80 protein-coding genes and 2 pseudogenes (1 of these 82 only partly in view) are annotated in these 88,761 nt (G+C 71.2%); 31 read left to right on the forward strand and 51 right to left on the reverse strand.

From position 1 onward, the window contains the following. The 4 genes from ASF18_RS11500 to crcB all read right to left on the reverse strand — a co-directional run. Positions 1 to 18, reverse strand: partial view of a hypothetical protein gene (locus ASF18_RS11500; RefSeq protein WP_056352740.1) — the 5' end (the start) only. It extends 309 nt beyond the left edge of the window; 18 of the gene's 327 nt are visible here — the first part of the coding sequence; it begins with the start codon at positions 16 to 18; its stop codon lies off the left edge, out of view. A gap of 17 nt (positions 19 to 35) precedes the next feature. Continuing rightward, positions 36 to 230 (reverse strand): hypothetical protein, encoded by a 195-nt coding sequence (locus tag ASF18_RS11505; RefSeq protein ID WP_056218269.1) that lies wholly within the window; start codon positions 228 to 230, stop codon positions 36 to 38. Between the two features lie 210 nt (positions 231 to 440). After that, the gene (locus ASF18_RS11510; protein ID WP_056219378.1) at positions 441 to 878 is read right to left on the reverse strand and encodes an EamA family transporter; all 438 of its coding nucleotides are present in this window, start codon (positions 876 to 878) and stop codon (positions 441 to 443) included. Between the two features lie 22 nt (positions 879 to 900). Further along, positions 901 to 1,269, reverse strand: a complete 369-nt coding sequence (gene crcB, locus ASF18_RS11515; RefSeq protein ID WP_056218272.1) for a fluoride efflux transporter CrcB — start codon at positions 1,267 to 1,269, stop codon at positions 901 to 903. Positions 1,270 to 1,671: 402 nt separating this feature from the next. Between crcB and ASF18_RS11520 the strand changes: the two genes are divergently transcribed. Beyond that, a complete protein-coding gene (locus ASF18_RS11520; protein WP_056351717.1) occupies positions 1,672 to 2,769 on the forward strand; it encodes a DUF2778 domain-containing protein in 1,098 nt (365 codons plus the stop codon). 60 nt (positions 2,770 to 2,829) lie between these two features. Here ASF18_RS11520 and ASF18_RS11525 read toward each other — a convergent pair whose 3' ends face one another. From ASF18_RS11525 to ASF18_RS11535, 3 genes are read right to left on the reverse strand one after another with little or no spacing between them, the layout of a single operon-like run. Then, positions 2,830 to 5,082, reverse strand: a complete 2,253-nt coding sequence (locus ASF18_RS11525; protein WP_056351719.1) for a xanthine dehydrogenase family protein molybdopterin-binding subunit — start codon at positions 5,080 to 5,082, stop codon at positions 2,830 to 2,832. A gap of 10 nt (positions 5,083 to 5,092) precedes the next feature. Beyond that, positions 5,093 to 6,106, reverse strand: a complete 1,014-nt coding sequence (locus ASF18_RS11530; RefSeq protein ID WP_056351722.1) for a xanthine dehydrogenase family protein subunit M — start codon at positions 6,104 to 6,106, stop codon at positions 5,093 to 5,095. Then, positions 6,103 to 6,609, reverse strand: coding sequence for a (2Fe-2S)-binding protein (locus tag ASF18_RS11535; protein ID WP_056218281.1), 507 nt, complete (start codon positions 6,607 to 6,609; stop codon positions 6,103 to 6,105). Before ASF18_RS11535 ends, ASF18_RS11530 begins: the two co-directional genes overlap by 4 nt. A 340-nt stretch (positions 6,610 to 6,949) precedes the next feature. Here ASF18_RS11535 and ASF18_RS11540 point away from each other — a divergent pair, with 340 nt between their 5' ends. The 5 genes from ASF18_RS11540 (at position 6,950) to ASF18_RS11560 (ending at position 14,180) form a co-directional block, all read left to right on the forward strand. Then, complete coding sequence (locus tag ASF18_RS11540) at positions 6,950 to 8,344, forward strand: M20/M25/M40 family metallo-hydrolase (RefSeq protein ID WP_056276526.1); 1,395 nt, start codon at positions 6,950 to 6,952, stop codon at positions 8,342 to 8,344. A gap of 325 nt (positions 8,345 to 8,669) precedes the next feature. Beyond that, on the forward strand, positions 8,670 to 9,377 hold the full coding sequence (locus ASF18_RS11545) for a hypothetical protein (protein ID WP_056351724.1): 708 nt from the start codon (positions 8,670 to 8,672) through the stop codon (positions 9,375 to 9,377). Continuing rightward, entirely contained in the window at positions 9,374 to 11,278 is a 1,905-nt protein-coding gene (locus ASF18_RS11550; protein ID WP_056351728.1) for a glycosyltransferase, read from the forward strand. Before ASF18_RS11545 ends, ASF18_RS11550 begins: the two co-directional genes overlap by 4 nt. Next, positions 11,275 to 13,329 carry a glycosyltransferase gene (locus ASF18_RS11555; RefSeq protein WP_056351731.1) on the forward strand — a complete coding sequence of 685 codons (2,055 nt, stop codon included), beginning with the start codon at positions 11,275 to 11,277 and terminating at the stop codon, positions 13,327 to 13,329. The genes ASF18_RS11550 and ASF18_RS11555 overlap by 4 nt, the downstream gene beginning before the upstream one ends. After that, positions 13,326 to 14,180, forward strand: a complete 855-nt coding sequence (locus tag ASF18_RS11560) for a hypothetical protein (RefSeq protein WP_056351734.1) — start codon at positions 13,326 to 13,328, stop codon at positions 14,178 to 14,180. Before ASF18_RS11555 ends, ASF18_RS11560 begins: the two co-directional genes overlap by 4 nt. Positions 14,181 to 14,208: 28 nt before the next feature. On the opposite strand, the gene bioD is transcribed toward ASF18_RS11560, so the two are convergent. The 9 genes from bioD to ileS form a co-directional block, all read right to left on the reverse strand. Beyond that, entirely contained in the window at positions 14,209 to 14,907 is a 699-nt protein-coding gene (bioD, locus tag ASF18_RS11565; RefSeq protein WP_056351737.1) for a dethiobiotin synthase, read from the reverse strand. Further along, positions 14,904 to 15,677 carry a ferredoxin--NADP reductase gene (locus ASF18_RS11570; protein WP_056176712.1) on the reverse strand — a complete coding sequence of 258 codons (774 nt, stop codon included), beginning with the start codon at positions 15,675 to 15,677 and terminating at the stop codon, positions 14,904 to 14,906. Before ASF18_RS11570 ends, bioD begins: the two co-directional genes overlap by 4 nt. A gap of 146 nt (positions 15,678 to 15,823) precedes the next feature. Continuing rightward, positions 15,824 to 16,759 (reverse strand): ring-cleaving dioxygenase, encoded by a 936-nt coding sequence (locus ASF18_RS11575; protein WP_056351739.1) that lies wholly within the window; start codon positions 16,757 to 16,759, stop codon positions 15,824 to 15,826. Positions 16,760 to 16,862: 103 nt separating this feature from the next. Continuing rightward, positions 16,863 to 17,468 (reverse strand): HupE/UreJ family protein, encoded by a 606-nt coding sequence (locus tag ASF18_RS11580; RefSeq protein WP_056351742.1) that lies wholly within the window; start codon positions 17,466 to 17,468, stop codon positions 16,863 to 16,865. Between the two features lie 162 nt (positions 17,469 to 17,630). Then, a complete protein-coding gene (locus ASF18_RS11585; RefSeq protein WP_056276504.1) occupies positions 17,631 to 18,929 on the reverse strand; it encodes a pitrilysin family protein in 1,299 nt (432 codons plus the stop codon). Positions 18,930 to 19,015: 86 nt separating this feature from the next. Further along, positions 19,016 to 20,395: a pitrilysin family protein gene (locus ASF18_RS11590; RefSeq protein ID WP_056218306.1), complete on the reverse strand. Its 1,380-nt coding sequence runs from the start codon at positions 20,393 to 20,395 to the stop codon at positions 19,016 to 19,018. A 154-nt stretch (positions 20,396 to 20,549) separates the two neighbouring features. Further along, on the reverse strand, positions 20,550 to 21,185 hold the full coding sequence (locus ASF18_RS11595) for a hypothetical protein (RefSeq protein ID WP_056218309.1): 636 nt from the start codon (positions 21,183 to 21,185) through the stop codon (positions 20,550 to 20,552). A 208-nt stretch (positions 21,186 to 21,393) separates the two neighbouring features. Next, positions 21,394 to 21,882 (reverse strand): signal peptidase II, encoded by a 489-nt coding sequence (gene lspA, locus ASF18_RS11600; RefSeq protein ID WP_056218313.1) that lies wholly within the window; start codon positions 21,880 to 21,882, stop codon positions 21,394 to 21,396. A gap of 87 nt (positions 21,883 to 21,969) precedes the next feature. Next, positions 21,970 to 24,951: an isoleucine--tRNA ligase gene (ileS, locus tag ASF18_RS11605; protein WP_056351745.1), complete on the reverse strand. Its 2,982-nt coding sequence runs from the start codon at positions 24,949 to 24,951 to the stop codon at positions 21,970 to 21,972. Between the two features lie 405 nt (positions 24,952 to 25,356). Between ileS and ASF18_RS11610 the strand changes: the two genes are divergently transcribed. Then, a complete protein-coding gene (locus ASF18_RS11610; protein WP_056218320.1) occupies positions 25,357 to 25,623 on the forward strand; it encodes a hypothetical protein in 267 nt (88 codons plus the stop codon). Here ASF18_RS11610 and ASF18_RS11615 read toward each other — a convergent pair. Then, positions 25,614 to 26,585, reverse strand: a pseudogene (locus ASF18_RS11615) (DMT family transporter). The gene ASF18_RS11610 and the pseudogene ASF18_RS11615 overlap by 10 nt on opposite strands. A gap of 252 nt (positions 26,586 to 26,837) precedes the next feature. Here ASF18_RS11615 and ASF18_RS11620 point away from each other — a divergent pair. After that, positions 26,838 to 27,107 carry a hypothetical protein gene (locus ASF18_RS11620; protein WP_056218327.1) on the forward strand — a complete coding sequence of 90 codons (270 nt, stop codon included), beginning with the start codon at positions 26,838 to 26,840 and terminating at the stop codon, positions 27,105 to 27,107. A gap of 41 nt (positions 27,108 to 27,148) precedes the next feature. Here the strand turns inward: ASF18_RS11620 and ASF18_RS11625 are convergent, their stop codons facing one another. Next, positions 27,149 to 27,685, reverse strand: coding sequence for a MarR family winged helix-turn-helix transcriptional regulator (locus tag ASF18_RS11625; RefSeq protein WP_244472673.1), 537 nt, complete (start codon positions 27,683 to 27,685; stop codon positions 27,149 to 27,151). Positions 27,686 to 28,093: 408 nt separating this feature from the next. On the opposite strand from ASF18_RS11625, the gene rfbF reads away from it, so the two are divergent. From rfbF to ASF18_RS11650, 5 genes are read left to right on the forward strand one after another with little or no spacing between them, the layout of a single operon-like run. Beyond that, positions 28,094 to 28,861 carry a glucose-1-phosphate cytidylyltransferase gene (rfbF, locus tag ASF18_RS11630; RefSeq protein ID WP_056218330.1) on the forward strand — a complete coding sequence of 256 codons (768 nt, stop codon included), beginning with the start codon at positions 28,094 to 28,096 and terminating at the stop codon, positions 28,859 to 28,861. Positions 28,862 to 28,892: 31 nt separating this feature from the next. Further along, a complete protein-coding gene (gene rfbG / locus ASF18_RS11635) occupies positions 28,893 to 29,999 on the forward strand; it encodes a CDP-glucose 4,6-dehydratase (protein WP_244472674.1) in 1,107 nt (368 codons plus the stop codon). Further along, positions 29,996 to 31,243, forward strand: a complete 1,248-nt coding sequence (locus tag ASF18_RS11640) for a class I SAM-dependent methyltransferase (RefSeq protein ID WP_056351747.1) — start codon at positions 29,996 to 29,998, stop codon at positions 31,241 to 31,243. The genes rfbG and ASF18_RS11640 overlap by 4 nt, the downstream gene beginning before the upstream one ends. A 4-nt stretch (positions 31,244 to 31,247) precedes the next feature. Next, positions 31,248 to 31,778 (forward strand): dTDP-4-dehydrorhamnose 3,5-epimerase family protein, encoded by a 531-nt coding sequence (locus tag ASF18_RS11645; RefSeq protein WP_056351751.1) that lies wholly within the window; start codon positions 31,248 to 31,250, stop codon positions 31,776 to 31,778. Then, on the forward strand, positions 31,775 to 32,680 hold the full coding sequence (locus ASF18_RS11650) for an NAD(P)-dependent oxidoreductase (protein WP_056351753.1): 906 nt from the start codon (positions 31,775 to 31,777) through the stop codon (positions 32,678 to 32,680). The genes ASF18_RS11645 and ASF18_RS11650 overlap by 4 nt, the downstream gene beginning before the upstream one ends. Before the next feature lie 12 nt (positions 32,681 to 32,692). Here the strand turns inward: ASF18_RS11650 and ASF18_RS11655 are convergent, their stop codons facing one another. Both ASF18_RS11655 and ASF18_RS11660 read right to left on the reverse strand, forming a co-directional pair. Then, the gene (locus ASF18_RS11655; RefSeq protein WP_244472675.1) at positions 32,693 to 33,079 is read right to left on the reverse strand and encodes a response regulator; all 387 of its coding nucleotides are present in this window, start codon (positions 33,077 to 33,079) and stop codon (positions 32,693 to 32,695) included. Positions 33,080 to 33,257: 178 nt separating this feature from the next. Continuing rightward, entirely contained in the window at positions 33,258 to 34,523 is a 1,266-nt protein-coding gene (locus ASF18_RS11660) for an adenosylmethionine--8-amino-7-oxononanoate transaminase (protein WP_056351756.1), read from the reverse strand. 229 nt (positions 34,524 to 34,752) lie between these two features. On the opposite strand from ASF18_RS11660, the gene ASF18_RS11665 reads away from it, so the two are divergent. From ASF18_RS11665 to ASF18_RS11675, 3 genes are all read left to right on the forward strand, one after another. Beyond that, the gene (locus ASF18_RS11665; protein WP_056351759.1) at positions 34,753 to 36,933 is read left to right on the forward strand and encodes a TonB-dependent siderophore receptor; all 2,181 of its coding nucleotides are present in this window, start codon (positions 34,753 to 34,755) and stop codon (positions 36,931 to 36,933) included. After that, positions 36,930 to 38,177, forward strand: a complete 1,248-nt coding sequence (locus ASF18_RS11670) for a PepSY-associated TM helix domain-containing protein (protein WP_244472676.1) — start codon at positions 36,930 to 36,932, stop codon at positions 38,175 to 38,177. The genes ASF18_RS11665 and ASF18_RS11670 overlap by 4 nt, the downstream gene beginning before the upstream one ends. 72 nt (positions 38,178 to 38,249) lie before the next feature. Further along, the gene (locus tag ASF18_RS11675; RefSeq protein WP_056351764.1) at positions 38,250 to 39,263 is read left to right on the forward strand and encodes a bifunctional riboflavin kinase/FAD synthetase; all 1,014 of its coding nucleotides are present in this window, start codon (positions 38,250 to 38,252) and stop codon (positions 39,261 to 39,263) included. Between the two features lie 8 nt (positions 39,264 to 39,271). On the opposite strand, the gene ASF18_RS11680 is transcribed toward ASF18_RS11675, so the two are convergent. Further along, on the reverse strand, positions 39,272 to 39,826 hold the full coding sequence (locus ASF18_RS11680; protein ID WP_082487431.1) for a YcgN family cysteine cluster protein: 555 nt from the start codon (positions 39,824 to 39,826) through the stop codon (positions 39,272 to 39,274). 302 nt (positions 39,827 to 40,128) lie between these two features. Between ASF18_RS11680 and ASF18_RS11685 the strand changes: the two genes are divergently transcribed. The 3 genes from ASF18_RS11685 (at position 40,129) to ASF18_RS11695 (ending at position 43,706) form a co-directional block, all read left to right on the forward strand. Beyond that, positions 40,129 to 42,372 (forward strand): PBP1A family penicillin-binding protein, encoded by a 2,244-nt coding sequence (locus ASF18_RS11685; protein WP_056218353.1) that lies wholly within the window; start codon positions 40,129 to 40,131, stop codon positions 42,370 to 42,372. Positions 42,373 to 42,495: 123 nt separating this feature from the next. Beyond that, on the forward strand, positions 42,496 to 43,113 hold the full coding sequence (locus tag ASF18_RS11690; protein ID WP_244472716.1) for a DUF1214 domain-containing protein: 618 nt from the start codon (positions 42,496 to 42,498) through the stop codon (positions 43,111 to 43,113). Further along, positions 43,110 to 43,706 (forward strand): hypothetical protein, encoded by a 597-nt coding sequence (locus tag ASF18_RS11695; protein WP_056218356.1) that lies wholly within the window; start codon positions 43,110 to 43,112, stop codon positions 43,704 to 43,706. The genes ASF18_RS11690 and ASF18_RS11695 overlap by 4 nt, the downstream gene beginning before the upstream one ends. Positions 43,707 to 43,714: 8 nt before the next feature. On the opposite strand, the gene ASF18_RS11700 is transcribed toward ASF18_RS11695, so the two are convergent. After that, the gene (locus ASF18_RS11700) at positions 43,715 to 44,545 is read right to left on the reverse strand and encodes a hypothetical protein (RefSeq protein ID WP_244472677.1); all 831 of its coding nucleotides are present in this window, start codon (positions 44,543 to 44,545) and stop codon (positions 43,715 to 43,717) included. A gap of 22 nt (positions 44,546 to 44,567) precedes the next feature. Then, on the reverse strand, positions 44,568 to 44,780 hold the full coding sequence (locus ASF18_RS11705) for a hypothetical protein (RefSeq protein WP_056218358.1): 213 nt from the start codon (positions 44,778 to 44,780) through the stop codon (positions 44,568 to 44,570). A gap of 518 nt (positions 44,781 to 45,298) precedes the next feature. Here ASF18_RS11705 and ASF18_RS11710 point away from each other — a divergent pair. Together ASF18_RS11710 and gshB are read left to right on the forward strand one after the other, a co-directional pair. Next, positions 45,299 to 45,592: a hypothetical protein gene (locus ASF18_RS11710; protein ID WP_056218361.1), complete on the forward strand. Its 294-nt coding sequence runs from the start codon at positions 45,299 to 45,301 to the stop codon at positions 45,590 to 45,592. A gap of 75 nt (positions 45,593 to 45,667) precedes the next feature. Continuing rightward, on the forward strand, positions 45,668 to 46,624 hold the full coding sequence (gene gshB, locus ASF18_RS11715; protein WP_056218363.1) for a glutathione synthase: 957 nt from the start codon (positions 45,668 to 45,670) through the stop codon (positions 46,622 to 46,624). Positions 46,625 to 46,696: 72 nt separating this feature from the next. On the opposite strand, the gene ASF18_RS11720 is transcribed toward gshB, so the two are convergent. The 4 genes from ASF18_RS11720 to oxlT are packed head-to-tail and all read right to left on the reverse strand — an operon-like array spanning position 46,697 to position 51,362. After that, positions 46,697 to 48,253, reverse strand: a complete 1,557-nt coding sequence (locus tag ASF18_RS11720; protein WP_056218367.1) for an acyl--CoA ligase — start codon at positions 48,251 to 48,253, stop codon at positions 46,697 to 46,699. Positions 48,254 to 48,273: 20 nt separating this feature from the next. Continuing rightward, positions 48,274 to 49,284, reverse strand: coding sequence for a 2-dehydropantoate 2-reductase (locus tag ASF18_RS11725; RefSeq protein ID WP_056351767.1), 1,011 nt, complete (start codon positions 49,282 to 49,284; stop codon positions 48,274 to 48,276). A gap of 55 nt (positions 49,285 to 49,339) precedes the next feature. Next, complete coding sequence (locus ASF18_RS11730) at positions 49,340 to 50,104, reverse strand: fumarylacetoacetate hydrolase family protein (protein ID WP_056351770.1); 765 nt, start codon at positions 50,102 to 50,104, stop codon at positions 49,340 to 49,342. A 4-nt stretch (positions 50,105 to 50,108) separates the two neighbouring features. Then, a complete protein-coding gene (gene oxlT, locus ASF18_RS11735) occupies positions 50,109 to 51,362 on the reverse strand; it encodes an oxalate/formate MFS antiporter (RefSeq protein ID WP_056218373.1) in 1,254 nt (417 codons plus the stop codon). Between the two features lie 449 nt (positions 51,363 to 51,811). Here oxlT and ASF18_RS11740 point away from each other — a divergent pair, with 449 nt between their 5' ends. The 5 genes from ASF18_RS11740 to ASF18_RS11760 all read left to right on the forward strand — a co-directional run bounded on the left by ASF18_RS11740 (position 51,812) and on the right by ASF18_RS11760 (position 54,994). Continuing rightward, positions 51,812 to 52,024 (forward strand): CsbD family protein, encoded by a 213-nt coding sequence (locus ASF18_RS11740; RefSeq protein ID WP_055946396.1) that lies wholly within the window; start codon positions 51,812 to 51,814, stop codon positions 52,022 to 52,024. A gap of 145 nt (positions 52,025 to 52,169) precedes the next feature. Then, positions 52,170 to 52,553, forward strand: coding sequence for a CsbD family protein (locus ASF18_RS11745; protein WP_056351773.1), 384 nt, complete (start codon positions 52,170 to 52,172; stop codon positions 52,551 to 52,553). Positions 52,554 to 52,711: 158 nt separating this feature from the next. Continuing rightward, complete coding sequence (locus ASF18_RS11750; protein ID WP_056351776.1) at positions 52,712 to 53,494, forward strand: creatininase family protein; 783 nt, start codon at positions 52,712 to 52,714, stop codon at positions 53,492 to 53,494. A 239-nt stretch (positions 53,495 to 53,733) separates the two neighbouring features. Beyond that, positions 53,734 to 54,342, forward strand: a complete 609-nt coding sequence (locus tag ASF18_RS11755) for a sigma-70 family RNA polymerase sigma factor (protein WP_056352752.1) — start codon at positions 53,734 to 53,736, stop codon at positions 54,340 to 54,342. Beyond that, positions 54,335 to 54,994 (forward strand): NrsF family protein, encoded by a 660-nt coding sequence (locus tag ASF18_RS11760; RefSeq protein ID WP_056351779.1) that lies wholly within the window; start codon positions 54,335 to 54,337, stop codon positions 54,992 to 54,994. Before ASF18_RS11755 ends, ASF18_RS11760 begins: the two co-directional genes overlap by 8 nt. 61 nt (positions 54,995 to 55,055) lie before the next feature. Here ASF18_RS11760 and ASF18_RS11765 read toward each other — a convergent pair whose 3' ends face one another. From ASF18_RS11765 to ASF18_RS11790, 6 genes are all read right to left on the reverse strand, one after another. Further along, entirely contained in the window at positions 55,056 to 55,931 is an 876-nt protein-coding gene (locus ASF18_RS11765) for an alpha/beta hydrolase (protein WP_156648120.1), read from the reverse strand. A 142-nt stretch (positions 55,932 to 56,073) separates the two neighbouring features. Further along, positions 56,074 to 56,928 (reverse strand): 2,3,4,5-tetrahydropyridine-2,6-dicarboxylate N-succinyltransferase, encoded by an 855-nt coding sequence (gene dapD / locus ASF18_RS11770; RefSeq protein WP_056218385.1) that lies wholly within the window; start codon positions 56,926 to 56,928, stop codon positions 56,074 to 56,076. Between the two features lie 119 nt (positions 56,929 to 57,047). Continuing rightward, positions 57,048 to 57,449, reverse strand: coding sequence for a hypothetical protein (locus ASF18_RS11775; RefSeq protein ID WP_156389744.1), 402 nt, complete (start codon positions 57,447 to 57,449; stop codon positions 57,048 to 57,050). A gap of 272 nt (positions 57,450 to 57,721) precedes the next feature. Then, positions 57,722 to 58,036, reverse strand: a complete 315-nt coding sequence (locus ASF18_RS11780; protein ID WP_056218394.1) for a hypothetical protein — start codon at positions 58,034 to 58,036, stop codon at positions 57,722 to 57,724. A 311-nt stretch (positions 58,037 to 58,347) separates the two neighbouring features. Beyond that, positions 58,348 to 58,806 (reverse strand): Crp/Fnr family transcriptional regulator, encoded by a 459-nt coding sequence (locus tag ASF18_RS11785; RefSeq protein ID WP_056276444.1) that lies wholly within the window; start codon positions 58,804 to 58,806, stop codon positions 58,348 to 58,350. Between the two features lie 164 nt (positions 58,807 to 58,970). After that, on the reverse strand, positions 58,971 to 59,657 hold the full coding sequence (locus ASF18_RS11790) for a response regulator transcription factor (RefSeq protein WP_056218401.1): 687 nt from the start codon (positions 59,655 to 59,657) through the stop codon (positions 58,971 to 58,973). Between the two features lie 345 nt (positions 59,658 to 60,002). Here ASF18_RS11790 and ASF18_RS11795 point away from each other — a divergent pair, with 345 nt between their 5' ends. Beyond that, the gene (locus ASF18_RS11795) at positions 60,003 to 60,575 is read left to right on the forward strand and encodes a L,D-transpeptidase family protein (protein WP_056218404.1); all 573 of its coding nucleotides are present in this window, start codon (positions 60,003 to 60,005) and stop codon (positions 60,573 to 60,575) included. 7 nt (positions 60,576 to 60,582) lie between these two features. Here the strand turns inward: ASF18_RS11795 and ASF18_RS11800 are convergent, their stop codons facing one another. Beyond that, on the reverse strand, positions 60,583 to 61,545 hold the full coding sequence (locus tag ASF18_RS11800) for an NAD(P)H-binding protein (RefSeq protein WP_056351782.1): 963 nt from the start codon (positions 61,543 to 61,545) through the stop codon (positions 60,583 to 60,585). Between the two features lie 93 nt (positions 61,546 to 61,638). Here ASF18_RS11800 and ASF18_RS11805 point away from each other — a divergent pair, with 93 nt between their 5' ends. Then, positions 61,639 to 62,523 (forward strand): LysR family transcriptional regulator, encoded by an 885-nt coding sequence (locus ASF18_RS11805; RefSeq protein ID WP_056351785.1) that lies wholly within the window; start codon positions 61,639 to 61,641, stop codon positions 62,521 to 62,523. A gap of 108 nt (positions 62,524 to 62,631) precedes the next feature. Here the strand turns inward: ASF18_RS11805 and ASF18_RS11810 are convergent, their stop codons facing one another. The 9 genes and pseudogenes from ASF18_RS11810 to ASF18_RS11850 all read right to left on the reverse strand — a co-directional run bounded on the left by ASF18_RS11810 (position 62,632) and on the right by ASF18_RS11850 (position 74,572). Continuing rightward, entirely contained in the window at positions 62,632 to 63,081 is a 450-nt protein-coding gene (locus tag ASF18_RS11810; protein WP_056351788.1) for a phasin family protein, read from the reverse strand. A 136-nt stretch (positions 63,082 to 63,217) separates the two neighbouring features. After that, a complete protein-coding gene (gene lpdA, locus ASF18_RS11815) occupies positions 63,218 to 65,077 on the reverse strand; it encodes a dihydrolipoyl dehydrogenase (protein ID WP_056351791.1) in 1,860 nt (619 codons plus the stop codon). A 40-nt stretch (positions 65,078 to 65,117) separates the two neighbouring features. Beyond that, positions 65,118 to 66,461 (reverse strand): annotated as a pseudogene (aceF, locus tag ASF18_RS11820) (dihydrolipoyllysine-residue acetyltransferase); the annotation flags it as partial. Positions 66,462 to 66,560: 99 nt separating this feature from the next. Further along, the gene (gene aceE / locus ASF18_RS11825) at positions 66,561 to 69,224 is read right to left on the reverse strand and encodes a pyruvate dehydrogenase (acetyl-transferring), homodimeric type (RefSeq protein ID WP_056351795.1); all 2,664 of its coding nucleotides are present in this window, start codon (positions 69,222 to 69,224) and stop codon (positions 66,561 to 66,563) included. 440 nt (positions 69,225 to 69,664) lie between these two features. Next, positions 69,665 to 70,393 (reverse strand): amino acid ABC transporter ATP-binding protein, encoded by a 729-nt coding sequence (locus ASF18_RS11830; RefSeq protein WP_056219417.1) that lies wholly within the window; start codon positions 70,391 to 70,393, stop codon positions 69,665 to 69,667. Positions 70,394 to 70,525: 132 nt separating this feature from the next. Further along, positions 70,526 to 71,218, reverse strand: coding sequence for an ABC transporter permease subunit (locus ASF18_RS11835; RefSeq protein WP_056218418.1), 693 nt, complete (start codon positions 71,216 to 71,218; stop codon positions 70,526 to 70,528). A gap of 40 nt (positions 71,219 to 71,258) precedes the next feature. Further along, positions 71,259 to 71,981 (reverse strand): amino acid ABC transporter permease, encoded by a 723-nt coding sequence (locus ASF18_RS11840; RefSeq protein WP_056218421.1) that lies wholly within the window; start codon positions 71,979 to 71,981, stop codon positions 71,259 to 71,261. A gap of 370 nt (positions 71,982 to 72,351) precedes the next feature. Further along, positions 72,352 to 73,668 (reverse strand): MFS transporter, encoded by a 1,317-nt coding sequence (locus ASF18_RS11845; RefSeq protein WP_056351798.1) that lies wholly within the window; start codon positions 73,666 to 73,668, stop codon positions 72,352 to 72,354. 160 nt (positions 73,669 to 73,828) lie between these two features. Beyond that, entirely contained in the window at positions 73,829 to 74,572 is a 744-nt protein-coding gene (locus ASF18_RS11850) for a YggS family pyridoxal phosphate-dependent enzyme (RefSeq protein WP_056351799.1), read from the reverse strand. Between the two features lie 244 nt (positions 74,573 to 74,816). Here ASF18_RS11850 and leuS point away from each other — a divergent pair, with 244 nt between their 5' ends. The 3 genes from leuS to holA all read left to right on the forward strand — a co-directional run bounded on the left by leuS (position 74,817) and on the right by holA (position 79,430). Next, positions 74,817 to 77,423, forward strand: a complete 2,607-nt coding sequence (gene leuS / locus ASF18_RS11855; protein WP_056351801.1) for a leucine--tRNA ligase — start codon at positions 74,817 to 74,819, stop codon at positions 77,421 to 77,423. A gap of 455 nt (positions 77,424 to 77,878) precedes the next feature. Further along, positions 77,879 to 78,388: an LPS assembly lipoprotein LptE gene (lptE, locus tag ASF18_RS11860; protein WP_244472718.1), complete on the forward strand. Its 510-nt coding sequence runs from the start codon at positions 77,879 to 77,881 to the stop codon at positions 78,386 to 78,388. Between the two features lie 13 nt (positions 78,389 to 78,401). Beyond that, positions 78,402 to 79,430 carry a DNA polymerase III subunit delta gene (gene holA / locus ASF18_RS11865; RefSeq protein WP_056351802.1) on the forward strand — a complete coding sequence of 343 codons (1,029 nt, stop codon included), beginning with the start codon at positions 78,402 to 78,404 and terminating at the stop codon, positions 79,428 to 79,430. A 13-nt stretch (positions 79,431 to 79,443) separates the two neighbouring features. On the opposite strand, the gene ASF18_RS11870 is transcribed toward holA, so the two are convergent. The 8 genes from ASF18_RS11870 to ASF18_RS11905 form a co-directional block, all read right to left on the reverse strand. After that, a complete protein-coding gene (locus ASF18_RS11870; RefSeq protein ID WP_056219423.1) occupies positions 79,444 to 80,343 on the reverse strand; it encodes a ParB/RepB/Spo0J family partition protein in 900 nt (299 codons plus the stop codon). Positions 80,344 to 80,415: 72 nt separating this feature from the next. Beyond that, complete coding sequence (locus ASF18_RS11875) at positions 80,416 to 81,264, reverse strand: ParA family protein (RefSeq protein ID WP_056218438.1); 849 nt, start codon at positions 81,262 to 81,264, stop codon at positions 80,416 to 80,418. Next, entirely contained in the window at positions 81,261 to 81,899 is a 639-nt protein-coding gene (gene rsmG, locus ASF18_RS11880; protein ID WP_056351803.1) for a 16S rRNA (guanine(527)-N(7))-methyltransferase RsmG, read from the reverse strand. Before rsmG ends, ASF18_RS11875 begins: the two co-directional genes overlap by 4 nt. Continuing rightward, positions 81,889 to 83,769 carry a tRNA uridine-5-carboxymethylaminomethyl(34) synthesis enzyme MnmG gene (gene mnmG / locus ASF18_RS11885; protein ID WP_056351806.1) on the reverse strand — a complete coding sequence of 627 codons (1,881 nt, stop codon included), beginning with the start codon at positions 83,767 to 83,769 and terminating at the stop codon, positions 81,889 to 81,891. Before mnmG ends, rsmG begins: the two co-directional genes overlap by 11 nt. A gap of 116 nt (positions 83,770 to 83,885) precedes the next feature. Next, on the reverse strand, positions 83,886 to 85,202 hold the full coding sequence (gene mnmE, locus ASF18_RS11890; protein ID WP_056351811.1) for a tRNA uridine-5-carboxymethylaminomethyl(34) synthesis GTPase MnmE: 1,317 nt from the start codon (positions 85,200 to 85,202) through the stop codon (positions 83,886 to 83,888). 146 nt (positions 85,203 to 85,348) lie between these two features. Continuing rightward, positions 85,349 to 86,689 carry a transcription termination factor Rho gene (gene rho / locus ASF18_RS11895; RefSeq protein ID WP_056218446.1) on the reverse strand — a complete coding sequence of 447 codons (1,341 nt, stop codon included), beginning with the start codon at positions 86,687 to 86,689 and terminating at the stop codon, positions 85,349 to 85,351. Between the two features lie 250 nt (positions 86,690 to 86,939). Beyond that, complete coding sequence (locus tag ASF18_RS11900; protein ID WP_056351814.1) at positions 86,940 to 87,620, reverse strand: Smr/MutS family protein; 681 nt, start codon at positions 87,618 to 87,620, stop codon at positions 86,940 to 86,942. After that, the coding region (locus ASF18_RS11905) for a murein transglycosylase A (RefSeq protein ID WP_244472678.1) at positions 87,617 to 88,761 on the reverse strand (1,145 nt) is incomplete at its 5' end. The genes ASF18_RS11905 and ASF18_RS11900, both read right to left, overlap by 4 nt.

Here is an 88,761-nt window from a genome sequence, read left to right on the forward strand (position 1 = left end):
GTGCGGTGGGGCATCCATCCGCTCGTCCTGCCCGCTCATGCCCGGGCTCCCGAGGTCCGGTCGGACAGGCGTTCCCGCCAGTGGGCCGGCACCAGGGCGGGATCCGTTTCCGGAGCGCCCGCCAGGGCGTCGATGAGGTCGGCGAAGCGATGCAGCCGCAGGTCGAGGGCCGAGCCGTCCCACCAGGCGATCCGCACGGTGCCGCGCAGCCAGTCCAGCGTGCGTTCCATGATTCCGCTCTCCTCTCGCGATCCGCGTTCTGGAGAGAGGTTTGAAAGCTGAGTCTCCGCTTGGCAAGCAATTCTCGAAACATTGGAATAGGTTGAATCTTGCGATCGGCGGAGGATCTACTGTCTTCGATTTGGAAGAATTCCATACGTCGGGAAAAGCAGCGTCCTGGCCGGGGCTTGATCCTGCGACAGCGCGGGGCCGGGCGGTTCTCAGCCCCGGTAGGCCACCAGAATGGCCCCGGCCGCGATCAGGACGACGCCGATCCAGTTCGGCAGGGTAAGGCTCTCGCCGAGGAGAATCACCCCGAGGATCGCGACGAGCACGACGCTGAGCTTGTCGAGGGGCGCCACCCGCGCCGCATCCCCGAGGGCGAGGGCGCGGAAGTAGCAGAGCCAGGAGGCGCCGGTGGCGAGGCCCGAGGCCACGAGGAAGCCGACGCTGCGGCCCGGGATCGCCGCGAGGCCCGGCACCTGCCCGGTGGCGAACAGGATCGCGCCGGTGAGGGCGAGGATCACCACGGTCCGCACGAAGGTCGCCACGTCGGGAGGGACGCCGGTGACGCCGACCTTCGCCAGGATGGCGGTCAGCGCGGCGAAGACGGCCGAGAGCAGGGCCCAGAACCGCCAGGAGAGCAGCAGCGCGCTCAGCATCGCGACGGCCCGGCCGGTCTCACAGGATCATCCGCATGACCATCAGGCCGAGGAGCAGGCCGGCGAGCCCGAGGACCACCGAGCCCAGGATGTAGATGATGGCCGCCGCCATCTCGCCGCGCTCCAACAGGAGGATGCCTTCGAGGGCATAGGACGAGAAGGTGGTGAAGCCCCCGAGGACGCCGGTGGCGAGGAACAGCCGCATCGGCTGGCTGCCGCTGCGCATGGCGTACCAGCCCGCCAGCACCCCCATCAGGATCGAGCCCAGGATGTTGATGCCCATCGTGCCGTAGGGAAAAGCCGTGCCGAAGCGCAGGGCGGCCAGCCCGACGCCGTGGCGGGCCATGCCGCCGAGGCCGGCCCCGAGAAAGACGATGAGAAACCCCATGGCGGGTACGATCCCCCTGCAGCCGGCCGCCGGCCCGGCCCCACGCTGAGGATACGCAGAAAATTCGCGTGGTTCGCTGTCCCGGCCCGGCTTGCCCCCGAGGTCCACAGGGTCCGGACCGGATTTCGTCGCGGGGTCGGGCCGGCCCATCGCATGCCCGCTCGCCGAAGAGCGGGGACGGAGGCTCCCGGCAGGGTGCCGAACAGCGAGGCTGAAGATTTCTCCACACAATGCGTCGCGGTTTATCTGCGATTAACCAAGTTGCGGCTGAATAGGGCGAGTTAAGGTTGATGTTTTCCTAACAGGCACCTTTCACGACCCTCCTCTTCGCTTAACCTTTTCTTGAGGTCTGCAGAGATGGGGCTGTGCCAGTTCGGAAACTGCGTATCCGAGTTCGCCCGCATGAACGACGCTGTGTACCCGTCCGGCCGCCGCCTCCGCCGTCGTCGCCGGCCCCACGGGCCGATGCTCCTGCGGACCTCCGCCGTGGCGCTCCTCTGCGCCGCCTTCCCGCACCTGACCGCGCCGGACGCGCCCGTCCCGGCCGGTCCGGGACGGCCGGTGCTGGCGACCGCATCGGCGCCGAGCGCCTCTGCCTGGATGCTCGATCCGACGCCGGCCCTCGGCCCCGCAGCCCGGGGTCTGGCCCAGGCGGCCCCGCTCAGCGCCGCCCTGGTGCCCCCCGCGGGTGCGGCCCGGACGACGCTGGCGATGGCGGCGCCGCGCCCCGCGCCCGCCCCGGCCGCCAGCCCGGTCCGGACCGCGCAGGCGCTGCCCCAGACCATCCCGCTGCCGGTGCCCCGCCCGGCCGGCCTGGTGGCCCAGGCCGAGCCGGCCCGCCTGGCGCTCCGCTCGGCCCCCGCCCTGCGCGCGCTGGCCACCCGCCGGACCCAGGTCGCCCGTGCCAGCGCCGAGGCCGCGGCCGAGCGCTCGTTCTTCGACACGGTGTTCGGGACGCGCTCCGCGCCGGAGCCCGAGGCGGCGCCGCGGACCACCCTCGCCTACGCGGCGGTGGACCCGAGCGTCGATCCCGGTCCGCGCCGGGTGATCGAGAGCAGCCCGGTGGTCGGCGCCGGCACAGCCATCTACGACATCACCGCCCGCACCGTGACCCTGCCGAGCGGCGAGCGGCTCGAGGCCCATTCCGGCCTCGGCGAGAGCATGGACAACCCGCGCCATGTCCACCGCCGGATGCGCGGCTCGACCCCGCCGGGCACCTACGACCTCACCGAGCGCGAGGCGCTGTTCCACGGCGTGCGGGCGATCCGCCTCAACCCGGTGGGCGGCAGCGCGGCGATCCACGGCCGCGACGGCATCCTGGCCCACACCTACATGCTGGGCCCCAGCGGCGCCTCGAACGGCTGCGTCTCGTTCAGGGACTACAACCGCTTCCTCCAGGCCTTCCTGCGCGGCGAGGTCCGCCGCCTCGTCGTGGTCGCCGGACGGGGCGATGCCGGCCCGACCTTCGCCGAGCGCCTGTTCGGCCGCGCCACGCGCTGAGAAAAGAGCCGCGCACCCGGGGTGCGCGGCTCTCAAGACGTCAGGACCCGCGGCGCAGGATCAGCCGATGATCTTGTCGATGGTGATCGGCAGCTCGCGGATGCGCTTGCCGGTGGCGTGGAACACCGCGTTGGCCACCGCCGCCGCCGTGCCGACGATGCCGATCTCGCCCAGGCCCTTCACGCCCATCGGGTTGGCCTTGTCCTCCTCGTCCACGAAGATCACGTCGATCTCGTGGATGTCGGCATGCACCGGCACGTGGTACTCGCCGAGGTTGTGGTTCATGAACCGGCCGATGGTGTGGTCGAGCATGGATTCCTCCTCCAGCGCCGAACCGATGCCCATGACCACGCCGCCGAGGATCTGGCTGCGGGCGGTCTTGGTGTTCAGGATCTTGCCCGCCGCGATCGCCGAGACGATCCGGGTGACGCGCACCACGCCGAGATCCTCGTCGACCTTCACCTCGGCGAAGATGGCCGAGTGCGTGTAGCCGGCAAATTCCTGGGAATGGTTGGAATCCGGGCCGGCCGAGCCGGTGGCCTCGATCTGGTCCATCCCCGCCTTCGCCATCACCTCCGTGAGGGCGATGCTGCGGGACGGATCGCCCGCCACCGAGATGCGCCCGTCCTTGAACACCGCGCGATCGAAGTCGACGTTGGCCAGGGGCGAATCGTCGAGGCCGCGGGCCAGGGTGAAGACCTGGGCGGCGATCTCGCGACAGGCCTTCATCACCGCCGTGCCGGAGGAGGCCGCCGTCCAGGAGCCGCCGGCGATCGGCGCGTCGGCGAGCTTCGAGTCGCCGAGCTTCGTCGTCACGTCCGTCATCCGCAAACCCAGCGCATCGGCGGCGATCTGGGTCAGGATCGTGTAGGTGCCCGTGCCGATGTCGCCGGTCTGGTTGCCGACCACGAGCTTGCCGTCGGCCGTCAGCGTGGCCTGGGCGCTCGACTGCTGCATCATCGACTCCCAGATGCCGGTCGCCATGCCCCAGCCGACGAGCTCGCGCCCGTCCTTCATGGATCGCGGCTCGGGGTTGCGGGCCGACCAGCCGAAACGCTCGGCTCCCTCCGCGTAGGCGGCCCGCAGGGATTTCGAGCTGAACGGCTTGTCCTGGGTGCGGTCCTTCTCGGCGTAGTTCCGCAGGCGCAGGTCGATCGGGTCCTGCCCCGTCTCGTGGGCGAGCTCGTCCATCGCGATCTCGAGGGCGAACACGCCCGTCACGGCGCCGGGTGCCCGCATGTCGGAGGGGGTGTAGGTGTCGATCTTGGCGAGCCGGTAGTCGAGGGCGACGTTCGGGCAGTCGTAGAGGATGCCCGACCAGTTCACGACGACCTCCTGGTAATCCTCGAAGCCGGAGGTGCCGGAGATCGCCTCGTGCCGGAGGGAGGTCAGCGCGCCGTCGGCCTCGGCCCCGAGGGCGATGGTCTGGCGCACGTCGGGCCGGTAGCCGAAGGTGAACATCTGGTCGCGGGTCAGGGTCACCCGCACCGAGCGCTCCAGCTCCCGCGCCGCCATGACGGCGAGGAAGAGCTGGTATTGCGGGCGCAGGCCCGAGCCGAAGCCGCCGCCGAGATAGGGATTGAGGACGTGGACGTCGTCCTTCTTCATCCCGAACACGCCGGTGATGTAGCCCAGGCTGTTCGAGACGCCCTGGATCTTGTCGTAGACCGTGAGCTTGCCGTCGCCCTCCCAGACCACGGTCGAGGCGTGGGGCTCCATCGGGTTATGGTGCTCCACGGCCATGTGGTAGTGATTGGTGAGTTGGACCGGGGCGGCCTTGTAGGCGCCGTCCGCATCGCCCCAGGGCGCCGGCGGCGGCTTGATGCCGGAGCGCTTCTTGGGCGGCACGTAGGCCGCGTCCTCCAGGGTCCGCAGGTCGGTGGTCGGCGCATCGGCCTCGTAGGCGAGCTTCACCAGCGAGGCGGCGTAGCGCGCCGTGCCGAAATCCTCCGCCACCACCAGGGCCACGGGCTGGCCGCTGTAATGGACCTTGTCGTCGTAGAGCGGCCGGAAGGGCGAGCCGGGAGGCGCGACCTGATCCTGGTAATTGTAGTCGAGCCAGGCGGTGCGCGGCCGGTTCTCGTGGGTGAAGACCTTGAGGACCCCCGGCACCGCCTCGGCGGCCGCCGTGTCGATGGACAGGATCCGGCCGCGGGCGATGCCGCTCGACACCACGTAGCCGTGGGTCAGGTCGGGGGCGGCGAACTCGCCGGCGTATTTCGCCTGGCCGGTGACCTTGGCCGGGCCGTCGACGCGGCTCTGCGCGGTGCCGACATAGGTGTCGGTGCCGGAGGTGCTGATGCTGTGGGCCATGGGGGTTCCTTCAGGCGATGCGCTTGTCGGACTGAGACTGGGGCGTGCCGGCGGCGGCCTGGGTCAGGCCGCGGATGAGGGCGCGCCGCGCGAGTTCGATCTTGAAGCCGTTCTCGGATTGGGGGTGCGCCGCGGCGACCACGATATTGGCGGCGGCGGCGAAGGTCTCGTGGGTGGCCGGCTTGCCGACCAGGAAGGCTTCCGCCTGCGCGTCACGCCAGGGCTTGTGCGCGACGCCGCCCAGGGCGAAGCGCGCGGTCTGGATGGTGTCGCCGTCGAGCTTGATCACCGCCGCCACCGAGACGAGGGCGAAGGCGTAGGAGAGCCGGTCGCGCAGCTTCAGGTAGGTGTGGTGGGCCCCGAATTCCTCGTCGGGCAGGTCGACCGAGAGCACGATCTCGTCGACCGCGAGGGTGGTGTCCCGCTCGGGCGTGTCGCCGGGCAGGCGGTGGAAGTCGGCGAAGGGGATCGTGCGCTCGCCCCCCGGGCCGGCGACCCGGACCTCGGCCTCCAGGGCGGCGAGGGCCACGCACATGTCGGAGGGGTGGGTGGCGATGCAGGACGGGCTCGTCCCGAAGATGGCGTGGATGCGGTTGACCCCGCCGATGGCGGCGCAGCCGGTGCCGGGCTCGCGCTTGTTGCAGGGCGTGGCGTCGTCGTAGAAATAATAGCAGCGGGTGCGCTGCAGGAGGTTGCCGCCGGTGGTGGCGGCGTTGCGCAGCTGACCCGAGGCGCCGGCCAGGATCGCGCTCGACAGCAGCGGATAGCGCGCCTTGACCCGGTCGTCGTAGGCCACGGTCGCGTTCGTCACCAGGGCGCCGAGGCTGAGGCCGCCGTCGCGCTCCTCGATCCGGTCGAGGGGCAGCCGGGTGATGTCGACGAGGCGCTCGGGCCGCTCGACATTGTACTTCATCAGGTCGACGAGGTTGGTTCCGCCGGCGATGAAGCGGGCCTGGGCGCCGGAGGCGATGGCGCGCACCGCCTCGTCGACGGTGGTCGGGCGGACGTAATCGAAGCGGTTCATTTCGCGGCTCCCGCGTGCATCACGTCCTCGATGGCGTCGACGATGTTGGTGTAGGCGCCGCAGCGGCAGATGTTGCCGCTCATCGCCTCCCGGATCTCGTCCCGCGACTGGGCGTGCCCCTCGGAGAGCATGCCCACGGCCGAGCAGAGCTGGCCAGGCGTGCAGTAGCCGCACTGGAAGGCATCGTGCTCGACGAAGGCCGCCTGGAGCGGGTGCAGGCCCTCGGCGCCGGCCAGGCCCTCGACCGTGGTGATGCTGGCCCCGTCCTTCATCACCGCCAGCGTCAGGCAGGAATTGATGCGCGTGCCGTTCACCAGCACCGTGCAGGCGCCGCACTGGCCGTGGTCGCAGCCCTTCTTGGTGCCGGTGAGGTCGAGGTCCTCGCGCAGGAGGTCGAGGAGGGTGGTCCAGGGGGCGACCTGAAGCGTCCGGCTCTCGCCGTTGATCGTCAGGGTGATGCCGATGGTGTTCGCAGCATGGGAGGAGCCGCTTTCGATGAGCATGGCGGTATCCGTGGCTTGCGCGGCGCGTAAGGCGCGACGCCGCTGGTGTTCGAGGAAACTCGCAGGGGCGGCGGCGGGGAAAAAACATCCGCCCCGTCCCGGTCCACTCAATAACAGTTCCAAAAAGCTGGTGTTCCCGCCGGGGATCCTTGCGCCGGGTTCACGTTTGACGAGAGCACCACTGCGCCGGTCGGTTTCAGCCGGAGACGTCTGCTGTCCGATGGCCGGCGCCGTCGCTCGGTCGAGGTTGCTCGGTCGAGGTTGCTTGGTCGAGGTTGCTTGGCCCAGCCGCCATGGGCTAACCCGGGAGCCGCCGCCCGCCTTCGCTCAAGGACGCCCGATGATCGCGCTCGCCCCCGTTCTCAACGACATCGACCGCGACCTCGACAGCGCCCTGGAGCGGCTCTTCGCCTTCCTGCGCATCCCCTCGATCTCCACCGATCCGGCCTTCGCCCCCCAGTGCCGCGAGGCCGCGACCTGGCTCGCCGGCACCCTGACGGCCCTGGGCTTCGAGACCGGCATCCACGAGACCGCCCTGCACCCGGTGGTGCTGGCCCACAAGCCGAAGCCCGGCTTCCCGCACGTGCTGTTCTACGGGCATTACGACGTGCAGCCGGTGGACCCCCTGACCCTCTGGGAGACGCCCCCCTTCGAGCCGCGCCTCGCCACCGACGCCGCCGGGAAGCGGACGATCGTCGGGCGCGGCGCCTCGGACGACAAGGGCCAGGTGATGACCTTCGTGGAGGCCTGCCGGGCCCATCTGGCGATGGCGGGCGAGCTCCCCTGCGGCGTCACCATCCTGGTCGAGGGCGCCGAGGAGAACGGCTCTCAAGGGTTGCCCGAATGGGTCGCGGCCAACCGCGACAAGCTCGGCGCCGACATCGTGCTCGTCTGCGACACCAGCATGTGGAATCCGACCACCCCGGCCATCACCACCTCCCTGCGCGGGCTGGCCTATTTCGAGGTCAAGGTGACCTGCGCCGACCGCGACCTGCATTCGGGCTTCTTCGGCGGCGCCGCGCGCAACCCGATCCACGTCCTGTCCAGGATCATCGCCGACCTGCACGACGCCGACGGAAAGGTGGCGCTGCCGGGCTTCTACGAGGGCGTGCGCGAGACGCCGCAGGCGGTGCTCGACCAGTGGCGCGGCCTCGACTTCACGGCGGACACGTTCCTCGGGCCCATCGGCCTGTCGGAGCCGGCCGGCGAGCGCGGCCGCATGCTGATCGAGCTGGTCCAGTCCCGCCCGGCCTGCGACGTCAACGGCATCATCGGCGGCTATACCGGCGAGGGCACCAAGACGGTGATCGCCGGCCAGGCCAGCGCCAAGGTCTCGTTCCGCCTCGTCGACGACCAGGACCCGGAGCAGCTCGCCCGCACCTTCGAGGCCTTCGTGCGCGAACGCATCCCGGCCGACTGCTCGGTGGAGGTGATCTGCTACAAGGGCAGCCGCGCCATCAGCCTGCCCTTCGACATGCCCGAACTCGAGACCGCCCGCGCGGCCCTGGCCGAGGAATGGGGCGTGCCCGCCGTGACCATCGGCGCCGGCGGCTCGATCCCGATCGTGGGCGACTTCAAGCGCCTCCTCGACCGCAACACGCTGCTGATCGGCTTCGGCCTCGACGACGACCGCATCCACTCGCCCAACGAGAAGTACGACCTGACCAGCTTCCACAAGGGCACCCGCTCCTGGGCCCGCATCCTGGCGGCCTTCGGCGGGCAGCGGGCCGGCTGAGCGGCCCCGTCGTCGCCCGTGGCGCGCGGCCTCGCACCCCGGAGCTCGGGTCGATCCTCGTGGGGACGCGCGTGACGCCGAGCCATCGACGACCGGGGCGAGACGCGAGGCGGCTCCCTCGCCGGGAAGGAGCGGGTTGGGGTGAGGTGTGTGCCCTTTCCGGACTGCGCACCCACCTCCCCCTGTCCCTCTCCCGACCGGCGTGGGGACCCGCGCAAACCAGGCCCCTGGCCGGCCGGCGAGCCCCCGCCGAGCGGGGAGGGTCGGGTGATCGTCGACCGTTCGAAATCCGCGGACGCACGCTCCGCTCGAATCCCCAGGCCGCATGACCGCCACCCCTGCTCCTCCCAGTCCCAGCGCGGCTCGCCTGTTCGCGGCGGGCCAGGGCGTGCTCGTCTGCCGCTACCCGGTCGCCACCGACCTGCCGATCCCCCTCGCGGTCCTGGCGCCGGCCGGCCTCGGCCTGCTCACCTGGGCCTTCACCGGCTTCGGCGGCCCCGAGCCCGATCCCGCCGGGCTCCTCGTCCTGCATGACGGGCAGGCGGCCCTGACGGAGGGCGGCACCCTGACCCTGGAGACCCATTTTCGCGATGCGGCGATCGCCTGTCCGAAACCCCGGCCCGTGGCGGAGCTGGAACGGCCCGAGCGCGCCGCCCTCGGGGAGGCGGTGCTGGCGGCCGTGATGCCGGACACCCTCGATGCCCTGGCGACGCTGTTTCCGCTGCTGGCCCCCGCCGTCGCGGAGGGTCCGATGCCCGAGACGGCGCCCCGCCTCGCCCTCGCGGGCGACGATGCGCGCCGGGCCACGCTCTCGGGCTCCACGGTGCCGAACTACCTGCTGCTGCGGGCCGGCAGCACCTGGAGCTGCGCCCGGGTGGCGACGGCCGAGCTCCACTTCGGCCCGGCCCCCGCGATCGACCTCACCCTGGCGCCGGCCTGGGGCAACCCCCGCGGGGCGACCGTCGAGACCGCGTTCCTCCTCGGCCCCGGCACCGTCACGCCCGCCCGCCTCCGCCGCGAGGCCGGACGATGAGCGGCCCCGCGATCCTCGTGGTGGCGCCGATGCCAGCGTTTCCGACCAGCGCCGGCAACCGGCGCCGGCTGCTCACCACCTGCGCCGCCCTGCAGCGCGGCGGCTACGCGGTCGACCTCGCCTATTACGCCCACGAGGACCAGATCTATCGCCGCTTCGGGCAGCACCCGCCCACCGACGAGGCCGCGGCGGCGGGCCTCTTCCGGCACATCTTCCGGATCGAGCCGCCGGCGACCATCCCGCTCACCACCCGGTCGCGGTGCTTCGCCATCGACGACTGGTGCCCCGAGGCGGTCGGCGCCTTCGTCGCCTGGTACGGACGGGCCTACCCTGAGACCCGTGCGATCCTGATGAACTACGTGTTCCTGTCGCGGGCGCTGGAGGCGGCGCCGCCGGGCGTGCTCAGGCTCATCGACACCCACGACCGCTTCGCCGACCGGCAGCGGCAATACCGTCCGTTCCGGGCCGAGCCGAACTTCTTCTACACCGACCGGGCGGGCGAGGCGGCGGGCCTCGCCCGGGCCGACATCGTGCTGGCGATCCAGTCCGAGGAAGCGGCCTATTTCCGGACGATCACCGATCGCCGGGTTCACCTGCTGCCGCCGCGCTTTCCCGCCCGCCGGCCCTTCGCGGCCCCGGCCCGGGTCAAGCGGATCGGCTTCCTCGGCCACGGCAACGATCCGAACCTGGTCTCGATCCGGCGCTTCGCCGCGGCCTGGAGCGAGGACTGGACCCCGGCCCGTCCCGAACTCGTCATCGCGGGCGAGATCAGCAACAGCCTCGGCCCGACCGCAGGGCCCGGTGTGCGGCTCGCCGGCTACCTGCCCGAGCTGGAGGACTTCTACGACGGCGTCGACCTCGTGGTGGCGCCGATCCTCATGGGCAGCGGCCTGAAGATGAAGGTCGCCGAGGCCCTGTCCTTCGGCAAGCCCGTCATCGGCACCGCCCTCGGCTTCGAGGGCTTCGATCCCGTGGCGCCGGCCCACCGCCTGCCCACCGCCGCAGCGGTGAAGGCCGAGGTGCTCGCGCTGGCCGACGACGCGGCCGGCCTCGCCGCCCTCACCCGCGCCTGCGCGGATCTCTTTGCCGGCTATAACGCCCGCGCCGAGCAGGCCGAAACCGCTTTGCTGGCAATGCTCTCTGTTTCCGATGGGAAACCATCTGAGGCTGCCGCGTCTGTCGCCCCCGCCACCGCGAACGATCCCGATCGGGTGGTCACGTTCCTCGAGGGCGGACACCTCACCCGCGAGACCTCCCTGCGGTCCGACCTGCGCGACGACCCCGAACGCGGCCTCCTGGTCGCCACCGAGCGCGTCGCCCCGCCCGGCGCCGATCCCTACACCCCCGCCCGCCGGCGCTGGTTCGCCAGGGCGGAGGAGGGCAAGACCGAGCGCAGACAGGACGAGGCCGGATCACCGGACGCCGGTTTGGCCGGGCTCCGGCTCGCCCTCTCGCCGGAATGGGTCCGCGACCGGCGCCTGCCCCCTCCCCTCCGGGCGGACCTCGCGGCGCAGTTGGCGGACGTCGCAGCGGACTGGGAAGCCCAGGCGGTCCGCGTCGGCACCGCCGGAGACGGGACGACCCTGGCCCTGACGCTGCCGCGTCACCTCGCCTTCGGCACGCATCCCCACGCCGCCTTCCGGATCGGCACGCCGACGCGCGAGCTCACGCTCGGACGTGTCACCCCTCTGAATACCAGCCGGATTCCGCTGTATTCCAGCGCGTATATCAGCGCGTATACCAGCGCCCGCGCGGACCTCCCGGGCGCGCCGGCGGCCGTGACCTTCGCGGGGCTCGGAGCAGGCCCGGAGGCCTCCACGATCCTGTTCCTGCACGACGACCTCATCGGCCGCATCACGGTCCTGCCCGACCCCGTCCCGAGCCCAGAGCCCCTTCCATGATGGCGGCCCCCGACATCCTCGACGCTCCGGCGGGCCGAAAGGCGGCCCTGGTCGAGGCCGCCCTGATCTGGAATGCGTTGTTTCTCAACGACATCCGCATCGCGTTCCGGCCGGAAGCCGCGCCCGTGATCTCGGTCGTGATCGTCTCGCGCGGGGCCCGGCACCTGGTGGCCTGGACCCTGGCGAAGCTCGCCGGGCACCAGGCCTTCGCCGGCCCCGCCTTCGAGGTGATCCTGGTCGACAACGCCTCCGATGCCGAGACCCGGACGCTCTTCGACCGGGTCGACGGCGCCCGGATCCTGCTCAATCCGGAGAACGCCGGCTTCGGCTCCGCCTGCAACCAGGGGGCCGCCGAGGCCCGCGGCCGCTACGTGCTGTTCCTGAATCCCGACATCGACCTGATGCCCGGTGCCCTGGCGGCCCTGGTCCGCACCTTCGCGGAGGCCGACGACGTCGGCATCGTCGGCGGGCGGCTGGTCTTCCCCGGGGGCATCCTGCAGGAGGCCGGGGCCGGCTTCCAGGACGACCCGCAGCTCACCCATCCGGCCGGCCGCGGCGGCCTCGATCCCTTCGCGCCGGAGGCCTCCTACGTCCGCGACGCGGGCTACGTCTCCGGGGCCCTGCTGATGATCGAGGCCCGGCTGTTCACCGAGCTCGGCGGCTTCGACGACCTGTTCGCGCCGGCCTATTTCGAGGACACCGACCTCTGCGCCCGCTGCCAGCAGGCGGGGCGGCGGGTCGTCTACCAGCCGCGTGCGATCGCGATCCACGTGGAGAGCGGCACCAGCGTCCGGCGCGCCGACGTCGAGGCGCTCCTCGACCGCAACCGGGTCCGCTTCCGCGAGCGGCACGGTGCCTGGCTCTTCGGGCAGGGGCCGCGGCGCACGGGCTTCGGGCCCCGCGACGACGCGCCCTTCGCCCTGCGCGTCCTCTACGTCGACGACCGCGCCCCCCATCAGGATCTCGGGGCCGGGCTGCCGCGGGCCAACACCATCGTCAACGCGATGGCGGATCTCGGCTACGCCGTGACGGTGTGCTCGGTCTACGGCGAGCGCGAGGAGCCGGCGACGACCTATCGGGATCTCTCGGACCGGATCGAAGTCATCGAGCCCTGCGGGCGGGAGGGCTTCCGCCGCCTCGTCACCGAGCGGGCCGGTGCCTACGACGTGCTCTGGGTCAGCCGGCCGCCGCACATCCGCATGGTGTGCGAGGTCCTGGCGGATCTGGGCCTGAGCCCGCGGGATGTGGGCCGCGCCCGCGTGGTGTTCGATTCCGAATCCCTCTACGCCCTGCGCGAGTTCGTCGTCGACGCCCTCAAAGGCCGGCCGTCGCCGGGGCCGTCCCTTGCCCGGGCGACCGCCCTGGAGCTCCGGACGATCGCGGCGGCCGACCGGGTGGTCTGCGTCTCCCCGGCCGACGCGCGCCTGCTGCGCCGGGCCGGGGTCGCCGATCCGGTGGTCCTCGGCCACGTCCAGGCGCCCCATCCGAACCCGCCCGGATTCGCCGCCCGCCGGGGTTTCGTCTTCATCGGGTCCCTCGCCCGCGAGGGGGAGCCGAACATCGATTCGCTCGACTGGTTCTTCGGGCAGGCCTGGGACTTCCTGCGGGCGCTCCTGCCGGACGCCCACGTCACCATCATCGGTGCGGTCGCGCCCTCCATCGCCGAGCGGCTGACCCGGCCCGGCGTCACCGTGCTCGGCCGCCTCGACGAGATCGGCCCGGCCCTGGATGCCGCCCGCGTCGCCCTCGCGCCGACGCGCTTCGCCGCCGGCCTTCCGCACAAGGTGCTGGAGACCGTGGCGCGCGGCCTGCCGAGCGTCGTCACCCCCGTCCTGGCCGGGCAGATGGGCTGGCCCGACGGCACCGGATACCGGGTCCACGACTGGCACGATCCCCGGGGCTTCGCCGAGACGCTGGCGCATCTCCACGCGGACGCGGCGGCGTGGACGCAGGTGCAGCGCGCCGGCCTCGCCCAGGTCGGCCGCGACGAGGACCCCGCGGCCTACCGCGCCGTCCTGCGCCAGGTGTGCGAGGCGCCGACCTTCCCATGACACGCAGCCCGACGTTCCACGCCGTCCGCCTCGCCACGCCCCTGATCCGCCGGGTCATCCTCGGCCGCGTGCCCCGCCTGTTCGATGCGGCCTATTACCGGGCGACCAACCCGGACGTGGCCCGCTCCGGCATCGACCCGTTCCTGCACTACGTCTGGCGCGGCGCCGCTCAGGACCGCGATCCCAGCGCCGATTTCGACACCGCTTTCTACAAGCGCCAGAGCGGCCCGACGCGCCTCGACCCGGTGCGGCACTACCTGCGGGCGGGGGCGAAGGCCGGCCTCGACCCGAATCCCGCCTTCAGCACCCTGATGTACGTGGCCCGCTACCCCGATGTCGGGCTGGCCGGGGTCAACCCCCTGGTGCATTACCGCCAGGACGGGCGGGCGGAGGGCCGCGTCACCGCCCCGTCCGCCTCGCAGCCGGAGGAATGGGTGCCCTTCCAGGGGGTCCGCGAGGCCCATCGCTGGACCTATCCGGCCCAAGCCTCGCCCCGCTTCGCCCTGACCCTGCGGCGTGACGTGCCGGTCTCGGCCTGCCCCAGCTTCCTGCCCCGGCTCTGCCTCGTGCTGACCCTCGACGGAAGCGAGATCGACGGCCTGGTCCAGAGCTTCGACGCCTTCCCGGGCTCGGCCGCCGACGCGTTCACCCTCGCGGTCGACACCACCCTGCGCCCCCATCCGCCCCGCCCCACCCTGGTCCTCGCCCTGGAACAGTGCTTCCACGGGCCGGGCCCCGGGGGCGCGGTGCTGCTGCGCTACGCGGAGGCGCGGATCTGGGACGTGCTGCTGGAGCGCCCGCACGTGCTGCGGCTCTGCCCGGCCGGCGCGCTCGCGCTTCGGGTGCTATGAGGCGCCCCCGGGTGCGCGGGACGGGCGTTCAGGCGGGGGAGACCGGGCGCACCAGATCGGCGAGGTCGACCGGGCAGTCCCCGTCGCGGGCGATGACGATCACCGGGAGGGCCTGGTGCCGGGCGATCGCCGCCGCCACGACCTCGGGCGGAGTCGGCGCGTCCGGGCTGGCGCAGACGACGATCCCGATCAGGGGGATGCCGTGCGCGTGCAGGGTCTCGGCCGCCGTGAGGGCATGGCTGATCGCCCCGAGATAGGAGCCGGAGACGAGGAGCGCCGGCAGGCGGAGCGCCGTGAGCCAGTCGAGGCCGGTCGCCTCCCCCGTCACCGGGCTCATGACGCCGCCGACCCCCTCGATCAGCAGGGTGCCGCCGGGCGGTGTCGCGGCGATCGCGGCCCGGCACCAGCCGACGAGGTCGTCGAGGGCCAGGGTCCGGCCCTCGCGGGCGGCGGCGAGATCGGGGCTCAGGGGGGCGACGAAGCGCCAGGGCGAGCAGGCGGCGACCGTCTCCGGCGTCACGGCCAGGCCCTGCGCCGCGAGAAGCCGTCCGGTGTCGCTCTGCGCGAAGTCCGCGGCATCGAGGGGCGGGACCCCGCTCGCCAGGGGCTTGAGGGTCCGCACGTCGCGGCCCAGGGCGCGCAGCCGCCGCGTCAGGGCGGCGGTGACGTAGGTCTTGCCGATCTCTGTCCCGGCGCCGGCGATGAAGACGGCGCGCGTGCCGCTCACTTCTCGACGAAGGCCTTCTCGATGACGTAGTGCCCGGCCTCGCCGTGGTTGCCCTCCTCGTAGCCGCCATCGGTCAGCAGCTGGCGAGTGTCACGGATCATGTCGGGCGAGCCGCAGAGCATGAAGCGGTCGTTCTCCACCGACATCGGCGGCAGGCCGATATCCTCGAACAGCTTGCCCGAGGTCATCAGGTCGGTGATGCGGCCGCGGTTGCGGAAGGGCTCGCGGGTCACGGTCGGGTAGTAGATCAGCCCGGCGCTGATCACCTCGCCGAGGAACTCGTGGTTCGGCAGGTCCTGGGTGATGGTCTCGCCGTAGGCGAGCTCCTGCACCTGCCGGCAGCCATGGACGAGGACGACCTTCTCGAAACGCTCGTAGGTCTCCGGGTCCTTGATGATCGACATGAATGGCGCAAGGCCCGTGCCGGTGCCGAGGAGGTAGAGGTTCTTGCCCGGCATCAAATTGTCGAGCACCAGGGTGCCGGTGGGCTTCTTGCCGACGATGATCGGGTCGCCGACCTTGAGGTGCTGCAGCTTCGAGGTGAGCGGGCCGTTCGGGACCTTGATCGAGAAGAATTCCAGCTCCTCCTCGTAATTGGCCGAGACGACGCTGTAGGCGCGCAGGAGGGGCCGGCCCTCGACCTCGAGGCCCATCATCACGAACTCGCCGTTGCGAAAGCGGAAAGCAGGATCGCGGGTGGTGCGGAAGGAGAACAGCGTGTCGGTCCAGTGGTGGACGCTCAGCACACGCTCCTCGTTGAACTTGCTCATCGACGGTCCGTCTCGAATTTCGCTCGAATCTCGAAGCTTTGCGTGGCGTCTTCTCGCACCTGCGGTAGGCCCGTCAAGGCGGCGCGCTTACGCAGTCGCACGTCGGCACAGTGGCTTGGAATCGTTCTTAATTCTGCCGCGGCGCGTCAGAGCGGCTTCAGGCCGGCCTCGATCTCGACGCGGCGGGGTTCGAGGAAGGGCGGCAGGGCGAGGCGCTCGCCCAGGGTCTCCATGGGCTCGTCGGTGGCGAAGCCCGGCCCGTCGGTGGCGATCTCGAACAGGATTCCGTTGGGTTCGCGGAAGTACAGGCTGCGGAAATAGTAGCGGTCCACCGGGCCGCTGGAGGGCATGCTGCGCTGTTTGAGCCGGTCGGCCCAGGCGGCGTAGTCGGTGTCCGGGATGCGGAAGGCGACGTGGTGGACGGCCCCGGCGCCCTGACGCGCAGAGGGGAGGTTCGGCTCGGCCACGAGATGGAGTTCGGCGGCGGGGCCACCCGCGCCCATGCGATAGACGCGGACCTCGCCCTCGGGAAGCTCATAGTTCCGGTCGTGATTCAGGCCGAGGATCTCGGTGAGCACGGCCTCGGTCCGCTCGATCTGCGCCACGCTGAGCCGGATCGGCCCGAGGCCGCGAATCTGGTGCTCGCCTGGCACGGGACTCCGCGCCCAGGGATGGGCCTCGCCGACGCCGCCGTCATCCACCAGCATCAGGCGCTGGCCCTCGCCATCCTCGAAATCGAGGGTCAGGCGCCCGTCGCGCTCCACCGGCACGGCGTGGTTCACGCCCTGCCGGGCGAGATGCTCGCGCCACCACCCGATCGCGTCTGCGCCGGAGACGCGCAGGCCGGTGCGGCTGATGCTGTCGGTGCCGCGTCGCTCCGGCGGCGCCGGCCAGTCGAAGAACGTGATGTCGGTGCCGGGCGAGGCGCGGCCGTCGGCGTAGAACAGGTGATAGGCCGAGACGTCGTCCTGGTTCACCGTCTTCTTCACCAATCGGAGGCCGAGGACCCGTGTGTAGAAGGCCAGATTGTCGGCCGCCTGCGCGGTGATGGCGGTGAGATGGTGGATTCCGGTGAGTTGCATCGGCGGATCCCTGAGCGGCGGGCTGACCTGTCGGATGGGGCAACCGACCCGAAAACGAAACGGCCCCCGGGAGGGGGCCGTTCGACGACGTCGGAGGGGGCGCTCAGACGGCGCCGGCGAGAAGGCCGAGGCCCGCAACCGAGAGGGCCGCACCGGTCACCCGCAGGGCGGTGAGACTCTGCACGAGCCGTCCGGCCGAGAGGCCGAGACCGAGGCCCACCGCGTGCAAGAGGGCGGTCGCCCCGAGGAAGCCGAGACCGTAGGCGAGGCCCGAGCCGGTGTCCGGCATCTCGGCGCCGTGGGCATGGCCATGGAACACCGCGAAGGCGCCCACGAGGGCCATGGCGGCGGCGAGCGGCAGGGCCGGGCGCAGGGCCAGGGCGGCGCCGAGCACCACCACCGAGAGGGCGATCCCGATCTCGACGAAGGGCAGCCCGATGCCGGCGACCCCGAGGGCGCCGCCGACGGCCATCATGCCGAGGAAGGACAGGGGGACGAGGACGCGAGCGCGTCCGCCGATGCGAGCCGCGATCAGACCCACCGCCACCATGGCGAGGACGTGGTCGAGGCCGCTGAGGGGATGGAGGAAGCCCTGCGTCAAGCCGGCGGCGGGCACGTGGCCGGGATGGGCCAGGGCCGGCGTCGCGGCGAGGCCCATCGCCGTCACAAGGGCGAGGCGGGCCGGCAGGGAGGCGAGGCGTGATGTCATCCGGACTGTCCCGAGCTTGAAAACCAGCGGTGCAGCATCGTCGCCGCCTTGGCGGAAACTAGCAACCGCCGTGCCCGCGTACAGTCCCGAGCGACCGCAGCCGGGCGCGGCGGTTCGTCCAAGGGCCCCGGAAACCCGGACGCCCCGAACGTTCGTGATCCGTTAGAAGTCCGTGGGACGGCCGGCGGCGACCACCAGCATCTTCCCGTCCGCGAAGGTACGGGCCCCGGCGCGGCGGATGTCGGCCTGGGTCACGTTGGCCACGAGATCGTTGCGACGGGCGATGTAGTCCATGCCCAGGCCCTCGAAGGCGATCTGCACGAGCTGGTGCGCGATCTTGGTCGAGGTGTCGAAGCCCAGGGCGTAGGAGCCGGTCAGGTAGTCCTTGGCCTTCTGCAGCTCCTCGTCCGAAGGGCCGTCCGTGATGAGGCGGCCGATCTCCTCGCCGATCACCGACAGGGCCTCGCCGACGCGCTCGTTCTTGGTGGCGGTGTAGCCCCAGGTCATCGAGGCGGCGCGGTGGCTGACGAGGGACGTGCCCACCGAATAGGCGAGGCCGCGCTTCTCGCGCACCTCCTGGAACAGGCGGGAGGTGAAGGAGCCGCCGCCCAGGATGTGATTCAGGACATAGGCCGGGATGAAGTCGGGATCGCACCACGGCACGCCGTTCATGCCGAAGCGGATCACGGATTGCGGCACGTCGAGATCGACCACGTGGCGCGCGCCGATGTTCTGCATCCGGGTCTGGGGCACCGCCTTGAGAGGGGCGGCCATCTCGAGCCGGCCGAACGCCCGGTCGAGGCTCTCCGCCAGGCGCGCGGCGTCGATGGCGCCCACCGCGGCGACCTTGACGGCCCCGCGGCCGATGATCTGGCGATGCATCGTCACGAGATCGTCGCGGGTGATCGCCGCGATGCTCTCGGGCGTACCGGAGGACGGACGGGCATAGGGATGCCCGGCATAGGCCTCGGCGAAGAAGCGGCGCGAGGCCATCACGCCCGGATCGTTCTGCTGATAGCGCAGGCCGGCCAGGGTCTGGGCCCGGACCCGCTCGATGGCGTCGGGATCGAGGCGGGGCTTGGCCAGGGCCAGGGCCAGGAGGTCGATCGCCTCGTCGGCGTGCTTGACCAGCATCTTGAGGGAGCCGCCCAGCGCATCGGAGCCGGCATGGAAGGAGAGCTCGATGGCCCGGGCCGCGAGGCGCTCCTGGAACGCGTCGGAGGAGAGGTCGCCGGCCCCTTCGTCGAGGAGGCGGGCGAGCATCTGGGCCACGCCGGCCTTGCCCTCGGGGTCCTGCGCCGCGCCGCCCTCGAAGGTGAAGGCGAGGGCGATCAGCGGCACCACCGGGGATTCGACGTGCCACGCCTCGATTCCGGGGGCCGCCGCGACGGGAACCGCCTGGGTCGGCGAGGTCGCGGAGCGGGTGGCGGAGTCGAGCAGGTCGGTGGTGGCCACGTTCATGGGAACCTCATGCTGTGCGCGGGGCGCGGCGGCGGGCGCCGCGGCCTCCCGAATGGTGTGGCCCGGCCGGGGGCCGGGATCGGCCTTCAGGCCGCGTCGGCCTCGCGGGCCTTGGTCAGGTAGCCGGTGACGGAGCGGGAGGGCGTCAGGTAGCGCTCGGCCACGGCCACGAGCCGCGCCTTCGTCACCCCCTCGATGTCGGAGGGCCAGCGACGGACCTCCTCGATGCTCTCACCGATGGCCAGAGCCGAGCCGTAGATGCGGGCGAGGGAAGACTGGCTGTCGGAGGAATAGACCGTCTCGGCCACGAGGCGGGTCTTGGCCCGCTCGATCGCCTCGGGCTCCAGGGCCTCGGAGGGGACGCGGCGCAGGACGCGGTCGACCTCCTCCTCCAGCTTCTCCAGACTGACGCCCTCGGCGGGGATCGCGTAGACGGAGAAGCGGGTGTCGTCGATGGCCGAGCCCATGTACCAGGCGCCGGCATTCACGGCGACACCGAGCTCCATCACCAGCTTGCGGTAGAGGTAGGAGGTGGAGCCGCCGCCCATGACTTCGGCCAGCAGTTCGAGGGCATGGCACTCGCCGTCCCGCGCGGTGATGCAGGAGGGAGCGAGGTAGAGCCGCTGCAGGGTCGGCTGCTCGACCTTGGGGTCGGCCACGGCGAGGCGGCGGAGCGCCCGGGGCTCCGGCTCCTTGGCGCGGATGCGCACGGGCCGGGCGCCCTGCGGGGTGACGCGGCCGTAGGTGTCGTCGGCCATGCGGCGGACGTCGTCCGGGGTCACGTCGCCCGCCACCACCAGGATGGCGTTCTCCGGCGTGTAGAAGCGCTTGTAGTAGTCGAGGGCGTGGGTGCGGTTCAGCTCCTCGATCTCGTGCATCCAGCCGATGATCGGCGTGCCGTAGGGGTGATGCACGAACAGGGAGGCGGCCATCGCCTCGGAGAGCTGTGCCGAGGGGTCGGTCTCGACCCGCATGCGGCGCTCCTCCAGCACCACGTCGCGCTCGGGCGCCACCACGGCGTCGTCGAGGACGAGGCCGGTCATGCGGTCGGCCTCGAACTCCATCATGGTCCGGAGGTGATCGCGGGCGACGCGCTGGAAATAGGCGGTGTAGTCGTAGGAGGTGAAGGCGTTCTCCTGGCCGCCGAGGCCCGAGACGGCCTTCGAGAAGGCGCCGATCGGGTGCCGCTCCGTGCCCTTGAACATCAGGTGCTCGAGGAAGTGGGCGATGCCCGACTGGCCGAGCGGATCATCGGCCGAGCCGTTGCGGTACCACACCATGTGGGTGACGACCGGGGCGCGGTGATCGGGCACGACCACGACGTCGAGGCCGTTGTCGAGGGCGAAGGCACTGACCTCGGGGCCGCCCGCCTCGGAGCGCCCGAAGGGCGCGGCTTCGGCCCGGCCCGCGCTGGCATGGCCGCGCGAGGGTCCGAAGAGGGGCATGTCCTTCCTGAACAGGTGCATCGAAGCTCTTCCTTCCGCGGTCGGCCGCTTGCGAGGGCCATCCGTCATGTTGGCGTTGCGCCGGCTCCGCGCCACGGGGGTGCGTCGGAGGGGCAGGAAACGGGTCCTCGTGCGGTGACCCGCCGCGCCTGCGGCACCGGGCCGGACCCGGGGTTCAGTTCGCGGAGCGCGCGCGCACGTAGGCGCCCGGATCGGACTCCTCACGCTCGCGATACGGGTTGTTCACGGGGTCGCCGTTGGTCTTGGCGACCTTGCGGGGCGGCTTGCGGTAGCCGGTGGGCGGATCGGTGAGGACGTCGCGGTCCGGCTCGACCTGCGAAGGCTCCGCGACTTCGGCGGAGCGCAGGCCGAAGGGGTTCGACCAGAAGGAGTTGCGATCGTCGTTCTCGCCCTCGGGCCGGCCCGGCTCGGTGCGCGCCTGGGCGCCGGCGCGGCGTCCGCCGCGCATCTCGTCGATGGAGAGCGTCATGTTGTTGTCGTTCATCCGGCCCTGGGCGCCGCGGACGATCGGCTTCCGGGCCTCCTCGCGCTCGCGCTCGCGCTGGACGACCTCGGGATCCTTCGGCCACTGGGCCGAGGCTTCCGGCTGGCGCGGCGGCGGCAGGGACTTGCCGTCGAGCTTGGGCGGCATCACCAGGGGGGCCCGCTCGCGGTAGGTGATCGCGGGCTTCTCGGGCTCGATCAGGCCGATGCTGCTGAGCGTGTCGCGCATGAACACGCCCTGCTGCGCCTGCGCGCTCCCGGCGGTCAGAATGCCCGCCACCACCAGCAAAGCCCGATGTCCGATCATGCTATCCCCGCTCTCCGCCCGGTTGTGGGTCCCGGTTCCCCGAGCCCGGATGATCGCCTTGTGCCACGATCCTGATCCGACCTGCTCGGCCTGATCCCGGTTTCAGGCGATCGTATGGCGCCTTGACCGCAGTGCACCAGCCTCGCCGGCACAACGATCCCGGCTGTGGTTTACGGATCACAGGTCGGGCGGAAATGACGGCGGAGCCTCAGAGCTCGGACCCGGTGCTCCGGGGGGCCGGCCGCAGGCTGTCGAGGATGAGGCCGACGACGCCGGCGACGATGGCCGCATCGGCGATGTTGAAGACGTACCAGGACCAGCTGCGCCAGTGCAGGTGCACGAAGTCGAACACCGCGCCGTAGGCCGCGCGGTCGATGGCGTTGCCGAGGGCGCCGCCCGCGACGAGCCCGAGGGCCACCGCCAGCAGGCGCGATTCCGCCCGCCGCATCCAGAGCGACAGGCCCAGCGCCGCGAGGCAGGACACGCCCACCAGCACCCAGCGGCCGAGGCCGCCCTCCTGCTGGAACATCCCGTAGGAGACGCCCCGGTTCCACACCACGAGGAACTCGGCGAAGGGCGCGATCCGCCAGGGCTGCGTCAGCACCAGGTCGGTGCCGAGATAGAGCCAGAGCTTCGAGGCCTGGTCGACGACCAGGGTGACGAGCAGCGCGACGAGGCCCAGGCGGAAGGGGGTCATGGGGGAGAGGGGGTCATCGGAGAGGACGTCACGCGGGAAGGCGGGGCCTCCCCCCGGGATGGGGGACGGCGAGGGGCGGCATCCGCGTCACGCGGCGTTCGTGCCGGCATGCGCCGCATCCCACTCGCGCAGGGCGCGGGCATCGCGGGGCGTCACGTCGGGATAGTCCGGGTCGCTGCCGACCTCGGGCGCGACCCGCCAGGAGCGGGCGCATTTGCGGCCCTCGGCCAGGGCCGGCACCACGGCGACGCCCCGCACGTCGTCGAGGCGGAACGCTTCGGCCGGGCCCTCGCCCGCCGCGATGCGGAGGGCGGAGGTGATACAGACATCGGCGAAGTCGACGCCCTCCACCACCGTCCGCAGCTCCGCATCCGCGATATGGACGGTGGGGGCCGCCTCCAGGCTCGCCCCGATGCGCTTGGCCGTCCGCTCGATCTCCAGGGCGCCGGTGACGACCCGGCGCACGCGGCGGATCGCCTGCCAACGGGCCGCGAGGGCCTCGTCCCGCCAGGCGGCCGGCGTCTCCGGCAGCGTCTGCAGGTGGACGGAGCCGGCCTCGGACGGGTAGCGGTCGAGCCAGGCTTCCTCCGCCGTGAAGGCCAGAACGGGGGCGAGCCAGATCGTGACCCGGCGGAAGGTCTCGTCGATGACCTGGAGGGCGGCGCGGCGCACGGGCGAGGAGGCCGGGTCGCAGTAGAGCACGTCCTTGCGCACGTCGAAGTAGAAGGCCGAGAGGTCGCCGGTCATGAAGCCGTTGAGGAGCGCCACCACCCGCTTGGTGTCGAAGGCGGCGTAGGCCTCGCGGATCTCGCCGTCGAGCTCGGACAGCCGGTGACGGACCAGGCGCTCGAGCTCGGGCAGCTCGGCGTGGGCGATCTCGGTGCCGGGCTCGAAATGCGCCAGCGACCCGAGCATCCAGCGGACCGAGTTGCGCAGCTTGCGGTAGGTCTCCGCGAAGGTCTTGATGATCTCCGGGCCGATGCGCAGGTCGTCCGCGTAATCGGAGGCCGCCACCCACAGGCGCAGGATGTCGGCGCCGGAATCCTTGATGACGTTCTGTGGGGCGACGACGTTGCCCTTCGACTTCGACATCTTCAGGCCCTTCGGGTCGAGGACGAACCCGTGGGTCAGGACGATGTCGTAGGGGGCGCGACCGCGGGTGCCGGCGGATTCGAGCAGGGACGACTGGAACCAGCCGCGATGCTGGTCCGATCCTTCCAGGTACATCACCGTGTCGGCGCCGCCGTCGCGCTTGCGCTTGACGCCGGACAGGCCCGGGAACTGCTCGGGATCGTCGAGCACGAAGGCGTGGGTCGAGCCGGAATCGAACCAAACGTCGAGCACGTCCGTGACCTTTTCGTAGTCCGCCGGATCGTGGTCGGGGGCGAGGAAGCGGGCGCCGTCCGCATCGGTGAACCAGGCATCCGCGCCCTCCGCCTGGAAGGCCGCCGCGATGCGGGCATTCACCGCCGCGTCGCGAAGCACCTCGTGAGTGCCGCGCTTGACGAAAACCGTGATCGGGACGCCCCACGCGCGCTGGCGCGACACCACCCAGTCGGGCCGGTTGCCGACCATGCCGTTGATCCGGTTCTTGCCCTGTGGCGGTACCCACTGGGTCTCATCGATGGACCGCAGGGCGACATCGCGCAGGGTACTGCCGTCCAAGGATTCGACCGGCTTGTCCATCGCGATGAACCATTGCGGCGTATTGCGGAAGATGACCGGTTTCTTCGAGCGCCAGGAATGCGGGTAGCTGTGCTTGAGCGTGCCGCGCGCCACCAGGGTGCCGGCCTCCATCAGGGCGGCGATGACCGCCTTGTTGGCGTCGCCCTTCTCGCCCTTGTGGTTAAGAACGAGTTTTCCCGTGAAACCGGGGGCCTCCTCGGTGAGCGCCCCGTCGGCGTCCACCGTGTAGGGGATGCGGGTCTCGATGCCGCGCTGGGCGAGCGCCCGGCCGTTGGCCATCCAGACCTCGAAATCCTCGCGGCCATGGCCCGGCGCCGTGTGGACGAAGCCGGTGCCCGCCTCGTCGGTGACGTGCTCGCCCTCGAGGAGCGGTACGGCGAAGTCGTAGCCGGGCACGTGGCCGGCCAGCGGATGGCTCAGGGTCAGGGCGGCGAGTTCGTCCGGGGCGACGTCGCGCAGGCGCTCGAAGGCCTCGACCCGGGCGCTGGCGAAGACCGAGGCGGCCAGGGCATCGGCGAGGACGTAGCGATCGCCGACCTTCGCCCAGTTGTCGTCGGCCGCCGCCGTGACCCGGTAGAGACCGTAGGCGACCTTGCGCGAATAGGCGACGGCGCGGTTGCCCGGCATGGTCCAGGGCGTCGTGGTCCAGATCACCACCCGGGCCTCGGCGAGATCCGGGCCCGCGCCCGCGATGGGCCGGAACGCGGCGAAGATCGTGTCGCTGACGTGGTCCTCGTACTCGACCTCGGCCTCGGCCAGGGCGGTCTTCTCCACCACCGACCACATCACCGGCTTCGAGCCGCGATAGAGCTGGCCCGTCATGGCGAAGGTCATGAGCTCGCGGGCGATCGCGGCCTCGGCCGGGAACGACATGGTGACGTAGGGGTGGTCCCAGTCGCCGGTGACGCCGAGGCGCTTGAACTCCCCGCGCTGCACGTCGAGCCAATGGGCGGCGAAGGTCCGGCATTCCTGGCGGAACTCGATGACCGGCACGTCGTCCTTGTTGCGGCCCTTGGCGCGGTACTGCTCCTCGATCTTCCACTCGATGGGCAGGCCGTGGCAGTCCCAGCCCGGCACGTAGTTGGCGTCGTAGCCGAGGGTGCCCTGCGCGCGGACGATGACGTCCTTCAGGATCTTGTTCAGCGCCGTGCCGATGTGGATGTTGCCGTTGGCGTAGGGGGGGCCGTCATGCAGCACGAATTTCGGCCGGCCGGCGGCCTGCGCGCGGATCTGCCCGTAGAGGTCGGTGGCGGCCCAGCGCTCCAGCAGCAGGGGCTCGCGCACCGGCAGGCCGGCCCGCATCGGGAAGTCGGTCTGGGGCAGGAACAGGGTCTTCGAGTAGTCGCGGGCGGGGGCCGCAGCGGGAGAGGTCTGGTCGCTCATGGGCTGTCTGTGAGGTCTTCGGCGCGGATCGGCGTTGAGGCGGTCGGTGGGCAGGACTGCCCCCGGGGCCGGCGGACTGGAGGCGAGGCGTCGCCCTCCCGGCCTTCGCATCGGACCGCCGCGGCGGCCCTCAGGCGCAGGCCGGGCTCATAATTCGAGGCCGGGGGGCGCTCGGCACGCCGCGCCGCCCGCGTGGATCACCATCAACGCACATTCGGCGGCTTCTAGCAGCGGTACAGGCGCGAGACCAGCGAGCTTTCCGACGCCGGCATGCCGGACCAACTTTCGTGGGGACCTTCTTTCAAGCTCGGCCGTTGTCCCTCACGCGTTCGGGCGCCGTCCGGCTTCGGCCGGGGACCAGATCCGAGGGGTGACCGAGACGCGGCGTCATTGGGAGACACGACCATGAGAAAAGCTCTGCTCGCCGCCAGCCTCGTCCTGTCCGCCTTCGCCCTGTCGGGCGCGGCCGAAGCGCAGGGCCTGCCGGGCGGCATCCGCCGTGGCGCGGCCGAGGGCGACCGGGTCGCCGGTCCGGTGGGCGGCATCGTCGGCGGCGCCGTCGGCGGCGCGGTGGGAACCGTGAACGGGGCGCTCGGCATCGATCCGGGCCGTCGCGCCTACCGCACCCGCATGAAGTCCCGCCGCCACTCCCATCACCGCCGTCACCGCTGAGGCGATGCGGGATCCCGCGGGGCGCACGCGCCGTCCGGCCGGCGCCGCCCCCGGGAGTCCAAGGCCTTGGACTCCTGGGCCAGGAGATAGAGCCCGGACCCGATCACGATGGATGCGCCGATCAGCGTCCATCGGTTCGGCACGTCGCCGAAGATCAGGTAGCCCAGCATCAACGACCAGAGCAACTGGGTGTAGATGAAGGGGGCCAGCACGTTGGCCGGCGCCCGGGCATGGGCCAGGACCAGCAGCCAATGCCCGAGGGTGCCGAACAGCCCGACCCCGATCAGCAGCGCCCAGGTGCTCCACGCCGTCGGCGTGGTCCAGATCCAGGGCAGGAGCGGGCTCATCAGCGCGAGTCCGGCCAGTCCCGAATAGAACACCGTCGTGGCCGTCGAATCGACGCTCGCGAGCTTGCGCGTGGTCAGCACGTAGAACGCGTAGCACAGCATGTTGCCGATGCTCAGGAGCACGGCGGGCTGGAAGGCGCCGACGCCCGGACGCACGATGACGAGGACGCCGAGGAAGCCGATCGCCACCGCCACCAGGCGGCGCGGCGACGACCATTCGCCCAGCACCGGCCCCGCGAGCAGCGCCACCATCAGGGGCGTCGCGAACTGGATCGACAGGGTCTCGGCGAGCTGGAGCTGGCGCAGGGCCAGGAAGTTGAGGGCCGTCGACCCGAACAGCAGCAGCGAGCGCAGGACCTAGAGCGCGAGCCGGTTCGTCCGCGCCACCCCGGGCGTCCGGACCGGATTGAGGACCACCAGCACCAGCGCGACGTTCACCGCGTAGCGCATGAAGGTCGAGAGCAGCGGATCGACGCCCAGGCCCGCCAGGGTCTTGGCCGAGGCGTCGAGGCAGGCGAAGAACGCCAGCGTGCCGCACATCAGCGCGATGCCGGCCAGGCGCCGGTTCGTGGGCGCGCCGCCCTCTGGTGGTGACCTCAACGACGTGATCCCGATCCGCGACGGCGTTTCGCCTGGTATGAACGGCGCGACCGGGGAGCTTTAAAGCAGACGCGGGGGAGCGCACACCTGCGTGGGGATCGGGTTCGCCACGGCGTTGAAGCATCGCTGGCCGACACGGCACCGCCCGGTTCGGAACCGGATGGCGACCGTCGGTTGCGGCCGCGCCGGCGAGTCGCGTCGCCTGCACCAATTCTTATCGATGTCCGTCCATCCTCGCGGCCGAACGTCTTTGGCGGAGGGCCATCCATGACGCGGACCATACCGTTGCTGGCCACGTTTGGGCTGGTCTGCCTGATGGTTCTCCCCGCTCCGGGAATCCTGGGCCTCATGATCGGCCTCGGCTGCGCGATCACCATCGTGATCTGCGCGGCGGTCTGGTTGTTCGACCGGGCCGCCACCCGCCTGGCCCTCGTCCTGGAGCGGACCGGCGAGCGCCTGTTCCGGCGCCGGCGGGCCGTGCATGCGGGCTCCGGCATGATGCGCAAGGCGAAGGCCCCGAAGGCCGGACCGCTCTAGGAGGCGGGTGCGGGGGACGCCAGGTCCGGAGGCCGCCGGCGCTACAGCGCGCCCGGGACGGCCAGGCCGTCCGCCTCGTCCTCGTCCATCTCGGAATCGCCCTCGACCTCGTGGCCGGTGACGCCCGAGACCTCCGCGAGGTTGCGGGCGGCCTTGCGCAGGAGCTTGCGCAGGCGGCGCTTCTCCTTGCCGTCGAACCCGTCGAGGAGCTCGGCCTCGACCTCGTCCCACAGCCGCTCGATGGCGGCGGCCTTGGCGAGGCCCGTCTCGGTGAGGCGCACGCGGACGATGCGGCCGTCGCCGGCCTCGGCGCGGCGCTCGACGAATCCCAGGGCCGCCAGCCGCGAGATGGTCTTGGAGGCGGTCGGCGGACGCACCCGCAGGGTCGCGGCGAGGTCGCCCATCGTCATGGTCCCGGCCGCGGCGAGCGCCTGGACCACCTGTTCCTGTCCGGCGAAGAGGTCGAGGCTGGCTAGCCGGTCGCCCACGCGGGAGCGGTGCAGGCGCGCGGCCTGGACCAGGGCCCAGCCCACGCTCTTCGCGCCCGGGGGCCGCAGGCGCTTGTCGGACTTGCTCATGCTCCGCTCGCCATCCCTGTCACCGCTCGCCCCGGGGAGCGACGCCATCACCGCGCGGGTCAGGTCCCCGTGGGGTTCGACCCTCCCGCGCTCGTCAGCCGCCCGCATCGCTCGCGCCCTTCAGCTCTCATACCCCGCGAACGATGGGCCCGCGCCGGTCAATCCGGGCACATCCACCGCCAACCGGGAACGTCCCTCCGTCCCGGGGCATGACCGGGCCGTATGAAGCTGCGATGACAGCGCCCCGCCCGGGAGCCCGAGCGGGCGGGAAAAGTCGGCTAAACGGCCCGTCCGTCCCCGCGCCTGGACGAAGGGCAACCCCTCGATTAAGCGTTGCGCGACGGGGCGCACGCGCCCGCAGCGCGGCCGTTCCCGCACCAGGACCTTCCGAAGACCGCTCAGGAATCCATGAAGGCAGTCATCCTCGCAGGCGGTCTCGGCACGCGCCTCTCGGAGGAGACGGTGATCCGCCCCAAGCCCATGCTGGAGATCGGCGGCCGGCCGATCCTCTGGCACATCATGCAGATCTTCGCCGCCCACGGGGTGCGCGAATTCGTGATCTGCCTCGGCTACAAGGGCTACGTCATCAAGGAGTTCTTCCTGAACTACCGGCTGCACCTGTCCGACGTGACCGTGGACATCGGGCGCGGCCACGTGGACTTCCACCGCAGCACCGCCGAGGACTGGCGCGTCTCGCTGATCGAGACCGGCGAGACCACGATGACGGGCGGGCGCCTGAAGCGGGTGCGGGACTATCTGGGCGACGACGACTTCTTCATGACCTACGGCGACGGCGTCGCCGACGTGGACCTGACGGCCCTGGCGGCCTTTCACCGGGCCCACGGCAAGCTCGCCACCCTCACGGCGGTGACGCCGCCGGGCCGCTTCGGGGCGCTGGAGCTGGAGGACGGCACGGTGCGGCGCTTCCGGGAGAAGCCCGCCGGGGACGGGGCGACGATCAACGGCGGCTTCTTCGTGCTCTCGCCGCGGGTGCTCGACCGGATCGCGGGCGACGCCACCGTCTGGGAGGCGGAGCCCCTGGAGGGCCTCGCCGCCGACGGGCAGCTCGCGGCCTACGTCCATGCGGGCTTCTGGCAGGCCATGGACACCCTGCGCGACAAGAACCACCTCGAAGCCCTGTGGGCGGGGGACGCGCCGCCCTGGAAGTGCTGGTAGTCTGGCGCCCCACCGGAGATCGTTTCAGAGCGTGCAGCCCTCGCCCTTCCCCCTGCCGCGCACGCGCGACCCGAATCCCGATCCCGCCTTCTGGGCCGGGCGACGGGTGCTCGTCACGGGCCATACCGGCTTCAAGGGCGGCTGGCTCTGCCTGTGGCTGGAACGCCTGGGCGCCCGGGTGAGCGGGCTGGCGCTGGCCCCCGAGACCACCCCGAGCCTGTTCGCCACGGCCGGCATCGGCCGCGGCCTCGACTCGCACCTCGCCGACATCCGCGACGCGGCGGCAGTCCGGGCGTGCCTGGCCGCCACCGCCCCCGAGATCGTCATCCACATGGCCGCCCAGGCCCTGGTGCGCGCCGCCTACCGCGATCCGCTGGCCACCTACGCCACCAACGTGATGGGCACCGCCCACGTGCTGGAGGCGGTGCGGGCGACGCCCTCCGTCCGGGCCGTGGTGGTGGTGACGAGCGACAAGGCCTACGCGAACCGTGAATGGGCCTGGGGCTACCGCGAGACGGAGGCGCTGGGCGGCCACGACCCCTACAGCAGTTCGAAGGGCTGCACCGAGCTGGTGGCGGCGGCCTACCGGGCCTCGTTCCTCAGGGAACGGGATTGCCGGGTCGCCACCGCCCGGGCGGGCAACGTCATCGGCGGCGGCGACTGGTCGGAGGACCGCCTCGTGCCCGACATCGTCCGCGCCTTCGCGCGGGGCGAGTCGGTGGAGATCCGCGCGCCCCACGCGACGCGGCCCTGGCAGCACGTGCTCGAGCCCCTGAGCGGCTATCTCCGCCTCGCCGAATGCCTGTCGGGGGCGGACGGGCCGCGCTACGCCGAGGCCTGGAACTTCGGCCCGGCCGACGAGGATTGCCGGCCGGTGGCCCATCTCGTCGACGAACTCGCCCAGGCCTGGGGCTCCGAGGCCCTGTGGCACCTGTCGGCGGCGATCCATCCGCACGAGGCGACCTTCCTCAAGGTCGATTCGGCCAAGGCCCGCGCCCATCTCGGCTGGGACCGGCGCCTGCGCCTCGACGCGGCGCTCGCCTGGACCGCGGCCTGGCACCGGGCGCAGGCCGGCGGGGCGTGCGCCCGCGACCTGACCCTGGCGCAGATCGGCGCCTACGAGGCGCTCGCCGCATGACGACTCCGACCCCGACCCCGACCCGAAGCTGCCGCGCCTGCGGGGCGCCCCTGCACCGGAGCGTGGCCGATCTCGGCCTGTCGCCCCTGGCCAACGCCTACGTGCCGGTCGAGCGCGCCGGCCGGGGGGAGATGGTCCATCCCCTCCACGCCTTCGTCTGCGAGGCCTGCTGGCTGGTGCAGCTCGAGGCCTTCGAGACGCCGGAGGCGATCTTCTCGGACTACGCCTATTTCTCCGGCTTCTCGGCCGGCTGGCTCGCCCATGCGGAGGCCTACGTCGCGGCCATGCAGGCCCGCTTCGGTCTCGGGCCGGACAGCAAGGTCGTGGAGGTGGCGAGCAACGACGGCTACCTGCTGCGCGCCGTCGTGGCCCGCGGCATCCCGGCCCTCGGCGTCGAACCGGCCGCCAACGTGGCCGCGGTGGCGCGCGAGCGCGGCATCCCCACCGAAGTGGCGTTCTTCGGGGCGGAGACCGCCCGGCGCCTGTGGGCGGAGGGCCACGCCGCCGACCTGATGGCGGCCAACAACGTGCTGGCCCACGTGCCCGACATCCACGACTTCGTGGAGGGCTTCCGAATTCTCCTGAAGCCCGAGGGCGTCGCCACCTTCGAGTTCCCACATCTCCTGCGCATGATCGCGGAGCGCCAGTTCGACACCATCTACCACGAACACTTCTCCTACCTCTCCCTCGGGGTCGTCTCGGGGATCCTGGAGGCGCACGGCCTGCGGGTCTTCGACGTGGAGGCATGGCCGACCCATGGCGGCTCCCTCCGGGTCTTCGCCTGCCACGCGGCGGCCGCGCACCCGCAGGGTCCCGCCGTGGACCGGGTGCGCGCGGAGGAGCGCGCCGGCGGCCTGTTCGATGCGGGCGGCTACGCCGCCTTCGCGGAGGACGTGGTGCGCATCAAGTGCGCCACCCTCGCCTTCCTGGCGGACCTGCGGCTGACGGGAAAGACCGTCTGCGCCTACGGGGCGGCGGCCAAGGGCAACACCTTCCTCAATTACTGCGGCATCGGCCCCGAGTTGGTGCGGGCCGTGGCGGACCGCTCGCCGCACAAGCAGGGCACCCTCCTGCCGGGCAGCCGCATCCCGGTGGTCTCCCCGGAGTCCCTGCTGGCGCAGCGGCCGGACTACGTCCTGATCCTGCCCTGGAACCTGACGGACGAGATCGCCGGCGAGATGGCCGCCATCCGGGACTGGGGCGGGCGCTTCGTCACGGCGATCCCACGGCTCTCGGTGTTCTGAGCCCATGCGCTTCGAGGCCCTGCCGCTCGCCGGCGCGTACCGGGTCGTCCCGGACCCCCAGGCCGACGCGCGCGGCTTCTTCGCCCGCACCGCCTGCGCGGAGGACTTCGCCGCGCGGGGCCTCATCGGCGCCTTCGCGCAGTCCAGCATCTCCTACAATGCCCGGCGCGGCACCGTGCGGGGCCTGCACTTCGCCGCGGAGCCCCACGCGGAAACCAAGCTCGTGCGCTGCACGGCCGGCGCGATCCACGACGTCCTCGTCGACCTGCGGCCGGATTCGGCCACCTACCTCCAGGCCTACGGGACCGAACTCAGCGCCGGGAACCGCCACGCCCTCTACATTCCCGTGGGCTTCGGCCACGGCTTCCAGGCGCTCAGCGACGACGCGGAAGTGCTCTACATGATCGACCGCCCCTACGTGGCCGGCAGCGCCCAGGGCCTGCGCTGGAACGATCCGAGCCTCGACGTCGCCTGGCCGGAGCCCGTCACGGTGATCGCCGCGCGCGATCTCGCCTACCCCGACTGGGTGCGGTGAGGGAGCGCGTCCTCGTCACGGGGGCGGCCGGCTTCGTCGGCCGCCACGCCGTGCCGGCCCTGCGGGCGCGCGGATTCGAGGTTCACGGCGTCGGTCGCAGCCCCTCGGCGGAGGCGACCTGGCACGCGGCCGACCTGCTCGTGCCCGCGGAACGGCACGCGCTGATCGCGAAGATCCGGCCGAGCCACCTCCTCCACCTCGCCTGGGATGCGGAGCCCGGCCGCTACTGGACCTCGGCGCGCAACCTCGACTGGGTCGCGGCCACCCTGGATCTCGCCCAGGCCTTCGCGGCGGCGGGGGGCCGCCGGTTCGTCGGGGCCGGCACCTGCGCCGAGTACGAATGGGGCGCGGCCCGCTTCGAGGAGGCGACGACGCCCTGCCGGCCCGCGACGCTCTACGGCGCCGCCAAGGACGGCACGCGGCGCATCCTGGAGGCCTATGCCGCCACGCAGACGCTCAGCGTCGCCTGGGGGCGGCTGTTCTATCTCTACGGCCCCGGCGAGCGCCGCGGGCGGCTCGTGTCGGACGCGATCCGGGCCCTGACGGCCGGCACGGCGTTCCCGACCTCGCACGGGCACCAGCGCCGCGACTTCCTGCACGTCGCGGATGCCGCCGCGGCCCTGGCCGCCCTGGTGGCGGGGGACGTGCCCGGGCCGGTGAACATCGGCTCCGGGGCGGCGATCCCGGTGCGCGCGCTCCTCGAAGGGCTCGCCGCCCGGATCGGGGGCGCCGAGCACCTGGATTTCGGGGCCCGTCCCTTGAGCCCGACGGAGCCGCCGGTCATCGAGGCCGGGACCCGCATCCTGACGGAGACCGTGGGGTTCCGGCCGCGCTTCGACGTAGCGCGGGGGCTCGACGACACCGTCGCGTGGTGGCGGGCCCGGGGGAAGGCTCCGGGCTGACCGCTCAGACCCTCAGCAGGGCAGCAGGCCCTTGAGCTGGGACAGGATGTCCTCGCCGGTGCAGGGCCGGGCGATGAACTTGGCGCCCTTCGGCATCCGTTCGGGATCGGGGGCCGCGCGCCCCGAGACGATGACGATCGGCAATTGCGGCCGGGCCTCGGACACCGCGGTGGCAAGCTCGAAGCCGTTGGTCTTGCCGGACAATTCGACGTCCGTGATCAGGCCGCTGATGTCGGGGCGGTCCTGGATGATGCCGAGCGCCCGTTCGGCCGAGGCGCATTGCACGGTCTCGTAGCCGCCATTCTCGAGAACGTCGCCGAGGTCCATGATCGTCAGGGCCTCGTCCTCCACCAGCAGGATCACCGGCCGGTCGTCGTTCGCCTTCGCCTCGTCCACCACGATGCACCCTCCAGCCTGTCTGGCCGCGGGCCCCGCCCGGGACCGGGATCCTCGCGTGAAGCCCGGGGGCCCGCACGGCGCGATCCGGGACACCGGAGATCCTGGACATGGGGCCAGCGCAACGTCATCCCAACGAGCGACGGGGGCGTGGGTTGCACCGGACGCAGGGTCCTCGCCGTCAGGAGGCGACCGCCGGCACCACCGTCCGCATGGCGTCGAGAAGCTCGGCCAGATCCTGCGGCGGGACGGTGAGGGCCGGCGTCAGGTAGACGATGTCGCCGAAGGGGCGGACCCAGGTGCCCCGCGCCAGGAAGCGGCGCTTCAAATCGGCCAGATCGGGGGGCCGGCGGAACTGCACCACCCCGATCGCCCCCAGGACCCGGATGTCGGCGACGTGCGGCAGCCCGCGAAGGGGTTCGAGCCCGTCCGCCAGGGCCCCCGCGAGGGCCGCGACCTGATCGAGGCGCGGTTCGCGGTCGAACAGGTCGAGGCTGGCATTGGCCGCCGCGCAGGCGAGCGGGTTGGCCATGAAGGTCGGCCCGTGCATGAGGGCGGCGGCGGGATCGTCGGCGAGGAAGCTCTCGAACACGGCCCCCGTGGCCACCGTGGCGGCCAGCGCCATCGTGCCCCCGGTGAGGGCCTTCGACAGGCACAGGATGTCCGGCACGATGCCGGCCTGCGTGCAGGCGAACAGGGTGCCGGTGCGCCCGAACCCGGTGAAGATCTCGTCGGCGATGAGCGGCAGCCCGTGGCGCCGCGCGAGCCGCGCGACGGTCGCCAGCACCTCGGGGGGGTGCATGCGCATGCCGCCGGCCCCCTGGACCAGGGGCTCGACGATCACCGCCGCCAGGGTCTCGCGCGCGGCCGCCAGGGTCGCGTCGAGGGCGGCGACCTGCGCCGCCGTCCGGGGCAGGTCGCAGAAGACCTGGGTCGGCAGGTAGGCGCCGAAGCGCCGGTGCATGCCCTCGTCGGGGTCGCAGACCGACATCGCCCCGAGGGTGTCGCCGTGATAGCCCTCGCGGAAGGCCAGGATGCGGGTGCGCCCGACCACCCCCCTGTTGATCCACATCTGCACCGCCATCTTCAGGGCGACCTCCACGGCCACCGAGCCGGAATCGGTGAAGAAGACGTGGTCGAGGTCGCCGGGCAGCAGGGCCGCGAGGCGTGCCGCCAGCCGCTCCGCCGGGGCGTGGGTGAGCCCCCCGAACATCACGTGCGGCATCGTCTCGAGCTGCGCGGCCACGGCCGCCCGGATGTGGGGATGGTTGTAGCCATGGGCCGCCGTCCACCAGGAAGCGATGCCGTCGATCAGCTCGCGCCCGTCGGCGAGGACGATGCGCGACCCGTGCGTGCGCACGGCTTCCAGCGGCGGGGCCGCCCCCTGCATCTGCGTGTAGGGGCGCCAGAGATGATGCCGTCCGGGGGATTCGCGCGGGCTCGTCATGATCGGACAGGGATGTGAGCGCGGGACCGCCGGGTCAAGCAGGCCCTTCGCTGCCGATCGCCCCCGCGACGGGACTGAACACATGAGCCTTCTTCTTATGATCGACCATGTATATCCTGTCTAAGCTATGCATGTTCATTCCTTTTAGCGGTTCTAATCTTTAAACGACATCTTGCAAATGATGTTGCAGCGCACTACGGCGAAGCTTCTGCTTCGTCCGAGAACCGATATGCCGCGCGCCGCCCGAACCTCCCGCCATCCGTCCCGGCACCGCCGGTTGGCCGGGGGCGCCCTCTGGCTGCTGTCCGCCGGTGCGAGTTCGGCGCAGGAGGCGCCGTCCACCGTCACCCTCGAGGAACTCAGCGTCGCCGGCCTCGGCAACGGACTCGCGACCGTCGGCTACCAGCCCAAACGCTCGACCTTCGGGGCGGGGTCCGACACCGCCCTCCTCGACACGCCGGCCAACATCGCCGTGGTCTCCGCCGCGGTGCTGCGCGACCAGCGCGTGATCTCCCTCGACGAGGCCCTGCGCAACGTCAGCGGCATCGCCCAGACCAACAGCGTCGGCGGCACGCAGGAGGCCGTGGTCCGGCGCGGCTTCGGCACCTTCCGCGACGACTCGATCCTGCGGGATGGCCGGCGCACCGTGCTGCAGCAGAACTTCAGCTACGCCATCGAGCGGGTGGAGGTGCTCAAGGGCCCGGCCTCGCTCCTCTACGGCATCACCGACCCGGGCGGGCTGATCAACCTCGTCTCGAAGCGGCCGGACTTCACGCAGCACGGCTCCCTCAACCTCACGGGGACGAGCTTCGACGGCGGCTTGGTCCAGGGCGACCTCACCGGCCCCATCGCGGGCACCAACCTCGCCTACCGGATGGTGGCCGACATCCAGAGCTACGCCTACTGGCGCAACTTCGGCCATCTCAGCCGCCAGGTCGTGGCCCCCTCCCTCACCTGGAAGGGCGACGACACCACCGTGACGGTGGGGTATGAATTCGGGCACTACCGCGTGCCCTACGACCGCGGCACGATCTTCGATCCCACCACCGGGCGGCCCCTGCGGGTACCGCGCGACCGGCGCTTCGACGAGCGCTCGAGCCAGCACGAGGCCACCAGCCATCTCGCCACCCTCGATGTCGACCACCGCTTCGACAACGCCTGGACGTTGCATTTCGGCTACACCTACTCCCATCTCGGCTACGACGAGGACCAGATCCGGCCGGTCACCTATCTTCCGGCCAGAGGCCTCCTCACCCGCCGGGCCGACGGCACCCGCAACGCGGACTTCAATGCGCATGTCGCCCGCCTCGACCTGACCGGCAGCTTCGACACCGCCGGTCTGCGCCACGACCTCCTGGCCGGCGTCACTTACGAGAACATCGATTACGGCCGGCCCGACATCATCCGGGGTCCGAACCGGGCGGGGTTCGACCCGTTCCGGCCGGTCTACGGCACCCTCGCGGCGGTGCCGGTGATCTCGCCCGCCGACAGCAACCTGCGCGAACGCTTAGTGAATACCAGCGTGTATTTGCAGGACTCCCTGCACCTCAGCGACCAGTGGATTCTGGTCGCCGGGGTCAGCACGCAGATCTTCGACCAATTCGGCGCCAAGGGGACGCCGGCGGTGGCCTACACCGACATCGACGGGGTGCGCGTCCTGCCGCGGGTCGGCCTCGTCTACAAGCTCGCCCCCACCCTCTCGCTCTACGGGAGCTATTCGCAGTCCTTCAAACCCAACACCTCGCTGGCCAACATCGTCGGCGCCCTGCCGCCCGAGGAGGGAGACTCCATCGAAGTCGGGGTGAAGGCGGACCTCGCCGCCGGGCTGACCGTGACGGGGGCGATGTTCGACATCGACAAGGCGAACGTGCTGGTGACGCAGGTCAACGGCCAGGGCCTCACCGTGGCGACCACCGCCGGCAAGGTGCGCTCGCGCGGGTTCGAGCTCGACGTCGCCGGCCAGATCCTGCCCGACTGGGCGGTGATCGCAAGCTACGGTTTCACCCAGGCGGAGGTGACCCAGGACCCGGTGCTGGTGGGCAAGCAGCTCCTCAACACCCCGCGGGTCACCGCCTCGGCCTTCCTCACGCATCAGTTCGGTGCCATCGCCGAGGCAACGGAGTTCGGCGCGACGCGGCTGGGCGCCGGCTTCCTGGAAGCCGGTTTCGGGGCGCGCTACGTCGGCGCCCGGCCGGGGGACGCCGCCAACAGCTTCGCCCTGCCCGACCACGTCGTCTGCGACGCGTTCCTCGCCTACAGCACCGAGGTGAACGGCTTGGCGACCACGCTCCAGCTCAACCTCAAGAACCTGTTCGACCGCACCTATTATCCCTCGTCGGGGGGCAGCAACCTGCTGGTGGCGGTGGGCGAGCCCTTCCAGGCCCTGGTGACCGCGCGGGTGGCGTGGTGAGGCACCTGCGCGCCGTCCTGTTCCAGCTGCACTGGCTGCTGGGGCTGGGGGCCGGGCTGATCCTGACCGTGGCGGGCGTCACCGGTGCGCTCCTCAGCTACGAGGACGCCATCGGCGAGGCCTTCGACGCGGACCTGATCCGGGTCGCCCGCCGGGCGGAGGATCCGCTCGCGCCGGATGCCCTCCTGGCCCGCTTCCATGCCCAGCGCTCCGACCCGGTGGCGAACCTGACGCTCTCGGCCGAGGCTGCCACCGCCGCGATGGTCCGGCTCGGGCGCGATCCCGCCACCGGCCTGCGGCCGCCCTCCCTCTATCTCGACCCCTATGACGGCACGGTGCGCGGCTCGGCCCGGACGGAGGAGGCCTTCGCGACCATCCGGCGCCTGCATCGCTGGCTGCTCCTGCCCGGCGACGGCAAGGGCTGGGGCCGGCCCCTGACCGGCGCGAGCGTCCTCGCGCTCCTCGTCCTCCTCTGCACCGGTCTCTACCTGCGCTGGCCGAAGGTGATGTCGCTGCGGATCTGGCTGAAGCCCCATCTCCGGCAATGGGGCCGGCCGACCTACTGGTCGCTGCACGCGGTGGCCGGCACCTGGGTGCTGCCGGTCTACCTCGTCATCGCCCTGAGCGGGCTGTGGTGGTCCTTCGACGGCTATCGCGAGGTCGTCACCACCCTCCTCACCCGGGGCGAGACCATCACCCGGATGGCCGATGGCAAGCCGCCGGCGACGAAGGCGAACGGGCTGCCCGCCGGCCGGAGGGACTCTGCAACGAATGGCGAGGCTGCAGGCGGGGGCAGTCGCAAGGAGGTGGGGTTGGGCAGCGCGGGGGCGCCGTCCCTCGACGCGGCCTGGGCGGCCTTCCGTACCGCACAGGACGGGCAGTTCCTCCGTGCCACCCTGCTCCTGCCCGCCGGCCCCGCCGGGCTCGTGCGCATCCGCTCCGAGAACCGGAACGGCTGGCGCGACGACATACGGATCGAGGCGACCAGCGGGCGCATCCTCATGCGCGAGATCGGCGGCGAGCGTCCGCTCGGCGCCCGCATCGCCGGCAACATGCTCGACGTGCACAGCGGGCGCATCTTCGGACTCCTCGGGCCACCGATCTTCCTCGTCGCAGCCCTGCTGATGCCGCTCTTCCTAGTTACGGGCGTGCTGCTCTACGTCGGGCGACGGGCGGCGAAGGCGCGGCGCGCGCAGGCGGGAGCGGGCCGTACCGCGACCTCCGCGCTCAGCCCGCGCGCTTGACCCCCAGACCGGTTTTCGACAGGTTCCGCCGCCACAGCACCCGTCCCCGACCGCTGCAACTCCTGAGATCCGATGTCGCCTGGCGACGAATCCGCCGTCCCGCCCGCCGCATCCGCGCACGAGCGACGCTTCACGATCTGCCGCGAGGACGAGCCGGTGCCGCCCGTGATCGCCGGAGCCATCGCGGCGATCGGCAATTTCGACGGGGTGCATCTCGGTCATCGGACCCTGATCGCCGCCGTGCGCGAGACCGCGCAGGCGGCCGGCCGCCCGGCGGTCGTCCTCACCTTCGAGCCGCATCCGCGCGCCTATTTCGCGCCACATCTCCCCATGTTCCGTCTCACCGACGCGGAAGCCAAGGAGGTCGTCTTCGCCCATCTCGGCCTCGACGGACTCATCGTGCGCCGCTTCGACGCAACCCTGGCGGGAACCGGCGCGCGCGACTTCGTCGAGGGGCTGCTGGTGCGCGACCTCGGGGTGGCGGGCGTCGTCATCGGCCACGATTTCCATTTCGGCCGGGGCCGCGAGGGCACGCCGATGGTCCTCGCCGATCTCTGCACGCAGGCGGGCCTGAGTTGCCGGATCATCCCCCCTGTCGCCCTGAGCACGGGGGCGGAGCCGGTCTCGTCGAGCGCGATCCGGGCTGCCCTCACCGAGGGTGCGGTGACGCGGGCCAACGCGCTCCTTGGCTACCGTTGGTTCGTCTCCGGCGAGGTCCGCCACGGCGACAAGCGTGGACGTACCCTCGGCTATCCCACCGCCAACGTGGCGCTGCCCGCCTGCAACCTCGCCCACGGCATCTACGCGGTGCGAGCGCGCCTGCCCGACGGTCGGGTGAAAAACGGGGTCGCCAGCTACGGCCGGCGCCCGACCTTCGACGACGGCGCCCCGCTCCTCGAGGTCAACCTGTTCGATTTCTCCGGCGACCTTTATGGCCAGACGATCGCGGTGGAGTTCCTGGACTATCTCCGCGGCGAGGTCCGCTTCGACGGAGCGGAGGCCCTGATCGCCCAGATGCATCGCGACGCGGCCGAGGCCCGCCGGATCATCGCCGAGAATGCCGTCCCCTCAATGCTCGACGCCTGAGGCCACGCCTATTCTGCGTCGTCCTCGGTCTCCGGCGTGCGATTGGGCCAGGTCACGATCCGATCGAGGAGTTCGTCGGCTGTGAACTCCTCCTCGTTGCCGGAGACGCGGCCGCGCACGGAGATGCCGGCCTCGTGCACGCTGGCGGCGCGGCCCGAGACCAGCGGATGCCAGGCGTAGAGATCGTGGCCCTCGCGGATCAGTCGATAGGCGCAGGTCGGTGGCAGCCACGGGATCGTGCGCACCGCCTCGGGCGTCAGGCGCACGCAATCGGGCACGCGCTTCTGGCGCCGCGCATAGTCGCGGCAGCGGCAGCCATGGCCGTCGAGGAGGGTGCAGCCGACATCGGTGTGATAGACTTCCGCCGTATCCTCGTCCTCGAGCTTGAGGAGGCAGCAGCGGCCGCATCCGTCGCACAGGCTCTCCCACTCGGCCGGCGACATCGCCTCCAGGCTCTTCGTCCGCCAGAACGGCTCCACGGTCGGAGCGGTCTGGGGATCGGAACGGATGGTTTCGGGGAAGGCCTGCGGCGTCGGGGAACGCGCGGCCGAGCGGTCCCGCATGGGGAACACCTTGGGCTGGGAGCGGCGAGGATCCGGATGATCTGCCCCTGTGCCGCAACGCGGCCCCGGGAGCAAGCGTTGCCGGCGCACGGCATGACGCCGCGCCGTGTTCGGAGGCGCCGCGCCACCGCGCCGCCCCATTCCGGCATCAAGGTTAAGAACAGGTTATGGCCTGCGGCGGCGGGACGCTTGCCCTTGTCGGGCGTTCCCATGAACGAAGCCTCGCGGCCGGGCGCGGGTGTTGGTAGGATCGCGCGGACCGGCGTCGTGCCGGAACCGGGTGCGGAAGGACTGGAACTCAGGTGCGCCTGCCCAAAGCGACCTCCCTCACGACACGGATCAAGCACGCCGCCCTCGCCTTCGACGCCTGGGTGAACGCGAGCCTGTACGACGGCGGCCGCACGGCGGGAGAGACCTACGAGCGCTTCCAGGAGCGCATGAACGTCTTCTCGGTACGAGGCTGGAAACGCTTCGCCCTCGACCTGACCAGCGAGGGGGTGACCCTCGGTACGGGTGGCGCGGTCCTGATGCTTGCCCTGGCGCAGCCGGCCTTCAACCTGACCAGCGACAACTGGCTCAAGGCCCAGGACCTCGCCGTGACGTTCCTCGACCGCTACGGCACCGAGGTCGGACGGCGCGGCATCAAGCACGACGACTCGCTGAGGCTCGACGATTTTCCCGACATCATGATCAAGGCTCTGGTCTCCACCGAGGACCGGCGCTTCTACGAGCATTGGGGCATCGACCCCATCGGCACCGCCCGCGCGCTGGTGTCGAACTCGCGCGGCGGCGGCAACACCCAGGGCGGTTCGTCGATCACGCAGCAGCTCGCCAAGAACCTGTTCCTCACGAACGAGCGCTCCCTTGAGCGCAAGATCAACGAGGCCTTCCTGGCGCTCTGGCTGGAGAGCCACCTCTCCAAGAACGAGATTCTGAAGCTCTACCTCGACCGGGCCTACATGGGCGGCGGCACTTTCGGCGCCGTGGCGGCGGCGGATTATTATTTCGGCAAGCCGCTGAAGGACATCTCCCTGGCCGAGGCCGCGATGCTCGCCGGCCTGTTCAAAGCGCCGACCAAGTACGCCCCCCACGTGAACCTGCCGGCGGCCCGTGCCCGCGCCGGCGACGTGTTGCACAACATGGTCGAGGCCGGCTTCCTCACCGAGGGCCAGATCCAGACCGCCCTGCGCAACCCCGCAACACCGGTGACTCGGACCCGCGACATCACGGCGGACTACTATCTCGACTGGGCCTTCGGCGAGATCAAGCAGATGGCCGATGCGGGCCGCTTCCGCAGCGACCGCGTCCTCACCGTGAAGACGCCCCTCGACCTGACCATCCAGCGCCGGGCCGACGAGGTGGTGCAGAATACCCTGCGCCGATTCGGCGACCAGTACGAGGTTGACGAGGCCGCCATGGTGATCCTCGATCCGGACGGGGCCCTTCGGGCGATGGTCGGTGGTGCCGATTATGGCGAGAGCCAGTTCAACCGCGCCACCGACGCCCTTCGCCAGCCCGGCTCGTCGTTCAAGCCCTATGTCTACGCCGCCGGCCTCGCCTCGGGCCTGTATCGGCCGGACACGCGCGTCGTCGATCGGCCCGTCTGCATCGGCAACTGGTGCCCGCAGAACTACGGGCGCTCGTTCTCGGGCGCCACGACGCTCACTGTCGCGGTGGCGAAATCCATCAACACCATCCCGATTCAAGTCTCGATCGCCCTGGGCAAGGCGATGGGCATCTCCCATGAAGCCAGGGCCGCCGCCGCCGGGCGCAAGAAGATCATCGAGACCGCCCACGCCATGGGCATCACCACGCAGCTGACCGATTCCGTCTCCCTGCCGATCGGCTCGGCGGAGGTGAACGTCATCGACCAGGCCGCCGGCTACGCGGTGTTCGCCAATGGCGGGCGCAGGGCCAAGCCCTACGCGGCCATGGAGGTCCGCAACTCGTCCGGTGATGTGATCTACCGCCATGCCGACGAGCCGATGCCGCAGGTGCTGTCGACCCAGGTGGTCGCCGACATGAACTACATGCTGACCAAGGTGGTCGAGGAAGGCACCGGCAAGCGCGCGGCCCTGGAAGGCATCAAGGTCGCGGGCAAATCCGGCACCACGAATGCTTACCGGGACGCTTGGTTCGTCGGCTATACGGGCAATTACGTCGGCGCTGTCTGGTTCGGCAACGACGATCACACCTCCACCAACAAAATGACGGGCGGCTCGCTGCCGGCCATGACTTGGCATGACGTGATGGAAGTCGCGCATCAGGGTATCGAGCTCAAACCCATGCCTGGCCTGAAGGATCCGGGCCGTGCAGTGGCGCAGTCGGGGCAGAGTGCGGCCCCCGTGAACGCGGCGGCGAGCGCGGCCGGCAAACTTTCCCGGCGTTCCTTCGAGGTCATCGGCAGCATGAACGGCCTGTTCCGCCAGGTGGAGAAGACCTCCCTGAAGGCATCCGAGAAAACCTCCGCCCTCGAGCCCCTGAACGCCCCCGGCCCGGTGGCGGACGGGGTTCGCGCCGTCGGCGGCCGCGTCGGCACACCGTAGCCGGCGATCATGCGCATGACATTCGCCGAGACGGTGGCGCGGTTGCGTCCGGACCAGAGCCGGACGCGTTCTTCCGAGCTTCGGAGCCGGGAAGCAGGCCCGGTCTCCGGGACCGGCGGACGCCTGACGCGCGCGCTGCGACGCGGCGTCCGCAAGGCTTCGACCGTGACAATGATGCTTTACGCCCTGGCGCTGGGGGCGGGCCTTGGCCTCGCGACCGCCGATTATGCCACGCGAGGTGGCTATCCCTTCGGCGGCGTGCGGGTGGGGGCCTGGACCGCCTGGCCGAAAGTCGGTTCCGTCGGTGCGGATCCCTACGCCCGCGCGGTCAACGCGCGGCGCGGTGAGATCCCCCTGGCGATCGGTGAAGGCATGCTGCTCACGGCCGAACAGGACGAATCCGGACGGGCACTCGATGCCGCCTGCACCTACCGCGTGGCGGGCGTGACGCCGCCGGCCCGCGCCTGGACCGTGACGGTGGCCGGGCGCGGGCCACGCGACTCGGACACCGCCCCGATGCGCGAAGGCTTCACCGCCACCGAGATCCTGCGCGAGACCGACGGGCAGTTCGTCATCACCCTGTCGCCGGAGGTCCAACCGGGGAACTGGCTGCCGATGCCGCGTGCCAAGGGGCCGGTACGACTCGCCTTGCGCCTGTACGACACGCCCGTGGCGGCCAGCGCGGGCAGCCTCGACCGCTCGGCTGTGCCGGCCATCACCAAGACCGGGTGCGCCGCATGACGCCGCGGGGCCGCTTCCTCGTCGCCACCCTGTCGGGACTGGTGCTCGCGGGCCTCGTGCACGGGGCCACCGTCCTGCTCATCCCGCGCCTGGCGGAGTCCGATGCGCTGTCGCGGGCGCGTTCCGGGGAGAACCTCGACCATCCGCTGGCGATCAACACCGTGGCGGCCGGCGACGCCACCCCGCCCGTGGAGGCGTGGCTTCCGATTCCGGACCCGGCGGTGGCGGTCGGGCTCTGCGCCTATGATCTCTCCGAGGGACCGATGCGGGTTTCGGCCCGTACGGGCTCGCTGATGCTGTCCCTGGCGGTACATGGACAACGGGGGGCTTTCTACGCGGTGACCGACCAGGCGGCGGTGCGCGGCGCCCTCGACCTCGTGGTGCTCACCCGGTCCCAATACGACGAGGCGCTCGCCAATGCCGACGAGGACGAGGTCAGCCACGATGTCCGCATCGTCGCCGGCGACACCCGGGGCTTCGTGGTGGTGCGGGTGATCGCGGCCCTGCCGAGCCAGCGCACGGCGGCCGACGCGGCGGTACAGGCGGTCTCCTGCACCGTCGACAGCCCCGGCGACGAGAAGACCGGCGGCTGAGGCACTCCTCAATTCTTGGCGACGATCGGCCTCGGCGCTGCGACCGCGACCACGCCCTCCGCCTCCGGCAGGAGCCCGCATCGGGCCTCGGCTTCCAGCGGCACCAACGGATCGAGCAGGGGACGCCGCCCGTCGAGGGCGGCCAGGGTCCCTTCCACCGACACGCCTTCCGGCCCTGGCGCCTCGATCAGCAGATGCTCGAGAGCATAGCGGTAGCGGCGGGAGCGGCGACCGGTCTCGAAGCGGACCCAGGCGATGAGGCACCGGTTCTCGGCCACCCGCATGGCGGCTTGGCGCACATCGCCGTCGTCCAGACTCTTGGCGAAGGGCAAGCTGCGCAGGCGCAGGGCGTCGCCCTCCTTCACCCGGACCGCCAGGGCGGCGAATTGCGGGATCAGCCGGGCATCGGTGCCGATATCCTCCGACAGGCGCCGGTAGCGCGAGACCGGCGAGCGAAAGCTCTGTGCCATCAGCGTGTCGTGATAGGCCGCCGGATCGTCGGTCCGCCAGGAGGCGGGGAGCACCCGGGCGCGCGTGAGATTGGCGAGAATGTCCGTGAACGCGTCGTGCCCGGCCGCTGGCATGAGGAAGCGCCAGGCGCGGTCGCGCAGGACGCGTTCCTCGTCGGTGAAGGGAAAGGCGGAGGCCGGCTCCTCGCGCTCCCGCGCCGCCAGGGTCCCGGTGGTCTCGATCAGGCTGTTCCAGGCGCCGGTTTTGGGCCGCCCGAAATCCCCCTCCTGCGCGCAGCCGGCGAGGAGCGCCGGGATCGCGAGGGGTATCAGGCGCAGCGCATGCAGCCGGAGGGCCTGCCGACGTCCGGTTCGGAATAAGGGCACCATGCGGGGGCGCGTCGGCCGGGTGTCAGGAACGGCGGCGCAGGCGCGGCGCGGGAGCTTCCGGCTCGGGCATGCGCTCGTAGCGAATTCCGGTGAAGAGCAGAATGGCGCCCCGCGGCGCATCCGCGTCCGCTCTCCGGAAGCGGCGCGCCGTAGCCGGGAACGTCACGACCGTGGCCGTCGGACGCTCGGGGCGGCGATCGGCGCCGCCGGTGTCGGGCAACCTGTGGGTGTTCATCGGCTGGTTTCCGATTCCGTTCGATCTCTGAGGCGAGCCGTCGCCGGGCCTGCTCCCGCCGCATCCGGGCCGTTCCGGTGTCGGGGTGATGCCGTCAGAGATCAGCATGGGGTGGTTAACGGAACCTTGCGATGGCCGGAACGGCTCTCTCTTCCGTGCCTCGGTCGCAGCGGGCCAGTCCGGCGTGGCTTCCCTGCCACGCCCTCGGCCCATGGCATGGCCCGCTATTTGCGACGGCGTGGGCTGCCCATGGCGGGCATTTCCTCCCTTGACTCGGCCCCGCTCGCCCGGCGAGCGGGGCTTTTTTGCGGGATCGGCATTACGGCGACACTTCGAACCCCGCCCGACGCGGGATCGACGGCATGGAACACGCGGCGGCGGGAGCGCTTGCTAACAGCCGGTCGCGCCCGATATGCCGTGTCGCTTCCGTTCGAACGGCCTGACTTTTCGCGAACGCACTCTCCCATCCAACACATTTCCCTTTCGCACACCCCATTTCGATTGAAGGACACCGCCGGATGCGCGTGGTTATCTCCCGACTCTTGAGCTCGACCAGAGGACTCAGCACGGCCCTGCGGATTGCGCCGTTCGCCCTCCTGATGGTGGCGGTCAGCCCGGCCCAGGCCCAGCGTGAGGACCAGGGCCTTCAGCTGGGATGCGCCAACGACTATTTCCGCCTCTGTGCCGGCGTGGATCCCAATAGCCAGGATGCGGAGCGCTGCATGGATCGCAACCGCGCCCGCCTGTCGCCCGAGTGCAAGGCGGCCATCGGCGACTACGACCGCCGCACCGGCGGGAAATCGCAGAAGTAAGGTGCCGCACGGCACACCGCATCACGGGCGGGACGGGCAACGACGCTGCCCGTCCCCAGACAGAGGTTTGACAGCATGACCCTGACCGTCGCGGTGCAGATGGACCCGATCCAAACGATCCGGATCGCCGGGGACACCACCTTCGCGCTCCTGCTCGAGGCCCAGGCCCGGGGACACCGGTTGCTGCACTACACGCCGGATCGCTTGTCGATGCAGGGTCAGGTCGTGACGGCCCGCGTCGAGGCCCTCACGGTGCAGGACGTGGAGGGGGCGCACGCCACTCTTGGGCCGGTCGAGCGCATCGATCTGTCGAGCGTCGATGTGGTCCTGATGCGTCAGGACCCGCCCTTCGACATGGCCTACATCACCGCAACCCACATGCTGGAGCGGATCCACCCGCGGACCCTCGTGGTGAACAACCCCGCCGAGGTCCGCAATGCGCCCGAGAAGCTGTTCGTCCTCGATTTTCCCGAGTTGATGCCCCCTACCCTGATCACCCGCGACAAGGCCGAGATCGAGGCGTTCCGGGCCGAGCACGGCGCCATCGTGATGAAGCCCCTGCACGGGCATGGCGGAGCTGCGGTGTTTCGGGTCCTGCCGGAGGACGCGAATTTCGGCTCGATGTTCGACTTGTTCTCGGTGACCTTCCGCGAACAATGGGTCGTGCAGCGTTTCCTGCCGCGCATCACCGAGGGCGACAAGCGCATCATCCTGGTGGACGGCGAGCCGATGGGCGCGATCAACCGGGTGCCCGCCCTCAACGACATCCGCTCGAACATGGTGCGAGGCGGTGCAGCGGCAGCTTCGGATCTCACGGAGCGCGAGCGCGCGATCTGCGCCGCCATCGGCCCGGAGCTGAAGCGCCGGGGCCTGATCCTCGTGGGGATCGACGTGATCGACGGAAATCTCACCGAGATCAACGTGACGTCGCCGACCGGCATTCGGGCGATCAGGCGCCTCGGCGGGCCGGACTTGGCGGTCTCGGTATGGAACGCGATCGAGGGCCGCGTCGGCAAGGTCCTGTCGGCCTGAGGGGCGCCGAGGCTCGGACGGCCCCGTGTGGCAGGTCCGGTATATCTCGGACCTGCCCCGTTCGTTCCAGCGTCAGACCAGACCGAGCTTCTGCGCCAGGCCGATCCGCTGGAGCTTGCCGGTGGCGCCCTTCGGGATCTCGTCCAGGATCATGATCTTGGCCGGCACCTTGAAGGCCGCGAGACGCTCCGAGGCGAAGCCGCGCAACTCCTTCTCGACAAGGTGGTGTCCCTCGCGCAGCACGATCGCGGCACAGACGTCCTCACCGAGCTTGTCGTGCGGCATCGCGAAGGTGACGCACTGCGACACCGCCGGGTGGTCCATGAGAATCTCGTCGACTTCGCGGGGCGAGATCTTCTCGCCGCCTCGGTTGATGATCTCCTTGAGGCGCCCCGTGATGGTCAGGTAGCCCTCGGGTGAGAGCGAGCCCTGGTCGCCGGTGCGGAACCAGCCCTGCTTGGTGAAGGCCTCCGCATTGGCCTTGTCGTTGTTCTCGTAGCCCGACATCACGTTGTCGCCGCGGATGACGATCTCGCCGGTCTCACCGGCGGGCAGGGGCTCGCCATCCTCGTCCACGATGGCGATCTCCGGACCGGCCGCGAGACCGACCGAGCCGGCGTAGTGCGGGCGCGGCGGCAGCGGGTTCGAGGCCATCTGGTGGGAAGCCTCCGTCATGCCGTAGGCCTCGATCAGGGGTGCGCCGAAGACCTCCTCGATCTCCTTCATGACCTGCGGCGGCATGGAGGAGGAAGACGAGCGGATGAAGCGCAGGGGATTGGCTTCGATGGTCTCCCGGTTGCGGGAGGCGCGGCCGAGGATCGCCTGGTGCATCGTCGGCACCGCCGTGTACCAGGTCGGGCGGATCTCGCTCATCCAACCGAAGAACTTCAGGGCGTTGAAGCCCGGGGTGCAGCAAACCTGGCCGCCGGCCGAGAGCGGCGCCAGGATGCCGGCGATCAGCCCGTGGATGTGGAACAGCGGCATGATGTTGAGACCGCGATCCTCGGCCGTGAAGGCCAGGGTGGTGCGGATGTTGCGGGCCGAGGCGCAGACGTTCGATTGCTTGAGGGGCACGATCTTGGGGCGCGAGGTGGTGCCCGAGGTATGCAGCACGAGGCCGATATCGTCGGGATGGGCTGGGCCGCCCTGGGCCGCCGGGGCTGCGGTGGAGTCCTCGAAAGACAGGGTGAAGCTGCCCGCGCCTTCTGCCGGGGTGGGGGTCAGGCGCACCACGGGTACGCCCAGGCGCGCGGCCACGGCCACGGCCGGGCTCTCGGAGCCCGCGGCGACGACCAGCAGGCGAGCGTTGAGGTCGGAGAGGTAGAACGTGAACTCGTCCGCCTTGTAGCTCGGGTTGAGGGGGGCCGCCGTCGTGCCCGCTCCGATGGCGATGAAGGCGGCCGCCATCTCCGGCCCGTTGTCGAGGACGATGCCGACCCGATCGTTCCGACCGATGCCCTGCGCGTTGAGGGCCGCGATCGTCCGGTCCGTGAGCGCACGGAGACGGCCGAAGGTCAGCGGCACGCCACCGGGGCTCGACAGGGCGGTGGCCTCCCCGGCCCCCGCGCGGATCAGGGCGTGGAGAGTGGTGGCGGCGGTCGTCGGTGCGGCGGTCTCGGCCATGGTCATCGTCCTCGAATGTCTGGGGTTCAGGCCGGCGTGATGGAGAGGCGCCCCTGCGCCCGCTCCAGGCTCTGGGCGAGGAGGCGCATCAGGGCGTAGACGGTGTCGATATGGGGCGTCGGGGTGTCGGTGAGGCGCCCGAGTTCGATGATCGAGCCGACCAGGGCCTCGAGCTCGATTGGCCGCCCGGCCTCCACGTCCTGCAGCATCGAGGTCTTGTGGGCACCGACCTTCTCGGCCCCCGCGATGCGGCGCTCGATGCCGAGCTTGAAGGTGACGCCGAGGCGGTTCGCGATCGTCTCCGCTTCCCGCATCATGTCGGCGGCGAGCGCCCGGGTTTCGGGAAACTGGCAGATGTCCACCAGGGTGGCGTGGGCCAGCGCCGAGATCGGGTTGAAGCTGAGATTGCCCCACAGCTTGAGCCAGATCTCCGCCCGGATGTCGCTGGTCACCGGTGCGCGAAAGCCCGCCTTGATCAAGGTCTGGGCCAGGGATTGCACCCGCGCCGACATCGAGCCGTCGAGCTCGCCGAGGCCGAAGCGATGGCCCTCCACCACCTGAACCACGCCGGGCTCCGTGAGCACGGCCGCCGGGTACACCACCGACCCGATGACGTGCTCCGGGTCGAGGTTCTGGGCGATGAGGCCGGCCGGATCGGCGGTCTCCAGGTGCGTACCCGTCAGGTCCCCGCCATACCCCTGCGAAAAGTACCACCACGGGATGCCATTCTGCATCGTCACCACCATCGTCTCGGGTCCGATGAGGTGGTGAAGGTCGGCTGCGATCGGCCCGACCTGATGCGCCTTGACGGTGAGGAGCACGATGTCGTGCTGGCCCGCCTCGGCCATGGACTTGGTGGCCTTCAGGTTCGTGACGTGGATCTCGGAGCCGTCCTCCTCGATCAGCCGCATGCCGTTTCGCTGGATGGCGTCGAGGTTGGCGCCGCGCGCGATGAAGGTGACGTCCTCGCCCGCATGGGCGAGGCGCACGCCGAGAAATCCTCCGATGGCGCCGGCGCCGACGATCGCGATGCTCATATGGGTGTCCTCAAAACCTGTCCTGATCACGTCCGCTTCGTGGGAGTCGGGTGTCTCATGAAACGCCGTTCGACAACACGCCGATGCCGGCGATCTCGACCTCTACCGTGGCGCCCCTGGGGATCGGGCCGCTGCCCACCGAGGTGCCGCAGGCGATGAGGTCGCCGGGCTCCAGGGTCATGTCCCGAGAAAGCTCGGCCACGAGTTCGGCGGGCCGGCGCATCATGTCGGCGAGAGGATAGCGCTGGCGCTCGCGTCCGTTCACCCGCACCGCCACATCGAGCACCTCGGGATCGATGTCGGTGGCAATCACCGGACCGAAGGGGCCGAAACCGTCGAAGCCCTTGGAGCGTGTCCAGTGCACGAAGCTCGGGTCGGCCTTCAGCGCTTCCAGCGCGGTGACGTCGTTCACGCAGGTGTAGCCGAAGATGTGCGCGGCCGCCGTCTCCGGCGTGAGGTCTCGGCCGCGCCGGCCGATCACGATCCCGAGTTCGCCCTCGAACAGCAGCCGGCCTGAGCCCTCAGGCGCCGTGATCGTCTGCCCGCTGGCGAGGTAACAGCTCGCCGGCTTCACGAAGTAGAGCGGCACATCGGGCCGGGTGAGCCCCTGCTTCTCGGCCGAGGCGTGGAAGTTGTTCCACAGGGCGATGTACTTCGACGGTCGGCACGGAAGGTCGAGGGTGACCTCGGACAGCAGCAGGAACGCGCCGGTGGGTGTCGGATCGGCGAACAGATCGCCCGCATGAACGTGGATGGTCTCGCCGTCGAGGCGGCCGAAGCCGCTCGCGCCGTGGTGGAGGTAGCGGAGCCAGCGTGCCATCGGGTCAGCTCCGGGCGATGAACCGGGCGCGCATCGGCTTCAGCACGAAGAGCGCGAGGAACCCGGCCAGGAAGGCCATGCCGGAGGCGGCGTAGAACACGTTCTGCCACGAGCCGGTCTTGGCCTGGATCATGAGCAGGATCGGCAGGAGCAGGGCGGCGGTGCCCTTGGCGGTGTAGAGAAGGCCGGCATTGGCCGCCGCGTTCTTGTCGCCGTAGGTGTCGCTGCAGGTGGCAGGGAACAGCGAGTAGATCTCGCCCCAGGCGAAGAACACGAGCCCGGTGAGCAGCACGAAGGCCATCGGGATATGAGCGAACATGCCGAGCGCCAGGATGCCGGCGCCCTCGATCATGAAGGCGATGACCATCGTGTTCTCGCGCCCGATCTTGTCCGAGACCCAGCCGAAGAACGGCCGCGTCACACCGTTGAGCACCCGGTCGATGGTGAGCGCGAAGGTCAGGGCCGGCAGGGTAATGCCGATGAGCGAGACCTCGACCCCCGCGACCTTGAAGTCCTTGGCGATGGGAGCGAGGGAGGCGGCCGCCATCAGGCCACCGGCGGCCATCATCACGAACATCAGGTAGAGCAGCCAGAAGACCGGCGTCCGGACCATCTCGGCGGTCGAGTACTGGCGCCGGGTGACGGTGTTCACGGTCGCGGTGCGGCCTGCCAGCATCCGATCCTTGAAGGCGGCGCTCGGCGAGACGAGGAGCAGGGCCGCCAGCATGACGACCAAGCCCTGGCCGAGGCCGAACACGAAGAAGGTGTGCTGGTAGCCGGAATCGCGGATCATGTTGGCGATCGGGATCACAGTCAGGGCCGAGCCCGCGCCGAAACCGGCCGCGGTGAGGCCGGCCGCGAAGCCGCGCCGGTCGGGAAACCACTTCAGGGCATTGCCGACGCAGGTGCCGTAGACCGCGCCCGCGCCGACGCCACTGATCGCGGCGGCCGCATAGAGCATGGTCAGCGTGTCGGCGTAGGAATTCATCACCCAGCCCAGCGCGCAGAGGGCGCCGCCGAAGATGGTGACCAGGCGCGGGCCGTACTTGTCGACGAACCAGCCCTCGATCGGCACCAACCAGGTTTCCATCACCACGAAGATCGTGAAGGCCCACTGGATCGCGGTGCGTTCCCAGCCGAACTTCTGCTGGATCGGATCGACGAACAGCGTCCAACCATACTGCAGGTTGGCGATCATCGACATGCAGAGCACGCCGAGGACGAGCTGTCCCCACCGGCCGAGCGGTGGCGCATCCACTTTCGCAGCAAGCTCCCTGCGGCTTGCAGCAACGTCGGCGGGCGCGATCGACGTCGTCCCGGGCGGGACAGGCGCAGCAGTACGCGCGGTCATGGGCGTCTTCCTTGACTCAACTCTTGTTTGCGGATTTCGGTTTTATCGGCAATTATTTTGAATTCAAGGAGCTATACCTCGGCCAAACCTGTGGTTCGTCTGCAAAATTTTTGGGTTAAGCCCCTAAAAAATTTGAGATGCTGCTCAACCCGCGCATTCGGCCCGTGGGTTTTCTTGCAGTGCAAAGGACGACGTTTGCGCTGCGACATCAGAAGTGCAGTGAACAGGCTCAGGCCAGGCGGGAAACTGTCGGATATGGAACCAACGGGAGCGGGCACCGTTACGCTTGCCAGACGACGCCGGGTGGCATCCCGCGACCGGACGTTCAGCCTGGAACCAACTTTACGGAGCGTTTGATGAGCAGCACGACGGACAAGATCAAGGGTCTCGCCAACGAGGCCGTCGGCAACATCAAGCAAGGCATCGGTTCGGCCACCGGCAATGAAAAGCTGCAGGCCGAGGGCAAGGCTCAGGAACTGAAGGGCGAAGCCCAGAAGACCGTCGGCGATGCCAAGGACGGCATCAAGGGCGCGGCCCAGAGCGCCGCCGACGCCGTCAAGAAGATCTGAGCGGATCGTCCCTCGCCTCGGTCCCTGACGGGCCGAGGCGTCGCGCCGTCGGGCCGACCCACAGCATCATCGAAACAGTCCTGGCCGGAGTGCCCGCGCGCGTTCGGGTGTTCTGACTAGGGCCGAGACGAGAAGGATCTTCACGATGAACCGCGACCAGATCGAGGGTGGAATCCGGAACATCCAGGGCCGCGGGCGCTCGGCCCTCGGTGCCGTGACCGGACGGGTCCGTCCGCAGGCCGAGGGCGCCTACGACCAGGCGGCCGGTGCCGTCCAGTCTGCCTATGGCCGGGCCCGTCATGCCGCCGATGACCTGCAGCGCGACGGAGCCCACCGTGTCGACGAGGCCCGCCACAGGGGCCGGGCCATCGCGGGCGCCCTCCAGGACCGCGGCCGGCTCTATCAGAACGAGGCCGTGCGACGCGGCCGCGCCGTTGCCCGCCGGGCCGACGAGAACAAAGGTCCCACCCTCCTCCTCGTGGCCGCGGCCGCCTTCGGCGCCGGCTGGCTCCTGCGCCGCACCCGCTGAATCATCGATCCATTGCCTGAGAGGGGGGCCGGGGCGTTTACGCGCCCCGGCCCGCTTCGCGTTCGACGGTGCGGCAGCCCCTCTTGGATGAGGCATGGTTTCCGTGGCACGCAGGATGGCGCGCAGCGTCTCGATCGCTTCGCCCGAGGAGAGCGGCGATGCCGACACGCCAATGGGCCGAGTTGACGACGGACGAGATCCGGTATCGCGACATGGGTCGCACGATCGCGGTGCTGCCCGTCGCCGCCATCGAGCAGCACGGCCCGCACCTGCCGCTGGCCACCGACGCGATCATCGCCGAGGGCTATCTCGCGCGTCTCATGACGTTGCCGGCCCAAGATCTCGACGTCCTGCTCCTGCCGGTCCAGGTCGTTGGCAAGTCGGACGAGCACGAGAGTTTTCCCGGGACCCTGTCGCTGACCACCGCGACGGCCCTGCAGGCCTGGACCGGGATCGGCGATGCCGTCCGCCGCGGCGGCTGCGGCAAGCTCGTCATCGTGACCTCGCATGGTGGCAACAGCGGCCTGATCGATCTCGTGGCGGGGGATCTGCGCGGGCGCCACGCCATGGTGGCGGTGACCACCGCCTGGAGTCGGTTCGGTTATCCCGACGGGCTGTTCCCCGAGGCGGAGATCCGTCACGGCATCCATGGCGGCGGTATCGAGACCGCCCTGATGCTGGCCCTGCGGCCGGATCTGGTGCGGCGTTCCGAGATCGCGGATTTCACGCCGCGCACGCTGGCGATGGAGCGGACCTTCACCCATCTGCGCGCGGGCCGTCCCGCCGCCTTCGCCTGGCGGGCGGAAGACCTCAACCCGGCCGGCGCCATCGGCGACGCCCGCCTCGGTACCGCGGAAGCCGGGGATCGTGCCCTCGACCACGGCGCCCGCGCCTTCCTCGAGCTGCTGCGCGACGTCGACCGCTTCCGCTTGGCCGAGTGAGAGGGCGGCGATCGTGACGTCGGTCCCATGCGCTCCGTAACCTCCGGGAAGCCCGGCGCGAACAAGCCTGATGCGAGAGAGCCGACCTCCCGGATGTCGACCTCTCGGATCATGGAGCACCCCCGATGGCCTGTGCCGTCCCGGCCGGACACGATCGGCCGACCCCGCAGGCCCGCGACCCCTTCGGCTGGGCGACGGTCGCCCGGCCCGCCGCGGCGGCCAGCGGGCGCACCGAGCGCATGAGCCGGGATCAGGCTCTGGCGTGCGATATGGCGGCCGCCCAGGCGGGCGACGCGGAGGCCTATCGCCGCCTCTTGCGCGACTGCCTTCCGGTGATCGCCGGACTGGCGCGGGCGCAGGGGGTCCGGGCGGAGGCGGTGGACGATGTGGTGCAGGACGTGCTGCTGACGATCCACCGGGCGCGGGCGACCTACGATCCGGCCCGGCCCTTCCTGCCCTGGCTGCGCGCCATCACCCGGCGCCGGGCCATCGACGGGATGCGCCGGGCGAGTCGCCGCCCGCGGGAAGTCCACGACCCCATCGCCTACGAGGCGGAGGTCGATCGCGGGCCGGCGCCGGGCCACCACCTGGAGGCGCGCGACCGGGAGCGGGTCCTGGCCCGGGCCGTCGCCGCCCTGCCGGATGGCCAGCGCCAGGCCGTGGAGCATCTCGCCCTTCAGGAGCGCAGCCTGGAGGAGACGGCCGCCCTGACGGGGCGCACCAAGGGTGCCCTGAAGGTCAACCTGCACCGGGCCTTGAAGGCCCTGCGACGGACGCTGGGATCGGGTTCCGCGGACCGGGACGAGGCCGCGTCCCGGCCGGGCGAGCGAGGAACCCACGATGTCTGACACGGCCCGCACGTCTTCGCATGACCGCCTGATGGACAGCCTCGCCGGCGGTCTGCAGCCCGTCCGGCGCCTGCCCGGGCCGGCCTTTCGGGCGCTCGCCTGGTGCGCGGCCGCCGTCGGGCTGGGGCTCGCCCTGATGCCCTTCGCCGATCTCGAGGCCCTGCGCATCCGCATGGCGGTGGCCGATCTGCGCTACGCCGCCCTCGGCGCGGTGCTGACCGCCGTCGCGGCGGCGGTCGCCGCGTTCCAGACCAGCGTGCCGGGGCGCGCCTCCGCCTGGGCGCTCCTGCCCCTGGCGCCGGCCGCATTCTGGATCGGGGCCAGCGGCGCCGGCTGCCTGCGCGACTGGGCGGTCCCCGGGGCCGACCCCGCCGACATGCATCAGACCGGGGGGTGCGTCGCCTTCCTGCTCGCCGTCTCGCTTCCGTTGTCGCTGGTCCTCGTCTGGATGCTGCGGCGGGCCTGTCCCCTGCGCCCCAACCTCACGGCGGCGCTGGCGGGGCTCTCGGCGGCGGCGGCCGCGGCGGCGCTCCTGGTGCCGTTCCATCCGCACGACGCCACCGCGACGGACCTCGCCCTGCACGCGCTCGTGGTCGGCCTGGTGATCGGGGCCAACGGGCTGGCCGGGGGACGCCTGCTGCGGCGGGGCTGACCGCCGCGCCGGTATACCGGCGGGGTCGTGTCGAGGTCGCGGGGGGTTCGCCCCGCGCCGCTCAGCCGGCGCGGATCGCGGCCGCGACCTCGCCCGGATATTCCTCGTGCGGGCTGAGCGCCCCCGGCACCGAGGCCCGGGCGACCCGGCCGGTGGCGATCAGCGCGTCCATCTCGGCGCCGGAGCGGCGCGGGGCCCGCTCCGGCCGCAGGACCAGGACCGGCGGCAGGCCGGGGGCCTCAAACAGGTCGAGGAAGTCCCGGCGAGTCGCGAACGGGTCGAGGCCGCCGGTGACGAAGGCGGCGGTGCCGAAGCGGCCGCCGTTCTGGCGGGTGATGGCGTGCTTGTCGGCGATGACCCCGGGCGTGACGTGGTCGGGGTCGGCATAGACGTGGGCGCGCATCATCCGTCCGATGACGGGGCGGCTGATGTTGATGCGGTAGAGGGCGTCGCCCAGGAGCGGCAACTCGACGGCCCGGCGCAGGCCGGCGAACAGGCCCCGGCGCTCCGGCCCGAGGGCGGTGGGCAACGGGCCCCGCCAGGTCGGGGCGACGAGGACGAGGCGCGCGAAGGCCCCGGGATGGCGCCGGGCGGCGGCCACGAGGTAGCCGGCGGCGTGGCCGGCCCCGACCCCGAGGGCGTAGGGCCCGGGAGCCGCCGCCAGCAGGGCGTCGAGGAAGGCGTGCATCGTCTCCGGATTCATCGGCACCCGGGCGCGGACATGGTCGCCGAAGCCCGGCCAGTCCGGCACGAGGCAGCGATAGGCATGGCCGAGGTCCTTGGCCAGGGGCCGCATCTCGACCCGGGCCGAGATCGAGGACAGGGCCGGCAGCAGCAGGGCCTCGGGGCCGCTGCCGACGACGTCGTAGGGCGTCGGCACGCGACGCCCGGCGAAGGTCAGCGCGAAGCTGCGGGCGGAATGGGCCGGGTCGATCATCGTTACGCCTCTCCCTCGCATCCGGGCCGATGTCACCGCCACCAGATGGGGCATGGCCGGCCGCACCGGCACGCGACCGAGCGCCGCCCGGAATGGGGCTTCGCCCGGACCCCGGTCGAGCGACCCGGCGACGCCCCCGGGATCAGGTGCGCAGGAGCTCGTTGATGGCGGTCTTGGCGCGGGTGCCGGCATCGACGCGCTTGACGATCACCGCGCAGTACAGGCCCGGGCCGGGGCTGCCGTCGGGCAGGTCCTTGCCCGGCGTGGTGCCGGAAACCACCACCGAGTAGGGCGGCACGCGGCCGTACATCACCTCGCCGGTGGTCCGGTCGATGATCTTGGTGGAGGCGCCGATGTAGACGCCCATGGAGAGCACGCTGCCCTCGCCGACGATCACGCCCTCGGCCACCTCGGCGCGGGCGCCGATGAAGCAGTTGTCCTCGATGATGACCGGGTTGGCCTGGAGCGGCTCGAGCACGCCCGCGATGCCGGCGCCGCCGGAGATGTGGCAGTTCTTCCCCACCTGGGCGCAGGAGCCGATGGTGACCCAGGTGTCGACCATGGTGCCCTCGCCCACATGGGCGCCGAGGTTGATGAAGCTCGGCATCAGCACGGCGCCGGGGGCGATGTAGGAGCCGCGGCGCACGACGCAGCCGGGCACGGCCCGGAAGCCGGCCTCGCGAAACTGCTTCTTCTTCCAGCCCTCGAACTTCGAGGGCACCTTGTCCCACCAGGTCGCGCCGTCGGGGCCGCCATGGATGATCTCCATGTCGTTGAGGCGGAAGGAGAGCAGCACCGCCTTCTTGAGCCACTGGTTGACCTGCCAGTCGTCGCCGACCTTCTCGGCGACCCGGGCCTTGCCGGAATCCAGGAGGTCGAGGGCCGCGTCGACGGCCTCGCGCACGGCGCCCTTGGTGCCGGTGTCGATGCCGGCGCGCTCCTCCCAGGCGGTCTCGATGGTGGCGGCGAGGTCGGTGGGGGACGCGGGGTGCGACATGGGGCAGGTTCCGGCAACGGATCGGGACGGGCCCCGTGCTTACAAAAGCCCGTCCGGCCTGTCACCTTCGCGGCTGCGGTCCGTGGGGCGGCCCGGGCGGCCGTCCCATCCGGACGGGCTCAGCCGGTCGTCATGGGCTTGGCGCTGGCATGGCCGCAGGCGTCGTAGCGGCGCTCGATGAGGAAATAGTCCCTCATGGCGGTGTTGTAGTACTTGGCCGAGACGGCGACCTCGCGCCGGCCCGGGCGCCCCTCGGCGATGGCGCTGGGCACCCGCTCGATGGTGCAGCACTCGGTCTTGTCCCCGAGATAGTCGAGCCGGTTGGCATAGGCCCGTCCGCCGTGATCGCCGTTCCTGACGATGTCGCGGATCATGATGTCGACATAGGCCTCGTCGGGCAGGGTGGCGTTGGTCTCGTAGCAGACCAGCAGGCGGGTCGACTGCTCGTAGATCAGGTAGCCCGCGCCCATGACCGCCAGGGCGAAGAAGGCGACGGCCGCCGTCTGCGTCCTCCGGCTCATCGGTTGATCCTCCTGGCGCTCCGCCATCGCATGCCCCTCCGCCGGGCGACGACCCGGGCCCGGAGGCGCACGGGGCCCGGGTCCGTGAGCCCGAACCGGGGAGTCACGGGCGCCGGATGTCACGTCCGGCCGAGCATGCGCCCGATTCCATCACAAAGGGTTTCCGCGAGGCGGTTCGACCCTCACAACGGTCGGCCTCGCTCCGGGGCGAGGCCCCGGCTCGGACCGCCCCCGAGGGGGTCGCGGGCGACCGAGTCGGGGGCGACCGTCGTTCACTCCCCGTAGAAGCGCTGGATGCGCGCGGCCCGATCGGCGCGATCCGCGAACCGGGCGTCTCCGTCGGATTGCGCCTGCCGGACGGCGGCGGCGTGCGAGAACACCCGCGCCGCACCGAAATCACCGTGGAGCGCAGCAACGTTCGCGGCATGCACGTCTCTGCGAGACTGAATGGCACGAACATTCGCGCTATGGGCGGCGTGTTGCGCGACGATCGCCGTCCGCAGGCTCTCCTGAGCCTGCGCGGGCACCACGAGCCACGCCGAACCACTGACGAGACATCCGGCCAGGACCATCTTGACGCCGTTCATGACAGTGTATCCTCAATCTGATCGATGATCACCGATGACGCGACAGGCTCCTTCCATCCCGTCGGACGGATCAGGAGCCTGGGGCCGAGTCGGACTTGGTGTCTTTGTCCGGACTCGACTAGGCCTATAGCCTGTGGAAATCGAAGATCCCTCGACGGCCCGCGCCACGGGTGCCCCGCCGGCGCATCGCGACCGCGAGGGTCCGCGGACCTGCGGCGGCGGTGACGAGGGCCCCGCGCCGGCTCCGTCACCGGATCGGGGGCGAAAGCCGTGGGCCGCCACGGACGGGGCGCGCGACCGGATGCGGGCGGCTACGGCGCGATGCGGTCGAACCGGTCGCCGAGGCGGACGAGGTCGCCCGCGAACGCGGCGAGGTCGGCGCGCAGCTCGCCGTGGATCGCGCGGGCGGCGTCGGGAAACTCCTCCAGCACCCGGCGCATCAGGGTCGGGGTGATGCGGACCACCTCGGCGGGGCTCGCCGCGTCGGCGTCGCAGGGACGCTCGCCGCGCTGGAACAGGGCCAAGCGCCCGATCAGGCTGGAGCGCCCGACCGTGACGGGGGACGCACGGTCCCCCCGCGGGGTCAGCGTCAGGGTGCCCGACATCACCACGAAGCCGCCGTCGCCGCGCTCCCCGCGCGCGAACAGGCGCTCGCCCGCCGCGAGGCTGCGGCGCTCGGCGGCGAAAGAGAGCAGGCGCAGGGCATCCCGGCCCAGGAAGCCGAACAGCGGCGCGGCGCTCAGAATCGCGATGTCGTCGTCGAGCCCCACCTGCCGTCCCGTCCTTGGCCGCGCTGTCGGGGGAGCTTAGCCGAACCGGCCGGCGGGCGAAACGGCGGGGACGCCGCGTCGAGGCAGGCCCGGACGCGTCGCCGCCGGAGGTCGACGCCCCCGTGCGCTCCCCCGTGCGGGGGCCGGGATCGCCGGACGCTCCCCTACGGCAGCAGCTTGTAGCCGCCGCCCTCGGTGACGAGGATCGCGGCGAGCGCCGGGTTCGGCTCGATCTTCTGGCGCAGGCGGTAGATGTGCGTCTCGAGGGTGTGGGTGGTGACCTGGGCGTTGTAGCCCCAGACCTCGGCCAGCAGCGTGTCGCGGCCGACCACCTCGCGCCCGGCCCGGTAGAGGAAGCGCAGGATTGCGGTCTCCTTCTCGGTGAGCTTCAGCTTCGAGCCGCGCTCGCCCACCAGGAGCTTGGCGCCGGGCCGGAAGGTGTAGGGGCCGATCTGGAACACCGCGTCCTCGCTGGCCTCGTGGCTGCGCAGGTGGGCGCGGATGCGCGCCAGCAGGACGGCGAACTTGAAGGGCTTGGTGACGTAGTCGTTGGCGCCCGCCTCCAGGCCCTCGACGGTGTCGTCCTCAGAATCCTGCGCCGTCAGCATGATGACGGGGCCGCGATAGCCGCCGCGGCGCATGGCCCGCACGGCCTCGCGCCCGTCCATGTCCGGCAGGCCGACATCCATCACCGCCAGGTCGATCCGATCCTCCGTGACGCGGGTGATCGCGCTCTGTCCGTCCAGGGCGGTCAGCACGGTGAATTCGTCGTAGAGATCGAGCTGCTCCATCAGCGTCTCGCGCAGCGAGGCATCGTCGTCGCAGATCAGCAGGCGATGGGTATTCGGCATCGACCGAAGGACTTTCAGGTAGTTTGCAGGATCCGCCAGCGGTGTTCGGGTCCGCGGGCGGGCGGTGAGAGACAGGATCGACGGTGACGCCGCGATCCCGAGGCACGATGATGACACGCGGGCATCGTCTTGCCGTCAGGAAATCACACCGGGGTCATTAAACCAACAATCCGGGCTGCGCACAATACGGTTGTGCGCAGCCTAACACTGCGGAAACGGTGAAGCCCCAAGAAAAGTTTCAGCGGATGTAGCCGCCAATTGGTCCCGTCGCCGTTTCGCGCGGGGTGCGGCCGGATGGGGCCGGCCGGATTTGGCAGCCGCGCGGGCCCGCGCGATAAGCGCCTCATGAAGCGGACCCCGACCTCGACGCGGCAGCGTCCCCCGACGCCCACCACCCTCCCCCGCCTGCGCGTCCGCGCCCTGGTGACGGACCGGAGCCGGGGCCAGCTCCTTGCGGGCGCCGCCATCATCCCCTGCGCCCTCGGGCGGAGCGGGATCGTGCAGGTGAAGCGCGAGGGCGACGGCGCCTCGCCCCGGGGCACGGTCCGCCTGCGCGGCGGGGTCTACCGGCCGGACCACTTCGCGAGCCGGCCGGCGAGCCCCCTCCCCCTGCGCCCGAGCGCCCCCGGCGACGGCTGGTGCGACGACGCCCGCGACCGGCGCTACAACCGGCCGATCCGCCTGCCCGCGCCGGGGGTCGGGCACGAGCGGATGTGGCGGGAGGACGGGCTCTACGACCTCGTGGTCGACCTCGACCACAATCGCGGTCCGATCCGGCCCGGCCGCGGCTCGGCGATCTTCCTGCACGTGGCGCGGGGCGGCTTCCTGCCCACCGAGGGCTGCGTCGCCCTACGCCGGGCCGACCTCGTCCGCCTCCTGCGCCGGGTCGGCCCGGGCACCCGGATGCGGATCGGCTGAACCGGGTTCAGGCCGCCCGGGCGCGCAGGGCGGCGAGGCTCGCCGCCACCGCGTCGGCGAGGGGCGTGTGCGGCTCCGCCCCGAGCCGGGCGACGAGGCGGGCATTGTCGAGCTCCAGGGTGGTCGACCAGAGGTAGCGCATCTCGATCACCTCGCGCAGGAAGGTAACGAAGGGCGCCCCGCCATAGACCGGCGCCCAGGCGAAGGGCCGGACCGGCGGCCGGCGGCCGTCGGCAAGGCTCGCCGCCTCGGCCACCGCCTCCGCCATGGCGCGCCCCTGCAGGTGATGCCCCCGGAAGTTCAGGCGCAGGTGGCGCGGCAGGGTCGCCTCCCCGTCGAGGAGGCGCGCGAAGGTCTCGGCGAGGTCGGGCAGGTAGGCCCAGGCGTGCCCCGCCCCCGGGACCTCGGGCGTCGCCACCCGCCGCAGGGGCCGGCCCTCGCGCATCAGCACCTTGGTCACCCAGGAGCTCGGGGCGCGCGGCCCGAAGAAGTCGCCGGCGCAGACGATCAGGTGGTCGAGATCCGCGGCGGCCTCCAGCATCGCCTCCATCTCGACCCGGACCGCGCCCTTGCGGGTGCGGGGCCGGCGCGGCGCCGCCTCGGTGAGGCACGGCCCGGCCTCGGGGCCGTAGACGTAGAGGTTGCCCGGCAGGGCGAGGCGGGCGCCCGCCCCGCGCGCCGCCGTGATCGCGTGGGCCAGCATGGGCAGGGCGAGGCCGCGCCAGTCGCGGTAGCCGGGCGGGTTAACCCCGTGGAACAGGATGCGGGCGCCCCGCACCGCCGCCACCAGGTCGGCCTCCCGCAGGGCATCGCCCGCGACCCAGTCGACGCCCGCGGGGCCGCTCCGGCGCGCCCGCCCGGGATCGCGCGCCAGCCCGCGCACCCGCCAGCCGTGCCGGAGCAGCGCCTCCGCCACCGCCCCGCCGATGCCCCCCGTCGCCCCGGTCACCAGGGCCAGCCTGTCCGTCATCGCCGTCTCCTCCGTTGAGAACGCCCCGGAGGATGCGGGGGACGGGGCTGAACGCCCATTGCCGAAAGACGGCGGGTTGCCATACGAAACCGTATGGACGAACCGGACTGGCACCTGTGGCGGGCATTTCTCGGGGTGATGCGGGCGGGCAGCCTGTCCGGGGCGGCGCGCGACCTGCGGCTGACCCAGCCGACCCTCGGCCGGCAGATCGCCGCCCTGGAGCGGAGCCTCGGCGCGACCCTGTTCACCCGGGCCCGCGACGGCCTGCGGCCCACCGACCGGGCCCTCGACCTCGTGCCCCAGGCGGAGGCCATGGCCGCGGCGGCGGCGGCCCTCCTGCGCCGGGCCTCCGGCGAGACCGGCGCCATGCGGGGCCGCGTCCGCCTCACCGCCAGCACCTTCCTAGGCGGCGTGGTGCTGCCGCCGATGCTCGCCCGCTTCCACGCGGCCCATCCGGGGGTCGACCTCGAACTCTCGCTGAGCGACCGCACCGAAGACCTGCTGCGCCGCGACGCCGACCTCGCCGTGCGCAACGTGGCCCCGACCCAGGGCGCCCTGGTGGCCCGGCGCATCGGCACGGCGCCGATCCGGTTCTACGCCCACCGAACCTACGCCGCGCGCCGGGGCCTGCCCGCGACGGCGGCGGAGCTCGGGCGCCACAGCCTGATCGGCCGGGCGGTCCACGCCGCGCGGGTGCGCCCGACGCTCGGCCATGACCTCACCTTCGCCTTCGCCTGCGACGACGACCTCGGCCTGCTGGCGGCCCTCCGCGCCGGCTTCGGCATCGGCTATTGCCAGGAGGGCGTCGCCCGCCGCGACCCGGACCTCGTGCCGGTCCTGCCCGGCCTCGTGCTGGCCGAGATCGGGATCTGGCTCGTCATGCACGAGGACCTGCGCACCACCCGCCGCATCCGCGCGCTGTTCGACCATCTGGCTTTGGGGCTGACCGGCTATCTCGGGGAAGAATTGCCGGCTTAGCAAGCGTCCGGCCGGCGTGTCGGGAGCGCGCGGCGCCGGGCCGCCGGAGACGATCGCCACGCGCTTCCGGCGGGCGGTCGGGCCGAAGGCCCCGTCGGGCGCGCGGGTTCAGGAGCCGTCGGGCCGGTCGGCGCCGGGCGGGCCGGCATCCGGCTCCTCCGCTCCCTGGCGGCCCTCCTTCAGCAGGTCGAGGGCCTGGGCCCGCATCCGCTCCCAATCGCCCAGGGCCCAGTCCATTTGCCGGCGCAGGAAATCCTGCTGCAGCTGGAGCATCGCGGACAGGGTCCGCGCGGACATCAGGCCCTCCACCAGGGCGAGGTTGGCGGCGAGCTGCCGGTGGGTGGTGCGGGCCACCAGCCGGCCGGCGGCCTGAAGGTCGGCGTCGAGGTCGGTGCGGGCCGTCCGCCCCAGGGCGGCGAGGCGATCCAGATGGTCTTCCAGGGCCTCCGTGACGGCATCGCGGGCGGCCTCGGCGCGCCGGAGGGCCGGGTCTGTCTCCGGCGCCGGGCCGGGCTCGGGGCGGGAATCGGGTGTGGTCTCGGGCTCGTTCGATGACATCCGCGGGTCTCCCGAAGCCGGAGCCGGGACGGGCTCCGCGCGGACCGCGCCGGTCGTGGCGCGGTCCTGTCTTCCCGATGCGGCGCCCGTCCCGAAGGCGCTGCCGATCCCGAAGCCGCGGCGCGAACGCCCGGCCTCAGTGACCGGCCTTTTTCGGCCCGTCCTTCCGGGGCATGTAGAGGTCCGTGATGGTGCCCTCGAAGGCCTCCGCCGCCAAGCCGATCGTCTCCGACAGGGTCGGGTGCGGATGGATGGTCAGGCCGATATCCTCGGCATCCGCCCCCATCTCGATGGCGAGGGCCGCCTCCGCGATGAGGTCGCCGGCCGACGGGCCGACGATGCCGCAGCCGAGGATGCGGTCCGTCTCGGGGTCGAACAGGACCTTGGTCAGGCCCTCCTCGCGCCCCAGGGCCAGGGAGCGCCCGGAGGCGGCCCAGGGGAACACGCCCTTGCCGACCTTGATGCCCTTCGCCTTGGCCTCGTTTTCGGTCATGCCGACCCAGGCCACCTCGGGGTCCGTGTAGGCCACCGAGGGGATCACCTTGGCGTCGAAGGCGCTGGACTTGCCGGTGGCGACCTCGGCCGCGACCTTGCCCTCGTGCGTCGCCTTGTGGGCCAGCATCGGCTGGCCGACCACGTCGCCGATGGCGAAGATGTGGGGCACGTTGGTGCGCATCTGCTTGTCGACCGCGATGAAGCCGCGGGCGTCGACGGCGACCCCCGCCGCCTCCGCGCCGATGCGCTGGCCGTTGGGGCGCCGCCCCACCGAGACCAGCACCTTGTCGAAGACGTCGCTGGCCGGCGCCGTGCCGCCCTCGAACGAGACCTTCAGCCCCGCCGGGGTCGCCTCCACGGCGGTGACCTTGGCCTTGAGGTGGATCGCCTCGTACTGCTTCGCGATCCGCTTCATCAGCGGCGTGACCATGTCCTTGTCCGCACCCGGGATGATCTGGTCCATCAGCTCGACGATGGTCACCTTCGAGCCCAGCGCGTGGTAGACGGTGGCCATCTCCAGCCCGATGATGCCGCCGCCGATCACGAGGAGGCGGGCCGGCACCCCGTCGAGTTCCAGCGCCCCCGTCGAGTCGAGGACGCGCGGGTCGTCGTGCGGGATGAAGGGCATCCGCACGGGCTCGGAGCCGGCCGCGATGATGGCGTGGTCGAAGCCGATCACGCGGGTCCGGCCCTCGTGCTCCACCGCGACCTGATGGGGTGAGACGAAGCGGGCCTCGCCCGTCACCACCGTGACCTTGCGCTGCTTGGCGAGGCCCGAGAGGCCGCCGGTGAGACGCTTGACCACCCCGTCCTTCCATTCGCGCAGCTTGTCGATGTCGATCTGCGGCGCGGTGAAGGAGATGCCGTGCGCCGCCATGGCGTGGCTCTCGTCGATGACCTTGGCCGCGTGCAGCAGGGCCTTGGAGGGGATGCAGCCCACGTTGAGGCAGACGCCGCCGAGGCTCGGCCAGCGCTCGACCAGCACCACCGACTGCCCGAGATCGGCCGCCCGGAAGGCGGCGGTGTAGCCGCCCGGCCCAGCCCCGATGACGAGCACCTGGGCCCGCATCGCCTCGCCGGAGACGGGGGCCGCCGCCGTCGGGGCCGGGGCGGGCGCCGCCCCGCCGGTGGCGGCGGCCGAGGAGCCGTAGCCGGCCTGACCCTCGCCCGGGGCGTGGCCAGGGACGCCCGCGCCGTTTGCGGACGCCCCCGCGCCCGCCTTGGTGGTGTCCGTCACCGTGGGCTTCGGCGCACCGGTGGCGGCGGCCTCGGCCATCACCAGGATCAGGTCGCCCTGGCTCACCGTGTCGCCGGGCTTGATCCGCACCTCGGCCACCGTGCCGGCCACCGGGGACGGGATGTCCATGGTGGCCTTGTCGGATTCCAGCACGATGATCACGTCGTCGACCGCGATCACGGCGCCGGGGCCGACGCTGACCTCGATCACGGGCACGTTCTTGAAGTCGCCGATATCCGGCAGGTGGACGTCGTTGCTGCTCATCGGGTCACCTCGCTCGTTGGGTCGCGTGGGCCGGCCTTCGTCAGACGACGAGGCGCCGGACGTCCTCGAGGACGTGGGCGAGGTGGCGGGTGAAGCGCGCGGCGAGCGCCCCGTCGATGACGCGGTGGTCGTAGGAGAGCGAGAGCGGCACGATCAGGCGCGGCGCGAACTCGGTGCCGTTCCAGACCGGGCTCATCTTGGAGCGGGCGACGCCCAGGATCGCGACTTCCGGGGCGTTGACCAGCGGCGTGAAGGCGGTGCCGCCGATGCCGCCCAGGCTCGAGATCGAGAAGGTGGCGCCCTGCATGTCGGCCGCGCTGAGCTTGCCGTCGCGGGCTTTGGCCGAGATCGCACCGAGATCGCGGCTGATCTCGACGAGGCCCTTGCGGTCGGCCTCCTTGATGACCGGGACGACGAGGCCGTCCGGCGTGTCCACCGCCACGCCGATGTTGTAGTAGCGCTTGAGGATCAGGGCGTCCTTCTCAGGGGACAGCGAGGCGTTGAACTCGGGATGCTTGCGTAAGCCAGAGACCGCGGCCTTGATCAGGAAGGCCAGCAGGGTGACGCGGTAGCCCTTGTCCTTGAGCTCCTTGCCGGCATTGTCGAGTTCCTTGCGGTAGGCGTCGGTCTCGGTGATGTCCGACTCGTCCTGGTGGGTGACGAGCGGCACGTTGAGCCAGGACCGGTGCAGGTGCGCGCCGGAGATCTTCTTGATCCGCGACAGGGGTTGGGTCTCGATCGGGCCGAACTTGGCGAAGTCCACCGCCGGGATCTCCGGGATGCCCATGCCGCCGCCCTGGAACGCCGCCGTGCCGGCGGCCGCGGGGGCGGCCGAGCGGGTGAGATGGCCCTTCACGTCCTCCTTGGTGATCCGGCCCTTCTCGCCGGTGCCCTTCACCGCCGTCAGGTCGAGGCCGAGTTCGCGGGCGAGGCGCCGCACGCCGGGGCTGGCGTGGACCTGGGAGAAGTCGGGCAGGGGGCCGGCCGGGGCGGGCGACGGGGCAGGCGCGGCGGCCGGGGCCGGGCTTGGGGCCGGGCTTGGGGTCGGGGCCGGCTCCTGCTTGGCCAGCAGGGCGGCGCTGTCGGCGCCGGCCGGGGCCTCGGCGGCCTTCGCGGGGCTGCTCGACGCCTCGCCCTTGAACACCAGGAGCGGCGAGCCCTCGCTCACCGTGTCGCCGAGCTTGACCAGGATCTTCTCGACCACGCCGGCGCTCGGCGAGGGCACGTCCATGGTCGCCTTGTCGGATTCCAGCGAGACCAGCGGGTCGTCGGGCCCGATCGTATCGCCCTCCTTCACGTGGATCTCGATGATCGGGATGTCCTTGAAGTCGCCGATGTCCGGGATCTGGATCTCGATGCCCACTGCGCGTTCTCCCTGGCTCTGAGTCGAGGCCTCTCGCGGGCCCCCTCGTGCGGTCGCTTATCGTCGATGATGGCGGAAAGGGTCGGGGCGCCGGCCGCGGGCGGGCGGCCGGCGCCGGAATCAGACGGTCCAGGGTGCCGGTCGGTCCGTGTCGATGCCGTACTTGGCGATGGCGTCCGCCACGGTCTGGGCCGGGATCACGCCGTCCTCGGCCAGGCTGTGCAGGGCCGCCACCACGACCCAGTGCCGGTTGACCTCGAAGAAGTCGCGCAGGCGGGCCCGGTAGTCGGAGCGGCCGAAGCCGTCTGTGCCGAGCACGCGGTAGCGTCCGGGCACCCAGGTGCGGATCTGGTCGGCGAACAGGCGCATGTAGTCGGTGGCCGCGATGACCGGGCCGGTGCGGCCGGTCAGGCAGGTCTCGACATGGGAGAGGCGCCGGCCCTCCAGCGGGTGCAGGAGGTTCCAGCGCTCCGCCGCCATGGCGTCGCGGCGCAGCTCGGTGAAGCTCGGGCAACTCCAGATGTCCGACGCGATCCCGAAATCCCGCTCCAGCAGCTCGGCCGCGGCGATGACCTCCCGCAGGATGGTGCCCGAGCCCAGGAGCTGGACCCGGTGGCCCTGGGTCGTCTCCTTCGGGCCGTCCTTGAAGAGGTACATGCCCTTGATGATGTCGGCCTCGGCGCCCTCCGGCATGCCGGGGTGCTCGTAGTTCTCGTTCATCACGGTGATGTAGTAGAACACGTCCTCCTGCTCGGCATACATCCGGCGCAGGCCGTCCTGCACGATCACCGCCACCTCGTAGGAGAAGGTCGGGTCGTAGGAGACGCAGTTCGGGATGGTGGACGAGATCAGGTGGCTGTGGCCGTCCTCGTGCTGCAGGCCCTCGCCGTTGAGGGTGGTGCGCCCCGCCGTGCCGCCGATGAGGAAGCCCCGCGCCCGCATGTCGCCCGCCGCCCAGGCGAGGTCGCCGACCCGCTGGAAGCCGAACATCGAGTAGTAGACGTAGAACGGGATCGTCGGCGCGTCGGAATGCGAGTAGGAGGTCGCGGCCGCGATCCAGGACGACATCGCCCCCGGCTCGTTGATGCCCTCCTGGAGCATCTGACCGTTCTTGTCCTCCTTGTAGTACATGAGCTGGTTGGCATCCTCCGGCCGGTAGAGCTGGCCGACCTGGGAGAAGATGCCGAACTGGCGGAACATGCCCTCCATGCCGAAGGTGCGGCTCTCGTCGGGCACGATCGGCACGATGCGGTTGCCGATGTTCTTGTCGCGCAGCAGCGTGTTGAGGATGCGCACGAAGGCCATGGTGGTGGAGATCTCGCGGCCCGCGGTCTCCTTGAGCTGGGCCGAGAAGGCCGAGAGCGGCGGGATCTCCAGGGCCTGCGAGGTGCGCCGCCGGGCCGGGAGCGGGCCGCCCAGGGCTTCCCGCCGCGCCATCAGGTAGCGGTGCTCGGGGCTGCCCTCGGGGAACTTGATGAAGGGGATCTCCTTCAGCTGGTCGTCGCTCAGGTCGATCTGGAAGCGGTCGCGGAACTGGCGCAGCACCGCCTCGCCCATCTTCTTCTGCTGGTGGGTGATGTTCTGGCCCTCGCCGGACTCGCCCATGCCGTAGCCCTTGACCGTCTTGGCGAGGATGAGGGTCGGCTGGCCCTTGTGCTTGGAGGCGGCGCTGTAGGCGGCGAAGACCTTGCGCGGGTCGTGGCCGCCGCGGGTGAGGCGCCAGATGTCGTCGTCGCTCATGTCGGCCACCAGGGCCGCGGTCTCGGGGTAGCGCCCGAAGAAGTGCTCGCGGATGTAGGCGCCGTTCTTCGACTTGAAGTCCTGGTACTCGCCGTCGACGCATTCCTCCATCAGGCGCGCCAGCATGCCGGTGCCGTCGCGCTGGATCAGGGCGTCCCAGCCCGAGCCCCACAGCACCTTGATGACGTTCCAGCCGGCGCCGCGGAAATCGGCCTCGAGCTCCTGGACGATCTTGCCGTTGCCGCGCACCGGGCCGTCGAGGCGCTGCAGGTTGCAGTTGATGACGAAGACGAGGTTGTCGAGCTTTTCCCGGGCCGCGAGCGCGATGGCGCCGAGGCTCTCCGGCTCGTCCATCTCGCCGTCGCCCATGAAGGCCCAGACCTTGCGGCCGTCCGTCTGCGCGAGGTTGCGGTGGTGCAGGTAGCGCAGGAAGCGCGCCTGGTAGATCGCCATCAGGGGGCCGAGGCCCATGGAGACGGTGGGGAACTGCCAGAAATCCGGCATCAGCCAGGGATGGGGATAGGACGACAGGCCCTTGCCGCCGACCTCCTGCCGGAAGCCGAGGAGCTGGTCCTCGGTGAGGCGGCCCTCCAGGAAGGCGCGGGCATAGACGCCCGGCGAGGAGTGGCCCTGCACGTAGATGAGGTCGCCGCCGTGGCTGGCGTCGGCCGCTCGCCAGAAATGCATGAAGCCGGTGTCGTAGAGGGTCGCGGCCGACTGGAAGCTGGCGATGTGGCCGCCGAGCTCGGACGAGTCCTTGTTCGCCCGCAGGATGATCGCGATGGCGTTCCAGCGGATGGCCGAGCGGATGCGGTGCTCGATCGCCCGGTCGCCGGGATGCGGGTCCTGCTTCTCGGGCAGGATCGTGTTCAGGTAGGCGGTGTTGGCGGAATACGGGACGGGCGCGCCCTTCTTGCGGGCCCCGTCGATCACCTGCTCGATCAGGTAGTGGGCCCGCTCCGGCCCGTCGACGTCGAGGACGCCGTCCAGCGAATCGAGCCATTCCTGCGTCTCGACGGGATCGAGGTCGCGGTTCCGCTCCATGGCATCCTCCTTGGATTTTTCCCGGCGGCTCTCGTCGTCCGCCCTTTGGCTGGCCACGCTTCAGCGGGGTTCGTGCGTCGGCAGCGTGCGTTCGCCAGCAGCGTTCGTGCCAACCCCACCCAATCGCTTTTCGCGTTGTCTGGCAACGGCTTCACCTGAGCCGAAGGTTTTTGGTCTGCGATATTTGTTACGGGTTTGAATTTTTTTGTCTGGCTTTCCAGACCGGGGCCGACGGCGTTGGCCCGCGAGGGGGCGACGCAGCGCTCGGACAGCAGGGCCGGGACCGTCCGGGTACCGGACGATCCGCCCGCGCAGGGGAGCGCCCGGCGGGGCGAAGCCGAGTCGAAACGACGACGAGCCGGTTCCGTCTCGGCGGAACCGGCTCGTGCGAGCGCCGGGGGCAGGGGAGCGTTCAGGGCGCCGGACCCGGCGCGCGGCCCTCAATGCACGAGGATCTTCGACAGGAAGTTCTGGGCGCGCTCGGAGCGGGCGTTGGCGAAGAAGTCTTCCTTGGTGGCGTCCTCGACGATCTCGCCCTTGTCCATGAAGATCACGCGGTTCGCGACCTTGCGGGCGAAGCCCATCTCGTGGGTGACGCACATCATGGTCATGCCCTCGCGGGCGAGCTGGACCATGACGTCGAGCACCTCGCCGACCATCTCGGGATCGAGGGCCGAGGTCGGCTCGTCGAACAGCATCACCACCGGGTTCATGGCGAGCGCCCGGGCGATGGCCACGCGCTGCTGCTGGCCGCCCGAGAGCTGGCCGGGAAACTTCTTGGCGTGGGCCGAGAGGCCGACCCGGTCGAGGAGCGCCAGGCCCGTCTTGAGGGCGGTGTCCTCGTCGCGCTTGAGCACCTTGCGCTGCGCCAGGGTCAGGTTCTCCGTGATGGAGAGGTGCGGGAACAGCTCGAAGTGCTGGAACACCATGCCGACCCGGGCCCGCAGCTTCGGCAGATTGGTCTTCTTGTCGTGTACGGGCGTGCCGTCGACGACGATCTCGCCCTTCTGGAAGGGCTCGAGGGCGTTGACGCACTTGATCAGGGTCGACTTGCCGGAACCCGAGGGCCCGCAGACCACGACCACCTCGCCCTTGTTCACGGCGGTGCTGCAATCGGTGAGGACCTGGAAGTCGCCGTACCATTTGCTGACGGACTTCATGGTGATCATGGGCCCCGTGGTCACGGGGGCCTGGGCGGTGTTGAGCGACGTGGGGTTGGGCGACGTGGTCATGGCGGAAATCCTCGTCTGGGGTGCGGCGACGCCTCGTCCGGGGGAGGCCTGGACAGGGGAGGCCGGGCGTCAGCGGATGATGGCGATCTTCTTCTGGAGGCGGCGCACCGCCAGGGAGGCCACGAAGCAGACCGCGAAGTAGACCACGGCCGCGAACAGGTACATTTCCACGAGGCGGCCGTCGCGCTGGGCGATCTTCGAGGCCGCGCCGAGGAAGTCGGTCACCGAGAGGACGTAGACCAGCGAGGTGTCCTGGAAGAGGACGATGGTCTGGGTCAGCAGGATCGGCGTCATGTTGCGGAACACCTGGGGCAGGATCACGCTGCGCATCGAGGCGAAGTAGGTCAGGCCCAGCGCCGAGGCCGCCGCCGCCTGCCCCTTGGGGATCGACTGGATGCCGGCGCGCATGATCTCGGAGAAGTAGGCCGCCTCGAACAGGGTGAAGGTCACCAGCGACGAGGTGAAGGCGCCCACCGTCATCGGCCGGTCGGCGCCCGTGACCCACTGCCCGAGATAGGGCACCAGGAAGTAGAACCAGAAGATCACCAGCACGAGGGGCAGGGACCGCATCAGGTTGACGTAGCCCTTGGCCACCAGCGGGATCACCGGGATGCTGGAGAGCCGCATCATGGCGATGAGCGTGCCGAGCACGATGCCGCCGATGGCGGCGAGCGCCGTCAGCGTCAGGGTGAAGCGCATGCCGTCCAGGAACAGGTAGGGCAGCGCGGAGGTGATGACGGAGAAGTCGAAATTCGCGAGCATCGCGGCGATCCTTGAGGATGAGGAGGCGGAGGGCGGACCCTCAGCGATGGCCCGGGACGGCGACGCGGCGCTCGATCCAGCCGGAGGTGAAGATCACCACGACGTTGATCAGGACGTAGAGGACGGTGGCGGCGGTGAAGGCCTCGAACACCTGGAACGAGAATTCCTGCATGGCGCGGGCGCGGGCGGTGAGCTCGAGCAGGCCGATGGTGAGGGCGACCGAGGTGTTCTTGAGGTTGTTGAGGAATTCCGAGGTCAGCGGCGGGAGGATCATCCGGTAGGCGCTGGGCAGGAGCACGTAGCGGTAGGTCTGGTAGACCGTCAGGCCCATGGCGGTGCCGGCCATCTTCTGGCCGCGCGGCAGGGCCTGGATGCCGGCGCGCACCTGCTCGGCGACGCGGGAGGCGGTGAAGAAGCCCAGGCACACCACCGCCGTGTAGAACGGCGCGTTCGGCAGCTGCTTGATCCAGCCGCCCCACGATTCGGGCAGCACCTCCGGCAGGACGAAGTACCAGAGGAACATCTGCACCAGCAGCGGGATGTTGCGGAACAGCTCGACGTAGGTCGTGCCGATGGTGTTGGCGACCTTGGAAGGCAGGGTCCGCATCACGCCGATGAGCGAGCCGAGGAAGAAGGCGATGACCCAGGCGCAGAGCGCCGTCACCACCGTCCACATCAGGCCCGAGAGGAGCATGTCCGCGTAGGTCCCGGTGCCTTCCGGGGAGGCTTCGAAGAAGATGCCCCAGTTCCAGTTGTAGTTCATCGCGTCGTCGTCCCCTGTGATCGGGCATCCGGGCGAGCGCCCGTGGCAGGCATGCGGGCGCGCGCCCGTGAATGTGGCGGTGCTGTGTCGGACAGTGCCGAGACCTTGAGCGGAAGGTCCAGGGCCTTGAGGGTCGCGCCCCGGTCCCACACTGACATTTCCAGAGATTTGCTGCTTTTCCGGGCATCCCCCGGCGCAGGCCATGCGACGGCCGTCGCCCCGCCCCACGGGGGCGGCGCGGCGGCCTTCCGGCGATTCGGCCGGGCATGGAGGGGGTTGGGACGGATCGGTCGGGACCCAGGGCGGCACATCGGTGCCCGTCCCAAGCATCATCCGGACCAGAGCCTACAGGGGCAGGCCGGCCCCCGGCTCAGGCGCGGGCGGGTGTGGCCGCGGGAACACCCTGCGGGGCCGGCCGGCCCAGGGTGAGGATCAGCGCGGCGGCGGCGAGGCAGAGCGCCCCGGCGGCGAAGAAGGCCGGCAGGTAGCTCGCGAGTTCGGTCCGCGACAGGCCGGCCCCGTAGGCGATCGTCGCCGCGCCGAGCTGGTGGCCGGCGAAGACCCAGCCGAAGACGAGGTTGGCGCGCTCGCGCCCGAACCGCGCCGCGGTGAGCCGCACGGTGGGCGGCACCGTGGCGATCCAGTCGAGGCCGTAGAACACCGCGAACAGCGACAGGCCCACGAAGGAGAAGTCCGAGAACGGCAGGAACATCAGCGAGAGGCCGCGCAGGCCGTAGTACCAGAACAGGAGCCAGCGGTTGTCGTAGCGGTCGGAGAGCCAGCCCGAGGCCACGGTGCCGATGAAGTCGAACACGCCCATGGCCGCGAGCACGCTGGCCCCCTGCACCGGCCCGATGCCGTAATCGGCGCAGAGGGGGATGAAGTGGGTCTGGATCAGCCCGTTGGTGCTGGCCCCGCAGATGAAGAAGGTGGCGAACAGCACCCAGAACACGCGGGTGCCGGCGGCGTCCCGCAGGGCGGACAGGGCGCCGTTCGCACTCGGTCCCGGCATGGCCGGGGGCGCGAGGGGACGGGTCTCGCCGTAGGGCGCGAGCCCGAGATCCTCCGGCCGGTCGCGCATCAGGGCGAGGACGCCGAGACCCGCCGCGAGGAGGAGTGCGCAGATCACCAGGAGGGCGGCGCGCCAGCCGAGCGCCTCCGTGAGGGCGGCCAGCAGGGGCAGCACGACGAGCTGCCCGGTGGCGGAACTGGCGGTGAGGAGGCCGACCACGAGGCCGCGCGATCGCGAGAACCAGCGCGTCGCCACCGTCGCCCCCAGCACCAGGGCGGTGAGCCCCGTGCCGATGCCCACCACCACGCCCCAGAGCAGGACGAGCTGCCAGACCCGGGTCATGCCCAAGGAGGCCAGCAGGCCGCCGGCGATGAGGGCCAGGGCCAGGAGCACGATCCGGCGCGGGCCGTAGCGGTTCATCAGGGCGGCGGCGAAGGGGCCCATCAGGCCGAACAGGACGAGGCGCACGGCGAGCGCCGAGCCGATCGTCGCCGTGTCCCAGCCGAACTCCTTCTGCAGGGGCAGGATCAGCACCCCGGGGGCCCCGACGGCGCCCGCCGTCACCAGCATTGTCAGGAAGGTCACGGCGGCCACCGCCCAGCCGTAATGGACGCCGCGGCGGGAGAGGCCCGCCGCGACGGCGTCGGAGAGGCGAAGGGTGGGGTCGGTGGCCATGGCGCATCGCTCCGGAGCGCCGGCTGCCGGGGCGCTGCGCCCTCCATAGGGGCATGGACACGGATGAGCCAAGGGGCCCGGTCCCGCCGGCCCGGCCCAAGCGCACTCGTCGCCTTGGCCGGCGCCCTGGCGGTGGACCGCGCCGGTACGAGGCGGCGCCCTAGTCCCTGCGCGGGCGGGCGCCGAAGATCGCGGTACCGACCCGGACATGGGTCGCGCCCATCTGGATCGCCGCGGGGTAGTCCGCGCTCATGCCCATCGAGAGGATCGGCAGGTTGTGGCGCTCGGCGATCCGGGCCAGCAGGGCGAAGTGCGGCGACGGCGGCGCCTCGGCGGGCGGGATGCACATCAGCCCCTGGATCGCGAGGCCGTGGGTCTCGCGGCACTCCGAGAGCAGGGTGTCGACCTGGGCCGGGGAGATGCCGCCCTTCTGCGGCTCGTCGCCGGTATTGACCTGGATCAGGAGCTTGGGCGCCCGTCCGACCCGCGCGATCTCCTTGGCGAGCGCCGCCGCGAGGGAGAGCCGGTCGAGGCCGTGGATGACGTCGAACAGCTCCACCGCCTCCCGGGCCTTGTTGGATTGCAGCGGGCCGACGAGGTGGAGCTCCACATCCGGGAAGCGCTCGCGCAGGGCTGGCCACTTGGCCTTCGATTCCTGGACGTAGTTCTCGCCGAACAGGCGCTGCCCGGCCTCGAGCGCCGGCAGGATGCCCGCGGCGGGAATCGTCTTCGACACCGCCACCAGGGCGACCGAGGCGGGGTCGCGCTCGGCATCCTCGGCCGCCTGGGCGATCTGGTGGCGCACCGCCGCGAGCCCGGCCACCACGTCGGCGGCGTTCGGGGGGGGCGGGGCGGCGTGGGGAGCGGCTTCGGGAGCGGCGTCGTCGGAGACTGTGTCGGCCATGCTGCCTCGCAGGGAAGGGGTTCGGTGAACCGGTCGGCCCGGGAACTACCATCCCGGGCGCGGGCCGCGAAGGACAACGCGCATCGCGCCGACGCGGCCCCCGCGACGCGGCTCCCCCGGCGGGCGGGACGACCCGATCCGTGTTGACCCCTCCCCTCCCCGTGGTAGTCCGGCCCCCAGCCTCTCAGGGCGCGCCCGCACCGTGCGGGGCGCGCCCCTCACCCCCGAACCCCGGCGCCGGCCCATGACGACCACCCCCGCCCCCAAACCCGCTCCCGAGCGCTACAACGCCAAGGAGACAGAGCCGCGCTGGCAGCAGGCGTGGGATGCGGCAGCCATCTACGCCACGAAGAACGACGATCCGAAGCCGAAATACTACGTGCTGGAGATGTTCCCCTACCCGTCGGGGCGCATCCACATGGGCCACGTGCGCAACTACGCCATGGGCGACGTGGTGGCGCGCTACAAGCGGGCGCGGGGCTTCAACGTGCTGCACCCGATGGGCTGGGACGCCTTCGGCCTGCCGGCCGAGAACGCCGCCATGGAGCGCAAGGTCAACCCGCGCGACTGGACCTACGCCAACATCGCGACGATGCGCGGCCAGCTCCAGAGCATGGGCCTGTCGCTGGACTGGAGCCGGGAGATCGCGACCTGCGACCCCGACTACTACAAGCACCAGCAGCGCATGTTCCTCGACTTCCTGGCCAAGGGTCTGGTGACGCGCCGCACCGCGAAGGTGAACTGGGACCCGGTGGACCACACCGTGCTGGCCAACGAGCAGGTCATCGACGGGCGCGGCTGGCGCTCGGGCGCCCTGGTGGAGCAGCGCGAGCTGACCCAGTGGTTCTTCAAGATCACCGACTTCGCGCAGGATCTCTACGACGCCCTCGACGGCCTGGAGCGCTGGCCCGAGAAGGTCCGGGTGATGCAGAAGAACTGGATCGGCCGCTCGGAAGGGCTGGAGGTCCGCTTCGCCCTGGAGGCGCCGCCGGCCCATGTCGACCCCGAGGTGAAGGTCTACACGACGCGGCCCGACACCCTGTTCGGGGCGAAGTTTCTGGCCATCGCCGCCGACCACCCGATCGCCGCCGCCCTGGCCCCGGCCCACCCGGCCCTGCAGGGCTTCATCGAGGAATGCCGGCGCACGGGCACGGCCCAGGCCGCCATCGACACGGCGGAGAAGCTCGGCTTCGACACCGGCCTCAAGGTCCGCCACCCCCTCGACCCGTCCTGGCTGCTGCCGGTCTACGTCGCGAACTTCGTGCTCATGGACTACGGCACCGGCGCGGTGTTCGGCTGCCCGGCCCACGACCAGCGCGACCTCGACTTCGCCAACAAGTACGGGCTCGGCAACACGCCCGTGGTCTGCCCGGAGGACCAGGACGCGGCCAGCTTCGTCATCACCGACACCGCCTATGACGGCGACGGGCGGATGATCCACTCGCGCTTCCTCGACGACATGACCACGGACGAGGCCTTCCATGCCGTGGCCAACCGCCTGGAGGCGGAGATCCTCGACGGAGAGCCGGTGGCGCAGCGCAAGGTGCAGTTCCGCCTGCGCGACTGGGGCGTCTCGCGCCAGCGCTACTGGGGCTGCCCCATCCCGATCATCCACTGCGAGGCCTGCGGGCCCGTGCCGGTGCCGGTGGCCGACCTGCCGGTGAAGCTCCCCGACACGGTTTCCTTCGACGTGCCCGGCAACCCCCTGGAGCGCGACCAAGCCTGGCGCAACGTCCCCTGCCCCACCTGCGGGCAGCCGGCGCGGCGCGAGACCGACACCATGGACACCTTCGTGGATTCGTCCTGGTACTATGCCCGCTTCACCGCCCCCTGGCTGCAGGACGCGCCCACCGACCGCGCCGCGGTCGACCAGTGGCTCGCCGTCGACCAGTATATCGGTGGCATCGAGCACGCGATCCTGCACCTGCTCTACGCCCGCTTCTTCATGCGGGCCATGAAGGCCACCGACTGGTCCGGCGTCTCGGAGCCCTTCGACGGCTTGTTCACGCAGGGCATGGTGGTCCACGAGACCTACAAGGATGCGGCCGGGGCCTGGGTGCCGCCGGCCGACATCCGGATCTCGGCCGAGTCCGGCACGCGGGAGGCGTTTCACGTGAAAACGGCGGCGCCGATCACGATCGGCGCCATCGAGAAGATGTCGAAGTCGAAGAAGAACGTCGTCGACCCGGACGACATCATCGCCAGCTACGGCGCCGACACCGCGCGCTGGTTCATGCTCTCCGACTCGCCGCCCGAGCGCGACGTGATCTGGACCGAGGACGGCGTCCAGGGCGCGGCCCGCTTCGTCCAGCGCGTCTGGCGTCTCGTCTCCCTGGCGAGCACCGTGGCGGCACCGGAGGCCGCCGGCGACGCCGCCCTGCGCAAGGCCGCCCACAAGGCCCTGGCCGCCGTGGAGGAGGATGTGGAGCGCCTGCGCTTCAACCGCTGCGTGGCGCACATCTACACCCTTGCCAACGCCCTCGACGAGGCCCTGCGGGGCGGCGTCTCGCGGGCCGTCGCCGGGGAGGCGGCCGGGATCCTGACCCAGCTGATCGCCCCGATGATGCCGCATCTCGCCGAGGAATGCTGGCAGGCGCTGGGCCGCGACGGCCTGGCCGCGCAGGCGGCCTGGCCGAAGGTCGAGCGCGCGCTCCTCGTGGAGGACAGCGTCACCCTCCCCGTCCAGCTCAACGGCAAGAAGCGGGCGGACGTCACGGTGCCGCGCAGCGCCGACGTGGCGGCGGTCCAGGCCCTGGTCCTGGCCGACGAGGCGGTGCAGCGGGCTCTGGAGGGCCGTAGCCCGAAGAAGGTCATCGTGGTGCCGGGCCGGATCGTGAACCTCGTCGTCTGATCGAGGAGACCGCGCTCCGGCTTCCGGCGGGCGGAACGGGGCCTGGCACAGCGCCCGGCCTTCCCAACGCTGAAATTCGGTTCGGCGCGCGCGACGCAGCCCTCCTCCCCAGCGGATCTCGGGCCTGCCCGACATCCATGGAGCTTGCGGGAAGGCGTTGGAGGCGGGGGTGGTTGGGCGACCCTCGCGTTGCGAAGGCAAGTGGAACCGCCCCCACCCCCGACCCCGCCCCTTTAAGAGGAAGGGGGACGCCCACATTGTCCACAACCCCGATCCGGCGACCATGATCCTGCCGGATAGGAAACGTAAAGCTTGGCGCGAATAGGCTGTCGTCGAACTCCGGTTCGCCGTACAGACGGGCGGGACGAGACAGCGGGACGGCAGCGGGCATGATGCGCTTGGCAAACGGGGCGATGGCGGTTCGGGTCGCGGCAACCGGTTCGGTCGGCCGGGCCATGCGGGTCGCGGCCGTCGCCGCCCTGGCGCTCAACCTGTCGGCCTGCTTCCGCCCCCTCTACGGCCCCACCGCCTCCGGCGAGCCCATGGCCGCCCTCCTCGCCTCCGTCCAGGTGGACGACGTGGCGATGGCGCAGGGCCAGGAGCGCCTGGGGCATTACCTGCGCAGCGAACTCATCTTCGATCTCGACGGCTCGGGCCAGCCCTCCGCCAAGCGCTATCGCCTGAAGATGCAGGGCAGCGAGTCGGTGCAGACCCCGATCGTGTCCTCGCAGACCGGTCGCGCCGAGGCCGGCACCATCGTCGGAACCGTGAAATACGCCCTGGAAGACCTGAGCGGCACGAAGATCATCAGCGAGGGCGTGGCGACCTCCACCGCCACCTACGACCGCTCGATCCAGCGCTTCGCCAGCCTGCGGGCCGCCCGTGACGCCGAGATCCGCCTCGCCAAGGTCCTGGCCGAGCAGATCAAGACCCGCATCGCCTCCGTGCTGGTGACGAAGCCCTGAGCCGGACCGCCCCGTGACCGCCGTCAAGGCCAGCGATGTCGACGGGCTGATCCGGCGCGGGCCCGATCCGCGCATCACGATCCTCCTCGTCTACGGCCCGGATACGGGCCTCGTCTTCACCCGCGCCAAGGCGCTGGCGGAAGCCTTCGTCAGCGATCCGGGCGACCCCTTCGCCATGGTGAAGATCGACGGGGACGTGCTGGCCCAGGACCCCGGCCGCCTCGTGGACGAGGCCGGCACGGTCGGGCTCTTCGGCGGCACCCGCACCATCTGGGTCCGGTCCGGCAGCCGCAACTACGCCCCCGCCGTCGAGGACGCCCTGAAGGCCGAGATCCAGAACGCCCGCATCGTGGTGGAGGGCGGCGACCTCGCCAAGAGCGCGCCCTTGCGGACGCTCTGTGAGAAGTCGCCGAAGGCCCTCGCCCTGCCCTGCTATCCCGACGACGAGCGGGCCTTGGGCGACCTCATCGACCGCACCCTGCAGGACCAGGGCCTTCGCATCGCCCGCGAGGCGCGGGACGTGCTGGCCACCAGCCTCGGCGGCGACCGCGGCGCCAGCCTGTCGGAGATCGAGAAGCTCGCCCTCTACGCCCGTGGCCAGAGCCAGGTGAGCCTCGACGATGTGGAGGCGGTGGTCAGCGATGTCGCCGGCAGCGTGCTCAACACCCTGATCGATGCGGCCTTCGCCGGGCGCAGCGGCGAGGTCGAGCGCGATTATCGCCGCTTCTGCCACGAGGGCATGGATCCCTCGGTGATGCTCGGCTCGGCCCTGCGGCACGCCCTGACGCTCCTGGCCACGCGGCTCGCCGGGGAGGGGCAGAGTGCCAGCCTCATGGTGGCGAACTGGCGTGGCCTGCATTTCCGGCGGAAAGCCCTGGTGGAGACCCAGCTCGCCCGCTGGTCGCCCCCGGCCCTGCGCCACGCGATCCAGCTGTTGCAGGACTCCGTCCTGGCCTGCCGCCGCGCGGACCCGGACCTGGCGCACGCGCATGCCTCGAGCACCCTCCTGCGCATCGCCGGCGAGGCGGCCCGGCGGCGTTAGCGATCGGTCTGGCTCAGGCCTCCGCCTGCCCCAGGTTGAAGCGCTGGCACAGGGCTTCGAGCTCGGCCGCGTTCTCGTAGCGGATGCGGATCTCCCCCGCCCCGGCCACCTTCGACTTGACGGCCACCGTCATGCCGAGGGCGCGGGCCATGGCCTGCTCCAAGGTGCGGATCTCCGCATCCTTCTCGGCCGCGCGCCGGGGCCGGCCGGGGCGGGGGCCGTCGCCCTCCGGCACCTCGGCGGAGGCCAAGGCCTCGACCTCGCGGACCGACAGGCCCTCCTCCACGATCCGGCGGGCAACGCCCTCGGCATCCCGCACGGCCAGGAGCGCGCGGGCATGGCCGGCCGTGATCTCACCGGCCACGACTCGGTCCTGAATCGTCGGGGCGAGCTGGAGCAGCCGAAGGGTGTTGGCGAGGTGGCTGCGGCTCTTGCCGAGGATCTCCGCGAGCTCGCTCTGGCTGTACTGGAACTCGCTCATCAACCGCTCGTAGCCCGCGGCCTCCTCGATGGCGTTGAGGTCCGTGCGCTGGACGTTCTCCAGGATAGCAAATTCGAGGGAGGTCCGATCATCGATCTCCACCGTGACCACCGGCACTTCGTGGAGCCCGGCCCGCTGGGCCGCGCGCCAGCGGCGCTCGCCGGCGACGATCTCGTAGGTGTCCGGCACGCCGGCCAGGGCCCGGACCACGATGGGCTGGATGATGCCGCGCAGCTTGATCGAAGCCGACAGCTCCTCGAGGTCGGATTCGTGGAAGCGGCGGCGCGGGTTGCGCGGGTTGGGACGCAGGAATTCCACCGCGACCTTGCGCTGCTCCTGCGACTTGCTCGCCGCGGCACTGTCATCGCCGAAATCGCCGATCAGGGCCGCGAGGCCGCGCCCGAGCCGGGGCCGCACCACATCATCCGCCATCGCCACCTGCTTCAACTCCGAACCTTCGGGAAACGCTTGTCACACACCGGGGGCAGGGGGCCCCCGCATCGGTCACGCGGCGACGGGCAGACGCCCCTCGCGCTGGATGATCTCGGAGGCGAGGCGCAGGTAGGCCTGCGAGCCCGCACATTTGAGATCGTAGAGCAGCACGGGCTTGCCGTGCGACGGCGCCTCGGACACGCGGACGTTGCGGGGAATCATGGTCTCGTAGACCTTCTCCCCCATGAAGCTGCGCACATCCGCCACCACCTGCGCCGACAGGTTGTTGCGGGGATCGAACATGGTCAGGACGATGCCCTGGATGGTGAGGCGCGGATTGAGGGCGCCCCGCACCTGCTCCACCGTGCGCAGCAGCTGGCTCAAGCCTTCGAGGGCGAAGAACTCGCATTGCAGGGGGACCAGCACCGCGTCGGAGGCCGCCAGGGCGTTGATCGTCAGCAGGTTCAGGGAGGGCGGGCAGTCGATCAGCACGTAGGTGACACCCGCCGTGGCGCCGACCTCGCCGACGCCCTTCAGCACGTTGCGCAGGCGATGGGCGCGGTCCGGCGCGCTCGCCATCTCCAGCTCCAGGCCGAGGAGGTCCATGGTGGAGGGGGCCACCATCAGGCGCGGCACCGCGGTGGGAATGCAGGCCTGTCCCAGAGACGCCTCGCCGGCGAGCACGTGGTAGGTCGAGACCTTGCGCTGGCGGCGGTCGATGCCGAGACCCGTGGAGGCGTTGCCCTGCGGATCGAGGTCGATCACCAGAACGCTCTCGCCGATGGCCGCCAGAGCGGTGCCGAGGTTGATCGCCGTCGTCGTCTTGCCGACGCCCCCCTTCTGGTTGGCCAGGGCTAGGATGCGCAGCGGCCGATCCGGATGCGCTCCGGTCGTCGGTACGGCAGTCGGATCGCTTGTCATGAATCCACGCGAGATAGGGTCGTGACGCGAACGATCCGCGCTTCCGACTCGGTTCGGCTCGGCACGAGATCGTAAACGAATCTCCACCGTTGCGCGGCCTCGGTCAATTCCGATTGGACATCCCGTCCTTTCGGAAACAGGCCGACCGTGCCGGTTGTCAACAGCGGCTCCGCCCAGGCGAGCAGCTGGGCGAGGGAGGCGAGCGCCCGGGCGCAGACCACCGCGGCGCCGCGATGCGCGCCGATGACCTGCTCGATCCGGGCGTTGTGCACCGTCGCAGGCGCGCCGGTGAGGCGCGCGGTCTCGGTGAGGAAGGCGCATTTGCGCGCATTGCTCTCGACGAGATCGACCCGAAACCCGGGACGCTCCCGGCCTGCGATGGCAAGGACCAGGCCGGGAAGTCCCGCCCCCGCCCCAAGGTCCAGCCAGGTGTCGGCCTCCGGCGCGAGCTCCCGAAGCTGGAGCGCGTCGGCAATGTGGCGGGTCCAGACCTCGGACAGGGTGGCCGGTCCGACCAGGTTCTTGACCGTCTGCCAGCGCCGGAGCTGGTCGACATAGAGATCGAGGCGCTGCGCTGTTTCACGTGAAACACCCGCAGCGGCCAGGACCTGATCGCGGTCGCGATCAGCGGCCATGGGTGGCCCCACGCTCGGCCCGGCGGGCATGGGCGGCGAGGAGGGTGAGGGCGGCTGGGGTCACGCCCTCGATGCGGGCCGCCTGCCCCAGGGTTCCCGGACGCACCGCCTCGAGCTTCAGCCGCATCTCGTTCGACAACCCGGGAATGCTCGCATAATCCAGGCGGATCGGCAGGGCCACGGCCTCGTCCCGGCGGAAGGCAGCGATGTCGGCCCGCTGTCGGTCGAGATAGACGGCGTAGGTGGCATCGGTGCAGAGTCGCTCCGCCACGCGGGGCGGGACCGCTGCGAGTTCCGGCCAGACCGCGCAGAGGCGCGCCCAGTCGATGTCCGGGTAGGACAGGAGCTGGAAGGCGCTGCGGCGGATTCCGTCCTGGTTGAGCGCGATGCCGGCGGCCCCGGCCTGGTTCGGGCTGAGACTCAGGCGGTCGAGCTGCGCGCGCGCGGCCTCGAGGGCCGTCTGCCCGGCGGCGAAATGCGCGGCGCGGTGCCGCCCGACGCAGCCGAGGGCGGCGCCCTTCGGCGTCAGGCGCTCGTCGGCATTGTCGATGCGCAGGGAGAGCCGGTACTCCGAGCGCGAGGTGAACATGCGGTAGGGCTCGCTCACCCCATGGGTGACGAGATCGTCGATCATCACGCCGAGGTAGGATTCGGCCCGGTCGAAGGTGGCGAGGGCCGAGCCGCCGGCGAGGCGGGCCGCGTTGATGCCGGCCACGAGCCCCTGCCCCGCCGCTTCCTCGTAGCCGGTGGTGCCGTTGATCTGCCCGGCCAGGAACAGGCCCGGCAGGCGCTTGGCCTGGAGGGTCGCGTCGAGTTCGCGGGGGTCCACGTAGTCGTACTCGATGGCGTAACCCGGCCGCAGGATCGCGGTGCGCTCCAGCCCGGGGATCAGCGCGATGACGTCGCGCTGGACGCTCTCGGGCAGCGCGGTGGAGATGCCGTTGGGGTAGACGGTCGGGTCGTCCAGGCCTTCCGGTTCGAGGAAGATCTGGTGGCCCTCGCGATCGCCGAAGCGCACCACCTTGTCCTCGATGGACGGGCAGTAGCGCGGCCCCCGGCTGGCGATGCCGCCGGAATACATCGGCGAGCGGTGTAGGTTGGCGCGGATGAGGTCGTGGACCGCCTGGGTCGTGCGGGTGATGCCGCACTGGATCTGCGGCGTGGTGATTCGCTCGGTAAGGGTCGAGAACGGGATGGGGTCCGCGTCGGCCGACTGCATCTCCAGGCCGGACCAGTCGATGGTGCGCCCGTCGAGGCGGGCCGGCGTGCCGGTCTTCAGGCGGCCGAGGGCGAAACCGGCGCGGTCCAGTGTCCGGGCCAAGCCCACGGACGGCGCCTCGCCAATCCGACCGGCGGGGATCTGGGTCTCGCCGATATGGATGAGGCCGCGCAGGAAGGTGCCGGTGGTCAGCACGACGGCGGCGCAGGAGAGGGTGCGCCCATCGGCCAGGATCACCCCCGAGACGCGTCCCCCGGCGAGGGCGAGGTCGGCCACCTCCCCTTCGATCACCGCCAGGTTCGCGGTCCCGGCGATGGCCGCCTGCATGGCGCGGGCGTAGAGCTTGCGATCGGCCTGGGTGCGGGGACCGCGGACCGCGGGACCCTTGCGTCGGTTGAGGAGCCGGAACTGGATGCCGGCCGCGTCGGCGACCCGCCCCATCAGGCCGTCGAGGGCATCGACCTCGCAGACCAGATGACCCTTGCCCAGACCGCCGATGGCGGGATTGCAGGACATGGCACCGATGGTGGCGGCCTGATGGGTCACGAGGGCCGTCCGCGCGCCGATCCGGGCCGACGCGGCCGCCGCCTCGACGCCGGCATGGCCTCCACCGACGACGATCACGTCGTAGGAATCAGGGGTGTGGTGCATGGGATCGATTAAGCGGCTGGCGCGCCGATGGTCAATCGATGGTTCGACCAGGGCGTGGTTTTCACGTGAAACCGCCGCCCCGTGGTCCCAGGGTCACAGGCCTGGGTCGACCCGGCTCACTTGCCGATGCAGAAGCCGGAGAACAGCCGATCCAGCATCTCCTCGACGCTCACATGCCCTGCCACTTCGCCCAGCGCGCGCACGGCGAGCCGGAGATCCTCGGCGGCGAGCTCGGGCAGGGCGGCCCCCGCCAGCAGGCGGTCGAGATCCTCACGGCAGCGGGTCAGCCCCAGCCGGTGGCGTTCGCGGGTGATCAGAGCATCGCCGCTCCCCACTGCTCGGGAAGCCTCGGCCTCGATGGCAGCCAGCAATCCGTCCAGGCCCGCGCCGGTGATCGCCGAGATGCCGATCGCGCTCTCCGGCACGCCGACGGCGGGCTCGAGGTCGCGCTTGGTCCGCACGCGGAGCACTGGTCCCTCCGGTATCGGCTCGAGCGTGGTCGCCGGCGCGTCCGGGCCGTCGAGCATCACGACGAGGTCGGCCTGCCGCATCCGGGCCCGTGTGCGGCGGATGCCCTCCGCCTCAATGGCATCGCCCGCCTCGCGCAGGCCGGCGGTGTCGACCAGGATCACCGGCAAGCCGCCGAGGTCGCAGCGGACCTCAATGACGTCGCGGGTGGTGCCGGGGATGGCCGAGACGATGGCCGCCTCGCGCCGGCTCAGGGCGTTCAGCAGCGTCGACTTGCCGGCATTGGGTGGCCCGGCAAGGACCACGGTGAAACCATCCCGCAGGCGCTCGCCGCGCCGGGCATCGGCCAGGACCGTTGCGATCTCGTCGCGGATCGCGCGGGCCTTCTGCGCCAGGGCGGCGTCCAGGGCCGCGTCGTCGACGTCCCCTTCGTCGGAGAAATCGAGGGCCGCCTCGACGCCCGCGAGGAGATCGATGAGGCGTGCGCGCCAATCGGCCACCCGCCCGCCCAGGGCCCCATCGAGCTGGCGCAGGGCCTGGCGTCGCTGCGCCTCGGTCTCGGCATCGATGAGGTCGGCGATCCCCTCGGCTTCGGTGAGGTCCAGACGGCCGTTGAGGAAGGCCCGGCGGGTGAAGGCCCCGGGCTCGGCCGGTCGACAGTGCGGGATCTCGGCGAGAGCTTGCAGGACCGCGCTGCGAACGGCCAGGCCGCCATGCAGGTGCAGCTCCACCATGTCCTCGCCGGTGAAGCTGGCGGGGCCCGGCATCCAGGCGACGAGGGCCTGGTCGAGTGGCGTGCCGTCGGGGCTGCGCAGCGTGCGCAGGGACAGGCGGCGGGGCGGGGGGAGGGGGCCGGCGAGGGTGAATATCACCGCGGCCGAGGCCGGTCCGGAGATCCGGATGACGCTGACCGCCGATCGACCCGGGCCGGTGGCAGGCGCGTAGAGGGTGGGGGTTTCGGTCATCGGCGCGGCGCCCCGGACGCCAATCCCTGACGCGTCAGGCAATCGTTAACCAGCTAACAAACTTGTTTCAGCCGGAAATCTTCGAGCGGTCGAGGGCACCGACCGGACCCGTAGGCTGATGCCGCGCGGGTCCGGCCGGGTCGGTCTCAGGTGTTCATCGAGTCGAAGAAGTCGTTGTTGCTCTTGGTCTGGCGCAGCTTGTCCATGAGGAACTCGATCGCGTCGGTGACGCCCATCGGGTTGAGGATGCGGCGCAGGACGTAGGTCTTCTTGAGCGCATCCGGCGGCACCAGGAGCTCTTCCTTGCGGGTGCCCGAGCGGGTGATGTCGATGGCCGGGAAGATGCGCTTGTCGGAGACCTTGCGGTCGAGAATGATCTCGGAGTTGCCGGTGCCCTTGAACTCCTCGAAGATCACCTCGTCCATGCGCGAGCCGGTGTCGATGAGCGCGGTGGCGATGATCGAGAGCGAGCCGCCCTCCTCGATGTTGCGGGCGGCACCGAAGAAGCGCTTCGGGCGCTGCAGGGCGTTGGCGTCGACGCCGCCCGTGAGCACCTTGCCGGAGGACGGCACCACGGTGTTGTAGGCCCGGCCCAGGCGGGTGATCGAATCGAGCAGGATGACCACGTCGCGGCCATGCTCCACGAGGCGCTTGGCCTTCTCGATCACCATCTCGGCGACCTGCACGTGGCGGGTGGCCGGCTCGTCGAAGGTCGAGGCGATGACCTCGCCCTTCACCGAGCGGATCATGTCGGTGACTTCCTCGGGGCGCTCGTCGATGAGCAGCACGATGAGGTAGCATTCCGGGTGGTTGATGGTGATCGACTGCGCGATGTTCTGCATCAGCACGGTCTTGCCGGTGCGCGGCGGCGCCACGATCAGGGCGCGCTGGCCCTTGCCGATGGGGGCGACGATGTCGATGATCCGCGGCGAGAAATCCTTCTTGGGCGGATTGTCCAGTTCGAGCTTGAAGCGCTGCGTCGGGAAGAGCGGCGTCAGGTTGTCGAAATGGACCTTGTGCTTGATCTTCTCCGGGTTCTCGAAGTTGATCGTGTTGACCTTGAGCAGCGCGAAGTAGCGCTCGCCGTCCTTGGGTCCGCGGATCGGCCCCTCGACGGTGTCGCCGGTGCGCAGGCCGAAGCGGCGGATCTGCGTCGGCGAGATGTAGATGTCGTCGGGACCCGGCAGGTAGTTCGAGTCGGACGAGCGCAGGAAGCCGAAGCCGTCCTGCAGCACCTCGACGGTGCCCGCCCCGATGATCTCGACCTCCTTGGCAGCGAGCTGCTTCAGGATGGCGAACATCAGTTCCTGCTTGCGCATGGTCGAGGCGTTCTCGACCTCGACCTCTTCGGCGAAGGCGATCAGGTCGGTCGGCGTCCTGGACTTGAGGTCCTGGAGCTTGACCTCGCGCATGCCGTCGAGATCGGCGGCGACGATTCCGCCCTCGGCCGGGCTTTCCACGGGGAGGGTCTCGTACGGTGACGTCATGGGGGATTCAGAACCGGCGGGAAGGGCGAGGCGGGGCAGAGGGTCGGACGGGACAGTCGGGGAGTTTGGTCGCCGGGCGCCGTTTCGGCGCCGATCAGTCGGTCCGTCCTGGGGAAAGACGGCTCCGCGCATCGTCTTGGCGGAGCCAGGGGCTCACGGATGCAACACGGCGTAACGAGGAGAGGCCTCAGCGGTAGCGCGTTTCCCGGCTTTTCGCAAGGTCCGTCCGTCGGGGCACCGCCAGGAGCCCTCAGCGGCGGCGCAGGCGGACGTAGAGGGCCCCGGCGCCGCCGTGGTGGCGGGCCGCCTCCTCGAAGCCGAGGACCACGGTGCGCAGCTCCGGCGCGCGCAGCCAGTGGGGCACGCTGCGGCGGAGCACGCCGCGCTCGGAGAAGGCGTCGTCGTAGGTCGGGCCGCCCTTGCCGGTGACCACGAGGACGTGGGTGTGGCCCGACGCCCGGGCCCGCATCAGGAAGCCGATCAGCGCCCCGTGCGCCTCCACCTGGTACATCCCGTGGAGATCGATCCGGGCATCGACCTGGAGGGCGCCCCGGCGCAGGGCAAGGCGGACGCGGCGCTCGAGACCGGGCGCGGTCGGCGGTGCCGGTGCCAGGACGGGAGAGGGCAGCGCCGGCGGCGGGTTCGGCTTCAGCGCCGCGCGCTTGGCCAGCGTCCGGGGCATCGGTTTCGGGGGCGCGGGCTTGGCGGGACCCGAGTTAGTGATGGCGGACTTGGCGATGGCGGACTTGGCGGGGACGACCTTGGACGACGCCCCCGCGGGTGTCGCCGGGGCCGGCGTGGCGGCGGCCGGCTTGCCCGCCGCGCCCCGCCCCGCGAGGCGGCCGCGCAGGGGCGTGATCAGCCGGGCGATCTCGCCCCACAGATAGGCGTCCTCCCCGGAGAGGCCGCGCGGGCGCCGGGGCGTCTTCATGGGGCGGACGTCCCGGATTTCGGGAGCAGGACGACGAAGCCGACGGCGTCGCGCAGGTTGCCGGCGGCGATCCCCGCCTCCGCGCCGGTGCCGAGATAGAGGTCGCCGCGCGCCGGGCCGACGATGGCCGACCCCGTGTCGGCGGCGACGACGAGGCGCCCCGGCTCGGCGGATCCGGCGATCCGGCCCTCGAGCCAGAACGGCAGGCCGTAGCGCCAGAGGGTGGCGTCCACCGCGAGGTTGCGGCCGGGGCTCAGGGGCACGCCGGCCCCGCCGGGCGGCCCGAGCGTCGGGTCGTCGATCTCGGCCAGGCGGAAGAAGATGTAAGAGGCGTTGGCCCGCATCAGCCGGGCGGCGTGCCGGGGGTTGGCCCGCAGCCAGCCGGTCCAGCGGGCCAGGGTGAGGCCGTCGAGGGGCAGGTGCCCCTCCGTCACGATGAGCTTGCCGATGGAGGTGTAGGGCCGGCCGTTGCGGCCGTCGTAGAGGACCCGGACGGAGCGCCCGTCGGTCAGGCGGACCCGGCCGGAGCCCTGGACCTGGAGCACGAACAGGTCGACGGCGTCGCGCAGGTAGAGGAGGGGGCGGGCGCGGGCACCCAGGGCGCCGTCCTCGATCGCGGCCCGGTCGGGATAGGCCTCGAAGCCGTCGCCGGTCCGGCGCGCGGCGCGCAAGGACGGGTCCAGGCCGGGCCGCGTCTCGCCGGGCTCCAGGCTGACGAGGTCGTCGGGCCGAGCCAGCACCGCGGCGGTGAAATCCGGGCTCGGGGTGGCGGCGCCGACGAGTTCCGGCTCGAAGTAACCGGTGAGGAATCCCGTGCGCTGCTCGGGCTTGCCCCCGGCCGGAGGCCTGACGATCCGATAGGGCGTGAAGGCTTCGGCGAAGAAGCGGGCCGCCGCGGCGTCAGCCACGGGCTCGGGCACGGTCTCGGCCCGGGCGCAGGCGGTCCGGAGCGCCTCGGGCGCGCCCGCGACGGTGGCGGGCTGGGGCGTCCCCGGCGGGGTCCGGCAGGTCCGGCGGAAGGCCGCGAGCGCCGCGCCGGCCTCGGGGCCGGGGAACCCCGGCAGCGAGGCGGGATCGACCGGCTCCAGCACGGCCCCGCCCACGCGAAACGGCTCGGCCGCGGGGGCGGCCGAGCCGGGGG

The sequence above is a fragment of the Methylobacterium sp. Leaf89 genome, from assembly GCF_001422215.1.
Taxonomy (GTDB): domain Bacteria; phylum Pseudomonadota; class Alphaproteobacteria; order Rhizobiales; family Beijerinckiaceae; genus Methylobacterium.

Bases quoted from the DNA above. Each gene is read 5' to 3' on its own strand.
- ASF18_RS11585 (WP_056276504.1), bottom strand. From the start codon at position 18,929: ATGAACGTGGCCACCACCGACCTGCTCGACTCCGCCACCCGCTCCGCG.
- ASF18_RS11755 (WP_056352752.1), top strand. From the start codon at position 53,734: ATGAGCCGGGATCAGGCTCTGGCGTGCGATATGGCGGCCGCCCAGGCG.
- ASF18_RS11765 (WP_156648120.1), bottom strand. From the start codon at position 55,931: ATGATCGACCCGGCCCATTCCGCCCGCAGCTTCGCGCTGACCTTCGCC.
- ASF18_RS11620 (WP_056218327.1), top strand. From the start codon at position 26,838: ATGACGCGGACCATACCGTTGCTGGCCACGTTTGGGCTGGTCTGCCTG.
- ASF18_RS11725 (WP_056351767.1), bottom strand. From the start codon at position 49,284: ATGAGCATCGCGATCGTCGGCGCCGGCGCCATCGGAGGATTTCTCGGC.
- ASF18_RS11700 (WP_244472677.1), bottom strand. From the start codon at position 44,545: ATGGTGCCCTTATTCCGAACCGGACGTCGGCAGGCCCTCCGGCTGCAT.
- ASF18_RS11850 (WP_056351799.1), bottom strand. From the start codon at position 74,572: ATGGCCGACACAGTCTCCGACGACGCCGCTCCCGAAGCCGCTCCCCAC.
- ASF18_RS11540 (WP_056276526.1), top strand. From the start codon at position 6,950: ATGATCGCGCTCGCCCCCGTTCTCAACGACATCGACCGCGACCTCGAC.
- ASF18_RS11805 (WP_056351785.1), top strand. From the start codon at position 61,639: ATGGACGAACCGGACTGGCACCTGTGGCGGGCATTTCTCGGGGTGATG.
- ASF18_RS11525 (WP_056351719.1), bottom strand. From the start codon at position 5,082: ATGGCCCACAGCATCAGCACCTCCGGCACCGACACCTATGTCGGCACC.
- ASF18_RS11830 (WP_056219417.1), bottom strand. From the start codon at position 70,393: ATGATCACCATGAAGTCCGTCAGCAAATGGTACGGCGACTTCCAGGTC.
- ASF18_RS11645 (WP_056351751.1), top strand. From the start codon at position 31,248: ATGCGCTTCGAGGCCCTGCCGCTCGCCGGCGCGTACCGGGTCGTCCCG.
- ASF18_RS11875 (WP_056218438.1), bottom strand. From the start codon at position 81,264: ATGACAAGCGATCCGACTGCCGTACCGACGACCGGAGCGCATCCGGAT.
- lpdA (WP_056351791.1), bottom strand. From the start codon at position 65,077: ATGAGCAGCAACGACGTCCACCTGCCGGATATCGGCGACTTCAAGAAC.
- ASF18_RS11555 (WP_056351731.1), top strand. From the start codon at position 11,275: ATGATGGCGGCCCCCGACATCCTCGACGCTCCGGCGGGCCGAAAGGCG.
- leuS (WP_056351801.1), top strand. From the start codon at position 74,817: ATGACGACCACCCCCGCCCCCAAACCCGCTCCCGAGCGCTACAACGCC.
- ASF18_RS11625 (WP_244472673.1), bottom strand. From the start codon at position 27,685: ATGAGCAAGTCCGACAAGCGCCTGCGGCCCCCGGGCGCGAAGAGCGTG.
- ASF18_RS11695 (WP_056218356.1), top strand. From the start codon at position 43,110: ATGACGCCGCGGGGCCGCTTCCTCGTCGCCACCCTGTCGGGACTGGTG.
- ASF18_RS11845 (WP_056351798.1), bottom strand. From the start codon at position 73,668: ATGGCCACCGACCCCACCCTTCGCCTCTCCGACGCCGTCGCGGCGGGC.
- ASF18_RS11575 (WP_056351739.1), bottom strand. From the start codon at position 16,759: ATGCAACTCACCGGAATCCACCATCTCACCGCCATCACCGCGCAGGCG.
- ASF18_RS11580 (WP_056351742.1), bottom strand. From the start codon at position 17,468: ATGACATCACGCCTCGCCTCCCTGCCGGCCCGCCTCGCCCTTGTGACG.
- ASF18_RS11900 (WP_056351814.1), bottom strand. From the start codon at position 87,620: ATGAAGACGCCCCGGCGCCCGCGCGGCCTCTCCGGGGAGGACGCCTAT.
- ASF18_RS11545 (WP_056351724.1), top strand. From the start codon at position 8,670: ATGACCGCCACCCCTGCTCCTCCCAGTCCCAGCGCGGCTCGCCTGTTC.
- ASF18_RS11710 (WP_056218361.1), top strand. From the start codon at position 45,299: ATGCGCGTGGTTATCTCCCGACTCTTGAGCTCGACCAGAGGACTCAGC.
- mnmG (WP_056351806.1), bottom strand. From the start codon at position 83,769: ATGCACCACACCCCTGATTCCTACGACGTGATCGTCGTCGGTGGAGGC.
- ASF18_RS11775 (WP_156389744.1), bottom strand. From the start codon at position 57,449: ATGAGCCGGAGGACGCAGACGGCGGCCGTCGCCTTCTTCGCCCTGGCG.
- ASF18_RS11810 (WP_056351788.1), bottom strand. From the start codon at position 63,081: ATGTCATCGAACGAGCCCGAGACCACACCCGATTCCCGCCCCGAGCCC.
- ASF18_RS11560 (WP_056351734.1), top strand. From the start codon at position 13,326: ATGACACGCAGCCCGACGTTCCACGCCGTCCGCCTCGCCACGCCCCTG.
- ASF18_RS11745 (WP_056351773.1), top strand. From the start codon at position 52,170: ATGAACCGCGACCAGATCGAGGGTGGAATCCGGAACATCCAGGGCCGC.
- ASF18_RS11790 (WP_056218401.1), bottom strand. From the start codon at position 59,657: ATGCCGAATACCCATCGCCTGCTGATCTGCGACGACGATGCCTCGCTG.
- ASF18_RS11665 (WP_056351759.1), top strand. From the start codon at position 34,753: ATGCCGCGCGCCGCCCGAACCTCCCGCCATCCGTCCCGGCACCGCCGG.
- ASF18_RS11505 (WP_056218269.1), bottom strand. From the start codon at position 230: ATGGAACGCACGCTGGACTGGCTGCGCGGCACCGTGCGGATCGCCTGG.
- lptE (WP_244472718.1), top strand. From the start codon at position 77,879: ATGCGGGTCGCGGCCGTCGCCGCCCTGGCGCTCAACCTGTCGGCCTGC.
- ASF18_RS11800 (WP_056351782.1), bottom strand. From the start codon at position 61,545: ATGACGGACAGGCTGGCCCTGGTGACCGGGGCGACGGGGGGCATCGGC.
- gshB (WP_056218363.1), top strand. From the start codon at position 45,668: ATGACCCTGACCGTCGCGGTGCAGATGGACCCGATCCAAACGATCCGG.
- rsmG (WP_056351803.1), bottom strand. From the start codon at position 81,899: ATGGCCGCTGATCGCGACCGCGATCAGGTCCTGGCCGCTGCGGGTGTT.
- ASF18_RS11550 (WP_056351728.1), top strand. From the start codon at position 9,374: ATGAGCGGCCCCGCGATCCTCGTGGTGGCGCCGATGCCAGCGTTTCCG.
- ASF18_RS11795 (WP_056218404.1), top strand. From the start codon at position 60,003: ATGAAGCGGACCCCGACCTCGACGCGGCAGCGTCCCCCGACGCCCACC.
- ASF18_RS11595 (WP_056218309.1), bottom strand. From the start codon at position 21,185: ATGATCGGACATCGGGCTTTGCTGGTGGTGGCGGGCATTCTGACCGCC.
- mnmE (WP_056351811.1), bottom strand. From the start codon at position 85,202: ATGACCGAAACCCCCACCCTCTACGCGCCTGCCACCGGCCCGGGTCGA.
- lspA (WP_056218313.1), bottom strand. From the start codon at position 21,882: ATGACCCCCTTCCGCCTGGGCCTCGTCGCGCTGCTCGTCACCCTGGTC.
- ASF18_RS11720 (WP_056218367.1), bottom strand. From the start codon at position 48,253: ATGACCATGGCCGAGACCGCCGCACCGACGACCGCCGCCACCACTCTC.
- ASF18_RS11730 (WP_056351770.1), bottom strand. From the start codon at position 50,104: ATGGCACGCTGGCTCCGCTACCTCCACCACGGCGCGAGCGGCTTCGGC.
- dapD (WP_056218385.1), bottom strand. From the start codon at position 56,928: ATGTCGCACCCCGCGTCCCCCACCGACCTCGCCGCCACCATCGAGACC.
- ASF18_RS11675 (WP_056351764.1), top strand. From the start codon at position 38,250: ATGTCGCCTGGCGACGAATCCGCCGTCCCGCCCGCCGCATCCGCGCAC.
- ASF18_RS11535 (WP_056218281.1), bottom strand. From the start codon at position 6,609: ATGCTCATCGAAAGCGGCTCCTCCCATGCTGCGAACACCATCGGCATC.
- ASF18_RS11740 (WP_055946396.1), top strand. From the start codon at position 51,812: ATGAGCAGCACGACGGACAAGATCAAGGGTCTCGCCAACGAGGCCGTC.
- rho (WP_056218446.1), bottom strand. From the start codon at position 86,689: ATGACGTCACCGTACGAGACCCTCCCCGTGGAAAGCCCGGCCGAGGGC.
- ASF18_RS11840 (WP_056218421.1), bottom strand. From the start codon at position 71,981: ATGAACTACAACTGGAACTGGGGCATCTTCTTCGAAGCCTCCCCGGAA.
- ASF18_RS11835 (WP_056218418.1), bottom strand. From the start codon at position 71,218: ATGCTCGCGAATTTCGACTTCTCCGTCATCACCTCCGCGCTGCCCTAC.
- ASF18_RS11520 (WP_056351717.1), top strand. From the start codon at position 1,672: ATGAACGACGCTGTGTACCCGTCCGGCCGCCGCCTCCGCCGTCGTCGC.
- aceE (WP_056351795.1), bottom strand. From the start codon at position 69,224: ATGGAGCGGAACCGCGACCTCGATCCCGTCGAGACGCAGGAATGGCTC.
- ileS (WP_056351745.1), bottom strand. From the start codon at position 24,951: ATGAGCGACCAGACCTCTCCCGCTGCGGCCCCCGCCCGCGACTACTCG.
- ASF18_RS11680 (WP_082487431.1), bottom strand. From the start codon at position 39,826: ATGCGGGACCGCTCGGCCGCGCGTTCCCCGACGCCGCAGGCCTTCCCC.
- ASF18_RS11570 (WP_056176712.1), bottom strand. From the start codon at position 15,677: ATGAGCAAGTTCAACGAGGAGCGTGTGCTGAGCGTCCACCACTGGACC.
- ASF18_RS11760 (WP_056351779.1), top strand. From the start codon at position 54,335: ATGTCTGACACGGCCCGCACGTCTTCGCATGACCGCCTGATGGACAGC.
- ASF18_RS11640 (WP_056351747.1), top strand. From the start codon at position 29,996: ATGACGACTCCGACCCCGACCCCGACCCGAAGCTGCCGCGCCTGCGGG.
- crcB (WP_056218272.1), bottom strand. From the start codon at position 1,269: ATGGGGTTTCTCATCGTCTTTCTCGGGGCCGGCCTCGGCGGCATGGCC.
- ASF18_RS11870 (WP_056219423.1), bottom strand. From the start codon at position 80,343: ATGGCGGATGATGTGGTGCGGCCCCGGCTCGGGCGCGGCCTCGCGGCC.
- rfbF (WP_056218330.1), top strand. From the start codon at position 28,094: ATGAAGGCAGTCATCCTCGCAGGCGGTCTCGGCACGCGCCTCTCGGAG.
- ASF18_RS11705 (WP_056218358.1), bottom strand. From the start codon at position 44,780: ATGAACACCCACAGGTTGCCCGACACCGGCGGCGCCGATCGCCGCCCC.
- ASF18_RS11750 (WP_056351776.1), top strand. From the start codon at position 52,712: ATGCCGACACGCCAATGGGCCGAGTTGACGACGGACGAGATCCGGTAT.
- ASF18_RS11590 (WP_056218306.1), bottom strand. From the start codon at position 20,395: ATGCACCTGTTCAGGAAGGACATGCCCCTCTTCGGACCCTCGCGCGGC.
- ASF18_RS11610 (WP_056218320.1), top strand. From the start codon at position 25,357: ATGAGAAAAGCTCTGCTCGCCGCCAGCCTCGTCCTGTCCGCCTTCGCC.
- ASF18_RS11780 (WP_056218394.1), bottom strand. From the start codon at position 58,036: ATGAACGGCGTCAAGATGGTCCTGGCCGGATGTCTCGTCAGTGGTTCG.
- ASF18_RS11660 (WP_056351756.1), bottom strand. From the start codon at position 34,523: ATGACGAGCCCGCGCGAATCCCCCGGACGGCATCATCTCTGGCGCCCC.
- ASF18_RS11530 (WP_056351722.1), bottom strand. From the start codon at position 6,106: ATGAACCGCTTCGATTACGTCCGCCCGACCACCGTCGACGAGGCGGTG.